This is a genomic window from Micrococcus endophyticus, assembly GCF_014205115.1.
Classification (GTDB): Bacteria; Actinomycetota; Actinomycetes; order Actinomycetales; family Micrococcaceae; genus Micrococcus; species Micrococcus endophyticus.
Window position 1 is genome coordinate 2324224 of record NZ_JACHMW010000001.1, and the last position, 111951, is coordinate 2436174.

The window sequence follows — 111951 nt, forward strand, 5'->3', positions numbered from 1 at the left end:
GCGAGGTCGAGCCGGCCGCGCTCGTCCCGGTGCATCTCCAGCAGGAAGGACGCGCACACCGCGTGGTAGCGCATCGTGCCCAGCGGGGTGGAGGTGCAGCCGGACACGGGCGTCGGGTCGTCCGTGACGGCGGCGACCACGGTGCCGTCCCGCAGCAGGGCCGCGGTGTGCTCCTGGTCCTCGGTGCGCAGCTGCAGGACGACGTCGTCCCACGTCGCCGCCTCGCGCAGCACCGGGTCCCACCACGTGTCCAGGGAGTCGGCGTTGATCGCCACGCGCACCGGGACGCGGCCGCCGTCGCCCCGGCCGAGCGAGGCGAGGGCCTCCTCCTCGAGGGCGAGGGTCTGCCGGGCCAGGCGGAGCATGCGCTCCCCGGCGGGGGTCGGGCGCACGGGCACGGTGCGGGCCAGGAGCACCTGGCCCACCTGCCGCTCGAGGGCCTTGACGCGCTGGGAGAAGGCCGAGCCGGAGATCCGCAGGGCGTCCGCCGCGGCGTCGAAGGTGCCGTGGTCCACGGCGGAGACGAGGGCGCGCAGGTGGTCCGAGTTCACGCCGTCCAGGGTAGTCCGGGATGATGAAGGATCCCTTCAGATCCTGAAGGACATCGCGATGGTGCGGACCTGCCAACGGTTCCTATCCTCTCCCGGTGACCATCTTCGCCACCGGCTTCCTGACCTACCTCGCCCTCATCGTCGCGATCGGCGCCCAGACGCTGTTCCTGCTGCGCCAGATCGTCCGCCGCGACCGCGTGTGGACGGTCCTGATCGTGTGCTTCGTGGGCGACGTGGCCCTGCTCGCCCTCGGCGCCGCGGGGATCGGCATGGTGGCCGAACGGTGGCCGTGGCTCGTCACCGCCCTCACCGTGGCCGGCGTGGTCTACCTCGCGTGGTTCGCCGCGGGCGCGCTGCGCTCGGCCGTGCGCGGGCAGCGCACGCTCGCCGCGGCCGCCGAGGCCGAGGGCCCCGCGGTCGGCCTCACCGACGGCGAGATCGCCGCGCTCACCGGCGAGCTGCCCCTGATCGACCCGGCCACCGGCCGCCTCTCCGCCGACTTCACCGGGCGCACCGCCGAGGGCCGCGCAGTGCCGGTGGGGGCCGGCGTCGGGACGGGGCATGGCCATGACCCCCTCGGAGACGAGTCCCGCACAGTCGGGGGTATACCCGTGGGTAACCCCCGACTGTGCGGGACTCGTCCGGGGGAGCGGGGTGCTGACGGCAGGTCCGGCGGCGTGGCCGTGAAGCAGCGGGTGCAGCCGCGCCGCGTGGTGCTGAGCGCCCCGCAGACGCCGCTGCCGCGGATCGTGCTGCTCGCCCTGTCCGTCTCCTTCTTCAACCCCCACGCGATCCTGGACACCGTGGTGATGATGGGCACCTTCGCCCAGACCTACGGCCCCGGGAAGTGGGTGTACGTGGGCGGCGCCGTGGCGGCCTCGCTCGTGTGGTTCACCGTGCTCGGCTGGGGCGGCACCCGGCTCGCGCCGTACATGAACACGCCGCGCACCTGGCGGATCGTGGACGCCGCCGTGGGCGTGCTCATGCTGGTGATCGCCGCCAAGGTTGGACTCACGCTCCTCTGAGCCGGACGGGAGAGGATGGAGCCATGAGTCCTTCCCCGTCCGGCTCCGTCCCCTCCTCGTCCTCCGTCTCCGCCGAGTCCCGTGGGATGGGTGCCGCCGCGCCCGGCCAGGCCGCCGTCCCCGGTGAGACCGGCGCCGCTGCGGCGGCCGAGACCATCCGCGTGTCCGCCGTCGTGCTGGCCCGCCCGGACCGTCGCGTGCTCACCGTCCGCAAGGCCGGCACCACCATGTTCATGTTCCCCGGCGGCAAGCACCTGCCAGGCGAGGACCCGCTGGACACCGCCGTCCGCGAGGTGGCCGAGGAGACCGGGCTGCGCCTGCGCCCCGACGAGCTCACCCGCCTGGGCGCGTGGGACACCGACGCCGCCAACGAGCCCGGCGCCGCCCTCCACTCCGAGGTGTTCGCGCTGTGGCGGCCCGTCGCCCGGCACGAGACGCCTGCGCCCACCGACGAGATCGTCGAGCTGCACTGGATGGACCCCGCCGCTCCGGCCGCGCCCGCCGGCCACCAGGTGGCCCCGCTGCTGGTGGCGGTGCTGGCCGCCGTCGCGAAGAACCCGCCGTTCTGAGGCCCCACCCCACCGAGCTGTCCTGCATTCGGCCGTCATGGCGCCCGGAACGGCCCGCTTTCCGGCCCTGTGCAGGACAGCTCGAGGTGTCCGCCGCGGCCACTAGCCTGGACCGGTGACATCCCTGGTGCGCATCCTGCGCTTCGCCCCCCAGCTCAACCGCCTCTATCTGGGCATCGCCGTCAGCTCCGTGCTGGCCGCCGTGCTCACCCTGGCCACCCCGTTCCTGATCGGCGCGGCCACGGACCGCATCGTCGCCGCGATCGCGGGGGAGACGACGGTGGAGGACGCCGTCGTCGCGGTGACGTGGCTGGCGGTGGCGTTCCTCGCCGTCGAGGTGACCACCACCCTCGTGGTGAGCGTGGGCGGCTACTGGGGCGACGTCATGGCCGCGCGCATGCGCACCATCCTCTCCACCCGGTACTTCGACCAGCTGCTGCACCTGCCGCAGCGGTACTTCGACACCGCCATCACCGGGCGCGTCACCAACCGCCTCAACCGCACGATCAACGAGCTCACGCAGTTCCTGCAGTTCTTCGCGAACAACGCGTTCACCATGCTCATCACCACGACGGCGGTGCTCGTCATCACCGCCTTCTACTGGTGGCCGCTCGCGATCCTGCTCGCGATCGTGTTCCCCGTGTACATGTGGCTCACGGCCAAGACCTCCGCCAAGTGGCAGGTCTGGGAGGGGGAGAAGAACATCGAGGTGGACATGGCCTCCGGGCGGTTCGCCGAGGTGGTCTCCCAGATGTCCGTGGTGCGCGCGTACAACCGGCAGGACCACGAGCTGGCCGGCTTCCGGGAGCGGTTCACGCGGACCGTCGGCATCACCCGGAAGCAGTCCCGGTTCTGGCACGGCATGGACGCGTGGCGCCGGCTCGCCCTGAACGTGGTGTTCGGGGCCATGTACCTGATCGTGTTCGTGCGCACGGCGCAGGGCCTGTTCTCCGTGGGGGACATGGTGATCCTCCTGCAGCTGATGAACATGGCGCGGCAGCCGATCTTCTCCATGAGCTTCCTCGTGGACTCCGCGCAGCGCGCCGTCGCCGGGTCCAAGGACTACTTCGAGGTGCTCGCCGAGGAGCGCGAGCGCGCCGGCGGCGCCGGGCCGCAGGGCCGGGGCGCGGCGGCCGTGGCGGCCGGGCAGCCCAGGGCAGACGACGACGGCGGCACGGACGTCCGCCGGGGCGGCGCGGCGCCGAGCCGGCCCGCTCAGCCGCGTGCCGACGTCGTGCCGGGGGACGGGACCGGGGGCGTGCCCGCCCAGCCGCGTGCCGACGTCGTGCCGGCCGTGCGCTTCGACGAGGTGAGCTTCGCGTACGACCCGGACGCGTCCCGGCCCGTGCTGGACCGAGTGAGCTTCGAGATCCCGCAGGGGCAGCGGGTGGCGCTGGTGGGCGAGTCGGGCGGTGGCAAGTCGACCATCGCGCACCTGCTCATGGGGCTGTACCCGGTCACGGGCGGGCGGATCGAGGTGTTCGGGCAGGACGTGGCCGAGCTGGACCTGGCCGAGCTGCGTGAGCGGATCGCCGCCGTGTTCCAGGAGCCGAGCCTGTTCTCCGGGACGGTGCGCGAGAACATCGCCTACGCGGACCCGGCGGCCTCGGACGAGCGGGTGCGGGCCGCCGCCGAGGCCGCGTACGCGCACCGGTTCGTGGAGGCGTTCGACGACGGCTACGAACAGGTGATCGGCGAGCGCGGGCTGCGGCTCTCCGGCGGCCAGAAGCAGCGGATCGCCGTGGCGCGGGCCGTGCTGAAGGACGCGCCGATCCTCGTGCTGGACGAGGCGACCTCCGCCCTGGACACGAAGTCCGAACGGCTCGTGCAGGCGGCCCTCGAGGACCTCATGGTGGGGCGGTCGAGCCTGATCGTGGCGCACCGGCTGAGTACCATCGCGTCCGTGGACCGGATCGTCACGCTGCGCGGCGGGCGGGTGCAGGAGGTCGGCACGCCGGCCGAGCTCGCCGAGTCCGGCGGCATCTACGCGCAGCTGCTGCGACTGCAGAAGGCCGGCACCAAGGAGGCCCGGAAGATGCTCAAGGAGTACGGCCTCAGCGGGTGACCCCTGCCCTCTCCGCTTCGAGGAGATTCGGGTGACTTGTCGGAGGTGAAAGGGCCGCACACCCCCGAGAAGTCACCCGAATCTGCGCGGGGCGGGTGCGGCTCAGCCCCGGGGCCGCCACACGTGCAGCAGGTACCCGTAGGTCAGCGACGTCGCCTCGGGGTGGGCCGCCAGCCACTCCTCGGCCAGGTCCGCGGGCAACTCGAGCCGCAGGACGGCCTCGAGGTCGGCTCGCGTGTCGAACGTCCACGAGCTCATGACCTCGCGGGTCTCCGCGCCCACGTCGGCCCACCACCGGCGGGCGTACGTGTCCTGCCCCTGGTCCGCAGCGGCGTCGCTGCGGACCAGCAGCTCGGCGAACTCGCCGCGCTCGGTGTCGTTGTCGATCACCACGAGCGCCCCGTCCGGGCGCAGCACCCGGGCGACCTCCTCGAGCCCCGGGCGGACGTCCCACCGCGGGTGCGGGAAGAAGTAGGCGAACCGGGCGTGCACGACGTCGACGCTCGCCTCCGCCAGCGGGATCCGCTCCGCCGACCCACGTCGGACGCGCGCGTCGCCGGGACGGGCCCGGGCGGCGTCGAGGAGACGGGTGTCCGGCTCGACGGCGATCACCTCCGCCGCGTCCGCGTAGCGGGGCAGCCAGAACCCCGTGCCCGCGCCGAGGTCGAGCAGGGTGCGACCCACCCACGGCGCGGCCTCCTGGAGGGCGGCCCAGAGGGTGCCCTCGCGGTCGAGGGCGGCGTTCTCGACCTCGTACACGGCCGGGTCCCCGCCCTGGTTGGAGGCGGGGACGAAGTCGGGGAGCTCGGGCGTGGCGGTCATCCCCGGGAGTCTGCCATCCGGGCGCCGTCCCCACGCGGAGATTCGGGCGACTTGTCGGGGGTGGAAGCGCCTTCCACCCCCGACAAGTCACCCGAAACGCCACGGGCCGTGGGGTCAGCTCAGCTCGGCTCAGCCGCGCTGCAGCGCCTGGCGCCAGGTCAGCGCCTTGCCGGTGCGCAGGATGGAGCGCTCATAGATGGCGGCGGCCAGCCAGATGGCCAGGGCGGTCGAGACCACGAGGATGCCCAAGGCCAGGACGTGCTCCCACATCTGCCCCTGCTGGAGGTAGATGCGCAGCGGCACGGCCACCGGCGCGGAGAACGGGATGAAGCTCATGAGCCGCAGGGCGTCGGGGTTGTCGTTGAAGAAGATCACCCCGAAGTACGGGAGCATGATCATCAGCATCACCGGCATGGACGTGGAGCCGATGTCCTCCTGCCGGGAGACCATGGACGCCGCCGCCGCGTACAGCGCCGCGATCATCACGAAACCGATGCTGAACAACAGCACGAACCACAGGATCGGCACGCCGAGCCCGTCCAGGGGCAGCACGTCGCCGTTGATCTGCAGCCCCAGCAGCAGCGCGCCGGCGATCAGCGCGACCTGCAGGATCGCCATCGCCGCGTTGCCGAGCACCTTGCCGGCCATCATGGCGCGGGCGGGCACCGCGGCGAGCAGGATCTCCACGATCCGCGACTGCTTTTCCTCGATCACGGACACGGCGATCTGCTGGCCGAACGTGAGCGCGGCCATGAAGAACACCAGCCCGAAGCCGAAGGCGATGAAGTACCGCAGCATCGGGTTCGGCGCGCTCGGGTCCAGCAGCTCGACGGCGGGGCTCACCGACAGCGCCTGCACGAGAGACGTGGGCACGTCCGTCATGGCGAGCACCTCGAGCCCGCCCGGGGCGTCGGCGCTGGGCAGCACGGCGGCCTCCACGTCCCCGCGCTCGACGGCGGCCCGCGCCTCCTCGGCCGAGCCGAGGGTCCGCGCGTCGTAGTCCTCGCCGAGGGCGGCGACGGCGGGCGCGGTCTGCTCGACGACGCCCACCGACGTGCCGTCCCCGGCGAACAGGTCACCCAGGCGGGGCACGAGCAGGGTCGCGGCCAGGGCGGCGGCGACCAGGAGCAGCGTGGTGATGATGAACGGCTTGGAGGTGCCCTTCACCTTCATCTCGCGGGCGGCCACCGTGCCGACGGCGGTCCAGAACGGGGTGCGGCGCGGCTCAGTGCGGCGCGGCTCCGGTCGGCCCGGCCCGGCGGTGCCCGGGGCGACGGCGGCGCCCCCGGGCCGGCTGTCGGCAGTGGTGGGGTGCGTGGATGCGGTGCTCATCGGGTGACCTCCGTGAAGATCTCGTGCAGGGAGCGGGTGACGGGACCGAAGCGGTGCACCGGCCCGCGGGCGGCGGCGTCGGCGAGGACGCGCTGGGCGGCCTGGGGGGTGTCGGCGCGGAAGCGGGCGCGTCCGCCGTCGAAGTGGAGGACCTCGATCCCGGGCAGGCCGCGCACCCAGCCGGTGTCGGCGTCGGCGTGCAGCTCCCACTCCGGTTCGGCGTGGGCGGCGAGCAGCTCGTCCCGGGTGCCGGAGGCGCGGACGCGGCCGCCGGCGAGGATGACGAGCTCGTCGCAGAGGCGCTCGACGAGGTCCAGCTGGTGCGAGGAGAACAGCACGGGGACGCCGGTGTCCGCGGTCTCGCGGAGCACCTGGAGGGTGGTCTCCACGGCGTTCGGGTCGAGGCCGGAGAATGGCTCGTCGAGGACGAGGGCCACGGGGTCGTGGACGAGGGCGGCGGCGATCTGCGCGCGCTGCTGGTTGCCGAGGGAGAGCTCCTCGAGGCGGCTGCCGGCGCGGTCCCCGAGGTTCAGCCGCTCGAGCAGCTCCAGGGCGCGGGCCTTCGCGTCGGCCCCGCGCATGTGGTGCAGCCGGCCGAGGTAGACGAGCTGGTCCAGCACGCTCATCTTCGGGTAGAGGCCGCGCTCCTCCGGCATGTAGCCGATGCCCGCGCGGTAGTCGCGGGTGATGGGGGCGCCGTCCACCTCGATGCGGCCGGAGTCGGCGTCCAGGACCCCGAGCAGGATGCGCATGGTGGTGGTCTTGCCGGCCCCGTTGCCGCCCACGAAGCCGGTCATCAGGCCCGGACGGATGCTGAAGGTCAGGTCCTGCAGCACGGGGGTGGACCCGAAGGACTTGCTCACCTCGTTCACTGTGATCATGGCCTCAGCCTAGGAATCGGCCCGGGCGGGGCGCCTCCACCGTGCGGGGGAGATCCACGGCTCCGCCCGGGGGAGGAGGGGGTGCCGAGACCTGGCGTTTGGGGCGACTTGTCGGGGGTCCGGGGCGCTTTCACCCCCGACAAGTCACCCCAATCTCCTGGGGGCTGGGGGCTGGGGGTGGGGGTGGGGTTGGAGGAGGCGCCCGGGCTCAGCCGGCCACGCCGTGCTCGAACGCCCAGATCACCGCGTGCACCCGGTCCCGGGCGCCGAGCTTCATCAGCACGTTGGACACGTGGGTCTTCACGGTCGACTCGCCCACGAACAGCTGCCCCGCGATCTCCCCGTTGGAGAGCCCGCGCGCCATCAGCGTGAGGATCTCCGCCTCGCGGCCGGTCAGCCCCGCCTTCCCGACGGCGTCGCTCGCCTCCGCCTCCCCGGGCGCGGCGCCGTCGTCCCGGGTCTGCCCGCCGTCGGCCGGGCCGTCCGCGCCCTCCGGCGCGGCCGGGGCCATCCGCCGCAGCACGCGCCGGGTGACCTGGGGGTCGAGGAGGGCGTCGCCGCGGCCGAGGACGCGGACGGCGTCGATGAGGTGCTCGGCCTCCGCGGACTTGAGCAGGAAGCCCGAGGCGCCGGCCTCGAGGGTCTCGAAGAGGAAGTCGTCCCGGTCGAAGGTGGTGAGGATGAGGACGGCGGCCCGTGTGCCGGCCTCGGCCAGGGCGCGCGTGGCCTCGATGCCGTCCATGTGCGGCATCTGCACGTCCATGCAGATCACGTCCGGGTCTAGGGCGGCGGCGCGCTCGAGGCATTCGGCGCCGTCGCCGGCCTCGCCGACCACCTCGATGTCGTCCTGGCTCTGCAGGATGGCGGCGAAGCCGAACCGGATCAGCGGCTGGTCGTCCACCAGGAGCACGCGGGTGGTCATCGGGTCGCCTCCGTGGTCGGGTCCGGCATGGTCTCGGGCTGCACGGTCTCGTCCGGCGCGGGTGCAGGCTCATCCGGCGCATCCCACGCGGCGTCCTCGCCCGGCTCCGGCAGCGTGGGCACGCTCGCGCGCACGAGCCAGCCGCCGCCGGGCTTCGGGCCGCACCGCACGGTGCCGCCCACCGAGGCCATCCGCTCCGCCATGCCGACCAGCCCCAGCCCGGTCCCGGCCGGGACGGCGCCGCCGGCGCCCCCGGGAGACCGCTCGGAGCCGGCCTCGGCGTCGGGACGGGCCCGGCCGTCGTCGCTGACCTCCAGCTCGACGCGCTCCGGCTCGGTCCGTAGCCGCACCTCGACGGCGGCGCGCGGACCCGCGTGCCGGCGCGCGTTGGTCAGGCTCTCCTGCGCCACGCGGTACAGGGCGAGCTCGGCGGGCGCGCCCAGCCGCGGCTCGGGCCCGACGCGGGTGAGGCGGGCGTCGGTGCCGAGGCGCACGGCCTGGGCCACGAGGTCCTCGAGGTCGGCCAGCCGCGGCAGGGAGTCGGGGGCGGCGTCGGCGTCGCGGAGGGTGTGCACCATGGTCTTCAGCTCGGCCACGGCCTCGCGCGCCGAGGACTCGATGCCGCGCAGGTGCCCGGCCGCGGCCTCCGGGTCGCGGTCCAGGGTGAGGCGGGCCGCGCCGGCCTGCACGCCCATGGCGGTCACGTGGTGGGCGACGACGTCGTGCAGCTCCCGGGCGATCCGCAGCCGCTCGAGGCTCACCTCCTGGGCCGCGATGCGGGCCTGCTGGGCGCGGATCTCCGCGTGCGCGGCCTCGAGCCGCTGCCGCCGGATCGCCTCGCGCCAGGCGCGGTCGCCGAAGATCCACGCGCCGGAGAAGTAGGCGAGGTTCACCAGGAACTGGATGGCCGCGACCGCCGCGTACGCGTTGACGCCGCGCTCGCCGACCTCGGGGTCCGTGAACCCGTCCACGGTGACCCAGCCGAGCCACACGGCCATGGCCGCGGCGACGGCGGTCCGGGACCACAGCGCCCGGCGCCGGTCCGGGCACCACGCGCCCACCGAATAGAACCCGAGGAAGAGCACCACCTGGGAGGCGTACAGCTCGATCCCCACCCACGAGGCGAGCGCGATGTACAGCACCGAGATGGTCAGCATGACGGTCACGGGGAAGCGGCGGCGCCAGGCCAGCGGGAGCGCGAGGACGGCCGCGCCGAGGGCCACCCAGCCGACGCCGTGCCTCCACGGCATCTCGCTGATGAAGTCCGAGAGGTAGGCCAGCTCGACGCCGGCCACGGCGAGGACGGCGGCCGTGATCGCGTCCGCGCGTCGCCAGCCGGGGCCCAGGGCGCGGGCGTGAGGGGCGGGCGCGGGGGTGCCGGCCGTCGCGACAGGCGCGGGGGACGCGGGTGCGGGGGCGGACATGCGCCTCACCCTAGCGAGGGGGTCGGACGGGGCGCCTCCCCCGCGAGGAGGAGACGGGATGGCGGGAACGAGAAGGCGGGGCGCGAGATTCGGGTGACGTGTCGGGGGTCAAAGGCCCCTGCACCCCCGAAAAGTCACCCGAATCTCCCGGAGGCGCGCCCGCTCACTCCTGCCCGGGCAGCGCCTCGTTGATCTGGAACGTCGCGCCTGCGGGGTCCTGCACGGTGGTGACCCGGCCGAACGGCGAGTCCTGCGGGCCGTCCAGCACCTTCCCGCCGTGCTCGCGGATCACCTCGAGCGCGCGGTCGGTGTCCTCCACGGCGATGTACATCCGCCAGTAGCCCACGGCGTTCGCGGGCAGCCACTGGGTGGCGTCGCACAGCCCCGCGGTCGCGCCCTCGCCCGGGTGGTCGGTCGCGTAGCGGGGGCCGTCCTGGGCCGCGTCCTCGGCGTCCGCGGCGGCGTGCCCGTCCTCCGGGGCGCCGTCGTCGCCCATGAGCGTGGGCTGCCAGCCGGCCACGGCCCGGTAGAACTCCACGGCCTCGTCGAAGCGCGTGGACAGCAGCTCGAACCACACGGACGTGCCGGGGGTCAGGGGGAGGTCGTGGCCCGCGAACGTGTCGCCCTGCCAGAAGCCGACCGCCTCGCCGCCGGGCCCGGCGACCATCGCCATGGTCCCGAGGTCGCCCACGGGCATGGCGTCGACGAGCACCGTGCCGCCGTGCTCGCGGACCGCGGCGAGGGTGGCGGCCATGTCCTCGGTGCGCAGGTACACGGTCCACGCGGCGGGGGCGGGGGCCTCGCCGGTCATGGCGGTCATCTGGTCGGCGTCCATGGCGCCGCCCACGGACGCGCCGTCCTTGGTGATCATGCGGTAGTGGCCAGACTCCTCGCCGGAGTCCGTGAAGGTCCACCCGAACAGGGCCTCGTAGAAGGCCTGCTGGGCGGCGAAGTCGGTGGCGGAGTAGTCGATCCAGGCGGGGGAACCGGCCCGGGCGGGGGTGGCGATGTGCTCGCTCATGCGGCTCAGCGTAGGCCCGGGAGTGGGCGCCGTCACCGGTCGGGGCGTGTCGCGCGTGGGATCCTGGGAGGCGTGCCCACCCCCTCCTCCGCCACGCCCGATCCCGCGTCCGCCCGCAGCGCGTCCGGCGCCCGCCCCGCGGACGCCCTGCCCGACGACGGCGCCCCGGTCCGCGTCCGGCTCGGCGTTCTCCTGGCCCGGCCGGTCGACCCCGCCGTCCTGGACACCGCGGCCCTCGCCGCGCAGCTCGACGCCGCCTACCCCGGCCTGACCTGGGACGTCACCGCCCGGCAGGAGGAGCTCGGCGACGAGGACGACGACGCCCTCGACCTGCTCGAGATCACCCGCGACCGCATGCTGGACGAGGACTGGGACATCGCCGTCGGGGTGACGGGCGAGCCCCTGCAGCAGGGCCGGCACACCCTCACCGAGCAGGTCTCGCCCGTGCACGCGGCCGGCGTGCTCTCCCTCGCGCACCTCGAGGAGGCGCCCGTGGACGCCGTCGCGCGGGTGGTGGGGGAGGTGCTCGGCATCGATCCCGACGACGACGCCCCCTCCGCCGCCGACCGACGCGCCGCGGCCGGCTGGGCCCGCCAGCTCGCGGACGACGTCGAGCACCGGGACCGCGAGGCCCCCGCCGCCTACGCGCTGCGCGTGGCGGGGCGCAACGCCCGCATGCTGCTGGGCACGGTGCGCGCGAACAAGCCGTGGACGCTGGCTGTCTCGCTCACGCGCTCCATGTCCACCGCGCTCGCCACGGGCGCGCTGACCCTGATCACCACGGACCTGTGGATGCTCTCCGCCGAGTACAACGGCGTGCAGATGGCCGTGCTCGGCGCGGTCTCGGTGCTCGCGGTGACGCTGTCCCTGATCGTGGGCGCGCACCTGTGGGAGCGGCCGCGCCGGCGGGCCGAGCGGGAGCAGGTGACGCTGTTCAACCTGGCGACGGTCCTGACGGTGCTGATCGGCGTGGTGGTGCTGCACGTGATGCTCATGCTCGCCGCGCTCGCCGGGGCGCTGCTGCTCGTGGACCCGGACGTCTTCCACGTGGTCACCGAGGAGCCCGGCGAGTTCGTGCAGTACATGAAGCTCGCGTGGTTCGTGGGCGGGCTGGCGACGATCGGCTCCGCGCTCGGCGCCGGCCTCGAGGACGACGACGCCGTCCGCGCCGCGATCTTCACCCGCGGCGCCTCGCGCTGAGCCCCGGACCCGGCCCCCGCGCGTCGTCATGCCCCCACCCACCAACAGTTTGGGGCGAGTTGTCGGAGGTCCAGGCGCCCCGGACCTCCGACAACTCACCCCAAACGCCCCCCGAACCCCCCCAAACGCCCCCCCGAGCGCGACCCTCAGCGGGTCACACGGTGGCCAGGCCCGCCACCGGGCTCAGCCTCGCGGCACGACGCGCGGGCAGCAGCGACGCCGCCAGGCCGGCCACGGCCGCCACGCCCACCACGAGCGCCAGCTCGAGCCACGGGATGGTGGGCAGCACGGTGCCGCCCCGGCCCACGGTCTCCACGAGCTCGCCGAGGATCAGCTGCGATCCGGCCCAGCCGTAGAACACGCCCAGCACGCAGCCCAGCAGGGCCGCCACCGCGGCGATCAGCACGGACTCGATCGCGATCATCCCGCGCAGCCCGCCCCGGGGCAGGCCCAGGGCCCGCAGCAGCGCGTTCTCGCGGGTCCGCTCGATCACGGACAGGCTCAGCGTGTTGGCCACGCCGATCAGCGCGATCAGCACGGACACGGCGAGCAGGCCCACCACGATCCACAGCATCACGTCGATGACCTGCGCGTACACCGCCCGGGTGGGGGCGCCGCCGTCGATGATCGAGGCCCCCTCCCCGGCCGCCGCCGTGATGTCCTCGGACAGGGCCTGCAGCCGGTCCACGGGAACGTCGCCGGCGAGGGCCACGAGCAGCTGGCCGGGGACCTCGACGCCCTCGGTGGCCACGGGGGACCCGTCCCAGCCGGCGGCGCGCAGGCTGTCCGCCTCCACGTACACGCCGGAGCTGAGGTCGCCGGCGCGCACGGCGGAGAACGTCTGCTCGGTGCCGGCCACAGTGGCCGTCACGGTGTCCTCGTCCACCCAGCCGGGCACGAATGCGGTGCCGGGGTCGCCGAGGCCGTCCTCGCCGTCGGGCAGCTCGGCCACCACCTTCCGCAGGTCCGCGCCGGGGGTGGCCAGCACGGGGCTGCCGTTCTCGGTGGCGCCGACGGGCAGCGCGAGGGCCACAGCGGCGACGTCGTCCCGGGCGGCCACGGCCTCCGCGGCCCGCGCCGCGTCCCCGTCCGCGGGCAGGGAGAGGACGAGGTCCACGGGGTAGGCGGTGTCCAGGGCGAGGGCCGTCTGCTCCTGGGCGGTGCGCCCGCCGGTGAGGAACAGCGCCACGAGGGTGGTGCCCACGAGCAGCGCCGCGGCGGTGGCCGCGGTGCGGGAGCGGTGCCGGGTGGCGTTGAGGCCGGCCAGGCGGCCGGGGACGCCGGCCGGGCGGGCCAGCACGGCGGCGCCGCGCACGGCGGCCGGCACGAACAGGGTGGCCAGCAGGAGGACGCCGATGAAGCTCAGCGCCCCGCCGCCGACGGCGGTCAGCGGCTCCGGCCGGAACGCGCCCCACAGCATGAGGGCGGTGCCGCCCACGGCCAGCACGGCGCCGACCACGGTGCGGACCACGCCGACGCGCGAGGCCACGGTGACCTCCTCGCGCGGGCGCAGCGCCTGCAGCGGGGACACGCGGGTGGCGGCCACGGCAGGCGAGAGCGCGGCGACCAGGGTCACCAGCACGCCGACCACCACGGTGATCGCCAGCCCGGCGGGGTCCATCCCGAAGGTGAGGGTGGGGAAGTCGAACGCGGAGCGCACGAACGCCACGCCGGCCAGCATTCCGACGACGGCCAGGGCCACGCCCAGCACCGAGCCGACGAGGCCCACCACGACCGCCTCGGTCAGCACGGACCCGCGCACCTGGCCCGCGGTGGAGCCGAGGGTGCGCTGCAGTGCGAGGTCGCGGGTGCGCTGGGCCACGAGCACCTGGAAGGTGTTGCCGATGACGAGCGCGGTGACGAGCAGCGCCAGGGCCGCGAAGCCGCCCAGCACCCAGCCGAACACGTCCGTGCCGCCGCCGGCGTCGGCCAGCGTGTCGCGCACGGCCTCGTCCGGGGTGGTCACGTTCGCGGCCACGCCCTCCTGGGCCAGCACCGCGGCGGCGGCGTCGGCGACGGCGTCGCGGTCGGCCCCGTCGGCCAGGCGCAGCAGCACGTGGGGCGAGTAGGCCCCGGATCCGCCGGCCTCGCCGTCCTGCGGGGGGTTCACCGCGGCGATCACCGGGGCGGCGGCCCAGATCTGGGCGCCGGAGGAGAGGGTGGGGTCCGGCGAGCGGGTGGTCAGGCCCACCACGGTCGCGGTCTCGCCCCCGGCCCCGGCGCCGGGGGCGCCGGTCAGGGCGATCTCGTCGCCCACCGCCACGCCCGTGCGCTCGGCCGTGCCGGTGTCCAGGGTGACGCCCCGCGCGTCGTCCGCGGCGGGGAACGCGCCCTCGGTGAGGGTCACGGGCAGCAGGGACGCGTCCCCGGGGACGGGCAGGAGGGTCGCGGTGAACTCGGTGCCGCCCGCGCTTCCGCCGGCCCACGTGAACTGGGTGGCGTAGGCCTCCTCGACGCCGTCCACGCGGCCCAGCGCGCCCGGCTCGGCCGGGGTGCCGGCCAGGCCGGGGAAGGCCGCGGTGGGGTCCTCGTCGGCGTGGACGCCTGGCTCCGGGAGCACCACGAGGTCCGCGGCGGAGTACGTGTTGCCGAGCGTGGTGCGCAGGGTGGCCTGCGCGGACGCGGACACCAGGAAGGAGGCCGCGAGGAACATGGTGCCGATCAGGATGGCCAGCACCAGCGACACGTATCGGCGCGGCTGCGCGCGCAGCTGGGACAGGGCGACGGTCCACATGTCAGCGCCCCCCGTCCGCCGGGGCGTCGAACGTGCCGGCCGCGTCCGCCGCGCCGGGCGCGGAGAGCGCCGCGAGGGCGTTCGTCACGGACTCCACCGTGGGGTCCAGCAGCTCGCCGGCGAGACGGCCGTCCGCGAGCAGGACCACGCGGTCCGCGGCGGAGGCGGCCACGGGGTCGTGGGTGACCATGATGACCGTCTGGCCCATCTCGCGGGCCGAGCGGCGCAGCAGGCCGAGCACCTCGGCGGAGGTGGCCGAGTCGAGGTTGCCGGTGGGCTCGTCCCCGAACACCACGTCCGGGCGGGTGAGCAGGGCGCGGGCCACGGCCACGCGCTGCTGCTGGCCGCCCGAGAGCTCGTGGGGGCGGTGCTTGAGGCGGTCCGTGAGGCCGAGGGTGGCCGTGATCTCGTCCAGCCACGCGCGGTCCGGCTTGCGGCCGGCCAGCTCGAGCGGCAGCACGATGTTCTGCTCCGCCGTGAGCGTGGGCACGAGGTTGAAGGCCTGGAACACGAAGCCCACGCGGTCGCGGCGCAGGCGGGTCAGGGCGGTGTCCCCGAGCCCGGTGATCTCGGTGCCGCCGAGGACCACGGAGCCCGAGGTGGGGGTGTCCAGACCGGCGAGGCAGTGCATCAGGGTGGACTTGCCCGAGCCCGAGGGGCCCATGATCGCGGTGAACGCGCCGGCGGCGAAGTCGACGTCCACCCCGCGCAGGGCGTGGACCTCGGCGTCGCCGCGCCCGTAGGTCTTGGTGAGGGCGCGGGCGGAGGCGGCGGGCGCCGTCGTCGTGGTGGTGGACGACGACGGCATGCCCGGCCCGGACGCGCCGGCGCCGGGGTGCGTGGAGTGGGCGGAGTGCGAGTCGGCTGTGGTGCTCATGGCCTTCACTCTGCCCGCTGACCTGGGCGGGGCGGGTCGGAGGAGGGGATGGACTCTGGGGCGGGCCGGGTCATCCTGAGGGATGACCCGGGCCGCTCCGCCCTCCTCCCGCGCGCCCTCCTCCCGCGCGCCCCCTCCCGCGTCCCCTTCCCCCGCTTCCTTCCCTTCTTCTCGCGCCCGACCCCCTTCCCCTCTCTTCTTTCGCGTTTGGGGTGACTTGTCGGGGGTCCCGGGGCTCTTCACCCCCGACAAGTCACCCCAAACGCGGGGCCAGGGCGGGGAATCGACGGGCGGGGACGCGAGAGCGGCGGCACCGCGACGGTGCGGGCCGGAATGGGATGATGGGGGGCATGAGAGCCGACGCCCGCGCCAACCGCCAGGACCTGCTGGCCGCCGCCGGGCGTCTGCTCGAGGAGCAGGGCGCGGCCATGTCCCTGCGCGGGGTGGCGCAGGAGGCGGGGGTCGGCGTCGGGACGCTCTACCGGCACTTCCCCACGCGGCGGGACCTGCTGGACGCGGTCCTCGAGGACGTCGTGGCCCGGGTCAGCGGCATCCTGCACGCCTTCCTCGACGGCGGCGAGTCGGCCGACCGGCGCTGGCGGCGGCTGGCCGAGGAGCTCGCGGCCGTGAACCTCACCTCGCTCGTGACCGCCCGGGACGACCTCGAGGCCGCCGACCGGCCGCAGGAGGCCCTCATCGTGGAGGCGGAGCAGGTGATCATCTCGCTCACGGACCGGGCCGTGACCGAGGCGCGGCGCGCCGGGCTGGTGGCCTCGGGCGTCACGAGCACCCGCTACCTCGCCGGGCTCCTGGCGGTCACGCGGCCGCCCGCCGGTGAGCTGCTGGCGCGCCACGCGGACCAGCGCGACTGGCTCCTGGGCGTCTACCTGCGCGGCCTGCGCCCCTGACGGGGACGGCGCCTCAGCCGTGCAGGACCTCGTCCTCGAGCACGGGCTGGGTCACGCTCCACGTCACGGCGCCGGCGAGCAGGCCGGAGGCCGCGGTGACGAGCAGCCGGGGCAGGCCCTCGACCTGGGTGAACAGGGACAGGCCCAGGATCACGACGGCGGCCGTCACCAGGGCGACGAAGAACGCGACGCACTCGCCGTCGCGCCGGGCCTGCTCGGCGGCCGCGGCCGCGTGGGGGCAGGGGCGGGACGGGGTGCGGGCGGCGGGGGCGGCGTCCGCGGCGGTGTCCGCGAGGGTGCGGGCCACGGCGTGGGCGCCGGTGCGCGGCTCGACGGGCGTGCTCACGGAGGTCGGGGTGGGACGGTCCAGGGTGGTGCCGGTCATGGTGCGTCTCCTCGGGTGCGCGTCGGGCCGGAGGCCGCCGTCGGCGCGGTGCCCCGGCGGCGGGCCCGTTGCGGGGCCTGCGTCCAGGATTCCGGAGGCGCCCCGCTCCCCGGCAGGGCCGTGAGGATGAACCTGGGCGGCCCCGTCTCATCCCCTGGTATGACCTGTGCGCTCCCTGGGCGGCACCTTCGGCCAGGTGGGGCTCGTCAGGACGGGCGCGTCAGGGCGACGCCGGCCCGGCGCCTCGGCGTCCGGCGCCTCACCCACCTGCGACTCAGGGCCGCACGCCTCGGCTCCCCGCGCCCGCTCAGAACTGCACGAGGCCTGCGCGGTGGGCGATCAGCACGGCCTGGACGCGGTCGCGGGCGCCGAGCTTGGCGAGCACGCGGCCCACGTGGGTCTTCACGGTGGCCTCCGAGAGCACGAGCTCGCCGGCGATCTCCAGGTTCGCCGAGCCCTGCGCCATGAGCACGAGCACCTCGCGCTCGCGGGGGGTGAGGGACTCCACGGCGGCCTGCTCGTGCTCGCATTCGGCGGTGCGGGCGTGGTCCGAGCGCAGCCGGGGGGCCATGTGGGCCATGAGCCGCCGCGTCGTGGACGGGGCGATCACGGCGTCGCCGCGGTGCACCGTGCGGATCGCGGCGAGCAGCTCCTCCGGTGGCGCGTCCTTGAGCAGGAACCCGCTGGCCCCGGCCTCGATCGCGTCGAACGCGTACTCGTCCAGGTCGAAGGTGGTCAGCACCACGACGCGCGGGGCGTCCGGGCGCTGCAGCAGCGTCCGGGTGGCCTCGATGCCGTCCATCTCCGGCATGCGCACGTCCATGAGCACGACGTCGGCGCCCGCCACGGACACCGACGCCACGGCCTCGCGGCCGCTGCCGGCCTCGGCCACCACGGTGAGGTCCGGCTGGGAGTCCACGAGCATGGCCAGACCGGAGCGGATCAGGGCCTGGTCGTCCACCAGGGCCACGCGGACGGGGGCGTTCTCGGCGTCGGTGCTCATGCCCCGGATCATCTCATCCGGGCGGGCCGGACGGGGCGCCGTCGTCGAGGGGCGGCCGGCCCAAAGTGGGGGCGCCGTCGTCGAGGGGCCGAGCGGGGTTGGCCGAGCGGGGCCGGGCGCACTACTGCCAGGTGGCGCCGGATCTACCTGGCAGTACTGCGCCCGGCCGCGCCGCACCGCCGGCTGCACCACCGGCCCTGCCCCTCACACCGCCGAGTACGGCAGGTGCGCGGACACGCGGTACCCGGCTCCGGCGCGCGGCCCGGTCTCCACGGTCCCGCCGAACAGGGCCACGCGCTCGGCCACCCCGCGCAGCCCCTGACCCGACCCGCGGGTGTCGGGGTCGGCGTCGGCGCCGCGCCCGTCGTCGTCGGCCTGGACGTCCAGACCGCGCCCCGTCCAGGCGAGGGTGAGGAACGCGCTGGCCTGCGGGCCGCCGTGGCGCAGCGTGTTGGTGAGCGCCTCCTGCACGATCCGGTACGCCGCCAGCTCCCCGCCCGGCGGCAGCGGGCGCCGCGGGGCGCCGGTCTCCAGCAGGGAGACCTCGAGCCCGGACAGGCGCATCGTCTCGATCAGCGCGGGCACGTCCGCGAGGGTCGGCTGGGGGCGGTGGCCGGGAGGCTGACGGGCGCCGCGCCCGTCGCGGGAGGCGACGTCGGCGGGCAGCCGGGTCCGGCCCGCGCCGGGGCTCGTCCCTGCACCGGCCGTCCCCGCGCCCGCCGCCCCCTCGTCGGCCGCGCCCTCGTCGGCCGCGCCCGCCGCCGGGCCGGGGGCGCCGTCGTCGGGGGCGACGCCGGGCACCCCGGCCACGGTCTCGCCGGTCTCGCGGAGCACCCCGAGGAGCTGGCGCATGTCGGCCAGGGCGGCCCGGCCGGTGAGGCCGATCGTGTCCAGCGTGGCCACGGCCAGCTCGGGCTTGGCGGCGGCGGCGTACCGGGCTCCGTCGGCCTGGGAGATGATCACCTGCAGCGAGTGGGCCACGATGTCGTGCATCTCGCGGGCGATGTGGTTGCGCTCGTCCGAGGCGGCGAGCCGGCGCTCCTGCAGCGCCATGGTCTCCAGGCGCCGGTTCCGGTCCTCGAGCGCGCGCACGGTGAGGCGGCGGTGGCGGACGACGTCGCCGAACGCCCAGGCCGTGAGCACCACGGCCGCGCAGCCGAACACCATCACCAGCAGCGCCTCGAGGCTGGGGTCCACCGGCTCGTAGACGCCGTCCGGCCGCATCACGGGGTCCGGGAACAGCCCGACCCGGATGCCGTTGGCCACCCCGCCCAGCAACGCCGCCACGAGCCCCGTGAAGGACGCCCAGCGCGGCGCGTTGGCGGCGAGGTTGTAGACGGTCATGGGCACGAGCACGAGCGCCAGGCTGAACTCCGGGCCCGCCACCAGGTGGGCCACGGCTGCGGCGGCGACGGCGGCGGCCGAGGCCACGGGCCGGACCCGGCGGAACGCCCACGGGGCGATGAGCGCGAGCGCGATCAGGATCGAGGCGACGATGCTGCCCGGCGTCGGGCCGGCGAGCGAGCCGAGCATGACCCACGGGGTCAGCCCGAGCACCGCGAACAGCAGCACCGAGACGAGGACGTCCGTGCGCACCGGGTGGGCGCGCATCCACTGGTCGATGCGGTGCAGGGGGTTCACGCGGGCCAGCCTAGGCGGCGGCCCGGGGCGGGGGCGTCAGCCCGCAGGATGACCCGCCCCGTGCTTTCGCTCGGGAAATCGTCGCTACGACGGGCCGGAATCGGGCCGGTAGCGACGATTTCCCGAGCGAAAGCGGGGATGGGGGTGGGGGAGGGGACGGGGAGGGGGCTCGGTCAAGGGGTGAGCCCGGCGACGACGTCGGCCGCCCCCGCCTCCCGGGCCGCGTGGGCCTGCGTGCCGGCCCACAGGTGCACCCGCTCGAGGTCGCCGGCGGTCGCGGCGTCGGCCCGCAGCCCCGTGGTGAGGGCGTTCAGCTCGGGGTAGGCGGCCGGGGCGTCCGGGTGGGCGGCCGGGAATTCCGTGGCCAGCGTCCGCGCCCAGCGGCCCGTGTACGCCCGGGTCAGCACGGTGCGGGCGGCGCCGTCGGGCCCGACGAACCCCTCGCCCGTCGCGCATCGGCGGATCCCGGCCCGGTGCGCGGCGGAGGTCCCCGCCTCGGCGGTGAGCAGGAACGCGGTGCCCGCGGCCACGGCGTCCGCGCCCGCCGCGAGCAGCGACCGCACGTGCGCGGCGGCGCCCACCCCGCCGGCGGCCACCACCGGCACCCGCGTCCCGACGACGGCGCGCACCTGGGCCAGCACCGAGGGCAGCTCTCGCTCCACGGGGTCGGCGGCCGGGTCCAGGGTGCCGCGGTGCCCGCCCGCCCGGTGGCCCTGCACCACGAGGAACGCGGCGCCGTGCGCCCGGGCCGACCGCGCCTCGTCCGCGTCCGTCACCGTGATGCCCGCGGGGATCCCGGCGGCCGCCAGGCGCGCGAACACGGCCGGCTCGGGCAGCCCGAACGTGAAGGAGACCAGCGGCCACGCCTGCTCCTCGGCCGCCGCCAGCATCGCCGCGAACTCCGCCCGCTCGCGCGCCGGGTCCGGGGTGACGTCGTCGGGGGAGGGCAGGGTCGGCGCACCGCCCGCACCTTCCGCCGCGGCCCCGCCGGCCGCCCGCTCGCCCTCCGCCGCGAGGCGCTCGCGATACGCCGCCACGGCCGCCCGACGCTCGGCGCGGGCCCGCTCCGTCCGGGCGGCGGCCGGGATCGCGGTGTTCACGGCGTCCGGCACGAACAGGTTCACGCCCCAGCGCCGGGCCGCGTCGGACCCGTCCACGCTTCCGTCTCCGCCGCCCAGCAGCCCGCGCAGCGCGTCCACCTGCTCGCGCACCTGCGCGGCGGTCCGCATGCCGCCGGCGAGGAACCCGCCGCCTCCCGCCCCCACGACGGCGGCCACCAGCTCCGGCGTGCTGGGGCCACCGGCCATGGGGGCGGCCAGCACGCGGGCCGGCGGGATGAGGCGGGCGCGGACGACGTCGTCGGGAAGGTGCGCAGCAGACATGGGGCCAGCGTAGAACGACCCGCCCCGTGCTTTCGCTCGGGAAATCGTCGCTACACCGGGGCGAAATCGGGCCGGTAGCGACGATTTCCCGAGCGAAAGCGGGGATGGGGGTGAGGGAAGACCCGACCCCCGGCCCGCGTCCTACACTTACATTTGGTCCCGTCCGTGGTCCGATCAGGGGGTGTGCCGGTGCAGGTCCTGCTTGCGCTCACCCCCATCCTGCTGACGCTCGCCCTGCTGCTCACCCGCCTGCCGGCGTGGGTGGCGCCGGCCGCGGGCGGCGTCCTCGCCGCCGCGCTGGCCCCCACGGTGTTCGGGGTGGACCCGGGCGTGCTGGCCGCCGAGGTGGGCCGGGGCGTGCCGACCGTCGTCGAGATCCTGGCGATCATCGCCGGCGGCATCACCCTGTCCCGCGTGATGGAGCACTCCGGCGCGCACGCCCGCCTGGCCCTGTGGCTCTCCGCCGGCAACGGCCCCACCCTCGCCACGGCCCTGCTGATGGTGCACGGGATCATCCCGTTCCTGGAGACGGTCACGGGGTTCGGCGTCTCGCTGATCGTGGGCGTGCCGCTGCTGCTCGGCCTCGGGTTCACGGCGTTCCGCTCGGCGCTGCTGGCGGTGCTCGCCCTGACCATCGGCCCGTGGGGGTCCATGGCGCCGGGCACCCTCATGGGCGCGCGGCTGTACGACCTGGACTTCCAGGCCGTCGGCGTCACCGCCGCGCTGTTCAACCTGCCCGCGTCCCTCGTGGCCGGCGCCGCCACCGTGCTCCTGCTGCGCGGCGCCCAGGGCATGCGCGGGGACGGCGAGCCGGCGCGCACCGTCCCGTGGCTCGCCGTGGGCCTGCTCTCCGGGGCGGCCCAGTGGGCGCTGATCCTCGGCGCCAACCTCACGGTGGGCACCGCGCCGGCGGGCGCCGTCGGCACGTTCGTGCTCACCGTGGCCTGGCTGCTGGTGATCCGCCGCGGCCGGCTGACCCCCGGACCGGGCCGGGACGTGGTGCCGTACGTGACGCTCATGGCGGGCACCGTGCTCGGCACCACCGTGGAGGACGCGCTGGGGCTGACGGGGGTGCTCTCCGTCGTCGGGACGCCGGCCCTGTGGTCCTTCGTGGCCGTGGGCGCCGGGGTGGCGCTGCTGGGATTCGGCCCGCACGCCCGACGCACGGTCCCCGGCGAGGCCGCGCGGCTGTGGGTGGGCACGGCCATCCCCAACGCCCTCTACGTGGCGTTCGGCCTGACGCTCTCCGCGGGCGGCGTCTCCCAGGCGCTCGCGGGCGCGCTCAGCGGGATGGGTCCGGCGTACCTGGCGGCGATCCCCGTGATCGGGGCGTTCTCCGGGTTCGTCACCGCCTCCAACACCGGCGCGATGGCGCTCATGGGGCCCCTGCAGATGGACACCGGCGCGGCGCTGGGGGTGCCGCCCACGTGGACCAACGGCCTGCACAACGCGGCGGCGGGCTGGGGCATCATCGCCGGGCCGGCCCGCATCCAGGTGGCGCACGCGATGGCGGTGGGCGCCCAGACCCCCGAGATGCCCGGCTGGGCCGTGAGCCGCCGCGCGCTGCTCGCGGTGCTGCTGCCTGCGATGGTGGTGGGCATCGCGCTCATGTCCCTGCTCGGGCTCGCTGTGCTGCCCCGGGTCTGACGGACGACGACGGCGTGGCAGGTCTCGGGGCGGGCTGCGGTCCGCGGGGGAGCACCGACGGCGCGGCGGGTCAGGCCTGCGCCGCCCGCTCCTGGGACGGGAGGGTCACGTCGAGCACCCACAAGCCGTCCACCGGGCCGTGGGTGATCCGCCCGCCCAGGATGCGCACGCGCTCGTCCATGCCGGCCAGCCCGTACCCGGAGTGCGGTGCCGGCTCCTGCCGGCGTCGCGCCGGCAGCGGGCTGCGCACGAGGACGGAGGTCTCGCAGCCGTCGTGGCGGATCTCGACGTCGACGCGCCCGCCCGGCTCGGCGTGGCGCAGGACGTTGGTGCTCGCCTCCTGGACGATGCGCCGCAGCGTGTGGCGCAGGGAGTCGGGCACCTCGGCCTCGGCCTCGAGGCGGACGTGGACGTCGAAGCCGGCGGCCGTGAGCCGGTCACGGTACTCGGCCACCAGCTCGCGGACGGGCAGCGGCGGCTCCGCGTCCTCCGCGGGGCCCAGGCCCGGCGCGGAGCCGCGCAGCACGCCGAGCATGGTGCGCAGGTCCGTGAGCGACTGCCGGGCGGTGTCGGCGATCGCCTGCTCGACCTCCGTGCGCTGCGCGGGGGAGGTCACGGTGGGCAGCATGCCGGCCTGGAGGGCGATCACGGTCAGGCCGTGGCCCACCACGTCGTGGAGCTCGAGGGCCAGGCGGTGGCGCTCGTCGCGCTGGGCCTGCTCGAGCTGGGTCTGGCGCTCCTCGGCCAGGCGCAGGGCGGAGTCGAAGCGGCCGGCCAGCCAGCGCAGGCCCAGGCCCGCGGCCACGCCGAGGGCGGCCGAGACCGCGATCGCGACCGCCGCGGCCGTGGAGAAGGAGCCGAGGACGGGACCGGCGGTGACGAACCACGCGGCGAAGAGCCCTCCGGCGAGCAGCAGCAGGCCGCGCTGCGCGCTCAGCCCGAGCATGAGCGCGGCCCCGGCGAACACGATCGAGAGGGCCTCGTAGTCCCACCACCGCGCCCCGGCGGTGAAGGCGATCGCGTAGGCGATGACCCCGAGCGGGGCGTGCTGGGCGATCAGCCCGATCAGCAGGTACTCGCCGGCGAGCTGGGGGAGTGCCTCGGCGGCGGTCACCCCGGTGCCGGAGAACGCGAGGACCACGTCGATCCCGAAGACGACGGCGAGGCTGATCCACACGATCAGCCGGATGCGCAGGCTGAGGCGGCGGGCGCCGAAGGGGCCCCACACGGGGGAGTCGGGACGACCGATCGACGCCGTCGCCATGGCCGTCCTCCCCCGTCTCCGCCCCGCCACGTCCGGCGGGCGCACCGCGACTCCCGTCCATCGGGACGGTGCCACTTTTGTCTTGAGGACGACTCTACCTGTGGATCATGTACAGGAACCGAGCCGTCACGAAGAGGGAACACGTCACGAGGAAGACGCCGGAGCAGCAGGCCCGGCGACTCGGACCCCGCACCTCAGGAGTCGCCATGAAGAAGCTCGTCACCGCCCTCGCCCTCACCGCTTCGCTCGCCGCCGCCGGGGCCGCTCCGGCCGCCGCGCAGGCGACTCCGGTCGAGGGGTTCCCGGTGACGGCGCCCGTGTCAGCCAAGGGCCAGGAGGGCGCGGACAACATCTGGTGCCTGATCCTCAATCGCTGCCGCTGAGCCCGCCGCGCCGCCCCGCTCCTCCGTCCGCCCGTCCGGCGTCGCGGGCCGCCGGGCCCGTCAGTCGTCGAAGGAGACGAGGCCGGCCCGGCTGGCGCGGATAAGCACCTGGACGCGGTCCCGGGCCTGCCACTTGTCCATGATCTTGCCGAGGTGGCTCTTGACGGTGGCCTCGGCGAGGAAGAGGGCCTGGGCGATCTCCGCGTTGGAGGAGCCCTTGGCCAGCTCGGTCACCACCTCGAGCTCGCGGGGGGTGAGCTCCTCGAGCTCGGTGAGGGCGTGCGCGGCGGCGGACTCCCGGCGCTCGCTCTGCTGGGTGACCGTCTCGATGAGCTCGCGGGCGACGCGCGGGGAGAAGACGGCGTCGCCGCGGTGCACCTGGCGCACCGCCTCGACCACCTCCTCGGGCGGAGCGTCCTTGACCAGGTAGCCCGAGGCCCCGGCGCGCAGGGCGGGCACCAGGTAGGCCTCGGAGCTGAACGTGGTGATCGCCAGCACCCGGACCTCGGGGGCCTCGGCCATGATGGCCGTGGTGGCCTCGATCCCGTCCATGCGGGGCATCTGCATGTCCATCAGCACCACGTCGGGGCGCAGGTCCTTGGCCATCTCGACGGCCTCGACGCCGTCGGCGGCGGTGCCGACCACCTCGAGGTCCTCCGCCGTGGACACGAAGTGCGCCAGGGCGGTGCGCATGAGCTGCTGGTCGTCTGCCACGAGCACTCGGATCATCCCTCCAGCGTAGGCGAGCACCCCCGGGGACCGCGTGCGACTCAAGTCGGAGCCGCGCTCATCCCCACGGCCCTTCTTCCGCGGGCGCCCCTGGACCACGATGGTCCGATGACTCCATCCCAGCACCACCCCCGGAGGACCGGAGACGGACCCGGGCGCGCCCCCGACGCCGGCCCCCGGCCCCGCAGTGCCGGCGCGGCCGGCCTGCGTGGGCTGGAGGAGTCCCTGCGGACCCGGGTGGACGCCTACGGCGGCGAGTGCGCCGTCCGGGCGGACGCCGACCGGCTCCGCCTCGAGGTGCTGCTGCCCCGCCGCTGAGCGCACCGCCTCCGCACGCCGCGAGGGGCTCCGGTCCGACCCCCAGGGGGGACGGACCGGAGCCCCTCGTCTCGTGTCCGGACGTCTCGTGTCGGGACGGCTCAGGCGCGCAGCGGCACCGAGGAGTGGCGCACCATCGCCTGGAGCGCCTCCACGGCCTCCGGCGCGGCGACGAGCGCCATGGCCCGGCGGGGGGCGCCGGCGAAGTAGAACACCGTGGGCAGCCACGCGGTGCGCCGGCCGCGCGGAGTGCGGGCGTGGTGCAGGTGGTGCGCCGAGATCCCGTGCAGGCGGGTGGCCCGGACGGCCGTGACCCGCTCGCCCACCGTGATCCGGCGGGTGAGGAACAGCCCCGCCGCGGGGTCGGCGTAGAGGTGCGCGGTGGCCACCGCGATGATCCCGGCCACGACGGCGGCGGCCGCGAGGCAGGCGCCGGCGGCGAGCGGCCACGGCCACCCCCACGTCTGCGCCGTGAGCACCCAGGTCCCCGCGAAGGCCGCCGCGAGGGCGAGCAGGGAGACCAGGTTGACGGCCGGCGTCGCCAGGCCGGTGGACAGGCGGCGGTCCGTGCCGGCGAACTCGGGCAGGTGCTCGGCCACGATGGCCCGGGCCCGCTCCACCGGCATCGAGGGCAGCACGAGGTTGCCGCCCAGCTGGGCCGCGCTATCCAGGGTGAGCACGGACAGCCGGGCCCGGCCCAGCAGCTGCTCGGCCGCGTTGCGGTGCCACACCACGCCCTGCACGGAGCCGGGGGTGATGACGCGCTCGTGCGTGGAGACCAGCCCGTAGCGGATGCGCAGCCGGCCCTCCGGCGTCGCGAGCACCGTGAACCCGTGGAACTTCACCACGGTGGCGGCGAGCCCGACGACGACGGCCAGGGCCACGATCAGCAGCGCCGTCGGCCAGGAGCCGAGCCCGGAGAAGAGCAGGGACTCGAGGCGCTCGGTGAGGCCGAGCAGGTCCGTCAGCTCCATGAGGCCGAACGCCACCGGCGGCACCAGCAGCAGCACCTGGCCGTAGACCAGGCTCAGCACGAGCAGGTCTGCGAGGGTGGTGCGGTGGACGACGGAGGCAGGGGCGGCGGCGGCCTGGCGCTTGGGGGCGTCGACCTTGCCCGTGGGGGCGCGGTCGGCGGGGGCGTCCGCGGACCGGCCTGCGGGGGAGGCCTCGTCGGCCCCGGCGCGGTCCGCCGGGGCGCCGTCGTCGTCGACCCGCGACGCCGCGACGTCCTCGACGCGCGAGGGCGCGGCCGGCGCGGACCGGCCGAGCGCCGCGGCGGCGTCGGCATGCCGCTGGAACGCGGCGAGATCGGCGGGGGCCAGGCCGTCCAGGCGGACGCGGGACCCGTCCTCGCCGGTCTGGGTGCACGTCACCTCGGTGATGCCCAGCAGCTGGAACGCCCAGGGCTGGCGGTGGTCCACCGACGTCACGAGGTCCCACGGCAGGGACTCGGAGCGGCGCGAGAGCAGGCCGCTGTCCACCTGGACGCCGTCGGCGGAGACATGGAAGCGGGCCGTGCGCCAGCGGATCACGGGGCCGAGCACGAGGGAGGCGACCCACAGGAGCATCAGCGCCTGGACGAGGGGCCCCCAGGGGGCGGGCCACTGGGCGATCCACGTCAGCGAGCCGACGAGGCCGATCGCCATGGCCGGCAGGTCCGTGATCCAGCGGGCGAGCACGTAGCGGGGGGAGTCGGAGAACGACGCCGGCGCGGGCCAGGCGTCGGGGTGGGCGACGGCGGCCTCGCCGGTCCGGGGCGCGGCGTTCACGGCGCGACCTCGCCGGCGGCGACGAGGGCGGTCGCCGACTCCTGGCGGCGGGCGGCGAGCCCGCGCAGGACGACCTCCTTGACGCGCTGCGCCTCGGCGAGCTCCACGGGGCCGAGGGACTCGGCGTCCACCACGCTCACGAAGCGCACCGTGGCCAGGCCGAGCGCCCGCTGCAGGGGGCCGCGGACCACGTGCACGCTGAGGACCTGGGGCACGGCGACGTCCACCGTGTGGCGCACGAGGGCGCCCTTGGCGATGTACACCTCGTCCTCGTCCACCGTGTAGCTGTAGCTGCGGTGCCGGACGCGGTTGACGACGGCCAGGTCGGCGAGGGCGACCGCCGCCGTGAGGGCCACGAGGATCCACAGCACGGTGCCGCCCACCGGGTGGTCCCACCACAGCGCGACGGCGGCCAGGACGGCGGCGATCGGCAGGGCCGTCGCGCACGTGGTCGCCTGCCACACGCGCAGCGCGAGCCGGGGCAGCCGGGTGACCCCGGCGTCGCCGGCCGGGCGGGCGGACGCGGCCGGGGCGTCCTCGGGCGACGGGGCGGCGTTCGGGTGATCGAGCATGCGGGGTCTTCCTCGGGATCGGTGGCGGGCGGTGTGCGCCGCCGCGTCCAGTCTCCCGGAGCGCCGGGGGCGGGACCACGGACCTGAGTCGGGCGCGGAGTGCGACGAAAGGCGCGCCGTCCACGGTCACCTCGCCGGCGTCCGGGCGGGTGAGGCCGAGGGCCATGCGCAGCACGGTGGACTTGCCCGCGCCGTTGGGGCCGACGAAGCCGGTGATGCGGCCGGCGGGGACGTCGAAGGAGACGTCCTGCACCGCGGGGACGCCGCCGTAGTGCTTGGACACGTGGCGGATCGAGAGCATCGGCGGGGCCGGCGGTGCGTCGGACGCGGGAGCCGCGGGGATCGCGGGGGCCTCGGTGCGGCCGGGGGAGGGGAGGGTGAGGGCGGTGTGCGTGGTCATGGTGACGATGCTCCCGTCCGCCGGGCGGCCGGGGGCAGGGGCGTGAGGATGGTTCCGGGGGCGACGACGGTCGGAACCTCGGTGCGACCTGGGGCGGACCGCACGGGCCTCCCCGCCTGGCGGACCCGCCAGTGCTCCTCATCCGAAAGTCGGGCCTAGGAGCCGACCCACGGGGCACCCGATCCCGCCTCAGGTCCCTTCAGCGCGGCGGCGGGCGCCGGAAGGATGGAGCCATCACCAGGACGGACCGCCGGCCCGTCGCCACCGACTCCCGAAGGAGCCCCCCATGACCACCCCCGCCGCCTCCACCGAGTCCCGCTCCGTGCGCCGCGCCGAGCGGACGATCACGTTCCTGCTGCTGGCCCTGGCGACCGCCGTCGTCGTGGTGCTCGGGCTGACCACCGAGCTGACCACCCTGCCCCGCCTGGGCATCACCCTGGGCGCGCTGGTCGTGGCCTACCCGGTGCTGCGGATGCTGCTGTACCCGCGCTCCGCCTGACAGCCCCACCCCCCCCCAGACGCGCTCATACCCCCCCCAGACGCGCTTTCGCTCGGGAAATCGTCGCTACCATCCCAGGATTTCGGGATGGTAGCGACGATTTCCCGAGCGAAAGTGTTTCCGGCTGGGACCGGCCCTCGGCTCAGGCCCCCCGGCTCAGCCCAGCGGGACCGTGATCTCGGCGCCCGGGGACAGGGTGTGCTCCTGGCCGGCGATGATCATCGGCACGTCATGCCACATGCCGCTGCCGGCGCGGACCGTGACCTCCGAGCGGCGCATGTGGATCTGCACCGGCTGCTGGCGGAACCGGATGGTGAAGCTGGCGCCGGGCAGCTGGGAGGGCATGCGCGGGTCCACGCGCACCACGTCCTCGCGCGTCTCCAGGCCCGCGTAGCAGCGGATCACGGTGTCCACGGTGCCGGCCATCAGGCCCAGGTGGATGCCCTCGCGGGTGGTGCCGCCCTGGGTGTCGGAGAGGTCCGACTCGAGCGCCTCCGTGAACAGGTCCCACGAGCGGTCCGGATCGGTGCGGGCCGCCACCCAGGCGTGCACCAGGCGGGAGAGCGTGGAGCCGTGCGTGGAGCGGGCCTCGTAGTACGTCACCATGCGCTCGAACGCCTCCTGCGGCAGCTCGTAGCCCATGCGGCGCAGGATCCCGTCCAGCTCCTCGGCGGAGAACAGGTAGCCGAGCATGAGGGTGTCCGCCTGCTTGGAGAGCTTGTACCGGTTGGTGGCGTCGCCCTCGGCCTGCAGGATCAGGTCCATGCGGCCGATGTTGCCGTACTTGGCCCGGTAGGCCTCCCAGTCGAACTCCTTGAGGTCCTGGTAGCCCTCGAACTGCGCGAGGATGCCGGCCTCCTCGCCGTCCTCGAAGAACGGCACGGTGAGGCGGGCGCTGACGTCCTCCCAGCGCTCGATCTCCTCCTCGGTGATCTCCATGATCTCGGGCAGGCCGTCGTCGAGGGTGTCCAGCCAGCGCACCAGCCGGGCGGTCTCGGAGAGCACCCAGGAGGTCAGCACGTTGGTGTACGCATTGTTGCGCAGGCCCGAGCCGGGGGTCTCCGGGTAGCCGTCGTGGAACTCGTCCGGGCCCATGACGCCGTGGATCTCGTAGCGGTCCGTGACGGCGTTGTGCAGGGTCATGGACATGAAGAACCGGGAGACCTCCACGAGCATCTCGGCGCCGTAGTCCGAGATGAAGGACGTGTCCTTGGTGATCTCGATGTAGCGCAGCACCGAGTAGGCGATGTCCAGGGAGACGTGCCGCTGGTTGTGGGAGTTGTCCGGCATCCACATGCGCGAGCGCGGGTTCCACAGCTCAGTGGGGGTCTCCTCGGAGCCGTCCGCGCCGGACTGCCACGGGTACATGGCGCCGGCCCAGCCCTCGGCCTGCGCGTTGGCGCGGGCCTCATTGAGGCGGCGGTAGCGGTACATCAGGATGCCGCGGGTGATCTCGGGGCGGCGCAGGGTGAGCATCGGGTAGACGTAGATCTCGTCCCAGAAGATGTGCCCGCGGTAGCCCTCGCCGTGCAGGCCGCGCGCGCCCACGGAGGCGTCCAGGTCGCGGCGGCGCCCGTAGGCGGTCTGCAGCACGTGGAAGGTGTGCAGGTTCAGGGCGAGCTGCTGCCGCAGGGAGGCGCCGTCCTTGCCCATGGGCACGGCGGAGCCCACGGAGGCGGAGCGGCCGGCGTCGACGACGGGCGGCGCGTACTCGGCGCCCTCCGCGGCGGCCGTGGAGCGGCGCTGGTGCCGGTAGGGCTCGGCGAGGTCGATGCGCACCGAGAAGCGGTCCCAGTTGGTGCCCCAGCGCTGCTCGTGGAGGGTGAGCAGGTTGCGGAAGCTGTTGGCCCGCTGCACGTCCTTGACGGCGGCCTCCCACACGGAGGCGTTGGCGTGGTCGTGGCTGGTGGTGACGGCGGCGATCTTCTCGATCACCAGGGGCACGCCCTCCTCCACGTGGAGGCGGATGTCCTGGCCGACGCGCAGGTCGGAGCCGTCCACGGGGCGGCGGATGGGCTCGTGGTGGCCGACGGGGGCCACCTGGCGGGTGCGGGTGGCGACCGCGATGTCGATGCGGGACTGGCTGGTGGTGGTCTCGAGGAGCACCGTCTCGCCGTCGATCTCGCGGGCCTGGGAGGGCTCGAGGTGCTGGTTGGCGAGGGTGCGGTCGTCGGAGACGTTGAGGTTGGCCACGCGGCCCTCGATGGTCGAGCGCACGGTGAGCTCGCCGGTCCAGTTCTCGGCGACGACGGTCAGCTCGATCGCGGCGAGGTGGCGGTTGGCCAGGGAGGTGAACTGGCGGGTGTGCACGCTGGTGCGGCGGCCCTGCTCGTCCTCGAAGGCCATGGTCCGGGAGAGGACGCCGCGGCGCAGGTCCATCTCCTGGCTGAAGTCCACGAGGGTCTCCTCGCCGGGCAGCAGGGGGCGCCCACCGCGGGGGGTGACCACGAGCGGGGTCCAGTCCTGGATGTTCACCATGTGCTCGGTGTCCACGGCCCGGCCCTGGACCATGGAGGTGAGGCGGTTGAACACGCCGGCCATGTAGGTGCCGGGGTAGTGGACGTCGGAGATGCGGGTGCCGGGGACGGCGCCGCGGGTGCCCCAGTAGCCGTTGGCGAGGGTGCACAGCACCTCGCGGGTGCCCTCGGAGGCCGGGTCGAACTCGTCCCAGCGCAGCACCCAGGCGGGGTCGAACGGGGTGGTGGTGCGCTGCTCGAGGCCGAGGGTCCCGTAGTCCTGGACCACGAGGTGGGCGCCGGCGTCCTTGAGGCGGCCCTTGCCGAGGTCGGGCTCGCGGTCCACGCCGATGACGAGGCCGAAGCGGCCGTCGGCGGCGGCCTTGACGCCGGAGACGGCGTCCTCGAGGACCATCGCGTCGGCGACGTCGACGCCCAGCTCGCGGGCGGCCTCCCAGAACATCGCGGGGTCGGGCTTGCCGGGCAGGCCGCGCTCGATCGCGGTGTGGCCGTCCACGATCACGGGGAAGAAGTCCAGCACGCCGCCGGCGCCGAGCACGGCGCGGGAGTTCTTGGAGCTGGTCACGAGGGCCACGGGCACGCCCTTGGCGCGCAGCTTCTCCAGCAGGTCCTGGGCCTCGGGGAACACGCGGACGCCGTCGCGGGCGAGGACCTGCTCGAAGTAGCCCTGCTTGCGCTCGGCGAGGGCGAGGACGGTGAGCTGCGGGGTGGTGGCGGCCTCGGGGGAGTCGGCCTCGGGCACGCGCAGGCCGCGGGAGTGGAAGAAGGTGCGCACGCCGTCCTCGCGGGGGCGCCCGTCCACGTGGTGCAGGTAGTCCGCGGCGGCGTCGAAGGGGCGCAGTGCCTCGGGGTCGGCGGCGACGGCGGCCGCGTTGGCGGGCAGCGCGCCCACGGCGGGCAGGGCCTCGTCGAAGAGCTCCTTCCACGCCTGGGCGTGGACGCCGGCGGTGTCCGTGACCACGCCGTCCATGTCGAAGATCACCGCGCGGTAGCGGCGCAGGCGGTGGCGGCGGGCGTTCTGGTCCTGCGAGGGGGCGGGGGTGAGCGTCTGGGACATGGGGCGGACGGCCTTTGCGCGTGGTCGGTGGGAGGGCGGGACTCGGCCCTCGTCGGGGACTGCGGACCAGCCTAGAGGGCGCACCGCCGTCGTGGCGCGCCCCGATCCGCCGGATTCCGGTGAGTCCGCTCACGGTCCGCGGGCCCCGGCGCCGCGTCCCCGGCCTGGCTCCCGCGACCGCCCAGGTCAGCGGCGGGTCAGGCGCGCGACAGCAGCACGAGGGTCTCGGCGTGGCCGGTCTGGGGGAACATGTCGAACACCTGCGCCCGGCGTGCGCGGTAGGCGGGCATCGCGGCGAGGTCCTTCGCGAGGGAGGCGGCGTTGCAGCTGGAGTAGAGGACGTGGGGCACGCCCGAGTCCTGCAGCCGGGCGGCCAGCTCCGGGCCGATCCCGCGCCGCGGCGGGTTCACGACGACGGCGTCCGGCATGGCGGCGGGCGCGGCGTCGTCGTCGGGGTGGGCGCCGGCGTCGGAAGCCTCCCGTTTCCCGGACGACAGCGCATCCGAAGCCTCCCGTTTCCCGGACGAAAGCGCCTCCGAGGGCTCGCGTCTCCCGGGCGACAGCGCCCGGGTGGCGTCGCCGGCCGTGAAGCGGACGGCCCCGGCCAGGCCCAGCTCCGCGGCGGTGTCCCGGGCGGCGGCCACGGCGTCCTCGCTCGTCTCCAGACCCCACACCTCGGCCACGCCGGCGCCGCCCTCGGCCACGGGCCGGGCGAGGTGGAACGCGAACCCGCCGACCCCGCAGTAGAGGTCCCACGCGCTGTGCACGGGGGTGCCGTCGGCCGCGGCGGCCTCGGCGAGCCAGGCGGCGGCGGTGGCGTAGAGCCGCCGCGTGACGTCCGTGTTGGTCTGGAAGAAGCCCTGGGGGCGCAGTCGCAGGCCGATCCCGTTGAGCTCCATGCGCAGGGTGGGGTCCCCGGCCAGGTGCACCTCGTCCGGGCCCTCGGGCAGGGCCACGTGCTCGGGGTGCCGGTTGGCGGTGACGACGGCGGCCGGCGTGCCCAGCCCGGCCAGCGCGGACCGCAGGCCGGGGACGGCGGCGCGCAGCGCGTCGAGGCGGGCGGCGGAGCGCAGGACGAAGCGCACCAAGAGCTCGCGGTCGGGGGAGAGGGTGACGATCACGGACTTCAGCTCGCCGGTGCGCGCCGCGACGTCGTAGGGCTCGAGGCCGGCGGCCGTGATCGTCTCCGCGATCGCGTGGAAGGCGGCCTCCATGCCGTCCTCGTAGAGGCCGCAGTCGCGCAGGTCGTGGCCGGTGCCGTCGTGGTGGCGCGGGTGCTGCTCCGGGTCGAGGATGCCCAGCCGGGGCGCGGCCGCGGTGCCGGTGGCCACGAGCTTGGCCTTGTTCCGGAACCCGGACTCGGCGGAGGCCTGCGGGGGCAGCCAGGCCTCGGCGGGCACGGCGGCGTCCAGGCGGGCGCGCACGGCGGCGTCCTTGTCCGTCAGCTGCACGCCGTAGGGCACCCCCATCAGGGCGCAGGACCGGCACCGGCCGGCGTCGTAGTGGTGGCACTGCACGGGCGGCGCCTCAGCCCTCGGCGCCGACGCGAAGGTCGGGGCGGTCGAGGCGCTCGGCCAGGTGGTCCAGGGCCAGCTCGGCGGCGGTGGCCAGGTCCGCGTCCACGTCCATCACCATCCCCGTGAGCACGGGCAGCGCGGCCTCGAGGTCCTGCGGCCCGGCCAGGGCGCCGAGCGCGGAGGCCGCCGACGCGCGGACCTGCGGGTCCGGGTCCGCGCAGCCGGCGCGCACGGCGTCCACGAGGGCGCGGTCCACGGCGACGTCGGCGTGCAGGGAGCCGGCGCGGGCGGCCAGCACGAGGTGCGCGGCCGAGCGGACGTCCGGCTCCGGGGCGGACAGGGCCGCGGTCAGCGCGGGCAGCGCGCTGCGGTGCCAGGCGTGGCCCAGCGCCAGGGCGCCGGTGGCGCCGGCGGTGAGGTCGCCGTCGTCGCCGGTGAGGGCGCGGGCCGCGCCCGAGGTCACGTCCGCGGGGGTGACGGACCCGGTGAGGAGGCGGACCGCGAGGCCCGCGACGGCGGCCTCCCCGCGCTCGGCGACGGCCGCGGCCACCCGGCGGCGCAGGCGGTCGTGCGGGGTCTGGGGCTCCGCGGGCAGGGGGAGTCGGTCGAAGGCGGTCATGGGTCCATTCTGACCCGGACGCCGGCACGGCGCCCGGCGGTCCTGGGAGGTTCCCGGAAGTGCGGTGAACAGGGCGTGATGGACGGCACATCGCGGCCCCCCGAGTGGTACGTTCACTGGCATGAACCCCGCCGGAGCCCTCGCCCTCCAATTCCGGGCGGACAGCTTCGACCATCCCGGCGGGCTCGTGGACGCCGGCACCGTCATCTCGTGGATCGAGAAGGCGGGCTACGCCGTCGCCGCGAGCTGGGCCGGGACGTTCGTCCGTGCCCGATACATGGGCCACACCCAGTTCCGCCACTCCGTGCCGGTGGACCACCGCGCCGTGGTCCAAGCGCGCGTGGTGCACACGGACGGCGCGGACGTGCACGTCCAGACCCGGCTGCTGCTGCCCGAGGTGAAGGACGAGTCCGGCGACCCCGTGGTCGCCACCTCCTCCCTGGTGGTCTACTCCGCCGAGGAGGACGGGGCTCGCGTCACCGTGCCGGCCTGGGTGCCCTCCACCCCCGGGCAGATCGAGCGCGACGAGCAGGCCAGCCGCTCCACCGTGGCCCGCCGCGCCGTGGAGCGGGGCATGGCCCGCCTGCCGTTCCCGTCCCCGGGGCAGGCCCCCGAGGAGATGAGCACGCTCGCGTTCCTGGCCCCGCCCTCCGAGGCCACGGTGGGCGGCACCATGAACGCCGGCGCCATCCTGCGCTGGCTGGACGAGGCGGCCGCCGTGTGCGCCGCCCGGTGGACCGGGCACGAGTCCGTGGTGGCCGTGTTCGGCGGCGGCGTGCGGTTCGTGCGGAACATCCTCGTGGGCGACCTCGTCCGGGTGGACGCCCTCCTGGTGAACACCACGGAGCGCTCCATGCAGGTGGCGCTGCGCGTCTACGCCGGCCGCCCCACCGGCGTGCAGCCGCGCCTGGTGGCGCACTCGATCGCCGTCATGGTGGACGTCTCCGCCGAGGACAAGGCCCAGCCCGTGCGGCAGTACGTCCCGGAGAGTGAGGGCGCCCGCAGCCTCCAGGAGGCGGCCGTGCAGCTCGTGCGCCTGCGCTCCGAGGTGGGCGCCGCCTGGACCGAGACGCGGCGCTCGCCCGAGTCCCGCTGACGCCGCGGCGGCCCCTCCGTAGACTGGGCCGATGAGCCCCCTCCCCGCGTCGCCGCTGCATCACAACCCGGTCCGCCGCATCGTCCGCGGCGCCGCCCTGGCCGCCGGCGCGGGCCTGGTGGGCGTGCCCATGGCCGTGGCCGCGGGCCTCACCGGGGTGGACATGGTCAAGCGCCGGGGCCGCCGTCGCCGTCCGGCGCACAACCCGGGCGTGTTCGACGCCCCGGTGAAGGACTCCCACCTGCGGATCTTCACGTCCGGCGAGGACCTCTACGAGGAGATGCTCTCCGCGATCGACTCCGCCGAGCGGATCGTGAAGTTCGAGACGTACATCTGGAAGGCCGACCCCACCGGCCAGCGCTTCATCGAGGCCTTCAACCGGGCGGCCGCCCGCGGCGTGGAGGTCTACGTCTCCTACGACGGCTTCGGCAACCTCGTGGTGCCGCGCGCGTTCTACCGGCAGCTGGACCCCCGCATCCGCGTCTTCCGGCTCCCCGCCTTCGCCCGGCCGTTCTGGCGGGGCCCGGTGCGGAACACCGGGTTCAACCACTCGAAGATCATGGTGGTCGACGACGAGATCGGCTTCGTGGGCGGCTTCAACATCGGCGACGACTACGCCACGTTCTGGCGCGACACCCACGTGTGCGAGCGCGGCCCGGCCGTGTGGGCGCTGGACCAGTCCATCTCCATCAAGTGGAACGCCCACCACCGAGAGGGCGAGCAGATGAGCTGGCGTCCGCCGGAGTCCTGGGACCCGCGGGTCACCGTCTCCGCCAACCAGCCGCCGCTGCTCGTCTACCCGATCCGCCTCACCTACCTCGAGGCCATCCAGCGGGCCCAGCACCGGATCTTCATCAACACGCCGTACTTCATCCCGGACCAGCAGGTCCTCCAGGCGCTGCTGCACGCGGCGCGGCGCGGCGTGGACGTGCAGGTGATGGTGCCGCAGGACTCCAACCACATCGTGGCGGACTGGGCCTCGCGCGGGTTCTACGCGGAGATGCTCGAGGCGGGCATCACGATCCTGCTCTACAAGGCGAGCATGATCCACGCGAAGACGGCCACGGTGGACGGCATCTGGTCCACCGTGGGCACGGCGAACATCGACCGCCTCTCCCTGGGCTTCAACTACGAGTCCAACGTGGTGGTGGTGGACCGCGACTTCGCGGCCCGCATGGAGGAGATCTTCGCGATCGACGCGGAGCGGTCCGAGCGCGTGGAGTCCCCGCGCTGGCAGGACCGCCACGGCGTGGCCCGCATGGTGGAGCGGCTGCTCGTGCCGCTGCGCCCGCTGCTCTGACGCGTTCCTGACGCGCCCCTGAATCCCGGCCCCAGGCCGGTCCCCGGGTCGACCCCGCCCTCGGAGTTGCATACCCCAGGGGGTATGTTCTACGCTCGTTCCGACATACCCCAGGGGGTATCCGGGAGAGCCCTTCGACCCCCGCCCCCGGCCCACCGCATCACCCAGGAGGATCCCCATGCTGCTCGAGCGCATCTACGACGAGGACCTGGCCCAGGCGAGCTACTTCATCGGCTGCCAGACGAAGAACGAGGCGATCGTGGTGGACCCCCGCCGCGACGTCCAGGAGTACCTGGACCTCGCCGCCCACCACGGCATGACGATCACCCACGTCACCGAGACCCACATCCACGCCGACTTCCTCTCCGGCACCCGCGAGCTCGCGGCCCGCACCGGCGCGCAGATCCACGTCTCCGGCGAGGGCGGCGAGGACTGGACCTACGGCTTCGAGGGCAACCTGCTGCACGACGGCGACGTGATCACCCTCGGCAACATCACCGTGACCGCCCAGCACACCCCGGGCCACACCCCGGAGCACCTGGGCTACCTGATCACCGACGGCGCGTTCGCGCAGGCCCCCGGCTACTACCTCACCGGCGACTTCGTGTTCTCCGGCGACCTCGGCCGCCCCGACCTGCTGGACGAGGCCGCCGGCTTCCAGGACACCCGCTTCGCCGGCGCCAAGCAGCTCTTCCGCTCGCTCAAGGAGAAGTTCGTGGGCCTGCCGGACCACGTCCAGGTCTTCCCGGGCCACGGCTCCGGCTCCGCCTGCGGCAAGGCCCTCGGCGCCCTGCCCTCCACCACCGTCGGCTACGAGCGCACCTACGCCTGGTGGGCCGAGTACGTGGCGAACGACGACGAGCAGGGCTTCGTGGACGAGCTGCTCGACGGCCAGCCGGACGCCCACGCCTACTTCGCGCGGATGAAGAAGCAGAACAAGCTGGGCCCCGCCGTCCTCGGCGAGCTCACCCCGCTGGCCGAGCTGACCGGCGAGCAGGCCGTGGCCCGCGTCGCCGCCGGCGACGTCCTCGCGGACACCCGCTCCGTGGACGAGATCCACGCCGGCACCGTGCCGGGCGCCCTGGCCCTGCCCGCCAAGGACAAGGCCGCCACCCACATCGGCTGGGCCTACGACCCGGAGCAGGACGACGCCGCGATCATCCTCCTGGCCGACGACCAGGACGACGCCGAGGCCATCCGCTCCCACATGATCCGCGTGGGCGTGGATGCCGCGGACGCGTTCGTCACCTCCCTGGACGGGTTCGAGCTGCAGCCCGCCGCCGTGATCTCCCCCGAGGAGCTGCAGCGGCGCATCGACGCCGGCGACGTGGTCCCGGCGACCGCCGACGCGGCCCCCGGCGAAGGCGGCCTGGCCCTGCTGGACGTGCGCAACCGCACCGAGCACGCCGAGGGCACCGTGCCCGCCTCCGGCGGCGCCGAGGCCGCGCAGCTCAACTCCGGCAAGGTGCTCTTCCACCAGGGCGAGCTGCCGAAGGACGCGACCCTCGTGACCTTCTGCCAGTCCGGCCTGCGCAACGTCGTGGCCGCGCAGTCCCTGCGCCGCGCCGGCTTCGACGTCGTCGAGCTCGAGGGCTCGTACCTCGGCTGGCTCGGCCGCACCCGCGCCTGACCTCCCCCCGACCCCCGGCGGCGGCGCGTGTGCACCCATCCCCGTCCGCGCCGCCGTCGGGCCCCTCTTCCCCTGAACCGCCTTTCCTGAAGGAGAACGCATGACCGCCATGACCCTGACCCCCGTCAGCCCCGAGGAGCTGCTCGAGCGCACCGAGGCCGGCACGGCCTTCGTGATCGACGTCCGCACTCCCGCCGAGTTCGCGGTGGAGCACATCGCCGGCTCGTACAACGTCCCGCTGGACACCCTCAAGGAGCACGTCCGGGACGTGGCCGAGCGCCTCCACGGCGACGTGGTGCTCGTGTGCGCCTCCGGTGTCCGCGCCTCGGACGCCCAGCAGCGGCTGACCGGCGCCGGGTTCACCGAGGCGGCCGTGCTCTCCGGCGGCATCGGCTCCTACGCACAGGCCGGCGGCGACGTGGTCCGCCGCGGCACCGGCTGGGGCATGGAGCGGCAGGTCCGCATGACCGCCGGCTCCCTGGTGCTCGCCGGCGTGATCGCATCCCAGATCGGCTCCAAGCGCCTCGCGCTGCTGGCCGGCGGCGTGGGCGGCGGCCTCGTGTACTCGGCCCTGTCCAACACGTGCGCCATGGTCTCGGTCCTGGACCGCATGCCCTGGAACCGCCAGGACCGGGAGCGCCCGGCCTCCGAGGTCCTGGGCGCGCTGCCCGCGGGCGCGGCGCGGAAGGCCTGACCCGTGGCCTGGCTCGCCGTGGGCCTGGCCGTCGCCGTGGGCCTGCTCCTGGGCCTCATGGGCGGCGGCGGGTCCATCCTCATGGTGCCGCTGCTGACCTACGTGGCCGGCCTGGACCCGAAGGAGGCGATCGCCGGCTCGCTGTTCGTCGTCGGCGTGACCTCGCTGGTGTCCGTGGGCCTGCACGCGCGGGCCGGCAACGTGCGCTGGCGGACGGGCCTGGTGTTCGGCCTGGCCGGCATGGTGGGCGCGGCCCTGGGCGGCGTGGTCGGCGGGTTCCTGCCGGGCACGGTGCTGCTCATCGCGTTCGCCGTGATGATGCTGGTCACCGCGTGGGCCATGATCCGGCCGAAGCGCCCGACGGCGGCGCCCGCCGAGGGCGGCCACGCTCCGGGCCGGGCCCTGGGCAGGATCGTGCTCGACGGCGTCGTGGTGGGCTTCGTGACCGGGATCGTCGGCGCGGGCGGCGGCTTCCTCGTGGTGCCGGCCCTCGTGCTGCTCGCGGGGCTGCCGATGTCCGCGGCCGTGGGCACGTCCCTGCTGGTGATCGCGCTGAAGTCCTTCGCCGGCCTCGGCGGCTACCTCACCTCGGTAACCCTGGACTGGCCGTTCCTGCTCGCGGTGACCGGCGTGGCCGTGCTCGGCGCGCTGATCGGGGCCGCCCTGGTCAACCGCGTGCCGGACAAGGCCCTGAAGAGGGGCTTCGGCTGGTTCGTGCTGGCGATGGGCGTGGTCATGCTCGTCACCGAGCTCGTGGGGCTGCTGGCCTGAGCGGCCGTGTCCCCGGATGACCCGTCCACCGATCCGGTGACACCCCCGGGGGTATCCTGGCCTCCCGGTTCCTCGACCGCCGTCCCCGCCCCTCCGCCGAAAGGACACGCCATGCGCAGCGCCGACCCCGAGACCCAGCGCAAGATCCTCAACCGCCTCAAGCGTGCCCGCGGCCAGCTCGACGCCGTGATCCGCGAGGTGGAGGGGGAGGGCAGCTGCCGCGACGTCGTCACGCAGCTCTCCGCCGTCTCCACCGCCCTGGACCGGGCGGGCTTCGCGATCGTCTCCTCCGCCATGAAGAACTGCGTGGCGGACCCGGAGCGGGCCCGCGAGGACGAGGGCCTCACCGTGGAGGAGCTGGAGAAGCTCTTCCTGTCCCTGGCCTGACCGGCTCGGGGCGAGGCACCCGGCGCGGTCGCGCCGGGCGCCTCGCCCCGACCACGACCCCGGCCCGCGCCGACCGGCGCGGCCACCCCTGAAGAGAGGAACCACCATCATGTGCCGTCCTGCCACCTGTGACGTCTGCGGCAAGACCACCTGGGCCGGCTGCGGCCAGCACGTCGCCTCCGTGAAGGCCACCGTCCCCGCCGGGCAGTGGTGCGACGGGCGCCATTCGGACGCCGAGGTCGACGCCGCCCGTGCCCAGAAGCCCCAGGGCTTCCTCGCGCGTCTGTTCAACCGGTGAGCCCGGCGGGTCGCCTCACGCCCTGCCCTGTCGAATCACGCGTCCAATTCGTTCGCGAGGGCGCTGACGAAGGCCAGGAGCGCCTCCTCGACGGGGCCGGTGCGGTCCGGGTGCGGCGCTGGATGCATGATCCACCGGAGCCCCTGGCCGACGAGGTGCACGGCGTGGGCGAGCATCCACTCGTCCGCCGTGGAGCCGTCGATGACGACGAACTCGGTGCGGCCGACTTCGCGCCGGTGCGTGATGTGCAGCTCCGTGTGCCAGGGCTGCTCGGCGCCGGGTCCGTGCCAGGACGCGGCAAGGAGGGTGACGACGTCCCCGGCATCGGCTTCCTGGTGGGCGAACCAGATGCGCGCTTCGAGCATCAGGTCCGGAGCATCGTCGGCCCGGATGTCCCAGGTCCCGCCCAGGGCACGTTGCACATCCGAAGGAGAGTGGTCCGCCGGGAGTCCGCCGGGTCTGCCTCGGACCTCAAGCGCGTCCCACGCGCCGGTCCTGTGGGCTCGTGCTCGAGGGGGTGCATGCCGCGGGCGCAGCAGGGCACCCTCGGGTGCGCCCTGGGCGATCGCCTCCACGATGCCTGAGAGCAGGAGCCCGGCGTCGGAGCGCTCCGGCCCATGGAGCCATCGGACGTCGCCTGCGTCGCGGGGGATGGCGGCCGACCCGCACGTCGTGAGGGCACCGAACAGGCCTGACTTCAGCGCCTCGACCGTGACCCCGCTGCCGTCGTCCGACGGATGCAGTCGCATCTGAAGCCCGAAGAGGGACGGGTGGTCCTCGAGGGCGATGTGGCGGGCTGCGACTCCCTCCTCATCGTCGATGAGGACCGCGGCAACGGACCCGTTGCCGAGTTGGACCTGCACCCGACGTGTGCTGGGCGAACAGGTGTCCCCAACCGCGGGCGCCCCATTCATGCCGCGCACTGGCTGTAGCGGTCGCAGGCGAATTTGCCGTCCGCGTAGATGGAGGCTCGGATGGAACCGGCCGTGTCCTTGAGTTTCCATGCCTTTCCCCCGTGCCCGGCCGTGTCCTTGTTCAACGCCCAGTCCGTGGCTTTGCCCGTGCCCACGCGGTACGTGTTGTTCCCTGTGATGAGATCCATGCGGAAGTAGGTGGAACCGCTGCGACTGAAAGTGAACCCGGCCATCCCGGCTCCACCACAGTCGGTGTGGAACTGACCGCCGTCATCCACGGTCGCGATGGACGCCGGCTTGATGGGGTTGACGATGGGATCGACCGAGTTGCACCGATACGGCATGGCTGCCGCTGACGTCGGGGTCAAAGGAGGGAAGAGGATAGCGAGGGCGGCGAGGGCAGCGCCTCCATGCTGTGACCTCGATGTCGAATGTGTGCGTGAGCTACGCATGATGGGCACGTTAGTGGTGTGCGTCACGCGCAGCAATGGAGAGCGGTGCCGCGGGCCCACGGCGGTGGGCCCGCCTCAGTCCTCGCCGCGCTCGGCGAGCAGGTGGTTCGGCAGCCGGTTGCCCGGCGCGCGCCCGCGGATCTCCAGCAGGTCGCGGGCGTGCTGCCACAGGGCCTTGTCCTCGTGGGAGACGGGCTCCCAGGCGGGCACAGGGACCGCGTCGCCGTCGTCGTCCCGGGCCACCATCACCGTGAGGCAGTACGTGGTCAGCTCGAGCTGCGCGGTCTTGGGGTCGCCCGAGCGCACGTGGACCGCCACGTGCATGCCCTTCTCGCCCGTGTAGATCAGCCGGGCCTCGACCTCCACGAGGTCGCCGATGTGCAGCGGCCGGTAGAAGCGCACCCCGCCGGAGAACACGGCCACCGTCTCCCGGCCCGCCCAGCGGGTGGAGCACAGGTAGGCGGCCGTGTCGATCCACTCCATCACGATGCCGCCGTGGACCTTCCCGCCCCAGTTCACGTCCGTGGGGGCGGCCAGGAAGCGCAGCACCGTGCGGTCCGCGGTGCCGGCGTCCGTGTAGCGCTGGCCCTCCATGGCGGCCTGGATCTCGTCCCGCACCGCGATCCGCGAGACCGCGTACTCCGCCGCCAGCTCCTGCTCCAGCGTGCGCGGCACGAACTCCGGCACCGGCACCGGCTTGCCCTCCTCCACCGCCACGAAGATCACGAGGCAGCGCGCGGCCTCGGTGAGCTCGCCGGTCTTGGGGTCGCCCGCGCTGACCACCGTGTTGATGTGCATGGAGCTGCGGCCGGTGTGCAGCACCGTGCCGGTGACCTCCACCATCTGCCCCACGAGCACGGGCTGGCGGAAGTGGATGTTGCCCACGTACGCGGTGACGCAGTAGCTGCCCGCCCACGCGGTGGCCGCGGCGAAGGCCGCCTTGTCCACCCACTCGAGGACGCGGCCGGCGTCCACGGTGCCGGTGTGGCCCTGGTCCGTGGGGGCGGCGAGGAAGCGGAGGGTCACCTCGTGGCGGCGCTGCTCGGTCATGGGCCCATGATGGCAGGCCCGCGCGGCGGAGGGGACGGGTGCGGCGCGGGTGCGGGCGGGCGCGAGGCGGGCGCGGCGGACTTGACCCTCACGCGGCGTGAGGGGGTCCACTGGTGTGCATGAAGGAGACGATGACGGTCGGCGAGGTCGCGGCGCTCACGGGCGTCACGGTGCGCACCCTGCATCACTACGACGCGATCGGCCTGGTCCGCCCGGCCGCCCGCAGCGCCGCGGGCTACCGGCTCTACGGCCCCGACGACGTCGCCCGGTTGCAGGAGGTCGTGGCCTACCGGCGCCTCGGCTTCGGCCTGGAGGACATCCCGGACGCGACGGCCGACCGCCGCGCCGCGCTCGTGCGGCAGCGCGAGCTGGTGGCCGCCCGCATCGACGAGCTGACCCGCCTCGGGCGCGCGCTGGACGAAGCGCTCGGGCGGTCCGCGGACGAGAGAGAAGAGGACATCATGGAGAACGAGAGCACCCCCCGCCGCCCCGGCACCCGCCCGGACCTGGACCTGACCGACGCCGAGCTGCGCGAGCTCTTCGGCGACGAGTACGCCGAGGAGTTCGACGGCTACCAGGCCGAGGCCGAGCAGCGATGGGGCGAGACGGACGCGTGGGCCGAGTCCGCGCGGCGGACGAAGCACTACTCGAAGCAGGACTGGGAGCGGATCAAGGCCGAGCAGGAGGCGGCCACCGGGCTCGCCGCGGCCGCGTTGCGGGCCGGGGAGCCGGCGTCGTCGGCGGCCGCGATGGACGCCGCCGAGGCGGCCCGCGCCCACATCACCCGCTGGTTCTACGAGGTCAGCCCGGCCATGCACCGGGGCCTGGGGGACATGTACGCGGCGGACCCGCGGTTCGCCAAGACCTACGACGACGTCGAGCCCGGCCTCGCCGCCTACCTGCGGGACGCGATTCACGCCAACGCCGACCGCCTCGAGCGCGACGACTGACCCCACGCTTTCGTGCGGGAAACGGGAGCCTCCCCGGGTGCTTTCGTGCGGGAAACGGGAGCCTTGCGGCCCCTCCCGACCCACCCACCCCACCCACCCCGTTTTCGTGCGGGAAACGGGAGCCTCCCGTTTCCCGCACGAAAGTGGTCTCGGGGCGCGGGTCAGCCCTTCGGCTGGATCTCGCTCTCGACGACCCACTTGTGGTTCGTCATGGTCATGCCGTCCGCGGTGTAGTCGACCATGTAGACGGTCTCGTCCGTGACGGAGGCGACGGTGGCCTCGGCGCCCTTCATGCCGGCCATGTGCTCGGCCTCCATGACGGCGGTGTCGCCCACCTGGAGCGGGGCGTCGCCGGTGTCCTGCAGCTCCTCGTGCACCACCCACTTGTGGTCCTTCACGGGCTCCCCGCCGGTGGTGGGGGTGTAGTCGACGGAGTAGGTGGTGGTGTCGAAGGCGCCGGTGATCGTGGCCGTGGCCCCGTCCATCCCGGGCATGTGGTCCGCGGTCAGGGTGACCTCGCTGCCCACGGGGTGGGCGGGGGACGCGGCCTCGGCGATGCCCTCGGGCGCCGGGCCGCCGTCCATCTTGTGGTCCATGTGGCCGTGGCCGCCGCCGGAGGCGGACTCCGAGGCGCTGCCGGACTCGGAGGCGGGCTGCGACGACGACGTCGCCGCGGACTGGCCGGACGAGGGCGAGGCGGACGGGCCGGCGTCGTCCGCGGTGGAGCAGCCGGTGATGAGGCCGGCGGAGGCGAGGATGCCGACGGCGGCCAGGGTGAGACGACGGGTCTTCATGGGACTCTCCTTGTGCTCGGTGTGCTCGGTGTGCCGGTCGCGGGTGACGCCACGAGCGGCTATATACCCCTCGGGGGTATCCTGCACTGTACTCCCATGGGCCGGGCGGCGTCACGCGCCGCCGCCCCGCCGCTCACCGGCCACCGCTTTCGTGCGGGAAACGGGAGCCTCCCGCTGTCGAGGGGGAGACGAGAGCCTCCCGTTTCCCGCACGAAGGCGATCTCGGCGGGAGCGCGAAGCCCTGACCTGGGGCGAGGAGGGGACGCGCCTGTCGTGTCCGGCCCCGGGTGCACAATGGACCCGTCCACCACGACGCCGGCCCGCCCCGGTCCGCCTCCACCGCGTGCTCGCGCCGACTCGCCTCCGCCGCCCCGCCCAGCCGCCACGCCACCCCACCCCCCACGCCATCCCGCCCCACGATCCCGAGGACACCATGCTCTGGACCCTGCTGCGCCGCCACGGCCGCCCCTACCTGGGCGCCGTGACGGCCGTCGTCGTGCTGCAGCTGATCAGCACGCTGGCCATGCTGTACCTGCCCAGCCTCAACGCCCGCATCATCGACGAGGGCGTGGCCCGCGGGGACACGGACCGCATCTGGGACCTGGGCCTGGTGATGCTGGGTGTCGCGCTCGTGCAGGTGATCGCGGCGATCGTGGCCGTGTGGTTCGGCGCGAAGGTGGCCATGGGCATCGGCCGGGACCTGCGCCGCGCCGTGTACACGCGCGTGGACGGGTTCTCCGCGGAGGAGCTGGGCCGCTTCGGCGCGCCCACGCTCATCACGCGCGGCACGAACGACGTGAACCAGGTCCAGATGGTCACCCTCATGGGCTTGAACTTCATGGTGGCGGTGCCGATCATGGCGATCGGCGGCATCATCATGGCCGTCCGGGAGGACCCGGGACTGTCCTGGCTCGTGTGGGTCTCGGTGCCGGTGCTGCTGGTGATCGTGGCGTGGATCGTGGCGAAGCTGATGCCGCTGTTCCAGCGCATGCAGGACGACATCGACCGCGTCAACGGCGTGATGCGTGAGCAGGTCATGGGCATCCGCGTGGTCCGCGCGTTCGTGCGCGAGCCGCACGAGTCCGCCCGCTTCTCGGACGCCAACGCGGCCCTGACGCGCACCTCGGTGCTGATCGGCCGGCTGTTCGTGCTGCTGGGCCCCGTGATCACCATGATCCTGCACCTGGCCACGGCGGCGGTGCTGTGGTTCGGCGGCCACCGCGTGGCGGACGGCCTCGTGGAGGTCGGCGCGCTCACCGCGTTCATGCAGTACCTGCTGCAGATCCTCATGGCGGTGATGATGGGCACCTTCATGATGATGATGCTTCCGCGCGCCGTGGTCTCGGCCGGGCGCATCGGCGAGGTCCTGGACACCGTCCCCACCCTGGCCGAGCCGGTGAACCCGGTGACGCCGGCGGACCCGCGCGGCGCCGTCGAGCTGCGAGACGTGACCTTCGCGTACCCCGGGGCCGAGGCCCCGGTGCTGGACGGGGTGAGCTTCACCGTGGCGCCGGGCAGCACGACGGCGATCATCGGCGCCACCGGCTCCGGCAAGTCCACGCTGGTCAACCTCATCCCGCGGCTCTACGACGCCACCTCCGGGCAGGTGCTGATCGACGGGGTGCCCGTGACCGAGCTGGCGCGGGCGGAGCTGACGCGCGCCGTCGCCCTGGTCCCGCAGAAGCCGTACCTGTTCTCGGGGACGGTGGCGGAGAACATGCGCTTCGGCGCGCCCGAGGCCACCGAGGAGGAGATCTGGGCCGCGCTGGAGACGGCGCAGGCCGCGGGCTTCGTGCGGGAGCGGACCACGGGCGAGGGGGAGACGGCGGCCACCGGGCTGGACTCCCGCCTCTCGCAGGGCGGCACGGACGTCTCGGGCGGCCAGCGCCAGCGGCTGTCCATCGCGCGCGCCCTCGTGGCACGGCCGCGGATCCTGCTGTTCGACGACTCGTTCTCCGCGCTCGACGTCGCCACGGACGCCCGCCTGCGCGGCGCCCTGGACGCGACGGCGGCGGGCACCACGCGCATCGTCGTCGCCCAGCGGGTGGCCACCATCACCGAGGCGGACCAGATCATCGTGCTGGACGAGGGCCGCGTGGTCGGCCGCGGCACGCACGCCGAGCTGCTGGCCGGCAACGAGACGTACAAGGCGATCGTGGACTCGCAGGTCCGCGCGGAGGAGCTGGCATGAGCGGGACCGAGAAGCACGGCTCCACGGCGGCGCAGGGCGAGGCCGGGGAGCTGACGGACGCCGAGATCGCGGCGTTCCAGGAGGCCGGCGTCACGGACGAGTGGGGCGAGGGGCCACCCCGCAAGGCGAAGGCGTTCTGGCCGTCCGCGATGCGCCTGCTGGGCCTGTTCGCGCCGGAGCGGACGGGCCTGATCCTGGTCTCGCTCATGGTGCTGGTGGCCGTGGTGCTCAACGTGTGGGCGCCGCACGTGCTGGGCCAGGCCATGGACGTGATCTTCGGGGGCCTGATCTCCCGGGACATGCCGGCCGGGCTGACGCGCGAGCAGGTGATCGAGGGGCTGCGCGGCCAGGGCCAGGGCCAGGCCGCGGACATGCTCTCCGGCATGGCGTTCGTGCCCGGGCAGGGGATCGACTTCGCGGAGCTGGCGCGGCTGATCCTGATCGTGCTGGGGATGTATGTGGTGGCGCAGCTGTTCATGTGGCTGCAGGGCCGCGTGCTGAACGACCTCGTGATGCGGATCGTGTTCCGGCTGCGCGAGGACATCGAGGCGAAGCTGAATCGCCTGCCGCTGAGCTACTTCGACACGCGCCAGCGCGGCGACCTGCTCTCCCGCACCACCAACGACGTGGACAACGTGCAGCAGGCCATGCAGCAGGCGTTCGCCACGCTCGTGTACTCGGTGCTGACGATCATCGGCATCGTGGGCATGATGTTCTGGCTGTCCTGGCAGCTGGCGCTGATCGCGCTGATCGCGCTGCCGGTCGCGGGCGTGGTGGTGGGCGTGATCGGCTCGAAGTCCCAGAAGCTGTTCACCGCCCAGTGGCGCGAGACGGGCCGGCTCAACGGGCACATCGAGGAGTCCTTCACGGGGCACGAGCTGGTGACGGTGTTCGGCCGGCAGGCGGACATGGCCGAGCGCTTCGACGAGCGCAACGAGGCCATGTACGAGGCCTCGTTCAAGGCGCAGTTCTACTCCGGGATGATCATGCCGATCATGCAGTGGGTGAACTGGCTGGGGTACGTGGGGATCGCCGTGGTGGGCGGACTGCGCGTGGCCAACGGCCAGATGACCCTCGGCGCGGTGACGGCGTTCATCCAGTACTCGCGCGAGTTCAACCAGCCGCTGGGCCAGGTGGCGGGCATGTCCAACATGCTGATCTCCGGCGTGGCCTCGGCCGAGCGCATCTTCGAGCTGCTGGACGAGGACGAGCAGGACTCGGACGACGAGGTGGCGCGCCGCGCGTCGGACGACGACGTCGCCGAGCCCGCGGACGCTTCCGTGCGGGAAACGGGGGCCTCCGCGGACGACGACGTCGCCCACCTCCCGCAGCCCGTGGCGGGGCGCGTGGAGTTCGAGCACGTGCGCTTCTCCTACACGGAGGCGAAGCCGCTCATCACGGACCTGAACCTGGTGGCGGAGCCGGGGCAGACGATCGCGATCGTGGGCCCCACCGGCGCGGGCAAGACCACGCTGGTGAACCTCATCATGCGGTTCTACGAGGTGGACGGCGGTCGCATCCTGCTGGACGGCGTGGACACCCGCACGGTCAGCCGCGGCGAGCTGCGCGCCGCCACCGGCATGGTGCTCCAGGACGCCGTGCTCTTCGGCGGGACCATCCGGGAGAACATCCGCTACGGCCGACTCGACGCCACGGACGAGGAGGTCGTCGCGGCGGCGAAGGCCACCTACGTGGACCGTTTCGTGCACACCCTGCCCGAGGGCTACGACACCGTGATCGAGCAGGACGCCGCCAACGTGTCCGCGGGCGAGCGGCAGCTCATCACCATCGCCCGTGCGTTCCTGGCCCAGCCCTCGCTCCTGATCCTGGACGAGGCCACCTCCTCCGTGGACACGCGCACCGAGGTGCTGGTGCAGGAGGCCATGGCGGCGTTGCGCTCTGACCGCACGTCCTTCGTGATCGCCCACCGCCTGAGCACCATCCGGGACGCGGACGTGATCCTGGTGATGGAGCACGGGGACATCGTGGAGCAGGGCAACCACGCCGAGCTCCTCGCGGCCAGGGGCGCCTACCACCGGCTCTACATGAGCCAGTTCAAGGGCGGGGAGGACGACGGCGGCGGTGCGGCCTCGGGAGAAGACGCCCGGTGATGACTGCAGCGAGCGTGAAGGGACTCGGGACGGCCTGACGAGGCCAGGAGAATCCCTTGCTGTGGGGGGTAGCGTCTACTATGTGACGTAGCTCATATCGGGTTGGAATCCTGAGGAGGATCGTCATGGGACCGAGGGCTTCTGGTCATGAGCGGGCCTGACATCACAGGGAGACGTGGCCGGGGTCTGGCAGTCGGGCTTGCGCTCACTGTCGATCTCGCCGCGTGCGGGGATGAAGGCGGATCCGCAGGACAGGACGTCGCTGACTGCGCAGGCGCGACAGCGCCGGAGGAATGGAGTCCATCTCGGTGGACGCCGCCAGTCGCGATTCAACCGGTCCTGACGGCGGAGGCCGAGAAGGAAGCGGCCTACCGCTCCGCTCTCGAACGGCGGGCCCAGACGCTCCGCATCACGGATCCTCCTCGCGTGCAGCGGAGAGTGAAGCGCCCTGGGTTTCGTTCCGATCCCAACGAAGGAGAATCGGAACATGCCCAAGAAGTTCAGCCCCGAGCTGCGTGAGCGCGCGGTCAGGATGGTCCTGGAACGCCAAGCCACGCAAGGAGGGCCCCGTTCGCATTCCATCCGGGCGGTAGCCCCGCAGCTCGATGTCAGCGAAGAGACCTTGCGGATGTGGTGCCAACGCCACGGCCACGAAATAGCTCAGGCACCCGTCTCAGAGACCCCTGCGGAGGAGATCCGCAGGCTCAAACGCGAGCTGGCCGAGGCGCGGCGCGCGAACGAGATCCTCAAGGCCGCCTCGGCTTTTTTCGCAGCGGAGCTCGACCGCCCCACGACGAGATGATCGCGTTCATCGACGAACACCTCGATCAGTTCGGGGTCGAGGCCATCTGCCGCACCCTTCGTGCGACGGAATGTGGGTTCATCACCTCGACGTGAGCTACCGCGCCGCGAAGACACGACCGGCCTCCGCGCGGGCCCTGCGAGACGTCCTGCTGCTCGAGGAACTCCGCCGGATTCACATGGAGAACTACAGCGTCTACGGCGTCCGCAAGATGCACCATGCGATGGCCCGCGCCGGGTGGGAGATCGGCCGGGACCAGGTCGCCCGTCTCATGCGTACCGCCGGCCTGCAGGGAATCCGCCGTGGCCGCAAGCCGATCACGACCCGCCCTGCAGGAGAGACAGACGCCCGCCCTAATCTCGTGGAACGTTGCTTCACCGCCGAGCGGCCGAACCAGCTGTGGGTCGCTGACATCACCTACGTCAGGATCCTGGGCGGGTTCTGCTACGTCGCGTTCATCACCGACGTCTACTCCCGGCGCATCGTGGGATGGGCTGTCTCGGGCAGCCTTCACACCGTGGGGCTGCCGCTGCTGGCCTTGGAGCGCGCGCTGCTGAGCACTGGCGCCAGCCGTGGCCGCCAGGGCCTGGTGCACCACTCGGATCGCGGTAGTCAGCTTGGCCTGCTCGGATGCGCTCATCACCGCCGGGGTGAGCGCCTCAGTGGGCACCGTGGGCGACTCTTACGACAACGCCCTGGCCGAGAGCGTGAACGGGCTCTACAAGGCCGAGCTCATCCACGCCAAGCGGATCTGGGAGTCCGTCGAGGCGGTCGAGCTGGCCACCATGGGGTGGGTGCACTGGTGGAACACCACCCGCCTCCACGAGGCCCTGGACTACCTCACCCCCGCGGAGGTCGAGGCGGCCTACACTCACGACCAGGACTCAGCGCCCGTTGCGTCTTGACCTCGGAACGAAACCCAGGGCACTTCAACGCCGAGATCATGGAGGCCTGCCCCGAGGTGCCCTCTGACTCCGTCCTCTACGGGTTCGACGGATGAACCGCCCCGTCCGCTGGGCCACCTCACCCCGCGCCCTTTGTTACGAGCGCGCGGCGGAACGGCCGTGCCGGGGCGCATTCCGGTGCAAGGTCAAACGTGGGTGTGTGAAGCATCTGAGAAAACTCTTGACGCTGAGCGGGCCACGCCATAGCGTGTGACGCACCTCACAAGGGGCTTTAGATCGGAGGAGGAACATCATGGGTGTGAAGCAGTGGGCCAGCAGGGTAGGCGCTGGCGTGGCTGTCGCTGGATTGCTGGCGGTCTCTGGAGCGGCGCCAGCGCAAGCGTTGTCAGAGACTGGCAGGAAGGACTGCAGTGCCGGAGGCGGGTATGTCGGCCTGCAGGTGGAGCAGCAGCGGTATACGGACACGATGTATTACAACGTCGGCGGAAAGACCACCAAGAAGCCTGGGCTATACAAATATGGATAGGATTCCGGACTCCGCATGACGCAGACCTGGACGGGGTCATCGACCTCGCTTCTGCTGTCGGGCACCTACGGCTACTGCTATTACCCCTACTGAGGTTGAGCCCAAGATGAAGACGAAGTTCGCAGCGGTCACCGCCGCGGCGGTGACCGCTGTTCTGACTCTGTCTGGATGTGCGACCACTGCTCCGTCCACGAGCGCCGCGGCGACCGGTTCCCCTACAGAGAAGGTGTGGGATCCCGAGACCTGGACGCCCACCGAGAAGATCGAGCGGCGGATGACCGAGGCTGACGAGCGGGAGCGCTGGTATGAGTCACAGCTCGCACGAAACGCCGCCTTCTTGGGCATCAGGAACCCCCCGGCCGTCACCCGTCGCGGGTGGGCCACCTCCAGGCAAGAGCAGGCGAGATGGTCCGCGCAGTGCATGACCGAGCGAGGGGTTCCCGCCACGTACAACGAGGTTATGGTGGGGGTGACGTATGACACTCCGCCGCCCTCGCAGGAGGCGGCCGTGAAACTGGTCTCATGGACCTGCGATGCCCTGTTCCCCATCGATCCGAGCCTGGACCAGGAGTTCTCTGACGCTCAGTTGCGCCTGCTCTACGACTATTGGGACCAGTACGCCATCCCGTGTCTTGAGGACCATGGCATCACCGTGGACACATCCCAGCGGCCCTCGAAGGAAACATGGCTGGCGGCCTTCAACACGCCGGAGCGGATCAGCTGGTGGCCCGTGCAAGACTCCATCATGGGCCTCACGGACGCGCGCTCCGCCGAGGTCTCGGAAGCCTGTCCGGTTCAGCCCCCGGACTCGATGCTCTTCGGATACTCCGAATGAGCAAGGTCACCCGCTGGGCCGCTCTCGTCCTCACGCTCGTGCTCGTCGCCGCCCTCGCCTTCTGGGCCGGCCGGGCCACGCTCACCCCTCCGGCCCAGGCCGATCAGCGTCCGTCCGAGGACGCCGTCGTCACCGTCGCCGAGCAGGAGCTCGGCCGCGTCATCACCCTCGGCGTGTCCGTGGCCCGCGAGCAGGCGCCGGCCGCCGTGAACGCGCTGTCCGGCGTCGTCACCCGGGCCGGGGAGTCCGGTGAGGTGGCCGCCGGGGACGTGCTGTACGCCGTCGCGCAGCAGCCCGTGATCGCCGTGCAGGGCGAGCTGCCCCAGTGGCGGGCGCTCGACGAGGGCGCCACCGGCAGCGATGTCGCCGCGTTCCAGCGCATGCTCGCCGCCACGGGGGCGAAGGTGGAGGTCACCGGCACCTGGGACGAGGCCACCGCTGTCGCCTGGAACGGCTGGCTCACCGAGCGCGACTACCCGGCCGCGGGCACCGTGGAGCTGGGCCAGCTCGTGGTGCTGGAATCACTCCCCGCCGCACTCAGCGTGGACGCGAAGGCAACGGCCGTCGGCGGCGCGCTCGCGGGAGGCGAGACCATCGTCGCCCGCCCCGGCGACGAGCCCACGTTCGCCATCGAGGTCAACCAGGACCAGGCCGCCATGATCCCGGCCGGCACCGCGGTGACCGTGCCCCACGGCGAGCACGAGTGGGAGGCCGTGGCCGGCGAGTCCACCGCGGACGACCAAGGGCTGATCCGCATCCCCCTGACCGCCCCCGACGGCGGCGCGGTGTGCGGCGCGGACTGCGACTCCCTGCCAGCCGAGGCCTCCACCTCCCTGCTCTCGAAGGTCAACGTGGTCCCGCCCGTCACCGGGCCCGTGGTCCCCGTGTCCGCGCTGCGCACCCAGCCCGGCGGCGCCGTCGTGGTCACCGTGGTGCAGGACGGCGTCGAGGAAGAGCGCACCGTCACCGTCCGCGGCTCCGCGGACGGCCTGGCCGTGGTGGACGGCGTGGACGCCGGGGAGACCGTGCGCGTGCTGAACGGCGCGCCGTGAACGCGGAGCTGTCCGTGGCGGACCTGCGCTTCGCGTACACGCGCGGCGCGGAGGAGCTGTTCGACGGCCTGACCCACCGCTTCACCCCTGGCGCCGTCACCGCGCTCACCGGCCCGTCCGGGCGCGGCAAGTCCACGCTGCTGTACGTGCTGGGGCTTATGCTCACGCCATCGGCGGGCGTGGTGCGCCTGGGCGACGTCGAGGCCTCCGCCCTGCCGGACCGGCGCCGGGCGCGGTTGCGGGCCACGTCCGTGGGGTTCGTGTTCCAGGACGCCGAGCTGGACCCGTCCCGGCCCATCCTGGACTCGGTGGTGGAGCCCGGTCTGTACGCAGGGCTGGAGCGTCGGGTGCTGGAGGAGCGGGCCCGGGCGCTGCTGGAGCGCTTCGGCCTGGGACACCGGGCCGAGCACCGGCCGGGCCAGGTCTCGGGCGGCCAGGCCCAGCGCGTGGCGGTGTGCCGGGCGCTCGTGAACACTCCCGCGGTGGTGCTGGCCGACGAGCCCACGGGCAACCTGGATCCGGACAACGCCTCCCTCGTGCTCGACGCACTGGCCGAGACGGCCGCCGAGGGGCGCACCGTGGTGGTGGCCACGCACGACCCGGCCGTCGTCGCGCGGGCGGACGAGGTGGTGCGGCTATGACCCTCGAGGCCCGCCCATGAATCTGCGAACCCTGCTGCGCGAGGCCCTCACCGCCGCGCGCACCTCGCCCGTGCCCTCCGCTCTCGTGCTGCTGGTGGTGGCCGCCATGTGCTTCGCCGCCGTCGCCACGGTGGGCCGTCAGGCCGCCACGGAGGCCGCCGTCGCCGCGGAGCTCTCCGGGCCCGCGGCGCGCGTGCTCACCGTCACGGACTCGGGCGGCACCGGCTTCCTCACCGGCGCCACCGTCACCACCCTCGCCGGTCTCGACGCCGCCGAGGCCGCCCTGGCCCGCGACATGCCCGTGGACACGGTGAACGCCGCGATCGGTGCGGGCGGGACGCGCGTGGCGGTGACCCACGTGGTGGGCACCCTGGACCGCGGCGTCGAGCTCACGCGCGGCCGCCTGCCGGGCCCCGGGGAGGTGGTGGTGCCCGAGGCGAAGCTGGCCGAGCTGGGCCTGGCCCAGCCCTCCGGGGCGCTCGAGTCCGGAGACGGACGTCAGTGGGCCGTGGTGGGCGCGTTCGAGGCGCGCACGCCGTTCGAGGACCTCGACGGGTACGCGCTCGCCGTGCCCGCCGCCCCGGCCTCCCTCGTGGTCCAGCAGGTCCGCGTCCTGGCCCCGGACACCGCCGGCACCCGCGCCATGCAGGACTCCGCCCTGGCCGTGATCGACCCCGACCCTCGCTCCTCGCAGGTGCAGACCGCGCGGGCGCTGGCCGCCGGGAACGAGACGATCACCGGGGAGCTGGCCGGACTGGGCCGATCCCTGCTGCTGCTCATCCTCGGGGCGGGCGCCTTCTTCGTGGCGATCGTGGTGCTCGCCGACGTCCTCATCCGCCGCCGCGACCTCGGCCGCCGCCGCACCCTCGGCATCGGCCGCGCGGACCTCGTGCTGCTCGTGGCGGTCCGCACCGCCGCGCCGGCGGTGCTCGGGGCGGTGGTGGGCGCGGGGACGGGCTACGCCGTCGTCGTGGGGCAGGGCGGGGCGCTGGGGCTGGACTTCGTGGCGGGGGTGGCCGTGCTCGCCGCGCTGACCGCCGTGGTGGCGAGCCTGCTCCCGGCGGCCTTCGCGGCGTTCCGCGACCCCGTGCGGGTGATGCGCACGGCGTGACGGGTGCGCGCGGGGGTGGCCCGTTGCCTGCGGGGGTGGGTGCCGGCGCGGGTGCTCCCTGGCGATGCCGCCCGAGTCGCCTCTCGGGGTTCCGTGGGCAGGGCAACCGGTTCCGTGGGCGGGTCAGCCGGTTCCGTGGGCAGAAGAGTGACTCCTTCCGCCCACGGAACCTGAATCGCCGCCGGTTCTGCCCTCGGAACCCTGCCCACGGAACCCTGCCCACGAAGCCCTGCCCACGAAGCCCTGCCCACGGGACGCGGGGATTCTGGAACACTGGGACGCACGCCTCATGCGGCCGGACCGCGGCGGGCGGAGAGGAGGGCCATGACGCGCACCAGCACGTACGGGTTCCGGGAGGGGACGCTGGACACCGTCCGGCGCAGCATGCGGACCGTCGCGGTGCATCGCGACGACGGCGAGCTCGTCGGCCGGGTGGTCCGTGGGGAGCTGGCGGGCTGCGAACGCACCGGCACGTTCCGCTGGGAGTCGATCGGCGGTGCCGCCACCACGGTGGGGATCCGCCGGGCCACGTGGCGCAGCGCGGTGGGCCGCCTGCTGCGCCCGACCTATGCCGTGACGCATCGACCGGACGTCATGGCACCGGCCGAGGGGGAGCCACCGGCGCCCGTGCATGACGAGCTCAAGGAGATCTGGGGCGAGAACGTGCTCTACTTCGCCGTCGACGGGACGGTCCAGGGGCGTCGCGTGGTGGCCCGCGCGGACTGGGACGGCTCCGTGGAGGTGCGGGCACAGGGGGAGGACGGCGGCCGGCCACGGCGGGTCGCCCGGTTCCACTCGGGTGGGATGTTCTCCCTGACCCGCGTCGAGGTGGATCACGAGGCCGCCGGCACCACACGGGACGGTGCGCTGTCCGGCGTGCTCATGCTGCTGCCGTTCGTGGCGCGCCTCCATCGGGAGGAGTCCTCGCTGATCGAGGAGCTGCTCGGCTGAGTGCACGCTCCGCGTCGTCCGCGCCTGCCGCGTCCGGGGCCGCCGCTACCCTCGAGGCATGCCCGCCCCCGCCGCCACCACCACGACGACGCCGCCCGCCACGCCCCGCGAGCGGCAGTCGGTGCTGCGCACCCTGCGCACCCCGCGATGGCTGGGCACGGAGGTGCTGGCCGCCGTCGTGGTGGCGCTCGCGCTGATCCCGGAGGCCATCGCGTTCTCGATCATCGCGGGCGTGGACCCGCGCGTCGGCCTGTTCGCCTCCTTCACCATGGCGGTGACCACGGCGATCGTCGGCGGCCGGCCCGCCATGATCTCCGCGGCCACGGGCGCCGTCGCCCTGGTGGTCGCCCCGCTGTCCCACGCGCACGGGCTGGACCACCTCATCGCGGCGATCATCCTCGGCGGGCTGATCCAGGTGGTGCTCGGGCTGCTCGGCGTGGCCCGACTCATGCGGTTCATCCCGCGCTCGGTGATGGTGGGCTTCGTGAACGCCCTGGCCATCCTGGTGTTCACCTCCCAGCTCCCGGAGCTGATCGGCGTCCCGTGGCTCGTGTACCCGCTCACCGCGCTCGCGCTGGGCATCGTGCTGCTGCTGCCGCGCCTGACCACGGCGGTGCCGTCCACGCTCGTGGCGATCGTCGTGGTGACGGCCCTTGTGATGGCCGCCGGCTGGAGCGTCCCGCGCGTGGGGGACCGGGGCGAGCTGCCGGACGCCCTGCCCGTCCTGTTCCTGCCGGACGTGCCGCTGACCTGGGAGACGCTGCGGCTGATCCTGCCGTTCAGCGTGGGCATGGCCGTGGTGGGGCTGCTCGAGTCCCTGCTCACGGCCAAGCTCGTGGACGACGTCACGGACACCCGCTCGGACAAGACCCGCGAGTCCTGGGGGCAGGGCGTGGCGAACATCGTCTCGGGCCTGTTCGGCGGCATGGGCGGCTGCGCCGTGGTGGGCCAGACGATGATGAACGTGAAGGCCAACGGCGCCCGCACCCGGCTCTCCACGTTCCTGGCCGGCGTGTTCCTGCTGGTGCTCGTGGTGGCGCTCGGGGACCTCGTGGGGCAGATCCCCATGGCCGCGCTCGTGGGCGTGATGGTGTTCGTGGCCGGCGCCGCCTTCGACTGGCACTCCGTCCGCCCCGCCACCCTGCGCGCCATGCCCCGCTCCGAGACGGCCGTGATGCTCCTGACCGTGCTCGCCACCGTGGTCACCCACAACCTGGCGATCGGCGTGGGCGTCGGCGTTCTCACCGCCATGGTCCTGTTCGCGCAGCGCGTCTCGCGGCTCGCGCGCGTGGAGCGCGTGGTGACGGACGACGACGGCGCGACGGCCGTCTACCGCGTGCACGGCGAGCTGTTCTTCGCCTCCTCCAACGACCTCTACTCGCAGTTCGAGTACGCGCTGGACCCGCCGCGCGTCGTGATCGACCTGAGCGCGGCCCACGTGTGGGACGCCTCCACGGTGGCAGCGCTGGACGCCGTGGTGGCGAAGTACGCGCAGCACGGGATCGTCGCCGAGGTGACGGGGCTGAACGAGGCCAGCGCCGCCATGCACGCGCGGCTCACCGGGCGGACGGGGGCCTAAGCGGCGGGCGCCTTAGGCGCCGCGCCGCGCGTCGACGGCGAGGAAGGCCAGCATGGCCGCGCCCGCCAGCACCGCCGCCACCGCGCCCGCCGGCGGACCGACGATCGCCGCCGCGATCACCCCCGCCAGTCCGATCCCCGTGAGCGCCCCGCCCAGCCACGCGAACACGCGCGCCCCGAACGCGGACGCGAAGGGGATGAAGTGCAGCCCCACCGCCACCACGACGACGGCCGGCTGGGCCGCCTCGATCCCCAGCGCCCGCACCAGGTGGGGCGAGGCGATGATCAGCGCGACCATGCCCAGGACGCTGAGCCCGTAGATGGGGCCGGCGTGGCGGGAGGGGGCGCCGACGTCGCGCAGGCGACGCGGGGCGAGGACGACCGCCCAGGCCGCCGCAGCGAGCAGCGCGATCCAGGCGACGAGCGTGACGGTCGGCCAGGGGGAGGGCAGCTCGGGGCGGCTGAGCAGCATGAACAGGCTGCCGCCGACCATGCCGACGACCGCCCCGAGGACGGCCGGGTGCATCGGATGCGCGATGCCGCGTGGGTGTGTGGAGTCCCGTTCCATGCGGCCAGTATGCCGGGAGTGCGGGTGCGCGAGCACGGGTGTGAGCGGGGGCGCCTGGAGGCTCCCGTTTCCCGCACGAAAGTGCCCGGGGAGGCTCCCGTTTCCCGCACGAAAGTGCCGGGGGCCGCGGTCAGGCGGTGACGAACTCCCACTGGTGGCCGTCCGGGTCCACGATCTCGCGGGAGTGCATGCCGGAGTCCACCATCTCCTCGCGCAGGTCCACGGGCAGCGGCACCTCGGCGGCGCCGGCCTCGATCGCGCGGTCGGCCAGGGCGTCCACGGCCGCGGCGTCGCCCACGGTCAGCGCCATGAGCGCGGAGTTGGTGGTCATGCAGTCGGCGATCTCGCGGTCGCCGATGAAGTCGGTGTAGTAGCCGGGGGAGAGGTACATCGCGAAGGTGGACTCGGTGAGCTCGATGCACACCGAGTTCTCGTCCGAGAAGTCTTCTATCGCCTGTGCGCCGAGGGACGTCCAGAACTCGCGGATTCGCTCCGTGTCCGTCGTCGGGAGGTTGATGAACACCGGCTGGGAGAACAAGGCCATGGGGAGCACCGTAGACGAGGCGTTCGGCTCACCGCCACCGCGCGCGTGTCGCGGGCGCGCGGGCGTGGGGTGGGCCACGGAGCCGCTCCCGACGACGGCGCCCGCGGCCTGGCGTGTCTGCCCCCCTTGGTAGCGTGGCCGCCATGAGCGTTCCTCCCTCCGGCCCGCACGACGGCGCCCCCTCGTCTCCGGCGCCGGCCGCCGGCCCGGTGCCCGGCGGCTGGCCGCCGTCGGGATGGCCCTCGGACCGCCGGGGCGCTCCCGTGACTGCCGCCGCCGCGCCCGCCGGCCCCTCAGGACAGGGCGTGCCCGCGGGCTGGCCCGGGCGGACCCCGGGCCCCCGCACCGCGCCGGACTGGGAGCCCGGGCGCTTCCACTGGGGGGACGCCGTGGTGGTGCTGGCCTACGCGGGGCTGATGCTCTTCGGCCTCGGCCTGCCGCTGGCCATGCTGCTGGGCCTGGTGCCGGGGGACCTCGCGGCGTTTGACCTGGTCCGCGACGGGTTCACGGTGAACATGGTCAGCTACGCGATCCTCACGGCGCTCGTGCTGATCGTGGCCTGGCGGCCGCTCGTGACGTCGCTGCGGGTGTTCCGCACGGGCACGTGGTGGAAGATCCTGCTGCTGCCCGCCGTCTGGTTCACCTGCATCCTCGTGAACGTGCTGGTGCTGAGCCTCATCGGGGAGGCGCAGACCAGCGCCAACCAGGCCGCGCTCGAGGAGATGAGCGCGCAGGCCCCGCCCGTGCTCATGATCCTCATGACCGTGGTGGGCGCCCCGCTCGTGGAGGAGTACCTCTTCCGGCACCTGCTGGTGGGCAAGCTCTCCCGCTGGGTCAACGTGTGGGTGTGCGCCGTGGTCTCGATGCTGGCGTTCACGCTGCTGCACTTCCTCGGCACGGGCGGGCAGTTCGACCTCGTGGAGACCGTTCCCTACCTCACCCTCGCGATCGCGATCACGGTGACGTACATCCTGATGGGCCGCTCGTTCGGGTACGCGGTGCTGCTGCACATGGTGAACAACGGCATCGCGATCGCCATGCTCTACCTCGTGGCACCGCTGCTGCCGGACGTGCTGCCCGAGCCGACCGCGCCCGCGGCCGCACTGTCCCCGCTGCTGGCCCTGCTCGGCTGACGTGGCGGAGCCCCAGGGATCGACGGCCGCGCCCGCCCCGCAGGACGGACGCGCCCTCACGCGGCGCATCCTCGCGCTCGCCGTCCCCGCGTTCGGCGCGCTCCTCGCCGAGCCGCTGTTCCTGCTCGCGGACACCGCGATCGTGGGACGCCTGGGCACGCCGGAGCTGGCCGGCGTGGGGATCGGCACCACCGTCCTGCACACGGCCACCGGCCTGATGATCTTCCTGGCCTACGCCACCACGCCGGCCGTCGCCCGGCTGATCGGCGCCGGGGACCACGCGGCGGCCATGGACCGCGGCCGCGACGGCGTCTGGTTGGGCCTGCTGCTCGGCGCGGCGCTCGCGGTGCTCGGCTGGATCGCCGCGCCCTGGCTGACCGGGGCGCTCGGTGCCACGGGCGAGGTGCAGGAGCACGCGGTGGCGTACCTGCGCTGGTCCATGCCGGGCATCCCTGCCCTGCTGGCGGTGCTCGCGGCCACCGGCGTGCTGCGCGGGCTGCAGGACACCGTGACCCCGCTCGTGGTGGCCGGCGCCGGGTTCGCCGTGAACATCGGGCTGAACTTCGCTCTCGTCTACGGGGCGGGCCTGGGCGTGGCCGGCTCCGCGATCGGCACCTCTGCGGTGCAGTGGGGGATGCTGCTCACCTACCTGGCGGTGCTGGCCCCGCGCTTCCGTCGCGCCGGGACCTCGCTCGCGCCCCGGGCGAGCGGCATGCGCGCCACCGCCCAGGTGGGTTCGTGGCTGCTGCTGCGCACGGCCAGCCTGCGGGCGGCCATCCTGATCACCGTGATGGCGGCGGCCGGGGCCGGGGACATGACCCTGGCCGCGCACCAGCTCGTGTTCACCCTGTTCTCCACGCTCGCCTTCGCCCTGGACGCCCTCGCGATCGCCGCGCAGGCCCTGATCGGCGCCGAGCTCGGCGCGTCCCGGCCCGCCACCGCCCGCCGGCTCACGGACGTGATGGTGCGCTGGGGGCTGGGCTTCGGCGTCGTCACCGGCGGGCTCCTGGCGCTCGCGGCCCCGTGGCTGCCCGCCCTGTTCACCACGGACCCGCAGGTGCAGGCCGCCGCCACCGTGGGGCTGTGGGTGCTCGCCGCGGGCCAGCCGATCGCCGGGTACGTGTTCGTGCTGGACGGCGTGCTGATCGGCGCCGGCGACGCCCGCTACCTCGCCCTCGCCGGCCTCGTGAACCTCGCGGTGTATGCGCCGGTGCTGTGGGTGCTCGCGCAGGTCGCGGCCGGCGGACTCGGCTGGACCGTGGACTGGTCGGACCCCGCGGCGCACGTCCCCGACGCCGGCGAGCAGCTGGGCCTGCTCTGGCTCGGCTTCGCGGGGGTCTACATGGGCATGCGGGCGCTCACGCTGGGCTGGCGGGCCCGCCGCGACGACTGGATGCGCGTCGGCGCCCACTGAGCCGGCCGCCGTCGTGCCCGGGCCCCGCGTGGCCCTGCGCCCGCCGGCCGGGGCCGAACGCTGCCGTCGTCCGCCGCCTCTCCTAGACTGTGCCGGTGGCTACCGTGCAGACCCCCCTCGAGATCTCGTCCGTGGTGTTCAAGCCGATCCTGATCCGCGCCGTGGTGGCGCTGGCGTTCGGCCTGACCACCGTGTTCGTCGCCGCGCCCGGGCTGACGTGGATGAAGGTGTCGCTCGCGCTCTACCTCGCGTTCTCCGGCTCCGCCATGTGGGAGTACCTGCGCCGCGAGCCGGTCCCCGTGGCCATGCGCTCCCCGCTGTCCATGGCGGCCGCCGCCTGGATGCTCGGTGTGATCGTGCTGCTGTTCCTCGGCACCCCGGCGGGCGTGGGCCTCGCCGCCGCCGCGGCCCTGGTGCTCGGCGGCGGCGCCGAGCTCGTGGCCTGGGCCCGGCACCGCCGCGAGTTCATCCCCGCCCGGGACCAGCTGTGGACCGGCCTCGTGGGCCTGCTCTCCGGCCTCGGCGTGGCCTTCGGCGCGCTGCAGGGCTTCGGCCCGCACGCCCTGCTGGGCATCGCCGGCGGCGGTGCCATCATCATCGGCGTGCTGCTGCTCGTCTCCGGCCTCGGCTTCCACCACGAGGTGCGCCGCGACCGCGGCACCGCCAAGGGGCTCTGAGTCGACCCGCCGACGCCAGCACGTAGACTGGATCCGGTCCACCGCGCCGTCTCGCCAGCAGCCGCGCCGCCGCGGACCACGCCACCCGAGCCGCCCCCAGCCGTCAGGAGTCACGCCGTGAGCGCACCGTCCCCCCGCCCGTCCGCCGATCGCGCCGGAACCGGCCGCCCGGCACGCGGCGGCCTGCGCACCACGGTCAAGGGCCCGCTCGTGTTCTCCGCCGTCCTGGGCGTGATCGGCGGCGTGGTCGCCGGCATCACCGCCTCCGGCGGCACCCAGAACCCGCTGCGCATCGACATCGCGCTCATCGCGTTCGGCGTCTTCTTCATGACCTCGCTCGTGGTGGTGGCCATGCTCCAGCTCGCCGCCCGCGAGAACCCGGACCACCTCTCCGCCGGCTCGGGCATCAACCGCTCCTCCGAGGAGACGTTCCAGAAGGCCGCCGCCGAGCGCCGCGCCCAGGCCGCCCGGGAGCGCCGCGAGCAGGGCGGCACCGGAGGCGACGCCCCGCGCGCCTGAGGCCGGTGCCTCAGAACCCGAGGCTGCGTGCCTCCCGCCGCAGCGCGTCCGCCGAGGAGTGCAGCGCCCGCATCTCCGCGGCGTCCAGCTCGGGCTGGATCACGCGGGTGACGCCGTCGCGCCCCACCACGGACGGCATGGACAGGGCGACGTCGGAGAGCCCGTGGACGCCGTCGAGCACGGTGGAGACCGGCAGAATGGCGTGCTGGTCCCGCAGGATCGCCTCGAGCAGGCGGGTCGTGGCCACGCCGACCGCGTACGTGGTGGCACCCTTGCCCCGGATCACCTCGTACGCGGCATGCACCACGGTGTCCGCCACCTCGTCCAGGTCGGCGCGGGTGAACAGCGGGGCGGCCGGCGTCGGCCACTCCAGGATGGGCGTCGGGCCGATGCGCGCCGAGCTCCACGCGGGGAACTCCGTGTCCCCGTGCTCGCCGAGGATGGCCGCGTGCACCGACGACGCGTGGACCTGCGCCCGCGACGCCAGCAGCCACCGCAGGCGGGACGTGTCCAGGAGAGTGCCCGAGCCGATCACTCGGCCGGCAGGCAGACCGGTGAGGCGCTGGGCCACCAGCGTGAGGACGTCCACGGGATTGGTGACGAGCACGATCAGCGCGTCCGGCGCGTGCGCCTGAACCTGGGGCAGCAGGCCGCGCAGGATCTCCACGTTGTGCGCGCCGAGGTCGAGGCGGGTCTGCCCCGGCCTCTGCTTGGCGCCGGCCGTGATCACCACGACCTCGCAGCCGGCCAGGACGTCCGGGTCCGCGCCGCCGGTCATCGCGGACGCAGAGGTGAACGGGGTGCCGTGGGCCAGATCGAGGACCTCGGCGCGGACCTTGGGCTCGTCGATGTCGTAGAGGGCGACCTCGCGGGCGACGCCGCGAATCAGCGCCGCGTAGCAGATCGCGGTGCCGACGCCGCCGGCCCCCACGACGCCGACCTTGCGGTGGGCGGGTCCGAGGGACGCGGGGGCGACGGGGGTGTGCTCGCTCATGCCTCGCAGACTAGGGGTGTCCGGGCGGCCGACGGAACCCCGAGGCCGCCCCGTCCCCCGATGTTCAGCGCCGGGTCACCTGCGGGCAGGGCCGGGTCAGTCCTTCTTCTTGTCCGACTTCTTCTTGTCCGACTTCTTCTTGCCGGCCTTCTTCGCCGCCTTCTTGCGGGCCTTCTTCTGCGCCTTCCTGCGCTCCTTCTTCTCCTTCTCGGTCTCCTGGAGGGGTTCGTCGGCGGGCGCCTCGGAGTCCACGACGGCCTCCGGCGCCTCCGCCTCCTCCGGCCCGGCCGGATCCGTCGCGGGCGCGGCCTCCGCCGCCTCGGCCAAGCGTGCCCGGTAGGAGCGCACGTGGGTGCGGTTGGCGCAGTTGGCCTCGTCGCAGAAGCGCTTGGACCGGTTCCGGCTCGCGTCCACGAGCGCGTTCGCGCAGTCCTCGCCCTCGCACACGCGCAGGCGGGCCAGCTCGCCGTCCATCGCGGTCTCCGCTAGCGCGAGGGCGGCCATCGCGGCCAGCCGCTCCACCGCGTCGGCGGGGACCTGCGCCGGGGCCAGCCCGACGACGTCGCCCCCGGCCGTCAGCCGCAGCGGGCCGGCCTCGGCCAGCAGCTCGTTGACGGCGTCCACGGCGGCGGGCTCGTCCGTGGCGGCCAGCGCCCACACCCGGGTGAGGCGCTCGCGCAGCTCGCGGGCCCGGACGGCCGCGGCGGCGGCCAGGCGCAGGCGGACCTCGCCCTCCTGCAGCTCCGGCACCAGCGCGGGCAGCTGCGTGGCGGCGGTGAACCGCTCCGGCTCCTCCTGGCCGCCGCGCGGACCCGGCGCGGTGTTCAGGAACGCGGCGACGGAGGACAGGCGGGCGAGCGTGCGGGGCGAGAGCATGGCGCCAGCGTACGGCGGGGCCCGGCCCGGCGTCACCGGCCTCAGGCCGCCCGCCTCAGACGCCCCCGTCACCGCGCACTGCGACGCCCGCCGCGTCACGCATCCCGTCGGCCGGCGAGCCCCCCAGGTCACCTGGCTTCACAGCGGGACCGAACTCCGCGACGAGCGCTGACAGGTCCAGTAGCCTGGCGCACAGCATGCCCACGGCGTCTCGCGCGGGCACACCCGGGGCCGGTGGGGCCCCCGACACCAGCACAGGAGCCACCATGTCGCAGACCACCGAGGCGGGCGGCCGCCTCTCCGCCGGACACGTGATCGTCAAGACGCTCGAGTCCCACGGCGTCCGACGCATCTACTCCGTCCCCGGCGAGTCCTACCTGGACGTCCTCGATGGCCTGCACGACTCCCAGATCGAGAACGTGGTCTGCCGCCACGAGGGCGGCGCCACCTACATGGCCGAGGCCGACGGCAAGATGAACGAGGTCCCCGGCATCGCCATGGTGACCCGCGGCCCCGGCGCCGCCAACGCCCACGTGGGTCTGCACACCGCGTGGCAGGACTCCACCGCCCTCGTGCTGTTCGTGGGACTGATCCCCTTCGAGCACCGCGAGAAGGAGGCGTTCCAGGAGTTCGACCCGCACGCCTGGTTCGGCACCGGCGCCAAGCGCGTCATGGTCCTCGACCACGCCGACCGCGCCTCCGAGATCGTGGCCGAGGCCATGTTCGCCGCCACCTCCGGCCGCCCCGGGCCCGTCGTCGTCGGCCTGCCGGAGGACGTGATCCGCGAGCAGATCGACGCGACCCTGCACCCGGTGATCCCCGTGGCCACCGGCGGCATGACCGTGGAGGACTGGAAGTCGCTGCACTCCGCGCTCAAGGAGTCCAAGAAGCCGCTGTTCATCACCGGCGGCAACGACTGGACGGACGAGGGCGCCCAGCAGCTCACCCAGTGGCTCGAGGACCACAAGATCCCCGCCGCCGCCGAGTGGCGCACCGAGGGCACCGTGCCGTTCTCCTCCCCGTCCTACGTGGGCCCCATCGGCTACGGCCGCCCCAAGCCCACCTACGACCTGCTCGAGGAGACCGACCTGATCGTCTTCATCGGCACCGTGCCGGGCGACGTCGTGACGAACGGCTTCAAGATCCGCCAGAACTGGGACAAGAAGAACTTCCTCGTCACCATCGACCCCTCGCTGCGCGGCCGCTCCGGCCCCGTCTCCCACCAGATCGTGGCCAAGCCGGACGTGTTCGTGCGCGACCTCGTCCGCATGGACCTGGACGTCAAGCCCGAGTGGGAGGAGTGGACCTCCCGCATGCGCGGCGAGCAGGAGAAGTTCGCGGCGCTGCCGCCGGCCGAGCCCTCCGAGGGCCAGGCCAAGATGGCCACCCTCATGGCGAACCTCATGCCGAAGCTGCCCAAGGACTCGATGATCTCCCTCGGCGCCGGCGAGCACACCAACTGGGCGCACCGCTACTTCCCCACCGAGGGCTACCGCGCCATGATCTCCGCGCGCAACGGCTCCATGGGCTACTCGGTGCCCGGCGCCGTGGCCGCCTCGCTGAACTTCCCGGACCGCACCGTGGTGACCATCGCAGGCGACGGCGAGTTCCTCATGAACGGCCAGGAGCTGGCCACCGCCGCCCAGTACGGCGCGACGCCCCTGGTGATCGTCATGGACAACCAGGAGTACGGCACCATCCGCACCCACCAGGAGCGCGAGTACCCCGAGCGCGTCTCCGGCACCCAGCTGAAGAACCCCGACTTCGCAGGCATGGCCGAGGCGTTCGGCGGCCTCGGCATCCGCGTGGAGAAGGACGCGGATGTGCCCGCCGCCGTCGACGCCGCGCTCAAGGCCGTCCAGGAGGAGGGCCGGTTCGCCCTCATCCACTTGATCGTGGAGCAGCGCGTCAAGGCCTACTGAGGCCGGCGGCGCGGCGCGGTCCGCGCCGCCCCTCCGCTCAGGCCGCCGTCGTGGGAACGTCGAAGCGCAGCTTCGGTTCGGGGAAGGGCGCACCGTCGAGGCCCGTCTCGACCCGGTCCCGCAGCACGCCCCCGCACGCGCGGATCGTGGCCACGGAGGCGGTGTTCGTCTCGTCGCACGTGAGCAGGGCGGCGGGCACCCCGCGCGCGGCCAGCAGCGTCAGCGCGCCGCGCAGCAGGCGCACGGCGTGCCCCCGCCGCCGGAACGCGGGGCGCACCGCGTAGCCCACGTGCCCGTTGACGTGCCGCAGCGCCTCGTTCAGCTCCCACCGCACGGACACCCGGCCCACCAGCTCGCCTGCCTCGTCCACGCCCACGTAGAAGGACGCGGGCACGCGGCCGGGTTCGACGTCGCCACGCGCGTCGGCGGCGAGCGCGCGGAGGGTCGCGGGGAAGGAGCGGGTGCCGGCCATCAGGAAGTCGAACCCCTCCCGGTGCAGCTCCGCGTCCGCCTCGCGCGCCGCGATCTCGTCCGCGGTGCGCAGTGGGCGCAGCAGGAGGCCGTCCACGGTGACGGTGGGGCTGGGGTCGGGGAGCATGTGCCGAGTGTACGAGGGTGGACGCCGGGCGCGGCCGTGTGAGCCGCCCGCCGGCGCCAGCTGGGGTGACGTGGGTCACGTTGGGGGCTAGGGTGAGGGGACCGACGATCGCCCATCCCCAGGAGGCCGCGATGACCGTGCCGTCCTCGTCGGCGGAGCACGCGCCCGCGCTCGAGGCTCGCCCCGAGCTGCCGGGCGAGACCGTGTCCCGCGTCGCCATGACGCCCGCGGCGCTCGAGCTGATCCGCCGACTCCTCCCGATCCATGGCCCGCTCATGTTCCACCAGTCCGGCGGCTGCTGCGACGGCTCCGCGCCCATGTGCTATCCCGCCGGCGACTTCACGACCGGCGCCGCCGACGTCCTGCTGGGCACCTTCGCGCTGCCGGCCGAGGGGGACCAGGACGCCGTGGAGATCCCGTTCTGGATGTCCGCCGCCCAGTTCGAGTACTGGAAGCACACTCACCTCACCCTGGACGTGGTGGACGGGCGCGGCTCGGGCTTCTCCGTCGAGGCGCCCGAGGGCAAGCGGTTCCTGATCCGTTCGCGGTTGATGGCCGGCTCGGGATGAGCTCGACCCTCGCCACCGGCGCCTACCGACGCGCCGTGGACCGGGCCCACGAGTCCCTCGACTCGGTCCGCCTGTCACTCGCGCCGTCGTCGCCCACCGCTCCGACCGGCGCGGACCAGGGCCTGCGCGCCGCCCTCCAGGGGCTGCGGCGGGAGGTCCGCGAGTCCTGGCTGCGCTCCCTCGGCGCCCTCACTCCCGCGGGGTCGGCCCTCGACGCCGGGGCGGCCGCGACCGCGCCCGCGGTGCCCGGCCAGACCGACCCGGCCACCCTCGCCGACGACGACCTCGCCGCCGCCCGCCGCGAGCAGCGTCTCGCCGTGGCCCTGCCGGTGGTCCGCCGCATGCTCATCCACCCCGCGGCCGAGGCGGGGATGCTCGCCGCGATCGGCAACGCGCGCGGCCACCTGCTGTGGGTCGAGGGCGACCGGACCGCGGTGCGCCACGCCGAGACCATGGGCTTCGTGGCCGGCGCCGACTGGTCCGAGGCGTCCATGGGCACGTCCGCCCCCGGCATCGTCCTCGCGACCGGCGCCCCCACGCAGGTCAGCGGCGGCGAGCACCTGAGCCCGCGCGTGCACCCGTGGAGCTGTTCGGCCGTCCCGCTCACGGACCCGGCCACCGGGCGGCTCGTCGGGGTCCTGGACCTCACGGGCGGCGAGGATGCCGTCAGCCACCTCGCCCTGCCGCTGCTCCAGGCCACCGTGGACGCCGTGCACGCCGCCTGGCGGGACCTGCCCGCCCCGTCCCGGGGCCGTCCCCGCGGCACCGCCCCGACGCCGGGCCCCGCGGCTCCGCCGTCCGTCTCGCCGGGGCCGAGCCCCGCCGCCGCGCCGCACCGCCATGACGCCGCCGCGGGCCTGCTGCGCGTCACCGGCCATCTGCCGCCCACGCTGGACGGGGTCGAGCTCACCGGCCGGCACGCCGAGATCCTCACCCTCCTCGCGTGGCACGGCCCGGGCCTGACCGGCGCCGAGCTCGAGGTCGCGCTGTATCCGGAGGAGACCGCCGGGCACCGGCCCGCGCCGGGCGACGCCCCCGCCCGTGCCATCTCGCTGCGCGCCGAGGTGCATCGACTCCGCCGGGCACTGCAGGACGCGGGGGCGCCGGTGGAGCTGCTGTCCCGACCGTACCGGCTCGTGGGGGAGGTGCACGCGGACTTGCTGTGCGCGCGGGAGGCGCTGCGCGCCGGGGACCTGGACCGTGCGCTGCACGCGGCGGCCGGGCCGGTGCTGCCGCGGTCGGTGTCCCCCGGTGTCGCCTCGATCCGGGCGGAGCTGGGGGAGGCGCTGCGCGAGGCCGTCGCCCAGGACGCGGATGTCGAGCAGCTCTGGGCCTACCTGGGCCGCCCTGAGGCCCGCGACGACGTCGAGCTCTGGGGTGCCGCCCTGCGTCTGCTGCCGGCGGACTCGCCGCGGCGCGCGCTCGCCGTGGCCACGCTCGAGCGGATCGAGCGGGACCTGGCCTGACCCGGCCCGCCCCTCTTCCGCGCCCGACTGCAACCTTCGTGCAACCTCCTTGTGACTAGGGTCACAGCCACGGCAGGGCGCCACCCGGCGTCGAGGCAACCGCAGGCAAAGGAGCCAGCACCATGACCGTCTACGCATTCCCGGGCACCGAGGGGGCCAAGGTCGAGTTCAAGTCCCGCTACGAGCACTTCATCGGCGGTGAGTGGACGCCCCCGGTCAAGGGTCAGTACTTCGAGAACGTCACGCCCGTGACGGGCAAGGTGTTCTGCGAGGTCGCCCGCGGCACGGCCGAGGACATCGACGTCGCCCTCGACGCCGCCTGGAAGGCCGCCCCGGCCTGGGGCGCCACCTCGGCGGCCGAGCGGGCGCTCGTGCTGCACCGCATCGCGGACCGCATGGAGGAGAACCTCGAGATGCTGGCGGTCGCGGAGACCTGGGACAACGGCAAGGCCGTCCGGGAGACCCTCAACGCGGACGTCCCGCTGGCCATCGACCACTTCCGGTACTTCGCCGGCGCGATCCGCGCGCAGGAGGGCGGCCTGTCCCAGGTGGACGAGGACACCGTCGCCTACCACTTCCACGAGCCGCTCGGCGTGGTCGGCCAGATCATCCCCTGGAACTTCCCGCTGCTGATGGGGGTGTGGAAGCTGGCGCCCGCGCTGGCCGCGGGCAACGCCGTCGTGATCAAGCCCGCCGAGCAGACCCCGGCCTCGATCATGGTGTTCATCGAGCTGATCGCGGACCTGCTGCCGGCCGGCGTCGTCAACGTGGTCAACGGCTTCGGCCTCGAGGCCGGCAAGCCGCTCGCGCAGTCGCCGCGCATCCGCAAGATCGCGTTCACGGGCGAGACGACGACGGGCCGGCTGATCATGCAGTACGCCTCGGAGAACATCATCCCGGTGACCCTGGAGCTGGGCGGCAAGTCGCCCAACGTCTTCTTCGAGGACGTCATGGCGAACGACGACGCCTACTGGGACAAGGCGCAGGAGGGCTTCACCCTGTTCGCGCTGAACCAGGGCGAGGTCTGCACGTGCCCGTCGCGTGCGCTCGTGCAGGAGTCGATCGCGGAGAAGTTCCTCGACGCCGTCGTGGAGCGGACCTCGCGCATCGTCACCGGCAACCCCCTCGACACGGACGTGATGATGGGCGCCCAGGCCTCCAACGACCAGCTCGAGAAGATCACGTCCTACCTGGACATCGGCCGTCAGGAGGGTGCCGAGGTGCTCATCGGCGGCGCCCGCGCCGAGATGGAGGGCGAGCTGGCCGGCGGCTACTACGTGCAGCCCACGATCTTCCGCGGGGACAACTCGATGCGCATCTTCCAGGAGGAGATCTTCGGGCCGGTGGTCTCGACGACCACGTTCACCGACTTCGACGACGCCATGCGGATCGCCAACGACACGCTCTACGGGCTCGGCGCCGGCGTGTGGTCCCGGAACGGCAACACCGCCTACCGCGCGGGCCGGGCGATCCAGGCCGGCCGCGTGTGGGTGAACAACTACCACGCCTACCCGGCCCACGCCGCGTTCGGCGGGTACAAGTCCTCCGGCATCGGCCGTGAGAACCACCTGATGATGCTCGACCACTACCAGCAGACCAAGAACCTGCTCGTCTCCTACTCCGAGGACAAGCTCGGGTTCTTCTGAGCCGACGCCGGTACTGCACGCCCCCTCCCCACTCCACGAAAGGTGATCCCCCATGACCACGATGAAGGCAGCCGTCGTCACCCAGTTCGGCAAAGAGACCGACGTCAAGGAGGTCGAGCGTCCGACGCCCGGCCAGCATCAAGCGCTCGTGAAGCTCATCTCCTCGGGCGTCTGTCACACGGACCTGCACGCGATGGAGGGCGACTGGCCGGTGAAGCCGACCCCGCCGTTCATCCCGGGCCACGAGGGCGTGGGCATCGTCGAGGAGGTCGGACCCGACGTCGAGAACCTCAAGGTCGGGGACATGGTCGGCAACGCGTGGCTGTGGGGCGCGTGCGGCCACTGCCAGTACTGCCGCACCGGGTGGGAGACCCTGTGCGAGGAGCAGGTCAACGGCGGCTACTCCATGAACGGATCCTTCGGCGAGTACATGCTCGTGGACGCCCGCTACGCGCCCCTGATCCCCGAGGGCGCGGACCCGATGGAGGTCGGCCCGATCCTGTGCGCCGGCGTCACGGTGTACAAGGGGCTGAAGCAGACCGAGGTGCGGCCCGGGCAGTGGGTCGTGATCTCCGGCATCGGCGGCCTGGGGCACATCGCGGTGCAGTACGCCGTGGCGATGGGCATGCGCGTGGTGGCCGTGGACGTCGCGGACGACAAGCTGGCGCTCGCCTCCCGGCACGGCGCGGAGCTGACCGTGAACGCGAACGTCGCGGACCCCTCCGTGGAGATCCAGGAGAAGATCGGCGGCGCCCACGGCGTGCTCGTCACGGCCGTGCACCCGCAGGCGTTCGGCCAGGCCATCGCGATGACCCGCCGCGGCGGCACCATCGTGTTCAACGGTCTGCCCCCGGGCGACTTCCCCGCGCCGATCTTCGACATCGTCCTCAAGGGCCTGACCATCCGCGGTTCGATCGTGGGCACCCGGCAGGACATGGTCGAGGCACTCGAGTTCTACGCGGCCGGGAAGATCCACCCGACGTTCCACACCCGTCCGCTCACCGAGATCAACGACGTGTTCGAGGAGATGCGCCACGGCAAGATCGAGGGCCGCGTCGTCATTGACTACGCGATGCAGGACTGACGTGTCGCCTGGGCGTCGGCTGGGCGCGGGGTAGTATCGACACATCACGCGCACCAGTGCGACGGCGGTCGTCCCGCCCGGAGATCCGGGTCGGGGCGGCCGCCGTCGTCGTCGCGGGGACGGGGCGGGCGGCAGCGCGCCCGACACCCGGTCCTCAGCGGGCCGCGGCCGGGACGACGCCGTCGCGCAGCCACTCCAGCGCGGCCGGCCAGAAGGTCGGCGCGAACCGCGCGTGGAACAGCCCGAAGTGCCCGATCTCCGCCACACCGAGCTCCTCCGGCCGCACCCGCCAGCGCACCGTCCGCCGACCCGGCGAGTAGGAGTCCGCGCGGTCGAGGGCGGCGTCGGTGCCGAAGTCGTCGTCCACGGGCGCCACGATCAGCGCGTCCGCCGTGAACGCGGCCAGACGACGGCGCAGCTCGTCCCGGCCGGCGGCGGTGCGGGCGCTCGCGGTGAAGTCGCGGCGACTGCGCGCCCAGTCCAGGGCGACCCCGCGCGGCAGGTCCTCGAGCCAGCCGAGCCGCCGCCCCGGGAAGTGCCCGCGGGCCAGCGTGATCGCCGGCATCGCCGCATGCCACCGCGCCCACATCCGCACGCGCCCCGGCCGCGCCCGGTAGTCCCGCCAGTGGGCGTGCTGACCGCCGACGGCCACGTGCCGGGCCACGTGACGCGCCTTGTCTGCGAGCCCGATGCCGAACCCGCCGTAGCTGTGGCCCACCGTCAGGAGGGGGCCGGGCAGGTGCGTCCGGGCCCAGCCGAGCACGGCGTCCGCGTCGAGGGCGCCCCAGTCCGCCCAGCGCGCCCGCCGGGCCACGGCGAACGGCTCTCGGGACTCCCCGACGCCCCGGTAGTCGAACGTGACCGCGTGGAATCCGTGGCCGGCGAGGAACTCGGCGTAGCGCCGGTAGTACGTGGCCTTCACCCCGGTCGCCGAGGCGATCACCACGGTGCCCGCAGGCGAAGCCGGGGGCGTCGTCGTCGTGGGGGTGAAGTGGCGGGCCGCGAGGACGAAGCCGTCGGGAGCGCGGAGGCGCACGGGGGTGGAGGTGGTCTGTGTCACGCCGCCACCCTAGGCGCGGGGGCGGCGCGACCTGCGACACAATGGGCCCATGACTGAGACCCCCCAGAGCTCGTCCGGCCAGAGCCGGGATGAGATCCTCGCCCGCCTCGAGGAGATCTACGCGAACGACCCCGCGGTGCGCGAGCACGGCGTCACCCTCGGCGAGGTGGCCGAGGGGCGCGTGGTGCTGCACCGCGACGTCACCGCGGACATGGTGAACTCCCACGAGATCTGCCACGGCGGCTTCCTGTTCCACCTCGCGGACTCGGCGCTGGCGTACTGCGTGGCGACCTTCGGCGCGGCCCCCGTCACCCGGCGGGCGGAGATCACCTACGTGGCGCCCGCCAGGCTCGGCGCGCACCTCGTGGCGACCGCCCGCCAGTCGGTGGAGTTCGGCCGCGACCGCATGATCGAGGTCGGCATCGAGGCGGACGGCCAGCTCGTCGCCTGGTTCACCGGCCACTCCACGAGCCCGCGGCCGCGCGCATGAGCGCCGGGACGCAGGGAACGACGACGGCTGGGCCGGTCGTCGAGTCGGTGGAGCTGCACGTGGCGGAGGGCGCCGAGGAGGCGTTCGAGGCCGCCGTCGCCGAGGCCGCGGAGCTGTTCCGCGGCAAGGGGGCGACGTCCTTCGCGCTGACCCGGCAGATCGAGGACCCGGCCCGGTACCGGCTGCTGATCGGCTGGCGGACCCTCGAGGACCACACGGTGGGCTTCCGCGAGTCGGAGGCCTTCGGCCAGTGGCGGGCGCTCGTGACCCCGCACCTGGCGCAGCCCCCGGCGGCGACGCACTGGGAGTCGGTGGCCGCGGCCTTCTGAGCCCCCGCGCCCCGCGTTTTCGTGTGGGAAACGGGAGCCTTCCCGCGCGCTTTCGTGGGGAAACGGGAGCTTTCTCGCTCTCGTTTCCCCACGCACGACGGCGCCCCTCGCCCCCGACTCTTGCCCCCGCCCCGCCTCGGGCCTAGGGTCAGGTCATGGGCGCATGGGGAAGAAAAGTCTTTCAGAACGACACCGCGCTGGACCTCGTCGATGAGGTCCTGGACGGCACCTTCGACCTGGACGAGTTCCGCAAGGACTTCCGTCGAGAAGAGGACGAGGGCTACCTGGACGCGAGCCAGGGAGCGGCCCTGCTGGCCCTCGGGGCGCTCGTCCGGATCGCCCGCAACGAGGACCACGCCGACCTGGACGTGCTGCTCGAGCATGCGGAGGCCGAAGAGGTCGATCTCACCGACTTCATCGACCAGTTCTCCGACGAGGACATCCAGACCCTGCGCGAGCTGATCGGCGTGGTCATCCGTGAGCCCTCCTCCTCCGAGCTCTACGAGCTCTGGGAGGAGTCCGGGGAGCTCGAGCAGTGGCTCGAGTACTCGCGCCAGTGCCTGCCGTGAGCTGAGCGCCCGGCGTCCCTCGCCCGGCGCTCCCCGCCGGACGCCCCGCGCGGACGCCTCACGCCCCGCGCGGACGCCTCACGCCCCGCGCGGACGCCTCACGCCCCGCGCGGACGCCTCACGCCCCGCGCGGCCGCCTCACGCCCCGCGCGGCCGCCTCACGCCCCGCGCGGCCGCCTCACGCCCCGCGCGGCCGCCTCACGCCCCGCGCGGCCGCCTCACGCCCCGCGCGGCCGCCAGCCGGGATTGATCCGCTGGAACAGCTCGTGCGCGCGCCACCGCCCGTCGATCCGCAGATAGTCCGGCGCCGTCCCGTAGTGCTCGAACCCGCACGCGGCCAGCACCCGTTGCGAGGCCACGTTGTCCACGAGCGTCTCGCCCTGGAGCCGGTGCAGGCCCAGCACGTCGAAGCCGACGCCCACGAGGAGCCGCAGCGCCGCCGTCGCGATCCCCCGCCCCGTGCAGGCGCGGTCCACCCCGTAGCCGACGCTGGCCGAGTCGAACGCGCCGCGGATCACCGAGTTCAGCTGCGCGCGCCCCACGAGCACCCCGTCCTCCTCCACGAGGAAGAGCAGGCCGGTGCCGGTCTCGCGGGCGCGGTCCGCGGCGGCCACGAGGTCCGCCTGGCCGGCGGGCGTGTAGTAGGCCTCGGAGCGCGCCGGCTCGCCCGTGCGGAAGTGGTCCCGGTTGCGGACCACGAAGTCCACCAGGGCGGGGACGTCGTCGGGGGTGGGGTGGCGGAGGGAGACGCTCATCCCTCGGATCATGCCCGCTCGGCCAAGCGAATCCCACCGCGCCCGTCCGCACCCGGCGCCCCGGCCCGCCCTCGACCGCCACCACGACGACGCCGCCCCGGGAGGCGATCCCGGGGCGGCGTCGTCGTGGGTGAGGCCCGGCGTCAGCGCGCGTAGCGCGTGAGGCGCAGCGAGTTCAGCACCACCAGCACCGACGACGCGGCCATGGCGCCGCCGGCGATCATCGGGTTGAGCAGGCCCAGGGCCGCCACGGGGATGCCGAGCACGTTGTAGGCGAACGCCCAGAACAGGTTCATCCGGATGATCCCGAGCGTCCGGCGGCTCAGGTCCAGGGCCTGGACCACCTGGTCGAGGTCGTCGCCCATCACGGTGATCTGCGCGGCCTCGCGGGCCACGTCCGTGCCGGAGCCCATGGCGATGCCCATGTCCGCCGCGGCGAGCGCCGGGGCGTCGTTGACGCCGTCGCCCACCATGGCCACCACGCGGCCCTCGGACTGCAGGCGCGTGACCACGTCCACCTTGTCCTCGGGGCGCACGCCGGCCACCACGTCCTCGGCCGGGATCCCGACGGCGGCGGCCACCTGGGCGGCCACAGCGGCGTTGTCGCCGGTCACCAGCAGCGGGCGCAGCCCGAGCTCCTTCAGGCGGGCGATCGCGGCGGCCGAGCTGGGCTTCACGGTGTCCTTGACCGAGAGGACGCCGGCCACGCGGCCGTCGACGGCCACCCACACGGCGGTGGCGCCGGCCTGCTCGGCGGCGTCGAACTCCGCCTGCTGGGCGGGGCTCGGCTCGCCCACGAGGTCGCCGCGGCCCACGGCCACCCGGACCGGGCCGGCCTCGGGCAGGGCGACCGTGCCGGTCACGCCGCCGCCGGCCGTGGACGCGAAGTCCGCCACGCGGGGCACGGTCAGGCCGCGCTCCCGCGCACCCGCGACGATGGCGCGGGCGATGGGGTGCTCGGACCCGGCCTCGACCGCGGCCGCCAGGGCGAGGATGCGGTCCTCGGTGAGGGCGGCGTCGTCGGCGAAGGCGTGCACGTCGGAGAGGGCCATGCGGCCCTCGGTGACGGTGCCGGTCTTGTCCAGCACGATGGTGTCCACGGTGCGGGTGTCCTCGAGGACCTCCGGGCCGCCGATGAGGATGCCCAGCTGCGAGGCGCGGCCCGTGCCGGCCAGCAGGCCGACCGGGGTGGCCAGGCCGAGCGCGCACGGGCACGCGATGACGAGCACGGCCACGCCGGCGCGCAGCGCGGGGGCCACGTCGCCGCCGGTGACGAGCATCCACACCACGAACGTGAGGACCGCCAGGACCAGCACGATCGGCACGAACACGGCCGAGATGCGGTCTGCCAGGCGGGCGACGCGCGCCTTGCCGGTCTGCGCGTCCGAGACGAGCTGGCCCATCTGCGCGAGCGTGGTGTCCGCGCCGGTGCGGGTGGCGCGGGCGATCAGCCGGCCCGAGGTGTTCACGGTGGCGCCGGTGATCTCGTCACCGGGGCCGACCTCCACGGGCACGGACTCGCCGGTGAGCAGGGAGGCGTCCACGGCGGACGTGCCCTCCAGCACGACGGCGTCCGTCGGGACCTTCTCGCCGGGCCGGATGACGACGACGTCGCCCGGCTCCAGCTCCTCCGCCGGGATGACGCGCTCGGTCAGGGCATCCGCGCCGCCGTCGTCATGCGTTTGGGGCGACTTGTCGGAGGTGGAAGCGGCTTCGACCCCCGAGAAGTCACCCGAAACGGCGGCGACGGAGGCCGAGGCGTCGGGGGTCTGGGCGTCCCAGTGCGGGAGCACGGTGGCCTGCGCGGCGCCCAGGTCCAGCAGGGAGCGCAGCGCGCGCCCGGCCTCGCGCTTGGCGCGGGCCTCGAGCCAGCGCCCGAGCAGCAGGAACGTGGTGATGACCGCCGCCGTCTCGAAGTAGAGGCTGTGGTGCATCATCTCGGCCATGGTCCCGCCCACGTGGGCGGTCATGCCGGGCTCCAGCACCAGCTCCACGGCTGAGTACGTCCACGCCACGAGCACGCCCACGGACACGAGGCTGTCCATGGTGGAGCTGCCGTGCCGGGCCGCGCGGAACGCGGCCGAGTGGAACGGCCACGCGCACCACAGCGCCACGGGCGCCGACATCGCGAGCGCCACCCAGCCCCAGTGCGGGAACTGGAGGGCCGGGACCATGGAGATCAGCACGAGCGGCACCGTGAGGATCGCCGCGACGATCAGCCGCGGCCGCAGCACGTCCGCGCTCGGGCCGTGGGCCATGTGGTCCTCGTGGCCCTCATGCTCACCGTGCTCCGCGCCGGTGGCCTCGTGGCCCCGGTGGTCGGAGTGCCCGGCGTGGTCGGCAGCGTGCCCCGTGCCGCCGTCGTCGTGCCGGTCCCGACGCGCGGGCCGCGCCCGCGGATCCGGGCGCACGGCGGCCGTGTAGCCGGCCTTGGCGACGGCGTCGAGCAGGTCCTGGTCGCTCACGCCCGCGGGCACGGTGACGGTGGCGCGCTCGAGCGGGAGGTTGACCGAGGCCTCGACGCCCTCGATCTTGCCGAGCTTGCGCTCGACCCGGCCCACGCACGAGGCGCACGTCATGCCCGTGACGTCGAGGTCCACGCGGCGCGTGCCCTCGGCGTCCTGCAGGGCCGTGCGGCCGAGGGCCTCGGCGGCGCGGTCGGAGGGGGAGGGTGAGGCGGCCACGGTTCAGCCCTCGACGAGCCGGTAGCCGGCCTCCTCGACGGCGGCGCGTGCGGCGGCGGGGTCGAGGGGGCTCTCGGAGGTGACGGTCGCGGTGGACACGCCGCCCGCGGTGAGGTCGACGTCCACGGCGGTGACGCCGGCGATCTCGCCGAGCTCCTCCTGGACGGACGCGACGCAGTGGCCGCAGGTCATGCCGGTGATCTTCAGGTCGGTGGTGGTCATGGGGTCCTCCTGGGACGGGGTGGGTTCGGGTCGGTCTGGTGGGTCTGGTCGGTCGTGGGGGCGAGAGGGCCGGCGGGCCGGTGCCGTCGCGTCAGCGCAGCAGGCGGCCGATGGCCGCGGTGGCCTCGGCGACCTTCTCGTCGATGAGCTCGGTCCGGCCCGAGGCCTCGGCCTCGACGGCGGCCTCGGCCACGCAGTGGCGCAGGTGCTCCGAGGTGAGGTTCAGGCTCATGGCCTGCAGCGCCTTCGTGACGGCGGCGACCTGCGTGAGGATGTCGATGCAGTAGACGTCTTCGTCCACCATGCGGTGGATGCCGCGCACCTGGCCCTCGATCCGGCGCAGCCGCTTGAGGTGCGCGTCCTTGTCCCGGTGCGCCGCGTGCGGCGGGTGGGCGCCGGCGCAGGGGTCCGCGCCATCGTGGGCGTCCGTCGTCGTGGGGGGCGTGCTCATGCCCCGTTTCTATACCCCTAGGGGGTATTCCGTCAACCCACCCCCGCCCTTTCGTGCGGGAGACGGGAGGCTGCGCCCTTCCTTTCGTATGGGAAACGGAAGGCTCCCGTTTCCCGCACGAAAGCACCCCCGAAGGCTCCCGTTCCCCACGCGAAACCACCCCGCGGGGACGACGACGGCCACCCACCTGCGCGAGGTGAGCGGCCGTCGTCGGGATGGCGGCGGGTCAGGCGACCGGCGCCCCCTCGCCGGGCGGCGGGGCGTCGGAGCCCTCCTCGCCGAGGTCGGCGATGAGGCCGCGGACCTGCAGGTCCAGGGCGTCGCGGACGCCGCGCACCTGCTCGAGGCTCATGCCGCGGATGGAGGGCACGGACCACTCCTGCACCTCGGTGCCCTCGGGGATGTCGAAGGGCTCGGCGCCGTCGAAGAGCACGACAACCTCGGCGGCCTTGAGCACGTCCTCGTCGACGCCCTTGGTGTACGAGTGGTGCAACGGGATGCCGATCTCGCTCATGGCGTCGAAGGCCGTGGAGATCACCTCGCCGGCGGGGGAGGTGCCGGCGGAGCGGGACTTCACGGCGCCGCCGGTGCGGTTCTCCAGCAGCGCCGCGGCCATCTGCGAGCGGCCCGCGTTGCCGTGGCAGACGAAGAGCACGCGCGGGTGACGGGACTCGATGCTGCCCTGGTTGATGGCCATGGCGCGCAGGCGGGCGGAGGCGTGCTGCACGGTGGTGCTCGGCAGCATGTCCGGGTGCCGGCTGGTGGCCGCCAGCTGGGCGTAGGAGTCCATCACGACGGCGCGCACGGTCTCCTCGTCGCACACGCCGGGGAAGCGCTCCATGAGGTGCTCGATCTCGCGCTCCAGCACGTTCGCGGCCATGCCCTCCGGCTCCAGGCCCACCGGCGCCGCGGCGCGGCCGTCCGGCGACGCCGCGTCCAGCGGCAGGTCGTCCACCGCGGGCGTGCGGTCGGCATGCGGGTCCGGGGGGATGGCGGCCATGGTGGGGGTCCTCCAGGGGGACGGCGCTCAGGTGAACGCAAGGTGAACGGATGCCTCCACCATCCGCCTTCACCCGCGTGTGCGCAAGTAGCGCGCGTGCGCGCGCCTGCGTGTCGCCCCGCCCCGCCTCCCGACGGCGCCCCTCGCCTCCGCCTTCCAGCCCCGCCTCCCAGCCCCGCCTCTCTGCGCCGCGGACCGGCGGCGTCCCCGCCCGCCGCGTGGCCGGCGTCGGGGTGGGAGAGAATGGGGCCCATGTCTGTCCCCACCCTGCTGCCGGAGCTCGGCACCGCCGCGGCCGAGGCCGCCGTCCCCCCGTTCGCCCGGGCGGTGCTGTGGGCGCACGGGGACGCCGCCTGGCGCGGGGACGACGGCTGGACCGTGCTGGTGGACGGCCCCGACCGCCTGCGCCGGCTCTCGGCGCTGTGGCAGGCCGCCGTCGCCGGGCGCGAGGACCCGGCCGCCCCCGTGCGCGGCTGGGTGTCCGCCCCCTTCTCCGACGACTCTGTGGAGCCCGCCGTGCTGCGCGTGCCCGCGCGCCTTCGCCGCTCCACGGCCTCGGGCATCCGGGAGACGCCCCAGCACGTGGACGCGGCCGCGCTCGCGGACGCCGTCTCCGCGGACGGCGGGGCCCGCCTCCTGCCCGACGGCGAGGTCCCCCTGCCCGCCGACACCTCCGAGAGCGCCTGGGACGACGCCGGCTACGCGGCCGGGGTGCGCGAGCTCCTGGCGCGCATGGCCGCCTCGGACGGCGCGCTGGCGAAGGTGGTCATCAGCCGCACGCTCACCGTGCCCGCGGACGACGCCGACCTGTGGCGGGCGATCCGCGCGCTGCGGCGCGAGTACCCGCAGACGTGGGTGTTCGCCGTCGGCGGCCTGCTGGGGGCCACGCCGGAGATCCTCGCCACCCGGCACGCCGGGCTCGTGGGCTCGCGCGTGCTGGCCGGGTCGCTGCCGCGCGGCGAGGACGAGGCGGAGGACGCCGCGCTGCGCGCCCGGCTCGCCACGGACCCGCGTCTGGGGGAGGAGCACCGCTGGGCGGCGCGTTCGGTGCTGGACGCGCTCGCGCCCGTCGTCGACCTCGCGGATCCGGACCCCGCGCCCACCGTGCTCACCCTGCCCAACGTGCACCACCTGGCCACCTCGGTGCGCGGGCGCCTGCGGGACGGGCGCGGGACGGTGCTGGACGTCGTCGCGGCCCTGCACCCCACGGCCGCCGTCGGCGGCACCCCGACCCCCGAGGCCGTGCGCGTGATCCGCGAGGTCGAGCCCGTGGACCGGGGCCGCTACGCGGGGCCGGTGGGCTGGCTGGACCAGGACGGCGACGGCGAGATCGCCCTGGCGCTGCGCTGCGGCCAGCAGGTGCCCGGCGGGGTGCGGCTGCAGGCCGGCGGCGGGATGGTGCCGGGCGCGGTGCCCGAGGAGGAGGTCACGGAGATCCGCGCCAAGCTCCTGCCGATGCGCCGGGCGCTGGGGATCGACCTGGACTGAGCGGGAGCCAGAGCCGCAGGCTCCCGTTTCCCACACGAAAGCGGTGATCACTTTCGTGTGGGAAACGGGGGACGACGTCGCGAAGGCTCCCGTTTCCCGCACGAAAACGCGGGGGAGGCTCCCGTTTCCCACACGAAAACGCGGGGGAGGGGATGCGGAAGGACCCGCCGGCGCCGCCCCTCCGGAGAGGGGGCGGGCCGACGGGTCCTTCCGTCAGGTGCGTGCTGCCGTGTGGCGGATCAGGCCGCTGCGGCCAGGGGTGCGTGCGCCGGGGCGTCGGCCTGGAGGCGGCGGGCGGCCTCGCGCTCGGTCAGCGCTGGCAGGAACATGGTCATGCGGGCGGAGCGCTTGAGCTCGGAGGCGACCTCGCGCACGGTGGCTCGGACGGCCTCGGCGGTGGCGACGCCCTCGAAGCGGCGGGCGAGGGTCTCCTCGACGCGCTTGAGCACGTGGCGCTGCATCAGGGGGCTCGGCGCGGCGGGCAGGTGATGAACGGTGTTGATGCTCACGGTGAGCACCTCCTTCGGTGTCGGATCAGCGGATCCGGCGAGTCGTCGCGGCGGGGCCGCGGGGGTAGGTCTCGTGCGTTCCAGCCCCCCATTCCGTGAACGAAAGGTGAACGCTTCGTGAACGAGTCTATCGAGTCGCCGTGAAAATGCAACTGTCTGTTCATCTGCGTGACCTGGACCACGCCCTGATGCGTCCCTCCCGGGGGTGGAATCGGCTGATTTGCGGGGATCTTTGCCGCTCAGGATGGTGAACCGGACGTGAACGTCAAGATGAACGGAAGGTGAACAGGGCGCCGACGGCGACCCGTCCCGCCCCGTCCACGGCGCGCGGTGCGAGGGTGGAGGCATGCCCCGTGAAGCCCCCGGCCCCGTGTCCGCGGCCGGCCTCGCCCGGGAGGCCGCCATCCTCGCCGGCGCGGGCGCCGCGATCCTGCTGCAGGTGGCGCACCGGCCCGTCGGCGCCGGCGTCGCCGCCCACTCCCGGTTCACCGAGGATCCGATGCGGCGGCTGCGCCACACCCTCGGCTACATCTACGCCGTCACCCTCCCGGAGGCCGCGGGCGCGCGGGACGCCGTGGTCGCCCGGGTGCGGGCCGCGCACGCGCCGGTCCGGGGCGCCGACCACGAGGGCCGCCCCTACGACGCCGCCGACCCCGACGCCCAGCTCTGGGTGGCCGCCACCCTCTACTGGGCGGGCGAGCAGGTCCGCGGCCGCCTGTGGGGCGCGCTCGACCCCGCCGACGCCGACCGCCTCTACCGCGACTTCGCCCCGCTCGCCACGAGCCTCGAGGTCCCTACGGCCGCCTGGCCCGCGGACCGCGCCGCCTTCGCCGCCTACTGGGACGCCCGGATCGCCGGGCTCGAGGTCACGGACGACGCGCGGGCCGTCGCCGCTGACCTCTTCTCCGGCCGCGGCGTGCCGGCGCCGCTGCGGGCCGCCCTGCCGCTCGCCCGGTTCGTGACCGCCGGGCTGCTCCCCGCCCGGGTGCGCGCCGGCCTGGGCTGGGACTGGTCCCGGCGCGACTCGATCCGCGAGGCGCGCCTGTGGGCGCTGACCCGGACGCTCTACCGGCCGCTGCCGGCGGCGGTGCGCGGCGTCGTCGTGCGCTGGATCCTGCGCGGGCTGCGCCGCATGCCAGGGGCGGGCGGGCCGGCGTCGTGAGGCCGACCCGCCGGGGCGCCCGCGTCGTCTGGGAGAATGGTGCCGATGTCTGACTACCAGCCCCGCCGCCCCGGATCGAACCCCGCCCCCGCCCGCCGGACCGACCGCGCCGGCAAGCCCGCCCTCGGCCGGCCCAAGCGCGGCCTGATCGACGAGTCCGAGGCGCGCCAGCTCGCCGAGGACCGCGAGCGCATGCGCCGCGCCGGCGTCGGCCACCAGCTCTCCGCGCCCAAGCGCCGGGAGGCCGCCACCGCCGAGCGCCCCCAGGTGATGCCCCAGACCGAGGGCTGGACCCAGCCCATGGGCCCGGACGGCCGCCCCCAGCTGCAGTTCAAGCAGCCGCGCGTGTCCCAGCCGCCCACGCACCTGGCCGACCTCACGCTCGCCGAGCGCCAGGCGAAGGCCAAGGAGATCGGGCTGCCCGCGTTCCGCGCCAAGCAGCTCTCCGTGCACTACTTCGAGCGGTACACCACCGACCCCGAGCAGATGACGGACCTGCCCAAGGACAAGCGCGAGGCGATCGCCGAGGCGTTCTTCCCGCCGCTGCTCACCGAGGTCCGCCGCATGGAGACGGACCGCGGGGACACCGTGAAGTTCCTCTGGAGGCTGTTCGACGGCGCCCTCGTGGAGTCCGTGCTCATGCGCTACCCCGGCCGCGTCACGCTGTGCGTGTCCAGCCAGGCCGGCTGCGGCATGAACTGCCCGTTCTGCGCCACCGGCCAGGCGGGCCTGACCCGCAACATGTCCACGGCGGAGATCGTGGAGCAGATCGTCCGCGCCAACCAGGTGATCGCCGAGGGCGGCCTGGGCGGCAAGCGCAAGGACGGCGGCCACGACGCCGACCGCGTCACCAACGTGGTGTTCATGGGCATGGGCGAGCCGCTGGCCAACTACAAGCGGGTCATGGCGGCCGTGCACCGCATGGTGGACCCGGCCCCCGAGGGCCTGGGCATGTCCGCGCGCAACATCACGCTCTCCACGGTGGGCCTGGTGCCCGCCATCCGGAAGCTCGCCGAGGAGGGCGTGCCGCTAACTTTCGCCCTGTCCCTGCACGCGCCCGACGACGAGCTGCGGGACGAGCTGATCCCCGTGAACTCGCGGTGGAAGGCGGACGAGGCCATCGACGCGGCCTACGACTACTTCGTGGCCACCGGCCGCCGCGTGTCCATCGAGTACGCGCTCATCAAGGACATGAACGACCACGCCTGGCGCGCCGACCTGCTCGCCAAGAAGCTCAACGCGCGAGGCAAGGGCTGGGTGCACGTGAACCCCATCCCGCTCAACCCGACGCCGGGCTCCATCTGGACGGCCTCGGAGAAGGACGTGACGCGGGAGTTCGTGGAGCGGCTCAACGCCGCCGGCATCCCGACCACCCTGCGCGACACCCGCGGCAAGGAGATCGACGGCGCGTGCGGCCAGCTGGCGGCCGGCGACGAGGACGCCTGAGCTCTTTGCCTCTGGCCCCCAGCCTCGGTGCGCCAGCGCTTTCGTGCGGGAAACGGGAGCCTTCCCCCCCCCCCCCCCCCCCCCCCACGCTTTCGTCCGGGAAACGGGAGCCTTCCCCCCACGCTTTCGTCCGGGAAACGGGAGCCTGCCCGCGGGGATGACCCGCCAGAGACGAGATTCGGGCGACTTGTCGGAGGTCAGAGGGCCTGACACGTCCGACAAGTCACCCGAATCTCCCGCGGCGGAGGCTGCCCCCGGGCGGGGGCGGCTGAGACCCAGGGGGTCAGAACTGCACGGTCGTGCTCTCGCCCGGGTGGGCCTCCCCGCCGGTCACCTTGGCCTTGATCAGCTCGACGGCGGTGCCCACCGCGCCCGGGGACTCCCAGTACTGCGCGGACTCCACGTCCACGCGCACGAGCACGATCTGCGGGTCCTCCGGGCTTGAGCCCTCACCGAAGAACGCCTCGGTGGCGGGGTTCCAGAACTCCTTCTTGCGGGCGTCGTCGCGCACCACCTGGCCGTGGCCGGCCACGGAGGCCCAGAAGTCCTTGTCCTGCACGGACACGTTGACGGGCCGCTGGGAGGCGTCCGAGGCCACGTCGGAGGCGGCGCGGGTCATGAACCAGAGGGTGCCGGTCTCCTCGGCCTTCTGCAGGCCCATGGGGCGGGTGGTGAGCGTGCCGTCCGCCTCGGAGGTGGTCAGCATGCAGACGTTCGACTTCTCGAGCTTCTCGAGCAGGTGGGTGCGGGGGTCCTTGTGGCCCATGGCGGTGCTCCTTCGCGTCAGTGGTGCGACGACGCCGCTTGTCAGCGCCGGTTCGCACCCTGACGCTAACCCCGCCCCACCGTGGTGTGGCGAGGGCCGGGCGACGCACGGCCACGCTCGGCCACGCCCGGCGAGGCCTCAGCGACGCACGGCGGCGGCCAGCCAGTCGACGCCCAGCTCGTAGCCCAGCACGCCCGCCCCGGCGATCACGGCGTCCGCCACGGCGGAGACGTGCGAGTGGTGCCGGAACGGCTCGCGCCGGTGGATGTTGGAGATGTGCACCTCCACGATCGGCCGCCCGACGGCGGACAGCGCGTCCCGGATGGCCACGGAGGTGTGCGAGTACGCGGCCGGGTTGATGAGGATGCCGGCGTGGGAGGTGCGGGCCTCCTGGATCCAGTCGACGAGCTCGCCCTCGTGGTTGGACTGGCGGAAGTCGACGGCGAGCCCGTGCCCGGCGGCGCGGGCCTCGGTGCGCGACCGGACGTCGTCGAGGGTGTCCGAGCCGTAGATCTCGGGCTCGCGGGTGCCCAGCAGGTTCAGGTTGGGGCCGTTGAGCACGAGCAGCGGCAGGGCGGAGGGCGCGGTCGTCATGGGGCCAGTGTAGGAACGCACGACGACGGAGGCTCCCGTCTCCCGCACGAAAGTGCGTGGGGAGGCTCCCGTTTCCCGCACGAAAGCGCGGGGGTGCGTCGTCGTGGGGGAGGCGGGAGCCGGCCCGCGGAATAGCCGCACCGTCCGCCCCGTTGTCCCGGGCAGGAAGAACGCCCGCGCGCCTCCCGTCCGGGAGGCCGACGCGCCGGCGACCGCCGACGAAAGGACACCCCATCATGGCGACCAAGGACCTGACCCTCGAGGAGTTCGGCACCACCGTCTCGGAGAACGACACCGTGCTGGTGGACTTCTGGGCCGACTGGTGCGGCCCCTGCAAGCAGTTCGCCCCCGTGTTCGACGCCGCTTCGGAGAAGCACGAGGACGTGGTGTTCGCGAAGGTGGACACCGAGGACCAGCAGCAGCTGGCCGCGATGGCCGGCATCACCTCCATCCCCACGCTCATGGCGTTCCGCGGCGGCGTGCTCGTGTTCTCGCAGGCCGGTGCGCTGCCCGGCTCCGCCCTGGACAGCCTGCTGGAGCAGGTCAAGGGCCTGGACATCGCCGAGGTCCGCCGCATGGCGGAGCAGCAGGCGGCCGAGCAGGGCGGCGCGGCCGAGCCCGGCCAGGACGAGGCCGTGCAGTCCACCGCCTCGCACCTGGACGAGGTCAACGGCCGCTGACGGCCCCCCTGACGGGCTCTCGGCGTCGGTCGCGGACGGTCCCGCTCAGCGGGCCTCGAACGCCCCCTGCTGCCACTGCTCCACGAGCCACGGGCTGAACGCCCGGGGGACGGCGGCCAGGGCGGCGGCCAGATCGGCCGGTTCCACCCAGCACCACTCCGCGACCTCGTCCCGTTCCGGGGCGGGGTCGCCGTGCATCTGCGCCCGGAACACGGGGCAGATCTCGTGCTCCTCCATGCCGGAGGCGTCCGCGGCCCGGTAGCGGAAGTCGGGGAGCACCTCGACGACGTCGGACACCTCCGCACCCAGCTCCTGCGGGGCGCGGCGCAGCACCGCCTGGGCGGGGGACTCGCCGGGGCCGGGGTGCCCGCAGAAGCCGTTGGTCCACACCCCGGGGAACGCCTTCTTCCCGAGGGCGCGGCGGGTCAGCAGGAACCGACCGGCGTCGTCGTAGACGTGGCAGGAGAACGCCAGGTGCAGGGGCGTGCCGCCGTCCTCGGTGCGGCGGTGGACCGCGGCCTTGGCCTCCGTGCCCACGGCCTCGCCCGCCGGGGACAGCAGGACCACGCGCTCGACGTCGTCGGGGCCTGCGACCGGGACGTCCGAGGCCGCCATCCACGGTCGGACGACGGGGGAGGGGCGGTCGTGCGGGGAGGGCGTGGCCGGTGTCTGCATGCCTCTCAGTGTGGCAGGCGAGCCGAGCCGCCCATCAGATGTGGGCCACGTCACCCTGGCCCGTGCTCGACGTCCGGGCGTGGCTAGAGTGCTGAGGTCGGCGCCACACCCCGGCGCGTCCCACGTCACTCGAGGAGAGCACCCCATGGCCTTCGCCGCCCTTTCCCGTTCCGCCCGTCTTGCCGGCCTGTCCGCTGCCGCGCTGCTGGCCCTCACCGCGTGCGGCGGTCAGGACTCGTCCGACGCCGACGCGTCGGCCTCGACGACGGCGCCCGCCTCCGAGTCCGCGCAGAGTTCGGAGTCGTCGTCCGCCTCGGCGTCGTCGCTGTCCGCGGCTCCGGCCGACTACGAGGCCGGCACGTGCTTCACCGCCCCGCTCGGCGCGCGTGACCTGTCCTCCTTCGAGACCACCGACTGCGAGGGCGCCCACATCGCGGAGTACCTGTGGGCCGTGCCGGCCGTGGCCGAGGGTGAGGAGGCCGACCCCGCCGCCGCCCAGACCTGCACCGCCCAGGCCCAGCGCCTGAGCGAGGAGAAGGAGGACCAGCTGAACGGGGCCGTCCTGACCTCCTCCGAGCTGGGCAACTACGGCACCGACGAGAAGCACTGCGTCGTGTACGGGGTCTCCGGTGAGTGGGAGGGCCAGATCGTGGACCCGGAGCTCACCCTCGACGAGGCGATCGCCGCCTCCACCGGCGCCTGATCCAGGACGCCTGCGCACGGGCGCCGATCCGGGTTCGTCCCCCACGCCTGGACGCGCCCGGTCGGCGCCAGTAGTGTCTCGGCCATCGAGAAGTTCGATCATTGAAACGATGGCGCGAGGCGGACCCGCGCGCTCCGGCGGCGGGAGGTCCCATGGGCGAGGCGAGGCGCGGCACCGAGCAGGCGCGGCTGCTGCGGCAGGTGGTGCTGCTGCACCAGGAGGTGCGCATCCACCTGTGCCGGCTCATGGGCATGCACGACACGGACTACGCCGCCCTGGCCCTGCTCATGCGCGGCCGGCTCGGCCCCTCCGCGCTCGCCTCCGCCCTCGGCCTGAGCAGCGCCGCGGCCACCGCGGTGGTGGACCGGCTCGAGGCCGCCGGGCACGCCGAGCGACTGCCCCACCTGCAGGACCGCCGCCGCACCATGGTGCGCCTGCTCCCCGCCTCCCAGCAGCAGGTCCAGGCGGAGGTGGACCGGATGGCGGACGCCACCGGCGCGCTGCTGGAGGACTTCGACGAGCGCGAGCGGGCCGCCGTCGCCCGCTACCTGGCGGGCACCCGGGACGCCCTCGAGCAGTGGCGCGACGACGTCGCCGCGCGCGTGGCCGCCCGGGACGACTTCGCCGCCGCGGACTCGGAGGCCGGGCGATGAGCGCCGGGCGTGAGGGCGTCGTCGCCGAGCTGGAGGCCGCTCTGTCCCGCGCCGCCGGGCTCGCGCCGGAGTCGGCCGCGTTCGCCGAGCTGCTCGCCGGCCTGAGGACGCACGCCGGCGCCGGCAAGCTCATCCGCCCCCGCCTCGTGGAGCTGGGCTGGCGCGCCGCCGCGGACGGCCCGGTCCCGGCCGCCGAGCGCCCCGCCGTGGACCGGCTCGGCGCGGCCTTCGAGCTGCTGCACACCGGCCTGCTGGTCCACGACGACGTCATCGACCGCGACGTGGTGCGCCGCGGCGAGCGCACCGTCCACGAGGCCACCCGCCGGCGCCTGGCCGCGCGCGGCGTCCCCGAGGCCGAGGCCGCCCACGCGGGCACCGCCGTCGCCCTCATCGGCGGGGACGTCCTGCTCGTGGAGGCGCTGCGCCTGGCCATGACATGCACCCCGGACCCGGGCCGGGCCGCGCCGGTGGCCGCCGTCGTGCTGGACGCCGCCACCGCCTCCGCCGCCGGCGAGCTCGAGGACGTGCTCCTGGGCCTGGCCCGGCACACCGGCGAGGAGCCGGAGCCCGAGCGCATCCTGGCGATGCAGCGGCTCAAGACCGCCCACTACACGGTGTCCGCGCCCCTGCGGGCGGGGGCGCTGCTGGCGGGGGCGGATCCCGACGTCGCCGCGGGGCTGGGGGAGGCCGGCGCCGACCTGGGCGTGGCCTACCAGGTGGTGGACGACGTGCTCGGGGTGTTCGGCGCCCCGGAGCAGACCGGCAAGTCCGCCGACGGCGACCTGCGCGAGGGCAAGGCCACCGTGCTCACCGCGCACGGCCGCCGCGACCCCGCCGTCCGTGCCCTGCTCGACGCCGGCCCCGCCACCCCCGAAGAGCTCGAGGCCGCCCGCCGCGCCCTCGAGGCCGCCGGGGCCCGCGAGCACGCCCTGCAGGTGGCCGAGGAGCTGACGCGCCGCGCCGCCGAGCACCTGGCCGTCCTGCCCCTGGGCGAGGCCGCCTGCGCCGAGTTCGCCGACGCCTGCCACGCCGTCCTGACGAGGAGCTCCTGAGATGACCGCGCCCCCCGCACCCCCCGTGCCCGCCGACGCGCCCCTGTACACCCGCACCGCCCGCGCCGCCGCCGGCCGGGTGATCCGCCGCTACTCCACCTCCTTCTCGTGGGCCTGCCGCACCCTGCCGCGCGAGGCCCGCCGGGACGTCGAGGCGATCTACGCGATGGTGCGCGTGGCGGACGAGGCGGTGGACGGCGTCGCGCAGGCCGCGGGCCTGGACTCGCAGCGGGTCCGCGCCGCCCTGGACGACTACGAGCGGGCCTGCGAGGCGGCCATGGCCAGCGGCTTCTCCACGGACCTCGTGCTGCACGCGTTCGGGGACGTCGCCCGCCGGCACGGGATCACCCCGGAGCTGACCCGCCCGTTCTTCGCCTCCATGCGCGCGGACCTGGGGGTCAGCGAGCACGGGGCGGAGTCGCTGGCGGCCTACATCCACGGCTCCGCCGAGGTGGTGGGGCTGATGTGCCTGCAGGTGTTCCTCTCCCTGCCCGGCACCCGGGCGCGGACCCCGGCCGAGCGCGAGGCGATCCGCGCGCAGGCCGCCCGCCTCGGCGCCGCCTTCCAGAAGGTGAACTTCCTGCGGGACCTCGCCGCGGACCACGACGGCCTCGGCCGCACCTACCTGACCGGCGCCGCCCCGGACGAGCTCACCGAGGCGCGCAAGGCCGAGCTCGTGGCCGAGGTCCGTGCCGACCTCGCCGCCGCCCTGCCCGGCATCCGCGCCCTCGACCCGCGGGCCGGCCGCGCGGTCGCCTTGGCCCACGGGCTGTTCGCGGCGCTCGCGGACCGGATCGAGGCCACCCCCGCCGCCGAGCTGGCCCGCCGCCGCGTGCGCGTGCCGGACGCGCAGAAGGCCCGCATCGCCGCCCGGGTGCTGGCGGAGCAGGCCGGCCTGGCCGTGGCCCGACGACGCCGGGGAGGCCGCCGGTGAGCGCGGCGCCGAACGTCGCATCCGGTGCCGCAGCGCACGACGACGGCCCGCGCGCCGTGGTGATCGGCGGCGGGTTCGCCGGGCTGGCGACGGCGGGGCTGCTCGCCCGCGACGGCCACCGCGTGACCCTGCTCGAGCGGAACGACGGGCTGGGCGGCCGGTCCGGGCGGTGGTCCGCGGAGGGCTTCGCCTTCGACACGGGCCCGTCCTGGTACCTCATGCCCGAGGTGATCGATCGCTGGTTCCGGCTCATGGGCGCCTCCGCCGCCGAGCGCCTGGACCTGCACCGACTGGACCCCGGCTACCGCGTGTACTTCGAGGAGCACTTGGACGCCCCGCCCGTGGACGTGCGCACCGGCCACGCCGAGGAGCTGGTCGAGTCGCTCGAGCCGGGTGCGGGGGAGCGGCTGCGGGCCTACCTGGACTCGGCCGGCCGCGTGTACGAGCTGGCCAAGGAGCATTTCCTCTACACGGACTTCCGCCGGCCGGCGGACCTCGCCCGTCCCGCGGTGCTCCGGGCCCTGCCGTCGTTGGGGCCCCAGCTGCTCGGCGGGCTGCGCGCGCACGTCGCCGCCCGCTTCCGGGACCCGCGGATCCGCCAGATCCTCGGCTACCCGGCCGTGTTCCTGGGGACCTCGCCGGACCGGGCGCCGGCCATGTACCACCTCATGTCCCACCTGGACCTGAGGGACGGCGTCCAGTACCCGATCGGCGGGTTCGCCGCGCTCGTGGACGCCATGGCGGACCTGGTGCGCGAGGCCGGGGTGGAGGTCGTCACCGGCGCCGAGGCGACCCGGATCGAGGTCGAGGACGCCGCGCGTCGGCGCCGCCGCCGGGGCCGGGTGACCGGCGTCGTCGTCCGGCAGGGCGGGACCGAGCGCCGCCTGCCCGCGGACACCGTGGTGGCCGCCGCGGACCTGCACCACGTGCAGACCGCCCTCCTGCCGCCGGCCCAGCGGGTTGCCGAGTCCGCGTGGGACCGCCGCGACCCCGGCCCCTCCGGGGTGCTCGTGTGTGTGGGCGTGCGCGGGGCGCTGCCGCAGCTGGCCCACCACACGCTGCTGTTCACGGCGGACTGGGAGGACAACTTCGGGCGCATCGAGCGCGGGGAGGACCTCGCCGCGGACACCTCGATCTACGTCTCCCGCACCTCCGCCACGGACCCGGGGGTCGCCCCGGACGGGGACGAGTCCCTGTTCGTGCTGGTGCCCGCCCCCGCCGAGCCCGGCTGGGGCCGCGGCGGGATCCGGGTCCGCGAGGGCGACGGCTGGCGGGTGGAGCGCGAGGGGGACGCGCAGGTGGAGGCCGTGGCGGACCGCGCCCTGGACCAGCTCGCCCGCTGGGCCGGGATCGAGGACCTGCACGAGCGGATCGTGGTGCGCCGGACGATCGGGCCCGGGGACTTCGCCGCGGACGTTCACGCCTGGCGCGGCTCCATGCTGGGCCCCGGGCACACCCTCGCCCAGTCCGCGATGTTCCGCCCCTCCGTGCGGGACGCGGACGTGGCCGGGCTGCTGTACGCCGGCTCCTCCGTGCGCCCGGGCATCGGCGTGCCCATGTGCCTGATCTCGGCGGAGGTCGTCCGGGAGGAGCTGCGGCACGCCGCGCGGCGGGATGCGCTCCGCGCCCAGCGCCGGGGCAGATCCCAGGACGACGACGGCGCCCGCCGGGGCCGAGTGGCGGCGTCGTGATCCGCACGCTGTTCTGGGCCTCGCGCCCCGTGAGCTGGGTGAACACGGCGTATCCGTTCGCGGCGGCCGCGATCCTCACCGGCGGGCTGCCGACGTGGCTGGTGGTGCTGGGCACGGTGTTCTTCCTGGTGCCGTACAACCTGGCCATGTACGGCATCAACGACGTCTTCGACTTCGCCTCGGACCTGCGCAATCCGCGCAAGGGCGGGGTGGAGGGCTCGGTGCTGGCGGACCCCGCCGTGCGCCGCCGCGTGCTGCGGTGGTCCTGCCTCGTGGCCGTGCCGTTCGTGGCGGTGTTGGCCGGATGGTCGATCGCCCGGGGGCAGTGGGACGCCCTCGCCGTGCTGGCGGTGAGCCTGTTCGCGGTGGTCGCGTACTCGTGGGCGGGGCTGCGGTTCAAGGAGCGGCCGTTCCTGGACGCGGCGACGTCGGCCACGCACTTCGTCTCCCCGGCGCTCTACGGGCTGGTGCTCGCCGGGGCCGCGTTCACGCCCGCGCTGTGGGCGCTGCTGGGCGGGTTCTTCCTGTGGGGGATGGCCTCGCAGATGTTCGGCGCGGTGCAGGACGTGCTCCCGGACCGCGAGGGCGGGCTGGCCTCCGTGGCCACGGTGCTGGGAGCGAGGCCCACGGTGTGGCTCGCGGCCGCGCTCTACGCGGGCGCGGGCCTGCTGATGCTGGGCACGGAGTGGCCCGGCCCTCTCGCAGCCCTGCTGGCGGTGCCCTACGTGCTCAACGTGCTGCGCTTCCGCGCCGTCACGGACGCGACGTCCGGGGCGGCGCACCGCGGCTGGCGGCTGTTCCTGCCACTGAACTACGTGACGGGGTTCCTGGTGACAATGCTGCTGATCGGCTGGGCGCTGGCCCGGGGAGGGGTGTGAATGGTCTACCTGCTGACGCTGCTGGCCGTGATCGGCTGCATGGCCCTGCTCGACTGGCGCCACCGCCTCTTCCTGTGGGCCCGGCCCGGGGCCGCGCTGGTGGTGCTCGCCGTCGGGATGGCCTACTTCCTGGCCTGGGACGTGTGGGGGATCGCCGAGGGTGTGTTCCTTCACCGCGACTCCCCGTACATGACCGGCATCATGCTGGCCCCGCAGCTGCCGCTGGAGGAGGGCTTCTTCCTGCTGTTCCTCAGCCAGATCACCATGGTCCTGTTCACGGGGGCCGTGCGGATCCTGGAACACCGCGCCGGGCAACGGGCGGGGGTGCGGCCGGGCCGGAGTGCGGCCCGGGCCGGGGGCACGACGGCGGCCGGGGGGACGCGATGACCTTCCTGGACCTGATCCTCGTCTTCGTCGGCCTCGCCGCGGCCGTCCTCGTGGCGGTCGCGCTGACCGGGCGGGTGCGCGCCCGGCACACGGCGGCCATCGCCGCGGCGCTGGCGTCCCTGTGGGTGCTCACGGCCGTCTTCGACAACGTCATGATCGCCGCCGGCCTGTTCGACTACGGCCACGACCTGCTCTCCGGGATCTACGTTGGGCTCGCGCCCATCGAGGACTTCGCCTACCCGCTGGGCTCGGCGCTGCTGCTGCCGGCGGTGTGGCTGCTGCTGACGGGGCGCCGCCGCCGGGGAGGGGAGCGGTCGCCTGACGGCGGCGCCGAGCCCACGGGCGACGGCTCCAGCACGGCGGACGCGGGGCGCTGACGTGCTCCCGCTCATCCCGGCTGACCTGCTGCGCGCCCTCGGTCTCGTGCTCATCCCGGCCGCGTGGGCGGTGGCCGGCTGGCCGTCCGCTGCCGTGATGCTCCTCGTGTTCGGTGCGCAGTGGCTGACCCGCTGGCTCGTGCCCGGCTCCGCCCTGGACTGGGGCGCGCAGGCGGTGCTGCTCGCGGCCGGCTGGTTCAGCGTGACCGGGCTCTACCACCGGGTCGAGGCGCTGGACCTGGTGATGCACGCGGCGGCGAGCGCCGCCGTCGTCGGGCTGGTGGCCGTGGCCGCGCGGGCCCGGCTGCGCCGCCGGGGCGAGGACCCGGGCGCGCTGGTGCGCCGGCTCGGGCCGGTGCTGTCCGCCGCGGCGCTGACGGGCGCCGGCGTGGGCCTGGGCGTGCTGTGGGAGCTGGCCGAGTGGTGGGGGCACACCGTGGTCACCGCGGAGATCGGGGTCGGCTACGACGACACCATCGGCGACCTCGCCGCCGACCTGTTCGGCGCTGGTGCGGGCGCCGCGCTCGCCGTGCGTGGGCAGCTGCGGGCCGCGGGGTCCGCGCGGTGAGCGGCGGCCGGCCTGCCGGGGCGCTCACGGTGTCCGTGGTGGTCCCCGTGCTCGACGACGCCGCTCACCTGCGCGAGTGCCTGCGGCACCTGGCCCGGCAGACGCGCCCCGCGGACGAGGTGATCGTGGTGGACAACGGCAGCGCGGACGACTCGGCCGCCGTCGCCGCCGAGGCCGGGGCGCGCGTCGTGCACGAGCCTCTCCGGGGCATTCCCGCCGCCGCGGCCGCCGGCTACGACGCCGCCGTCGGGGACGTGATCCTGCGCTGCGACGCGGACACCCGCCCGCCGCCGGACTGGGTGGCCCGCGCCGCCGGCCGGTTCGAGGCCGAGCCGGACCTGGCCGCCCTCACCGGTCCCGGCACCTTCTACGACCAGCCGCGTCTCCTCGCTCGGCTGCGCTCGCGCGCCTACAGCGCGGCGTACCGGTTCGGGGCGGGGGCGGCGGTGGCCGGGACCGCACTGTGGGGCTCGAATCTCGGCCTGCGCGCCGAGGCGTGGCGGGCCGTGCGCGGGCGCGTGCACCGGCGCCGCCCCGACGTCCACGACGACCTGGACCTCTCCTTCCACCTCGGCCTGGCCGACGTCGGAAGCGTGGTCCACGACCGCCGGCTGCACGTGGGGGCGGCCGGGCGGATCTTCACGTCCCTGCCGGCGCGCGTGCGGCAGCTGCGGATGGCCGTGACGACCCTGCGCCTCAACTGGGCGCTGCTCTCCCCGGGGATGCGCTGGGTCCGGCGGGCGCGACGCTCACGCTGAGGCGCCGCGGTCCAGCGGGTTCCTGCGCAGCGGCAGCCGGCCCACGAGGGCGCGAGCGAGACTCCGGGGCCGCCGCCGCTCCCCGCCCGTGGTGCGCCGCTGGGCCTCGGCGAGGATGTTGGCGGCCATCTCGGGGAAGACCACGGCGTGGAACGGCAGGATGGCCGTCCAGTAGGCGCGGCCCAGCAGGCCGTCCGGCATGAAGATCGCCCGCTGGCGGTAGACGGAGCCGCCGCCCTCCCGCGGCTCGGTGGACATCTGCAGCCACGCCCGGCCGCCGGCCTTCATCTCGGCGCGCAGCGTGAGCCGGCGGCCGTGCTCCACGTCCTCCACCCGCCACCAGTCGACGGCGTCGCCGCGGCGCAGCCGGTCCTGGTCCCGCCGGCCCCGGATCAGGCCGGGCCCGCCGACGAGCTTGTCTGCGAGGCCGCGGACCTTCCAGAGCATCGGCGTGGAGTACCAGCCGTTGGCGCCGCCCACGGACTCGATCACGGGCCACACGTCCTGCGGCGGCAGGTCCGACTGGCGCTCCCGCTCGTCCGTGTACACGGTGGTGCCGGACCAGTCCGGGTCCGAGGGCAGCGGGTCGGCCGGGTCGGCGGCGGCGTGGAAGTCCGCGTCGAAGGTGACGTCCAGGGGGCCCTCCTTCTCCCGCTTCAGCGCCAGCCGCACGGCGTCCATGTAGGAGGTCAGCCCGCCCGGCGGGTCCGGGATGAGGTCGCGGACCGAGCGGTCCTCCACGACCGCCTCCTCGGCGAGGGATGCGGCCAGGGGCAGGGCCACCGCGACCGGGATGGGGGTCACCGTGCCGATCCAGAAGCCCGCCAGGGTCTGCAGCGGGAACGGAGTGGGGATCACGATGCGCCGGGACAGTCCGGCGGCCTTGGCGTAGTCCACCAGCACGCTTGCGAATGACTGGGGGTGTCCGTTGCCGATCTGTGCCCTCAGCTGCACGGGCTCCGGGAGGGCGCAGGCCTGCAGGAGGTAGTACAGGACGTCGCGGATGGCCAGCGGCTCCACCCGGTTCTTCAGCCAGGACGGGCCGGGCATCACGGGCAGCCGTTCGGCGAGGTGGCGGATCATCTCGAACGAGGTGGAGCCCGAGCCGATGATCACCCCGGCCTCGAACGTCAGCGCCGGCGTCGCCGCCTGCTCGAGACGCTCGGCCACGAGCGCGCGGGAGCGCATGTGGTCGGACAGCTCCGCGACGGGGATCTTGTCCGGGTGCAGGCCGGAGAGATAGACGAGCTGGGCCACGCCGGCCGTGTCCGCGGCGGTGCCCACGATGTCCGCGATCCGCTGCTCCTGGGTCACGAAGTCACCGCCCCCGCCCATGGAGTGCACGAGGTAGAGCACGGTGTGCACGTCCTGCATGGCGGCTTCGACGAGGTCCGCCTCGGTGAGGTCGAGTTCCACCGCCTCGACGCCCTCCGACCACGGCCGGTCCGCGAGGTCGGAGGGGTTCCGGGCGCCGGCCCGGACGTCGAAGCCGGCGGCGAGCAGTTCGGGGATGAGGCGCCCGCCCACGTACCCGGTGGCACCGGTGACGAGGACGCGACGGCCCCGGCCTTCCGGCAGGGACAGGCCGAGGGGGGAGGTGTGGGACGCCGGCGTGGCACCGGCGGGGACGGGGGAGGGCTGTGTGGACGCCATGGGCGCACTCTAGGGTCCGGGGCGGGTCGGCCTGAAGGTCTCAGGTGTGCGGACCCGGGGCCCGTGAGTGGGCACGCCGCCGGACCGGTGTCGGCCGGAGCAGGCCCTGCACGGTCCGTGAAAGACTGCTCGCTATGGCCACTGCAGATTCCGGAGACGTCCTGCCGCACCTGCGCACTGAGGCCATCCGCGCCGTCGTCGGGCCCACGAGCGCGGACCGCGGGTTCGCGATCGCCGCCTCCGGCGCCGTCGGCCGCCTGCGCTACGACGCGGCCACGGGCCGGCTCGCCGCCTCCGTGCAGGGCACCGCGCCGAGCCCCTACCGCGTGCAGGTGACGCTCCAGCAGGCCTTCGACGACGCCGACCCCGAGGGCGCCGCCGTGCGCATGGAGCCGGTGGGCGGGCGCTGCACCTGCCCCGTCGGCACGGACTGCAAGCACGTGGCCGCCGCCCTCTACCAGGTGGTCCGCCTCGACGCGGACCAGGCCCTGGACGACGCCCGTCGCAAGCTCGCCGAGATGGTCACCACCGCCGACGCGCTCCCCGCGCCCGCCGGCCCGGGCCACGACGACGGCGGCCCGCGCGGCTCCGGCTCGGGTGGCGCCGCCACGGGCCCGAAGCGCGCGTCGGGCGTCCCCGAGGCGCCCCACTCCGGCCTGGACTGGCGCCGTGTGATGGAGCCGCTGGCCGGACTCGATGGTCCGCGCCGGCTGGGCACGCCGCCCGCCCTGGCGATCGGCGTGGAGCTCGTGGCCGAGTCCTCCCGCAACGCGTTCCAGCAGTGGGGCCCGGCGCCCGCCGGCGAGGACCAGGTCCGCGAGGGCCGCCCCCTGTACGTGACCCTGAGACCCCTCAAGCGCGGCGCCAAGGGGACCTGGATCAAGGGCGGGCTGACCTGGAAGAACTTCCAGTTCGGCCGCGCCGAGTTCGCCCCCGCCCAGGAGCGGGCCATGCGCCTGATCTGGCGGCAGCTGCAGGCCGAGGACTCCTACCCCACGGACGCCTGGTTCGGCCTGCACGCCTTCGACTCCCCACGGATCTGGCAGCTGCTCGCGGAGGCCCGCGAGGTCGGGGTGGAGCTCGTGCCGCTGGGGCTGCTCACGGACGTGGTGCTGGAGGCGCCCGCCGCCGTCGGGCTGGACGTCACCCGCGCCCCCGACGGCGGCCTCGACGTCGCCCCGTCCCTGGACCCCGCCCCGCCCGGCCGGGGCCTGGCCGGCGTGCACGCGGTGGGCGGCATCGGCTTCTACCGCGTTGACCTCACGGACGAGCAGGCCGTGCTCCACCTGATCCCCGCCGAACGGCCCGTCCCCGAGGCCGTCCAGCAGATCGTGCTCGCCGGCGGGCCCGTGCGCGTGCCCGCCGCGGACCGCGAGGAGTTCCTCGGCCGGATCTACCCGCGGCTGCGTGGCACCCTGCCCGTCACCAGCGGCGACGCCTCCGTGGAGCTGCCCGAGTTCGAGCCGCCCGTGCTGCGGCTGCGCGCCGACTTCCGGCCCGACCACGAGCTCGTGCTGCGCTGGTCCTGGCTCTACTTCGACCCGCCCCGCGAACTCGGCCTCGACGCCGGCGGCGACCCCCTGCGGGACACCCGGCACGAGGCGGAGGTGCTGCGCGCCGTCGCTGAGCTCTGGCCGCGCGCCGGCCGCGCCGAGGAACAGGTCCTCGAGGGCGTGGGCGCCGCCCGGTTCTCCGAGCAGGTGCTGCCGCTGCTGCAGCGCGCCGACCACGTGCGCGTGGACGTCACCGGCGACCGCCCCGACTACCGCGAGCTGAAGGCCGCCCCACGCATCGAGGTCGGCACGAAGGCCACACAGAACGACTGGTTCGACCTGGGCGTGCAGGTCTCCGTGGACGGGCACGTGCTGCCGTTCGTGGAGCTGTTCACCGCGCTCGTGCAGGGCAAGACCACGCTCATCCTCGCCGACGGCTCCTACCTCGGCCTCGACCACCCCGCCTTCGACCGGCTGCGCGCCCTGCTCTCCGAGGCCGCCACCCTGCAGGAGTGGACCCCGGAGCACACCCCCGTCTCACGGCACCAGGTGGGCTTCTGGGAGGACCTCAAGGAGCTCGCGGACGAGGTGGACGAGGACCCGGAGTGGACCGCCGCCGTCGGGCGTCTGGCCGCCGTCGAGCGCCTCCCCGAGGCCCCGCGCCCCGCCGGCCTGAAGGCCGACCTGCGCCCCTACCAGGAGGACGGGCTGCGCTGGCTGGCCTTCCTGTGGGAGCAGGACCTCGGCGGGATCCTGGCCGACGACATGGGCCTGGGCAAGACCGTCCAGACCCTCGCGCTCTTCGCCCACGCACGCCAGGCCCGGCCCGAGCGGCCGCCGTTCCTCGTGGTCGCGCCGAGCTCCGTGGTGTCCGTGTGGGCGGCCGAGGCCGAGAAGTTCACCCCGGACCTCGACGTGCGCGTCCTGGACACCACCGTCCGCAAGCGCGGCACCGCCGTGGCGGACGAGGTGGCGGGGGCGGACGTGGTGGTCACCAGCTACACGCTCCTGAGGATCGACGCCGGCCAGTACGGCGGACTCGACTGGGGCGGGGTGGTCTTCGACGAGGCCCAGTTCCTGAAGAACCGCGCCGCGAAGGTGCACACGGTGGCCCGCGACCTGCGCGCCCCCTTCCGGCTGGCCATCACCGGCACGCCGATGGAGAACTCCCTCAGCGACCTGTGGGCGCTGCTGGGCGTCGTCGTGCCGGGCCTGTTCCCGAGCCACCGCCGGTTCCGCGAGACCTACGTGACCCCCATCGAGACCGGGGAGGACCCCGAGCGGATGGCGGCCCTGCGCCGCCGCGTGCGCCCCTTCATGCTGCGCCGCTCCAAGGAGCTCGTGGCGAAGGACCTGCCGCCCAAGCAGGAGCAGATCCTCCAGGTGGAGCTCGAGCCGGCCCACCGCAAGCTCTACGACCGTGTGCTCCAGCGCGAGCGCCGCAAGGTGTTGGGGCTGCTCGGGGACATGGACGGCAACCGGTTCACCATCTTCAAGTCGCTCACGTTGCTGCGGATGCTGGCGCTGGCGCCGCAGATCGTCGACGACCAGTACGCCTCCGTGCCCAGCTCCAAGCTCGAGCGCTTCCTCGACGACCTCACCGAGGTGATCGCCGAGGGGCACCGGGTGATCGTGTTCAGCCAGTTCACCAGCTTCCTGCGGGTCATCGCCGAGGAGCTGGACCACCTGGAGGTGGACCACGCGTACCTCGACGGGTCCACGCGCGGGCGCGCCGAGGTGATCCGCGGCTTCCGCGAGGGCGAGGCGCCGGTGTTCCTGATCTCCCTGAAGGCGGGCGGCTTCGGCCTGACCCTGACCGAGGCGGACTACGTGTTCCTCATGGATCCGTGGTGGAACCCCGCCGCGGAGGCGCAGGCCGTGGACCGGGCGCACCGGATCGGGCAGGAGCGGACCGTGATGGTCTACCGGCTCGTGTCCGAGGGGACGATCGAGGAGAAGGTGCTCGAGCTGCAGCGGCGCAAGGCCGAGCTGTTCGGCGCGCTCATGGACGAGTCCGACGACTCCGGCGCCGGCGCCTTCACCGACTCCCTCACCGCCGAGGACATCCGGGAGCTGCTCGGCGCCGAGGAGTGAGGGCCCCTCCGGGCGGCGCTTTCGTGCGGGAAACGGGAGGCTTCGGCGGCGCTTTCGTGCGGGAAACGGGAGGCTTGCTCCCCGTCTCCCGCACGAAAGGCGCGTGGTGGCGTGGGTAGCCTCGGCCCATGGACCCGCAGCCCCGCCTCGACCCCGGCACCCACCACGACGTCGCCGCCCCCGCCTCGCCCGTCGCCGACGCCGCGCCTGAGGACCAGGCCGCGCCGGGAGATCCGGCCTCGCCGGTCGCCCCCGCCTTCGCCCCGTCCGCCCGCTCCCAGGTCCCGCCGTTCACGGTGATGACCATCCTCGGCCGGGTCGCCGAGCTGCGCGCCGCCGGCCGCGACGTCATCAGCCTCTGCGCCGGGGAGCCGGGCGGGGGCGCCCCGCCCACCGTGAGCGCGGCCGCGGCCGAGGTCCACGCCTCCGGCACGCCGCTCACCTACACCCCCGCACTGGGCCTGCCGGAGCTGCGGGCCGCCGTCGCCGGTCACTACCGACGCTGGTACGGGATCGACGTGCGCCCCGAGCAGGTGGCGATCACCACCGGCTCCTCGGGCGCGTTCATGCTCGGCTTCCTCGCGGCGTTCTCCCCGGGCGACCGCGTGGTGCTGCCGCGCCCCGGCTACCCGGCGTACCGCAACATCCTGGCCGCGCTCGGGGTGGAGGTGGTGGACGTGGACGTCGACGCCGGCACCCGCTACCAGCCCACGGTCGCCCACCTGGAGGCGGCGCTCGCGGAGGGCCCGGTCGCGGGGCTCGTGCTCGCCTCCCCGGCCAATCCCACGGGCACGATGGTCAGCGCCGACGAGCTCGCCGCCCTCGCGTCCTGGTGCGAGGCGCACGGGGTACGGCTGGTCTCGGACGAGATCTACCACGGGATCGTGCACCCGCGGTCGGGCGACGACGACGGCGGCCCGGCGGGTGGCGGGGCGGCGGGCGGTGCGCCGGGTGCGGAAGGCTCCCGCTTCCCGCACGAAAGCGTGGGGGCGTGCGCGTGGGCGACCTCCCGCACCGCGATGGTGATCAGCTCGTTCTCCAAGTACTGGGGCATGCCCGGCTGGCGGCTGGGCTGGATGCTCCTGCCGGACGACCTCGCCACCACGGTCGACGGCCTCGCCGGCTCGGTCGCCCTGTGCCCGCCCGCCGCGGCCCAGGAGGCGGCCGTCCACGCGTTCAGCGAGGAGTCCTACGCGTTCTGCGAGGAGCAGGCAGCCGGCTTCACGGCGACGCGCGGCGTCGTGCTGGCCGCCCTGCCCCGGCTCGGCTGGGCCGACGCCGCCCCCGCCGACGGCGCCTTCTACCTGTGGGCCCGCCTCGCCCCGGGCATGCTGGCGGAGTTCGGCAGCGCCGTCGGCTACTGCGCGGCCCTGCTGGAGGAGGCCGGCGTCGCGCTGACCCCGGGCGACGACTTCGACGCCGTCCACGGGCCCGAGTTCGTCCGCCTCTCCTTCGCCGCCGGCCCGGACGCCGTCCACGAGGCGCTCGAGCGGATCGTCGCCTGGCACGCGGCGCGCGGCCTGGCCTGACGGGCCCCGCCGCGCGCCGTACCGCCCGGCGCCTCAGCCGCCCAGCCGGTAGTGGCGCTCGAGCGGCGTGCCGTTGACGGCCCGGTCGCCGCGTCGAGGGCGTCACGTGCCGGTTCCCGCGACGGGGCGGCGTCCACCGCCGTATTGCGAAGCATCCGCAACAGTCTTTATTGTGAACCGGTCGCATCTTCTCGCCCTCGTGAAAGGCTCCCCGTGACCCACTCCGCCCCGCAGCGCCGTTCCGCGCCCACCGCCGCCTTCTCCGCCACCCTCGCCGCCGCGGCCATCGCCCTCACGGCGTGCGGTGGGGACGCCGCCCCGTCTGGCCCGACGTCGGCCCCCGCCGCCGCCTCGGGCGGCGCCGAGTCGACGTCGGGTGAGGCGACGGCGGCCTCCTCCGTCTCCGAGGAGGAGCGCGTCGACCCGACCCGGACCACCGAGGTCTCCGCGGTGACCCCGCGCATCCTGCTCTCGCACGAGGACGGGCTCACGCTGCTCGACGCCGAGTCCGGCGAGGTGGTGAAGGAGCAGGACGTCCCGGGCTTCACGCGGCTGAGCAACGCCGGCAACGGCAAGGACGTCCTGGTGACCACCGGGAACGGCTGGGAGGTGTTCTCCAGCGGCATCCAGGCCAAGGCCCACGGCGATCACGTCCACAACTACGAGTCCGCGCCCGGCATGACCGGCGTGACGTTCCCGGGTGAGCACCCCGGCCACGTCGTCACCCACAACGGCAGGACCACCCTCTTCGCGGACGGCACGGGCGCGATCCGCACCTTCGACTCGACCCACCTGGACAAGGCGACCCCGGACCTCATGCCCGTCATGACGGAGGCCGAGACCGAGGACCCGCACCACGGCGTGGCGCTCGAGCTCTCCGACGGCACCCTCTTCACCACGCAGGGCACCGAGGACTCCCGGGACACGCTCCAGGTGATCGACCCGACGACCGGCGAGGTCACGGCCGAGACCGACGACTGCCCCGGCAGTCACGGCGAGGCTGCGGCCCAGCCGACGGAGGCGGGCGACGTCGTCGTGATGGGCTGTGAGAACGGGCCCGTCGTGTACCGGGACGGCGAGTTCCACAAGGTGGAGGTCGAGACCGAGTACCAGCGCTCCGGGAACCTGTTCGGGCTGCACGACTCGCCCATCGTCCTGGGTGATCACAAGGTCGAGGAGGAGCCGACGGAGGCTGTCGAGCGGCCCACGGCGATCGCCCTCATCGACACCCGCACCGATGAGCTCACCACCGTGGACCTCGGCTCCTCCTACTGGTTCCGCTCGCTCGGCCGCGCCGAGGACGGCTCCGCGGTCGTGCTGACCTACGACGACGAGGTCAACGTGATCGACGAGGAGACCGGTGAGGTCACCGCCGAGTACCCGGTGATCGAGCCGTGGAAGGAGAAGGACGAGTGGCAGGAGCCCGGCCCGATCCTCAAGGTGGCCGGGAACACCGCCTACGTCACCGACGCGGAGGCCCGGAAGCTCGTGGCCGTCGACCTGGAGACCGGCGAGACCGTCCTGGAGAAGGACCTGGAGTTCGCCCCGGTCGAGATGGCCGTGGTCACCGGCCGGCCGGAGTCCGTGAAGCCCGAGGAGGCCGCGGACGCCGAGTCCGGCCACGACGAGCACACCGACCACGATCACTGATCGGGCCGGACATGACGGCGGGGGTCAGCGCCGCGCGGCCGTGGCGGAGGCCGTGGCCCCCGCCGGAACCGGGTCCGACGCGTCGGCGGGGTGTCCGAGGCGCGGGGCGGACGGCTGGAGCGCGAACACGAGCAGCGTGAGCGGGCCGACGAACGGCACCAGCCCGAGGAACAGCCACGCGCGGCTGAAGCCGGCATCGTGGAGGCGCCGGGCGAGCAGGGCGAGCGAGGGGAGTGCGTGCGTGACCCCCACCAGGAGGACGGCCGCGTCGCGGAAGAACAGGTCCGGGGAGCCGAGGATGAACACGTCCAGAACGGTGGACACGAAGTGAACGGCGGTCTGCAGGGGCCATACGTAGAGCACCGCGAGCCAGAAGTCGGCGCGGGAGGCGCGCCCGCTGAACTGCGCGTAGCCGGCGTAGTAGCGGCGGATGGCCTGAAGCATGTTCATGGTCCGGCCCTCAGTCTGGCCGAGGGGACGCCAGCAGCCCCTGTGCCGCCATTGCCCCGTCGATCAGCCCGCCCGAGTCCACCGGGTGCCGGAGGTGGCCGATCCCGCGGACGGGCGGGTCGTCGTCGTGGTGGGTCGGCCGCATGCGGCGGGCCGTGGTCGTGTCCGTCATGGTTCCCCCTCGCATCACGTGTGACCTGCGTCATCCTGCCATGGCGGGTGGACGGGTCGGGCCCCCTGTGGACAGGCCTCGATGATCATCAGCGGGTGCTCCGCCCCGTCGAATGGGCGGCCGCGCCAGTCGCTCCAGACGCGGTCCACCGCCAGCCCCGCCGCCGCGAGGTCCTCGGTCACCTGCTCCACGGAGCGGAACTGCAGGTGCTCCTCACCCTCGCGGACCACGCCCTCATCCGAGCACTCGGTGCGTCATCGGTGCACGACGACGCCGTCCGCGTCCGGCGCGTTCGTCGCCTCGGACTCGACGAGGCGACCGGCCGCCGTCGTCCGTTCCGTGGGCTCCTGCTGCCAGTCCTCCCAGGCGCGGCGGACGGGGTTGCGGGTCTCGAACAGCAGCCGACCGCCGGGGACCAGGCCGGCGGCGATGCGCCGCAGGGCGCCGTGCCAGTCCTGGCCGATCAGGTGCATCGCCACGTTCCCGCTCATGATCACCAGGTCCGCCGACGCCGGCTCGATCAGCTCCGCGGTGCCCCGCCGCCACTCGACGCGGTCCCCGCCGGGGCGCGCCCGGGCGACGCGCAGCATGGCCTCGGCCGGGTCGATCCCGACGACGGCGCGGTCGTCGCCGGTCAGCGTCACCGTGAGCGATCCGGTGCCGCAGCCGAGATCGACGATCCGCCGGGCGCCGGACTCCTCGGCCGCCCGGCGGAAGTACGCGTGGTCCTCTCCGGGCGGGTTGTCGAGGTCATAGAGGGCGACGACGCGAGCGTCATCGTAGGCGCGGCGGTTCGTCTCGGCCGGGTCCAGATGCATGGACGGCACCGTATCCTGAAGATGACCGCATGCACCGGCAGCTGGACCACGAGGAGTTCGACCAGCGGCTCGAGGGCTGAGCCGCCCTGATCTGCCGCGCTCACCCCACAAAGACGCAGAAGGGGTGGCCGGCCGGGTCCGCGAACACGTACAGGGGCTCGTCGTCGGAGCGGTCCAGGACGAGGCGCCCGCCCAGGCCTAGGACGTGTCTGACAATGAACCCGGGGGCCAGCTGACACCATGGAGCGCATGTCTCGTTTCGGGACACAGGCGCGGCATCTCGGGGCTTCTGCGTGATCGCCGGACCGGGAGGCGGCCGCCGTGGTGCTGGCGACCCTGGATCGCCAGGATCCTGAGTACCTCTACGTGGCCCTGGTGGCCGCGACCGCGCCCTGCCGGATGGAGGCCGTGGGTTTCCACACGGGCACGTTCCCGCACGGGCTGAGCTGGAAGGCCACGGAGGAGGCGGAGACGGTGCTCAACGCCGCTGTGACCATGGGCCCGCGTGAGGCCGCCGCCGGTGCGCTGGCCATGCTGGCCTACGTGTCCTGGCTCCGGGGCGAGGGCTCCCTGACCGATGACCGGCTAGCGTTCGCCAAGGCATGCGCGCCGTGACCGCCATGATCGGGCGCCACCGCGGTGGCCGCGGTGGCCCCCGATCCCGCCCTGGCCTGAAAGCCCATCAAGGGCAGACCGAAACGGCCCGGGAGCCGCTCACCGGCGGCCCCCGCCGTGTCGAGGACTCGGCGGCACGGCCCGGTGCGCTGCACGCTGCGTACAGCGCATCGGACCGGGCGAGCACATAAGCCAGCTTGAGCGAAACATAATGGTGCGCTCAGGACGGTTCTTCCTGTCGACCCCGCTGACCCAAGAAAGCCACTACTGGCGGAACGCTCCTCGTGCTTGCATCGAATAAACGACTACAAGCAGGAAGACAAGTAGGTGGGCAGCCATGCCGGCAATGTATAGCCACGCTCCCCAGTACCCACTTTCACCCGGCAATCGAAATGCGGTCAACCCGGATAACATAAGGGCAGGGGCTAGAGCAAACACCCAGGGAGTGCCCCTTAAGTGCCCCTCGGCACTCTTTAATCGCCTAGATAAACCCCAGGACGCCACCGAGATAATAATCGAAGTGACCGCGAATCCTAGGGAGAAGGACGAGTGCCGCTCGCCCGTCCAGCCCGATGTAGTCATAATTACCCAGGTCGCAGGAATTATTAGTTGTAGAAAGGCAATGCCAACGATCATTGTTCGCAATCCCCCAATTCTCTAATACCCCGTAACATCGGCTACTCAGTTCCCATCCCAGTTCTTCGTTTTCGCCTTCACAACTTCATATTAGACGTTCGCAACGCCTCGGCAGCTTGCCCTACTCGACCCCCCGCCAGCGCCGTTCGCTACAGCAGCAGGCTGCCCACGGCGGGGGCCGCGGGGGCTCAGGACCACTCCCTCCACCGCCGGCGACTCCTTTCTTCGACCCCTGGACTGGCTCAGCAGTTGCCCGCGGCCAAGAGCACCGTCACCGTGTTCTCGGCCCATACCGTCGGACCGCACTACAGACCATGTGCCAAGCTCAGCCGGAGCTCCGGTGGGGGCGACGTGAGATCCGCGACGCCCACTCCGGCGCCAGCAGCTCGCATCGTGACTACAGCCAGATCTCGGCGACACGCCCCGCCCTGACCGCGCTCGGGGGATACACGCCACCCCACCCGCGGTATGTGGTTTGACACATCGGGAGGTATTCGGCCTCCTGCACCCCTACCGGAGGAGGCAGCTCATCGAGCAGCGGACCATCACCTACGCCGACGGCTACAACGCGGCCAAGACCTTCTACATGCGCCGTGAGAACCACGCATGGGCCGTGGCCCACCACTGGCGCGCCGTCACCGAACACCCCAAGGGCGCTCACTCCATCCAGGTGCTCACCATGCTCCTCCCCGAGCTCGTGCGCGCCCTCGCCGCTCACGAGCTCGACCACCCCCAGCCCTGAGCCAGCACTTCCCCCGACGGGCACGGACCGCACGGTCCCCGCCCGTCGGCGTTCCCGGCCCGCGCTAGCGGATCGAGGGCCTGGGCTCCTGGCCCACGCTGGCGGGGCCACGCCGGCGCCACGTGGCCAGCAGAGGTCTCAGCCGAAGACACCGCCGAAGGCCATGGCGGTGGCGGTCTCCACGACCCCGGTGACCGCGGAGCCTAAGGCGTGGTCGTGGGACGCGCGGTAGATCTCCGCGACGGAACGGACGTCGACGGCGTCGATCACCGGCTGCTAGAGCACGGGGCGGGTGACCATGGCCACGCATTAAGCGACCTCGGTGTCCGCGTCAGCGTCTCGGCCTCAGTCGACGTCGTCGCTCCCCGGATCCACCCACCGAGCGGCCGGCACGACGGCGGCCTGGGTGATGTTCCCGAGCAGGACCATGAACCCCCAGAGGGCGGCGTCGGCCAGCAGCCACGGCCCGGCATGAGCGCGGTCGGCGTAGGCCAGCAGGTGCAGCCCCACGGCCACGGCGCAGCCGACCGAGCCGAGGAGGATGCACCGCCAGGACATCCAGGGCGCCGTCCGTGGCGGACCGGCCACCCGCGTCGAGGGCGTTGGAGGCGACCAGCCACCGCGCCCGTCTTCCCGCCGGCGGGGGCGGTCCGCCCGGGGTGCTCCGCGTCAGGCCCGGGAGTCTGACACACCCCCTCCACGCCAGTCCGTCACACCGGGTCCGCCCCGGCCCGCCGCGCCCCGGAGAGGCTCCGGCCGGTCCCGGATGACGCGGCGGCGGCTCATATTTCGCGCGAGCCGGCCGTCCGCTGGACTCGCAGCGGCCCGCCGCGTGGGATGGGCTCACCACCCATCCAGAGCGGCCGAGAGATCTGGCTCGACGACGCCGCAGCAACCCGCCCGACGGACCCGGCCCCCCGGGAACGGCAGGCCCGGTGCTACCGCCAGGACCGATGGAGGAGAGCAGATGCCCCGTCATGCCACACAACAAGTCCACGCCGGCTACGAGCCCGCCGCACCCCACCGGCCGGTCGTCCCGCCCATCCACCAGACCACGGCGTTCCGTTTCCCGGATCACGCCACGGCGGCATCGATGTTCCGGCTCGAGACCCCCGGCTTCACCTACAGCCGCACGGGCAACCCGACCGTCGCGGTGTTCGAGAACCGCCTCGCCGCGCTGGAGGGCGGCATCGGCGCGATCGCCACGGCCACCGGCCAGGCCGCCGTCGCGCTGTCCCTGCTGGCGCTGCTGCAGGGCGGCAATCACCTGGTCGCCTCCAGCCAGCTCTACGGCGGCACCGTGGACCTGCTGACGGACACGTTCGCGGACTTCGGCATCGAGGTCACCTTCGCGGACCCGGCGGACCCGCCCGCGTGGGCCGCCGCGGTCCGGCCCGACACCCGCGCGTTCTTCCTCGAGGCCATCACCAACCCGCTCGCCACCCTCCCGGACCTGCCCGCGCTCGCGGACCCCGCCCACGCGGCCGGTGTGCCCGTGGTGGTGGACAGTACCCTCGCGACACCGGCCCTCTACCGGCCGCTGGAGCACGGCGCCGACGTCGTCGTGCACTCGGCCACCAAGTTCCTCGGCGGGCACGGCGCGGTGCTCGGCGGCGCGATCGTGGACGGCGGCACGTTCGACTACGGCGCGGCGCCGGACCGGTGGCCGCAGCTGGCCCGACCCAAGGCCCGCTACGGCGGGCAGACGCTGGTCGAGCGGCACGGCCGCGGCGCCTACCTGACGCTGGCCCGCAGCAAGTTCCTGCACGACCTCGGCCCCACCCTCGCCCCCGCGAGCGCGGCGCAGTTCATCCAGGGGCTCGAGACGCTCGACCTGCGCGTGGCCCGCCACACCGCCACCGCCCTGGCCGTGGCCGAACACCTGGCCGGGCACCCCGCCGTCGCGCGGGTGCACCACCCCGGCGTGGCCGGGCATCCCAGTGCGGCGCTGGCCGCCCGCGACTTCCCGGACGGCGTCGGCTCGGTGTTCTCCTTCGACCTGGCCTGCGGCCCCGAGGCCGTGGCCCCGTTCCTCGACGCGCTCGAGCTGTTCCAGCTGGTGGTCAACGTCGGCGACGCCCGGTCTCTCGTCTCCCACCCCGCGACCATGACGCACTGTCGCCTGACGCGGCAGCAGCGCGAGGCCGCCGGGATCGCCGAGACCACTGTCCGGCTCTCCATCGGGCTGGAGTGTCCCGACGACCTGATCGCGGACCTGGACCGTGCCCTGGCCGTGGTGTCCGCCGCCGGGCCGTCCGTCCCCGCCGCCACGCCCGCCGTCCCCGAGACCGCCGCCGTCACCCTGGAGGTGCGCTGAGATGACCGCCGTCCACCACACCACCCGCCCCGTGTCCCGTCCCGCCGTCCGCGGCTTCACCACCACCGCCGTGCACGCCGGCCAGGAGCCCGACCCGCTGACCGGCGCCGTGGTGCCGCCGATCTACCAGGCCAGCACCTTCGTGCAGGACGGCATCAACGTGCTGCGCGCCGGGCACGAGTACAGTCGCGGCTCCAACCCGACCCGGAACGGCTTCGAGACCCAGCTCGCCGCCCTCGAGCACGGCGACCGGGCGTTCGCGTTCGCCTCCGGACTCGCCGCCGAGGACGCCCTCCTGCGGGCCGTGCTGCGCCCCGGCGACCACATCGTGCTGGGCGGCGACGGCTACGGCGGCACCCATCGCCTCATCACCACCGTCCTCGAGCCGTGGGGCGTGTCCAACACCCCCGTGGACATCACCGACCCGACGGCGGTCGCCGCGGCCGTCCGCCCCGGCCGCACCGCGCTGCTGTGGGTGGAGACGCCGTCCAACCCGCTGCTCGGCATCGCAGACCTGGCCGCATGGGCGCAGATCGCCCACGACGCCGGCGCGCTGCTGGTCGTGGACAACACGTTCGCCTCGCCCTACCTCCAGCGGCCCCTGGACCTCGGCGCGGACGTGGTGGTGCACTCCACCACCAAGTACATCGGCGGGCACTCGGACGTGCTCGGCGGCGCCGTGGTGGTGGCCGACCGCGAGTTCCGCGGCCGGGCACTGGCCGAGGCGGTGGCCTACCAGCAGTTCGCCGCCGGTGCGGTCGCCGGCCCGCAGGACTCCTACCTCGCCGCCCGCGGCCTCAAGACGCTCGGCCTGCGCATGGACCGGCACGGCGCCAACGCCGCCGCGCTCGCGGGCTGGCTGCAGGGCCGCCCCGAGGTCGCCCAGGTCTTCTACCCCGGGCTGCCCGACCACCCGGGCCACGACCTCGCCGCGCGGCAGATGGACGGCTTCGGCGGCATCGTCTCCGTGCGGCTGGCCGGGGGAGAGGCCGCGGCCCGCGCGTTCGCCGAGGCCACCGAGCTGTTCGCGCTCTCGGTCAGCCTCGGCGGGGTCGAATCGCTGCTCTGCTACTCCTCCGAGATGACCCACGCCTCCGTGCGGGGCACGCCCCTGGCCGTCCCCACGGACCTGGTCCGGCTCTCCGTCGGCATCGAGGACGTGGCCGACCTGCAGGCGGACCTCGAGGCCGGCCTCGAGTGCGCCGCACGCGTCGCCGCCGGCCGCGGGACGCCGTCGTCGTCCGCGGTGCCCCGTCCCGCCCCCGTCCACCACCGCACCACCCGCGTCCGCACCCCGGAGAGGACCCGATGAGCCACGCCACCCTTGTCCCGAGCACCGTGCCCACCCGCGTGGACGACCTGACGTTCAGCATCCACACCACGCCGTTCGACGAGGACTACACGCCCGCCGCCAGCACGCGCGCCACCACGAACTTCGCCAACCTCGCCCGCGGCGCGGACCGGCGGGAGAACCTGCGCGCCGCCCTGGCCATGATCGACGGGCGCCTCAACGACCTCGCCCCCTGGGACAACCCGGAGCGGGACCGCTACACGGCGCGGATCGAGATCGTCTCGATCGACGTGCACTTCACCGCCGACGACGGCGCAGACGTCGACTTCCCGCTCATGGAGATGCTCGACGTGCGGGTGGTCGAGCGCGCGACGGGCGCCGTGCTCGGCCGCAGTGTGGGGAACAACTTCTCCTCCTACGTCCGCGACCACGACTTCTCCGTGGTGCTGCCCGCGCACGCGGCGACGTCGCCGGGGACCGAGGAGCCCGACGGCTTCGGCGACAAGCACGGGCGGCTGTTCCGGCACCTGCTCGACTCGCAGGCGTACCGGGAGCGGTTCCCGCAGCCGCCCGTGATCTGCATCAGCGTGTCCACGAGCCGCACCTACCGGCGGCTGACGAACGAGCACCCGGTGCTCGGAGTCGAGTACCGCCAGGACGAAGCCTCCCGCACGGACCGCTACTTCGGCCGGATGGGCCTGGGGATCCGGTGCTTCCTGCCGCGCGGGGCCGTGGCGCCGCTGGCGTTCTACTCGCGGGGCGACCTGCTCAACGACCACGCGAACCTCTCCCTGGCCGGGCTGATCGCCACCATGGAGACCTTCCAGCGGATCTACCGGCCGGAGATCTACAACGCGAACGCCGGGGCCGGCGAGGTCTACCGGCCGCGCCTGGACCACGGCGACTTCTCGCAGACCCGGATCGCCTACGACCGCGAGGAGCGGGCCCGCCTCGGCCGGGAGCAGGGGGAGTACACGCAGGAGCACTTCGTGGGCCCGCACCGCGACCTGCTGGAGCGCTGGGCCGCCGCCCACGCCGCACGAGACACCGAGGAGACCCGATGACCACCCTGATCCCCACCGCCCTCGTCGGCAGCCTGCCCAAGCCCGGCTGGCTCGCCGAGGAGGAGACGCTCTGGTCGCCCTGGAAGCTCGAGGGGGAGCAGCTGCGCGAGGGCCAGCTCGACGCGCTCGCCCTCGCCGTGGCCGACCAGGAGCGCGCGGGCATCGACATCGTCTGCGACGGCGAGCAGACCCGCCAGCACTTCGTCACCACGTTCATCGAGCACCTCGGCGGCGTGGACTTCGACCGGCGCGAGACGGTGCGGATCCGTGACCGGTACGACGCGAGCGTGCCGACCGTCGTCGGGGAGGTGGGCCGGCCGGCGTCGGTCTTCGTGGACGACGCGAAGGCCCTGCGCGCGCGGACGGACCGGCCCATTAAGTGGACCCTGCCCGGGCCGATGACCATGATCGACACCCTCGCCGACCGCCACTACGGCAGCCGCGAGAAGCTCGCGTGGGAGTTCGCGCGCATCCTCAACGAGGAGGCGCGGGAGCTGGCGGCGGTGGGCGTCGACGTCGTGCAGTTCGACGAGCCCGCGTTCAACGTGTTCTTCGACGACGTCCGCGACTGGGGCGTGGCGACGCTCGAGCGTGCGGCCGAGGGCCTGACGTGTGAGACGGCCGTGCACATCTGTTACGGCTACGGGATCAAGGCGAACAACGACTGGAAGGCCACGCTGGGGCAGGAGTGGCGCCAGTACGAGACGTCGTTCCCGCTGCTGCGCGAGTCCACGATCGACACGATCGCCCTGGAGCGGCACCATTCCCGGGTGCCGGCGGAGCTCATCGGCCTGCTGCGCGGCAAGAAGGTGATGGTCGGCGCGATCGACGTGGCGAGCGACGAGATCGAGACGCCCGAGGAGGTGGCCGCGACCCTCCGGGAGACCCTTGAGTTCGTGGACGCGGACAAGCTGATCGCGAGCACCAACTGCGGCATGGCGCCGCTGGCTCGCTCGGTGGCGCGGGACAAGACGGCGGCGCTCGTGGCCGGCGCGCGGATCCTCCGGGAGGAGCTGGGCGGAGAGTGAGGGGGGGTGCCGGCTCACCCCCACACGCCGGAATCGGCGATGAGCCGGACCGCGAGCACCGCCATGACCACCGCGATCACCACGTCCACCACGCGCCACGCCTTCGGGTCGGCGAGCACCCGGGCCAGCAGGCGCGCGCCGTAGCCGAGCGCGGTGAACCACAGGATCGAGGCGGCGACGGCGCCGGCGGCGAAGACCCACCGCGCGTCGGGACCGTGCTGGTTGGCGAGGCTGCCCAGCAGCACCACGGTGTCCAGGTAGACGTGCGGGTTGAGCCAGGTCAGCGCGAGTGTGGTGGCGATGACCGACCCCGCGGTGCGCGGCGCCTGCTCGGCCACGAGCCCCTGCGGGCGCAGCGCGGCACGCAGGGAGGAGACCGCGAACCAGAGCAGGTACAGGGCGCCGCCCCAGCGCAGCACCTCGAGCAGCCACGGCACGGCCTGCACGAGCGCGCCCACCCCGGCGGTGCCGGCCAG

The 111951-nt window shown here is 74.1% G+C and carries 107 protein-coding genes, 3 pseudogenes and 1 other annotated feature (2 of these 111 cut by a window edge); of the genes and pseudogenes, 61 read left to right on the plus strand and 49 right to left on the minus strand.

Translation table 11 applies throughout. The features are described from left to right. Window positions 1-551: the 5' portion of an ArgP/LysG family DNA-binding transcriptional regulator gene (locus tag HDA33_RS10720; protein WP_184173150.1), read on the minus strand. 349 nt of this gene lie to the left of the window's left edge; only the first 551 of its 900 coding nucleotides appear in the window; it begins with the start codon at window positions 549-551; the stop codon falls past the left edge of the window. Window positions 552-646: 95 nt separating this feature from the next. On the opposite strand from HDA33_RS10720, the gene HDA33_RS10725 reads away from it, so the two are divergent. The 3 genes from HDA33_RS10725 (at window position 647) to HDA33_RS10735 (ending at window position 4210) form a co-directional block, all read left to right on the plus strand. Further along, entirely contained in the window at window positions 647-1576 is a 930-nt protein-coding gene (locus HDA33_RS10725; protein WP_184173152.1) for a LysE family transporter, read from the plus strand. A 23-nt stretch (window positions 1577-1599) separates the two neighbouring features. Then, a complete protein-coding gene (locus HDA33_RS10730) occupies window positions 1600-2145 on the plus strand; it encodes an NUDIX hydrolase (RefSeq protein WP_246416944.1) in 546 nt (181 codons plus the stop codon). Between the two features lie 115 nt (window positions 2146-2260). Continuing rightward, window positions 2261-4210 carry an ABC transporter transmembrane domain-containing protein gene (locus tag HDA33_RS10735; protein WP_184173154.1) on the plus strand — a complete coding sequence of 650 codons (1950 nt, stop codon included), beginning with the start codon at window positions 2261-2263 and terminating at the stop codon, window positions 4208-4210. A 102-nt stretch (window positions 4211-4312) separates the two neighbouring features. On the opposite strand, the gene HDA33_RS10740 is transcribed toward HDA33_RS10735, so the two are convergent. The 6 genes from HDA33_RS10740 to HDA33_RS10765 all read right to left on the minus strand — a co-directional run bounded on the left by HDA33_RS10740 (window position 4313) and on the right by HDA33_RS10765 (window position 10612). After that, window positions 4313-5032 carry a class I SAM-dependent methyltransferase gene (locus tag HDA33_RS10740; RefSeq protein WP_184173157.1) on the minus strand — a complete coding sequence of 240 codons (720 nt, stop codon included), beginning with the start codon at window positions 5030-5032 and terminating at the stop codon, window positions 4313-4315. Window positions 5033-5161: 129 nt separating this feature from the next. Further along, a complete protein-coding gene (locus HDA33_RS10745) occupies window positions 5162-6364 on the minus strand; it encodes an ABC transporter permease (protein WP_184173159.1) in 1203 nt (400 codons plus the stop codon). Beyond that, window positions 6361-7245 (minus strand): ABC transporter ATP-binding protein, encoded by an 885-nt coding sequence (locus HDA33_RS10750; RefSeq protein WP_184173161.1) that lies wholly within the window; start codon window positions 7243-7245, stop codon window positions 6361-6363. The genes HDA33_RS10745 and HDA33_RS10750 overlap by 4 nt, the downstream gene beginning before the upstream one ends. Window positions 7246-7453: 208 nt before the next feature. Beyond that, a complete protein-coding gene (locus HDA33_RS10755; RefSeq protein WP_184173163.1) occupies window positions 7454-8167 on the minus strand; it encodes a response regulator in 714 nt (237 codons plus the stop codon). Next, window positions 8164-9591: a sensor histidine kinase gene (locus HDA33_RS10760; protein ID WP_184173165.1), complete on the minus strand. Its 1428-nt coding sequence runs from the start codon at window positions 9589-9591 to the stop codon at window positions 8164-8166. The genes HDA33_RS10755 and HDA33_RS10760 overlap by 4 nt, the downstream gene beginning before the upstream one ends. 163 nt (window positions 9592-9754) lie before the next feature. Beyond that, window positions 9755-10612, minus strand: coding sequence for a VOC family protein (locus tag HDA33_RS10765; RefSeq protein ID WP_184173167.1), 858 nt, complete (start codon window positions 10610-10612; stop codon window positions 9755-9757). Between the two features lie 72 nt (window positions 10613-10684). Between HDA33_RS10765 and HDA33_RS10770 the strand changes: the two genes are divergently transcribed. Beyond that, on the plus strand, window positions 10685-11812 hold the full coding sequence (locus HDA33_RS10770; RefSeq protein WP_184173169.1) for a hypothetical protein: 1128 nt from the start codon (window positions 10685-10687) through the stop codon (window positions 11810-11812). Between the two features lie 154 nt (window positions 11813-11966). Here the strand turns inward: HDA33_RS10770 and HDA33_RS10775 are convergent, their stop codons facing one another. Next, on the minus strand, window positions 11967-14546 hold the full coding sequence (locus HDA33_RS10775) for an FtsX-like permease family protein (RefSeq protein WP_184173171.1): 2580 nt from the start codon (window positions 14544-14546) through the stop codon (window positions 11967-11969). Between the two features lies 1 nt (window position 14547). Beyond that, window positions 14548-15423 carry an ABC transporter ATP-binding protein gene (locus tag HDA33_RS10780; protein WP_184173173.1) on the minus strand — a complete coding sequence of 292 codons (876 nt, stop codon included), beginning with the start codon at window positions 15421-15423 and terminating at the stop codon, window positions 14548-14550. A gap of 350 nt (window positions 15424-15773) precedes the next feature. Between HDA33_RS10780 and HDA33_RS10785 the strand changes: the two genes are divergently transcribed. Continuing rightward, window positions 15774-16331, plus strand: a complete 558-nt coding sequence (locus HDA33_RS10785) for a TetR/AcrR family transcriptional regulator (protein WP_184173175.1) — start codon at window positions 15774-15776, stop codon at window positions 16329-16331. Between the two features lie 13 nt (window positions 16332-16344). On the opposite strand, the gene HDA33_RS12805 is transcribed toward HDA33_RS10785, so the two are convergent. The 4 genes from HDA33_RS12805 to HDA33_RS10805 all read right to left on the minus strand — a co-directional run bounded on the left by HDA33_RS12805 (window position 16345) and on the right by HDA33_RS10805 (window position 20742). Next, a complete protein-coding gene (locus HDA33_RS12805) occupies window positions 16345-16716 on the minus strand; it encodes a hypothetical protein (protein WP_246416946.1) in 372 nt (123 codons plus the stop codon). Window positions 16717-17023: 307 nt separating this feature from the next. Further along, window positions 17024-17719, minus strand: a complete 696-nt coding sequence (locus tag HDA33_RS10795; protein WP_017489625.1) for a response regulator — start codon at window positions 17717-17719, stop codon at window positions 17024-17026. Between the two features lie 204 nt (window positions 17720-17923). Further along, window positions 17924-19360: a DUF7134 domain-containing protein gene (locus HDA33_RS10800; RefSeq protein ID WP_184173177.1), complete on the minus strand. Its 1437-nt coding sequence runs from the start codon at window positions 19358-19360 to the stop codon at window positions 17924-17926. Window positions 19361-19533: 173 nt separating this feature from the next. Next, window positions 19534-20742: a nitronate monooxygenase gene (locus HDA33_RS10805; RefSeq protein ID WP_184173179.1), complete on the minus strand. Its 1209-nt coding sequence runs from the start codon at window positions 20740-20742 to the stop codon at window positions 19534-19536. A 189-nt stretch (window positions 20743-20931) separates the two neighbouring features. On the opposite strand from HDA33_RS10805, the gene HDA33_RS10810 reads away from it, so the two are divergent. After that, window positions 20932-22389, plus strand: a complete 1458-nt coding sequence (locus HDA33_RS10810; RefSeq protein WP_184173181.1) for an L-lactate permease — start codon at window positions 20932-20934, stop codon at window positions 22387-22389. 70 nt (window positions 22390-22459) lie between these two features. Here HDA33_RS10810 and HDA33_RS10815 read toward each other — a convergent pair whose 3' ends face one another. Then, window positions 22460-23653 (minus strand): sensor histidine kinase, encoded by a 1194-nt coding sequence (locus HDA33_RS10815; RefSeq protein WP_184173183.1) that lies wholly within the window; start codon window positions 23651-23653, stop codon window positions 22460-22462. Between the two features lie 206 nt (window positions 23654-23859). On the opposite strand from HDA33_RS10815, the gene HDA33_RS10820 reads away from it, so the two are divergent. Next, entirely contained in the window at window positions 23860-24036 is a 177-nt protein-coding gene (locus HDA33_RS10820; RefSeq protein WP_010079934.1) for a hypothetical protein, read from the plus strand. A 60-nt stretch (window positions 24037-24096) separates the two neighbouring features. Here the strand turns inward: HDA33_RS10820 and HDA33_RS10825 are convergent, their stop codons facing one another. After that, entirely contained in the window at window positions 24097-24765 is a 669-nt protein-coding gene (locus HDA33_RS10825; protein WP_010079935.1) for a response regulator transcription factor, read from the minus strand. A gap of 108 nt (window positions 24766-24873) precedes the next feature. Here HDA33_RS10825 and HDA33_RS10830 point away from each other — a divergent pair, with 108 nt between their 5' ends. Next, window positions 24874-25083: a hypothetical protein gene (locus HDA33_RS10830; protein WP_246416947.1), complete on the plus strand. Its 210-nt coding sequence runs from the start codon at window positions 24874-24876 to the stop codon at window positions 25081-25083. 101 nt (window positions 25084-25184) lie between these two features. Here the strand turns inward: HDA33_RS10830 and HDA33_RS12810 are convergent, their stop codons facing one another. The 3 genes and pseudogenes from HDA33_RS12810 to HDA33_RS13050 form a co-directional block, all read right to left on the minus strand. Then, entirely contained in the window at window positions 25185-26852 is a 1668-nt protein-coding gene (locus HDA33_RS12810) for a PH domain-containing protein (RefSeq protein WP_338104365.1), read from the minus strand. Beyond that, window positions 26849-27424, minus strand: a complete 576-nt coding sequence (locus tag HDA33_RS12815) for a PH domain-containing protein (protein WP_246417236.1) — start codon at window positions 27422-27424, stop codon at window positions 26849-26851. The genes HDA33_RS12810 and HDA33_RS12815 overlap by 4 nt, the downstream gene beginning before the upstream one ends. Window positions 27425-27536: 112 nt before the next feature. Beyond that, window positions 27537-27824 (minus strand): annotated as a pseudogene (locus tag HDA33_RS13050) (ATP-binding cassette domain-containing protein); the annotation flags it as partial. A 286-nt stretch (window positions 27825-28110) separates the two neighbouring features. On the opposite strand from HDA33_RS13050, the gene HDA33_RS10840 reads away from it, so the two are divergent. Further along, a complete protein-coding gene (locus HDA33_RS10840) occupies window positions 28111-28323 on the plus strand; it encodes a hypothetical protein (protein ID WP_184173187.1) in 213 nt (70 codons plus the stop codon). 156 nt (window positions 28324-28479) lie between these two features. On the opposite strand, the gene HDA33_RS10845 is transcribed toward HDA33_RS10840, so the two are convergent. The 3 genes from HDA33_RS10845 to HDA33_RS10855 all read right to left on the minus strand — a co-directional run bounded on the left by HDA33_RS10845 (window position 28480) and on the right by HDA33_RS10855 (window position 33993). Then, window positions 28480-31857, minus strand: a complete 3378-nt coding sequence (locus HDA33_RS10845) for a beta-phosphoglucomutase family hydrolase (protein ID WP_184173189.1) — start codon at window positions 31855-31857, stop codon at window positions 28480-28482. A gap of 197 nt (window positions 31858-32054) precedes the next feature. Further along, a complete protein-coding gene (locus HDA33_RS10850) occupies window positions 32055-33374 on the minus strand; it encodes a methyltransferase domain-containing protein (RefSeq protein WP_184173191.1) in 1320 nt (439 codons plus the stop codon). A gap of 10 nt (window positions 33375-33384) precedes the next feature. Then, window positions 33385-33993 carry a HEAT repeat domain-containing protein gene (locus HDA33_RS10855; protein ID WP_184173193.1) on the minus strand — a complete coding sequence of 203 codons (609 nt, stop codon included), beginning with the start codon at window positions 33991-33993 and terminating at the stop codon, window positions 33385-33387. 121 nt (window positions 33994-34114) lie between these two features. Here HDA33_RS10855 and HDA33_RS10860 point away from each other — a divergent pair, with 121 nt between their 5' ends. From HDA33_RS10860 to HDA33_RS10890, 7 genes are all read left to right on the plus strand, one after another. Beyond that, the gene (locus HDA33_RS10860; protein WP_184173195.1) at window positions 34115-35089 is read left to right on the plus strand and encodes an acyl-CoA thioesterase; all 975 of its coding nucleotides are present in this window, start codon (window positions 34115-34117) and stop codon (window positions 35087-35089) included. A 31-nt stretch (window positions 35090-35120) separates the two neighbouring features. Next, window positions 35121-36389, plus strand: coding sequence for a phospholipase D-like domain-containing protein (locus tag HDA33_RS10865; protein WP_184173197.1), 1269 nt, complete (start codon window positions 35121-35123; stop codon window positions 36387-36389). Window positions 36390-36567: 178 nt separating this feature from the next. Beyond that, a complete protein-coding gene (locus HDA33_RS10870; RefSeq protein ID WP_184173199.1) occupies window positions 36568-38019 on the plus strand; it encodes an MBL fold metallo-hydrolase in 1452 nt (483 codons plus the stop codon). A gap of 100 nt (window positions 38020-38119) precedes the next feature. Beyond that, a complete protein-coding gene (locus tag HDA33_RS10875; protein ID WP_017489356.1) occupies window positions 38120-38713 on the plus strand; it encodes a rhodanese-like domain-containing protein in 594 nt (197 codons plus the stop codon). Between the two features lie 3 nt (window positions 38714-38716). Continuing rightward, window positions 38717-39484: a TSUP family transporter gene (locus tag HDA33_RS10880; protein ID WP_184173201.1), complete on the plus strand. Its 768-nt coding sequence runs from the start codon at window positions 38717-38719 to the stop codon at window positions 39482-39484. Window positions 39485-39595: 111 nt separating this feature from the next. Then, complete coding sequence (locus HDA33_RS10885; protein ID WP_017489354.1) at window positions 39596-39871, plus strand: metal-sensitive transcriptional regulator; 276 nt, start codon at window positions 39596-39598, stop codon at window positions 39869-39871. Between the two features lie 109 nt (window positions 39872-39980). Continuing rightward, window positions 39981-40169 carry a hypothetical protein gene (locus HDA33_RS10890; protein WP_158491725.1) on the plus strand — a complete coding sequence of 63 codons (189 nt, stop codon included), beginning with the start codon at window positions 39981-39983 and terminating at the stop codon, window positions 40167-40169. Window positions 40170-40204: 35 nt separating this feature from the next. On the opposite strand, the gene HDA33_RS10895 is transcribed toward HDA33_RS10890, so the two are convergent. From HDA33_RS10895 to HDA33_RS10905, 3 genes are all read right to left on the minus strand, one after another. Next, window positions 40205-40591, minus strand: coding sequence for a hypothetical protein (locus HDA33_RS10895; protein WP_184173203.1), 387 nt, complete (start codon window positions 40589-40591; stop codon window positions 40205-40207). Between the two features lie 488 nt (window positions 40592-41079). Then, the gene (locus tag HDA33_RS10900) at window positions 41080-41451 is read right to left on the minus strand and encodes a hypothetical protein (RefSeq protein WP_184173205.1); all 372 of its coding nucleotides are present in this window, start codon (window positions 41449-41451) and stop codon (window positions 41080-41082) included. Window positions 41452-41610: 159 nt separating this feature from the next. Next, window positions 41611-42585 (minus strand): acyl-CoA thioesterase, encoded by a 975-nt coding sequence (locus tag HDA33_RS10905; protein ID WP_184173207.1) that lies wholly within the window; start codon window positions 42583-42585, stop codon window positions 41611-41613. A 119-nt stretch (window positions 42586-42704) separates the two neighbouring features. On the opposite strand from HDA33_RS10905, the gene HDA33_RS10910 reads away from it, so the two are divergent. Beyond that, entirely contained in the window at window positions 42705-43535 is an 831-nt protein-coding gene (locus HDA33_RS10910) for a MerR family transcriptional regulator (protein ID WP_246416948.1), read from the plus strand. 161 nt (window positions 43536-43696) lie between these two features. Here HDA33_RS10910 and HDA33_RS10915 read toward each other — a convergent pair whose 3' ends face one another. Then, window positions 43697-44329, minus strand: coding sequence for a YdhK family protein (locus tag HDA33_RS10915; RefSeq protein WP_184173209.1), 633 nt, complete (start codon window positions 44327-44329; stop codon window positions 43697-43699). 433 nt (window positions 44330-44762) lie between these two features. Between HDA33_RS10915 and HDA33_RS10920 the strand changes: the two genes are divergently transcribed. The 9 genes and pseudogenes from HDA33_RS10920 to HDA33_RS10965 all read left to right on the plus strand — a co-directional run bounded on the left by HDA33_RS10920 (window position 44763) and on the right by HDA33_RS10965 (window position 57033). Continuing rightward, the gene (locus tag HDA33_RS10920; protein ID WP_184173211.1) at window positions 44763-46520 is read left to right on the plus strand and encodes an ABC transporter ATP-binding protein; all 1758 of its coding nucleotides are present in this window, start codon (window positions 44763-44765) and stop codon (window positions 46518-46520) included. Next, the gene (locus tag HDA33_RS10925; protein ID WP_184173212.1) at window positions 46517-48631 is read left to right on the plus strand and encodes an ABC transporter ATP-binding protein; all 2115 of its coding nucleotides are present in this window, start codon (window positions 46517-46519) and stop codon (window positions 48629-48631) included. Before HDA33_RS10920 ends, HDA33_RS10925 begins: the two co-directional genes overlap by 4 nt. Before the next feature lie 487 nt (window positions 48632-49118). After that, window positions 49119-50338 (plus strand): annotated as a pseudogene (locus tag HDA33_RS10930) (IS3 family transposase). Next, window positions 49391-49522, plus strand: a sequence feature (AL1L pseudoknot). It overlaps the preceding pseudogene by 132 nt. Window positions 50339-50970: 632 nt before the next feature. Beyond that, the gene (locus HDA33_RS10940) at window positions 50971-51699 is read left to right on the plus strand and encodes a hypothetical protein (protein ID WP_158493871.1); all 729 of its coding nucleotides are present in this window, start codon (window positions 50971-50973) and stop codon (window positions 51697-51699) included. Continuing rightward, complete coding sequence (locus HDA33_RS10945) at window positions 51696-52751, plus strand: hypothetical protein (RefSeq protein ID WP_135030878.1); 1056 nt, start codon at window positions 51696-51698, stop codon at window positions 52749-52751. The genes HDA33_RS10940 and HDA33_RS10945 overlap by 4 nt, the downstream gene beginning before the upstream one ends. Further along, window positions 52748-53392: an ABC transporter ATP-binding protein gene (locus HDA33_RS10950; RefSeq protein WP_158493872.1), complete on the plus strand. Its 645-nt coding sequence runs from the start codon at window positions 52748-52750 to the stop codon at window positions 53390-53392. Before HDA33_RS10945 ends, HDA33_RS10950 begins: the two co-directional genes overlap by 4 nt. A gap of 16 nt (window positions 53393-53408) precedes the next feature. Next, window positions 53409-54503 carry an ADOP family protein gene (locus tag HDA33_RS10955; protein ID WP_184173214.1) on the plus strand — a complete coding sequence of 365 codons (1095 nt, stop codon included), beginning with the start codon at window positions 53409-53411 and terminating at the stop codon, window positions 54501-54503. Between the two features lie 324 nt (window positions 54504-54827). Continuing rightward, entirely contained in the window at window positions 54828-55454 is a 627-nt protein-coding gene (locus HDA33_RS10960; protein WP_184173216.1) for a hypothetical protein, read from the plus strand. Window positions 55455-55512: 58 nt separating this feature from the next. Next, window positions 55513-57033, plus strand: coding sequence for a SulP family inorganic anion transporter (locus HDA33_RS10965; RefSeq protein ID WP_184173218.1), 1521 nt, complete (start codon window positions 55513-55515; stop codon window positions 57031-57033). 12 nt (window positions 57034-57045) lie between these two features. Here the strand turns inward: HDA33_RS10965 and HDA33_RS10970 are convergent, their stop codons facing one another. Then, on the minus strand, window positions 57046-57600 hold the full coding sequence (locus HDA33_RS10970) for a hypothetical protein (protein ID WP_184173220.1): 555 nt from the start codon (window positions 57598-57600) through the stop codon (window positions 57046-57048). Between the two features lie 130 nt (window positions 57601-57730). Next, entirely contained in the window at window positions 57731-58144 is a 414-nt protein-coding gene (locus HDA33_RS10975; protein ID WP_158493875.1) for a VOC family protein, read from the minus strand. Window positions 58145-58287: 143 nt separating this feature from the next. On the opposite strand from HDA33_RS10975, the gene HDA33_RS10980 reads away from it, so the two are divergent. From HDA33_RS10980 to HDA33_RS10995, 4 genes are all read left to right on the plus strand, one after another. Further along, the gene (locus tag HDA33_RS10980; protein WP_205805637.1) at window positions 58288-59277 is read left to right on the plus strand and encodes a CPBP family intramembrane glutamic endopeptidase; all 990 of its coding nucleotides are present in this window, start codon (window positions 58288-58290) and stop codon (window positions 59275-59277) included. Window position 59278: 1 nt separating this feature from the next. Then, window positions 59279-60691, plus strand: a complete 1413-nt coding sequence (locus HDA33_RS10985) for an MATE family efflux transporter (protein WP_115260437.1) — start codon at window positions 59279-59281, stop codon at window positions 60689-60691. Between the two features lie 95 nt (window positions 60692-60786). Next, the gene (locus tag HDA33_RS10990; protein ID WP_184173221.1) at window positions 60787-61368 is read left to right on the plus strand and encodes a hypothetical protein; all 582 of its coding nucleotides are present in this window, start codon (window positions 60787-60789) and stop codon (window positions 61366-61368) included. Between the two features lie 117 nt (window positions 61369-61485). Next, a complete protein-coding gene (locus HDA33_RS10995) occupies window positions 61486-61887 on the plus strand; it encodes a hypothetical protein (RefSeq protein ID WP_184173223.1) in 402 nt (133 codons plus the stop codon). A 10-nt stretch (window positions 61888-61897) separates the two neighbouring features. On the opposite strand, the gene HDA33_RS11000 is transcribed toward HDA33_RS10995, so the two are convergent. Continuing rightward, window positions 61898-62881 (minus strand): L-lactate dehydrogenase, encoded by a 984-nt coding sequence (locus HDA33_RS11000; RefSeq protein WP_184173225.1) that lies wholly within the window; start codon window positions 62879-62881, stop codon window positions 61898-61900. A 96-nt stretch (window positions 62882-62977) separates the two neighbouring features. Continuing rightward, a complete protein-coding gene (locus HDA33_RS11005; protein ID WP_184173227.1) occupies window positions 62978-63757 on the minus strand; it encodes a CGNR zinc finger domain-containing protein in 780 nt (259 codons plus the stop codon). 266 nt (window positions 63758-64023) lie between these two features. Here HDA33_RS11005 and HDA33_RS11010 point away from each other — a divergent pair, with 266 nt between their 5' ends. Next, window positions 64024-65679 carry a thiamine pyrophosphate-dependent enzyme gene (locus HDA33_RS11010; protein ID WP_184173229.1) on the plus strand — a complete coding sequence of 552 codons (1656 nt, stop codon included), beginning with the start codon at window positions 64024-64026 and terminating at the stop codon, window positions 65677-65679. A gap of 37 nt (window positions 65680-65716) precedes the next feature. Here the strand turns inward: HDA33_RS11010 and HDA33_RS11015 are convergent, their stop codons facing one another. After that, window positions 65717-66277 carry a GNAT family N-acetyltransferase gene (locus HDA33_RS11015; protein ID WP_184173231.1) on the minus strand — a complete coding sequence of 187 codons (561 nt, stop codon included), beginning with the start codon at window positions 66275-66277 and terminating at the stop codon, window positions 65717-65719. 131 nt (window positions 66278-66408) lie between these two features. Here HDA33_RS11015 and HDA33_RS11020 point away from each other — a divergent pair, with 131 nt between their 5' ends. The 4 genes from HDA33_RS11020 (at window position 66409) to adhP (ending at window position 71042) form a co-directional block, all read left to right on the plus strand. Beyond that, on the plus strand, window positions 66409-66846 hold the full coding sequence (locus tag HDA33_RS11020; protein WP_115260443.1) for a DUF779 domain-containing protein: 438 nt from the start codon (window positions 66409-66411) through the stop codon (window positions 66844-66846). Then, on the plus strand, window positions 66843-68312 hold the full coding sequence (locus tag HDA33_RS11025) for a helix-turn-helix domain-containing protein (RefSeq protein ID WP_184173233.1): 1470 nt from the start codon (window positions 66843-66845) through the stop codon (window positions 68310-68312). Before HDA33_RS11020 ends, HDA33_RS11025 begins: the two co-directional genes overlap by 4 nt. Window positions 68313-68434: 122 nt before the next feature. Then, window positions 68435-69958 (plus strand): acetaldehyde dehydrogenase ExaC, encoded by a 1524-nt coding sequence (exaC, locus tag HDA33_RS11030; RefSeq protein WP_184173235.1) that lies wholly within the window; start codon window positions 68435-68437, stop codon window positions 69956-69958. A gap of 52 nt (window positions 69959-70010) precedes the next feature. Beyond that, window positions 70011-71042: an alcohol dehydrogenase AdhP gene (adhP, locus tag HDA33_RS11035; protein WP_184173237.1), complete on the plus strand. Its 1032-nt coding sequence runs from the start codon at window positions 70011-70013 to the stop codon at window positions 71040-71042. A gap of 154 nt (window positions 71043-71196) precedes the next feature. On the opposite strand, the gene HDA33_RS11040 is transcribed toward adhP, so the two are convergent. Next, on the minus strand, window positions 71197-72102 hold the full coding sequence (locus HDA33_RS11040; protein ID WP_184173239.1) for an alpha/beta fold hydrolase: 906 nt from the start codon (window positions 72100-72102) through the stop codon (window positions 71197-71199). 49 nt (window positions 72103-72151) lie between these two features. Between HDA33_RS11040 and HDA33_RS11045 the strand changes: the two genes are divergently transcribed. The 3 genes from HDA33_RS11045 to HDA33_RS11055 all read left to right on the plus strand — a co-directional run bounded on the left by HDA33_RS11045 (window position 72152) and on the right by HDA33_RS11055 (window position 73490). Next, window positions 72152-72592 (plus strand): hotdog fold thioesterase, encoded by a 441-nt coding sequence (locus HDA33_RS11045; RefSeq protein WP_184173241.1) that lies wholly within the window; start codon window positions 72152-72154, stop codon window positions 72590-72592. Next, on the plus strand, window positions 72589-72921 hold the full coding sequence (locus tag HDA33_RS11050; RefSeq protein WP_184173243.1) for a putative quinol monooxygenase: 333 nt from the start codon (window positions 72589-72591) through the stop codon (window positions 72919-72921). Before HDA33_RS11045 ends, HDA33_RS11050 begins: the two co-directional genes overlap by 4 nt. Before the next feature lie 155 nt (window positions 72922-73076). Then, window positions 73077-73490: a DUF4259 domain-containing protein gene (locus HDA33_RS11055; RefSeq protein ID WP_184173245.1), complete on the plus strand. Its 414-nt coding sequence runs from the start codon at window positions 73077-73079 to the stop codon at window positions 73488-73490. A gap of 218 nt (window positions 73491-73708) precedes the next feature. Here the strand turns inward: HDA33_RS11055 and HDA33_RS11060 are convergent, their stop codons facing one another. From HDA33_RS11060 to HDA33_RS11080, 5 genes are all read right to left on the minus strand, one after another. Next, complete coding sequence (locus HDA33_RS11060; RefSeq protein WP_158491746.1) at window positions 73709-74245, minus strand: GNAT family N-acetyltransferase; 537 nt, start codon at window positions 74243-74245, stop codon at window positions 73709-73711. Between the two features lie 143 nt (window positions 74246-74388). Then, on the minus strand, window positions 74389-76824 hold the full coding sequence (locus HDA33_RS11065) for a heavy metal translocating P-type ATPase (RefSeq protein ID WP_246417244.1): 2436 nt from the start codon (window positions 76822-76824) through the stop codon (window positions 74389-74391). Between the two features lie 108 nt (window positions 76825-76932). Next, window positions 76933-77151, minus strand: coding sequence for a heavy-metal-associated domain-containing protein (locus HDA33_RS11070; RefSeq protein ID WP_017488839.1), 219 nt, complete (start codon window positions 77149-77151; stop codon window positions 76933-76935). 91 nt (window positions 77152-77242) lie between these two features. Further along, window positions 77243-77602, minus strand: coding sequence for a metal-sensitive transcriptional regulator (locus tag HDA33_RS11075; RefSeq protein WP_158491748.1), 360 nt, complete (start codon window positions 77600-77602; stop codon window positions 77243-77245). A 226-nt stretch (window positions 77603-77828) separates the two neighbouring features. Beyond that, window positions 77829-78602, minus strand: a complete 774-nt coding sequence (locus tag HDA33_RS11080) for an arsenate-mycothiol transferase ArsC (protein WP_184173247.1) — start codon at window positions 78600-78602, stop codon at window positions 77829-77831. Window positions 78603-78854: 252 nt separating this feature from the next. On the opposite strand from HDA33_RS11080, the gene HDA33_RS11085 reads away from it, so the two are divergent. Beyond that, a complete protein-coding gene (locus HDA33_RS11085; protein ID WP_184173249.1) occupies window positions 78855-80090 on the plus strand; it encodes an isochorismate synthase in 1236 nt (411 codons plus the stop codon). A 239-nt stretch (window positions 80091-80329) separates the two neighbouring features. Here HDA33_RS11085 and HDA33_RS11090 read toward each other — a convergent pair whose 3' ends face one another. Further along, the gene (locus HDA33_RS11090) at window positions 80330-80599 is read right to left on the minus strand and encodes a three-helix bundle dimerization domain-containing protein (protein WP_338104345.1); all 270 of its coding nucleotides are present in this window, start codon (window positions 80597-80599) and stop codon (window positions 80330-80332) included. A 346-nt stretch (window positions 80600-80945) separates the two neighbouring features. Between HDA33_RS11090 and HDA33_RS11095 the strand changes: the two genes are divergently transcribed. Both HDA33_RS11095 and rlmN read left to right on the plus strand, forming a co-directional pair. After that, window positions 80946-81761 carry an oxygenase MpaB family protein gene (locus tag HDA33_RS11095; protein WP_246416949.1) on the plus strand — a complete coding sequence of 272 codons (816 nt, stop codon included), beginning with the start codon at window positions 80946-80948 and terminating at the stop codon, window positions 81759-81761. Window positions 81762-82031: 270 nt separating this feature from the next. After that, window positions 82032-83207 (plus strand): dual-specificity RNA methyltransferase RlmN, encoded by a 1176-nt coding sequence (gene rlmN / locus HDA33_RS11100; RefSeq protein ID WP_476703398.1) that lies wholly within the window; start codon window positions 82032-82034, stop codon window positions 83205-83207. 283 nt (window positions 83208-83490) lie between these two features. On the opposite strand, the gene HDA33_RS11105 is transcribed toward rlmN, so the two are convergent. Both HDA33_RS11105 and aroQ read right to left on the minus strand, forming a co-directional pair. After that, window positions 83491-83973: a pyridoxamine 5'-phosphate oxidase family protein gene (locus tag HDA33_RS11105; protein ID WP_184173255.1), complete on the minus strand. Its 483-nt coding sequence runs from the start codon at window positions 83971-83973 to the stop codon at window positions 83491-83493. 138 nt (window positions 83974-84111) lie between these two features. After that, window positions 84112-84567, minus strand: a complete 456-nt coding sequence (gene aroQ / locus HDA33_RS11110; protein WP_184173257.1) for a type II 3-dehydroquinate dehydratase — start codon at window positions 84565-84567, stop codon at window positions 84112-84114. 236 nt (window positions 84568-84803) lie between these two features. Here aroQ and trxA point away from each other — a divergent pair, with 236 nt between their 5' ends. Beyond that, window positions 84804-85247, plus strand: a complete 444-nt coding sequence (trxA, locus tag HDA33_RS11115; protein ID WP_017488830.1) for a thioredoxin — start codon at window positions 84804-84806, stop codon at window positions 85245-85247. Window positions 85248-85292: 45 nt separating this feature from the next. Here the strand turns inward: trxA and idi are convergent, their stop codons facing one another. Next, window positions 85293-85922 carry an isopentenyl-diphosphate Delta-isomerase gene (idi, locus tag HDA33_RS11120; protein WP_184173259.1) on the minus strand — a complete coding sequence of 210 codons (630 nt, stop codon included), beginning with the start codon at window positions 85920-85922 and terminating at the stop codon, window positions 85293-85295. A 145-nt stretch (window positions 85923-86067) separates the two neighbouring features. On the opposite strand from idi, the gene HDA33_RS11125 reads away from it, so the two are divergent. From HDA33_RS11125 to HDA33_RS11170, 10 genes are all read left to right on the plus strand, one after another. Further along, window positions 86068-86625 (plus strand): hypothetical protein, encoded by a 558-nt coding sequence (locus HDA33_RS11125; RefSeq protein WP_184173261.1) that lies wholly within the window; start codon window positions 86068-86070, stop codon window positions 86623-86625. 152 nt (window positions 86626-86777) lie between these two features. Further along, entirely contained in the window at window positions 86778-87278 is a 501-nt protein-coding gene (locus HDA33_RS11130) for a MarR family winged helix-turn-helix transcriptional regulator (protein WP_184173263.1), read from the plus strand. Beyond that, window positions 87275-88330, plus strand: coding sequence for a polyprenyl synthetase family protein (locus HDA33_RS11135; RefSeq protein ID WP_184173264.1), 1056 nt, complete (start codon window positions 87275-87277; stop codon window positions 88328-88330). The genes HDA33_RS11130 and HDA33_RS11135 overlap by 4 nt, the downstream gene beginning before the upstream one ends. Before the next feature lies 1 nt (window position 88331). Continuing rightward, window positions 88332-89264, plus strand: coding sequence for a phytoene/squalene synthase family protein (locus HDA33_RS11140; RefSeq protein ID WP_184173266.1), 933 nt, complete (start codon window positions 88332-88334; stop codon window positions 89262-89264). Continuing rightward, entirely contained in the window at window positions 89261-90955 is a 1695-nt protein-coding gene (gene crtI / locus HDA33_RS11145) for a phytoene desaturase family protein (RefSeq protein ID WP_338104347.1), read from the plus strand. Before HDA33_RS11140 ends, crtI begins: the two co-directional genes overlap by 4 nt. Continuing rightward, on the plus strand, window positions 90952-91833 hold the full coding sequence (locus HDA33_RS11150) for a prenyltransferase (RefSeq protein WP_184173268.1): 882 nt from the start codon (window positions 90952-90954) through the stop codon (window positions 91831-91833). The genes crtI and HDA33_RS11150 overlap by 4 nt, the downstream gene beginning before the upstream one ends. Further along, complete coding sequence (locus HDA33_RS11155) at window positions 91834-92220, plus strand: lycopene cyclase domain-containing protein (protein WP_184173270.1); 387 nt, start codon at window positions 91834-91836, stop codon at window positions 92218-92220. It abuts the gene before it with no gap. Beyond that, on the plus strand, window positions 92217-92597 hold the full coding sequence (locus HDA33_RS11160; protein ID WP_184173273.1) for a lycopene cyclase domain-containing protein: 381 nt from the start codon (window positions 92217-92219) through the stop codon (window positions 92595-92597). Before HDA33_RS11155 ends, HDA33_RS11160 begins: the two co-directional genes overlap by 4 nt. 1 nt (window position 92598) lies before the next feature. Continuing rightward, on the plus strand, window positions 92599-93165 hold the full coding sequence (locus HDA33_RS11165) for a DUF2238 domain-containing protein (protein WP_184173275.1): 567 nt from the start codon (window positions 92599-92601) through the stop codon (window positions 93163-93165). Between the two features lie 38 nt (window positions 93166-93203). Next, window positions 93204-93923 carry a glycosyltransferase family 2 protein gene (locus HDA33_RS11170; protein ID WP_338104348.1) on the plus strand — a complete coding sequence of 240 codons (720 nt, stop codon included), beginning with the start codon at window positions 93204-93206 and terminating at the stop codon, window positions 93921-93923. On the opposite strand, the gene HDA33_RS11175 is transcribed toward HDA33_RS11170, so the two are convergent. Then, a complete protein-coding gene (locus HDA33_RS11175; protein ID WP_184173278.1) occupies window positions 93915-95576 on the minus strand; it encodes an SDR family oxidoreductase in 1662 nt (553 codons plus the stop codon). The two genes, HDA33_RS11170 and HDA33_RS11175, sit on opposite strands and share 9 nt — an antisense overlap. Before the next feature lie 134 nt (window positions 95577-95710). Between HDA33_RS11175 and HDA33_RS11180 the strand changes: the two genes are divergently transcribed. From HDA33_RS11180 to HDA33_RS11190, 3 genes are all read left to right on the plus strand, one after another. Beyond that, on the plus strand, window positions 95711-99163 hold the full coding sequence (locus HDA33_RS11180; protein WP_184173280.1) for a DEAD/DEAH box helicase: 3453 nt from the start codon (window positions 95711-95713) through the stop codon (window positions 99161-99163). Window positions 99164-99291: 128 nt separating this feature from the next. After that, window positions 99292-100692, plus strand: a complete 1401-nt coding sequence (locus HDA33_RS11185) for an aminotransferase class I/II-fold pyridoxal phosphate-dependent enzyme (protein ID WP_246416950.1) — start codon at window positions 99292-99294, stop codon at window positions 100690-100692. Between the two features lie 213 nt (window positions 100693-100905). Then, window positions 100906-102342: a PQQ-binding-like beta-propeller repeat protein gene (locus HDA33_RS11190; RefSeq protein ID WP_184173282.1), complete on the plus strand. Its 1437-nt coding sequence runs from the start codon at window positions 100906-100908 to the stop codon at window positions 102340-102342. A gap of 24 nt (window positions 102343-102366) precedes the next feature. On the opposite strand, the gene HDA33_RS11195 is transcribed toward HDA33_RS11190, so the two are convergent. The 5 genes and pseudogenes from HDA33_RS11195 to HDA33_RS11210 form a co-directional block, all read right to left on the minus strand. Further along, entirely contained in the window at window positions 102367-102792 is a 426-nt protein-coding gene (locus HDA33_RS11195; RefSeq protein WP_184173284.1) for a DUF805 domain-containing protein, read from the minus strand. Window positions 102793-102802: 10 nt separating this feature from the next. Beyond that, window positions 102803-102964, minus strand: a complete 162-nt coding sequence (locus tag HDA33_RS11200; RefSeq protein WP_184173982.1) for a hypothetical protein — start codon at window positions 102962-102964, stop codon at window positions 102803-102805. Window positions 102965-102978: 14 nt separating this feature from the next. Beyond that, window positions 102979-103194 (minus strand): hypothetical protein, encoded by a 216-nt coding sequence (locus tag HDA33_RS12825; RefSeq protein WP_338104349.1) that lies wholly within the window; start codon window positions 103192-103194, stop codon window positions 102979-102981. Window positions 103195-103218: 24 nt separating this feature from the next. After that, window positions 103219-103782 (minus strand): class I SAM-dependent methyltransferase, encoded by a 564-nt coding sequence (locus tag HDA33_RS11205; RefSeq protein WP_246416951.1) that lies wholly within the window; start codon window positions 103780-103782, stop codon window positions 103219-103221. Window positions 103783-103882: 100 nt separating this feature from the next. Next, window positions 103883-103990: pseudogene (locus HDA33_RS11210) on the minus strand (VOC family protein); the annotation flags it as partial. 113 nt (window positions 103991-104103) lie between these two features. Here HDA33_RS11210 and HDA33_RS11215 point away from each other — a divergent pair. Both HDA33_RS11215 and HDA33_RS11220 read left to right on the plus strand, forming a co-directional pair. Further along, a complete protein-coding gene (locus tag HDA33_RS11215) occupies window positions 104104-104397 on the plus strand; it encodes a hypothetical protein (protein WP_184173286.1) in 294 nt (97 codons plus the stop codon). 1111 nt (window positions 104398-105508) lie between these two features. Then, window positions 105509-105775, plus strand: coding sequence for a hypothetical protein (locus HDA33_RS11220; RefSeq protein WP_184173288.1), 267 nt, complete (start codon window positions 105509-105511; stop codon window positions 105773-105775). A 138-nt stretch (window positions 105776-105913) separates the two neighbouring features. On the opposite strand, the gene HDA33_RS12965 is transcribed toward HDA33_RS11220, so the two are convergent. Beyond that, window positions 105914-106045, minus strand: a complete 132-nt coding sequence (locus tag HDA33_RS12965; protein ID WP_258299611.1) for a hypothetical protein — start codon at window positions 106043-106045, stop codon at window positions 105914-105916. A gap of 75 nt (window positions 106046-106120) precedes the next feature. Next, entirely contained in the window at window positions 106121-106333 is a 213-nt protein-coding gene (locus HDA33_RS11225; RefSeq protein ID WP_246416952.1) for a hypothetical protein, read from the minus strand. A 409-nt stretch (window positions 106334-106742) separates the two neighbouring features. Here HDA33_RS11225 and HDA33_RS11230 point away from each other — a divergent pair, with 409 nt between their 5' ends. From HDA33_RS11230 to HDA33_RS11245, 4 genes are read left to right on the plus strand one after another with little or no spacing between them, the layout of a single operon-like run. Next, a complete protein-coding gene (locus HDA33_RS11230; protein ID WP_184173290.1) occupies window positions 106743-108092 on the plus strand; it encodes an O-acetylhomoserine aminocarboxypropyltransferase/cysteine synthase family protein in 1350 nt (449 codons plus the stop codon). A 1-nt stretch (window position 108093) separates the two neighbouring features. Beyond that, window positions 108094-109404, plus strand: a complete 1311-nt coding sequence (locus HDA33_RS11235; RefSeq protein ID WP_184173292.1) for a cystathionine gamma-synthase — start codon at window positions 108094-108096, stop codon at window positions 109402-109404. Then, window positions 109401-110447 (plus strand): putative oxygenase MesX, encoded by a 1047-nt coding sequence (locus HDA33_RS11240; protein WP_184173294.1) that lies wholly within the window; start codon window positions 109401-109403, stop codon window positions 110445-110447. Before HDA33_RS11235 ends, HDA33_RS11240 begins: the two co-directional genes overlap by 4 nt. Next, complete coding sequence (locus HDA33_RS11245) at window positions 110444-111475, plus strand: methionine synthase (RefSeq protein WP_184173296.1); 1032 nt, start codon at window positions 110444-110446, stop codon at window positions 111473-111475. The genes HDA33_RS11240 and HDA33_RS11245 overlap by 4 nt, the downstream gene beginning before the upstream one ends. A gap of 14 nt (window positions 111476-111489) precedes the next feature. Here the strand turns inward: HDA33_RS11245 and lysE are convergent, their stop codons facing one another. Further along, a protein-coding gene (gene lysE, locus HDA33_RS11250) for an L-lysine exporter (RefSeq protein WP_184173297.1) crosses the window boundary here: on the minus strand, window positions 111490-111951 show its 3' portion. It continues 153 nt past the right edge of the window; only the last 462 of its 615 coding nucleotides appear in the window; its start codon lies off the right edge, out of view; the stop codon is at window positions 111490-111492.

Coding starts and splice junctions, on each gene's coding strand:
- HDA33_RS10730 (WP_246416944.1), top strand. CDS start 1,600: ATGAGTCCTTCCCCGTCCGGCTCCGTCCCCTCCTCGTCCTCCGTCTCC.
- HDA33_RS10740 (WP_184173157.1), bottom strand. CDS start 5,032: ATGACCGCCACGCCCGAGCTCCCCGACTTCGTCCCCGCCTCCAACCAG.
- HDA33_RS10745 (WP_184173159.1), bottom strand. CDS start 6,364: ATGAGCACCGCATCCACGCACCCCACCACTGCCGACAGCCGGCCCGGG.
- HDA33_RS10750 (WP_184173161.1), bottom strand. CDS start 7,245: ATGATCACAGTGAACGAGGTGAGCAAGTCCTTCGGGTCCACCCCCGTG.
- HDA33_RS10755 (WP_184173163.1), bottom strand. CDS start 8,167: ATGACCACCCGCGTGCTCCTGGTGGACGACCAGCCGCTGATCCGGTTC.
- HDA33_RS10760 (WP_184173165.1), bottom strand. CDS start 9,591: ATGTCCGCCCCCGCACCCGCGTCCCCCGCGCCTGTCGCGACGGCCGGC.
- HDA33_RS10765 (WP_184173167.1), bottom strand. CDS start 10,612: ATGAGCGAGCACATCGCCACCCCCGCCCGGGCCGGTTCCCCCGCCTGG.
- HDA33_RS10775 (WP_184173171.1), bottom strand. CDS start 14,546: ATGTGGACCGTCGCCCTGTCCCAGCTGCGCGCGCAGCCGCGCCGATAC.
- HDA33_RS10780 (WP_184173173.1), bottom strand. CDS start 15,423: ATGAGCACCACAGCCGACTCGCACTCCGCCCACTCCACGCACCCCGGC.
- HDA33_RS10785 (WP_184173175.1), top strand. CDS start 15,774: ATGAGAGCCGACGCCCGCGCCAACCGCCAGGACCTGCTGGCCGCCGCC.
- HDA33_RS12805 (WP_246416946.1), bottom strand. CDS start 16,716: ATGACCGGCACCACCCTGGACCGTCCCACCCCGACCTCCGTGAGCACG.
- HDA33_RS10795 (WP_017489625.1), bottom strand. CDS start 17,719: ATGAGCACCGACGCCGAGAACGCCCCCGTCCGCGTGGCCCTGGTGGAC.
- HDA33_RS10805 (WP_184173179.1), bottom strand. CDS start 20,742: ATGTCTGCTGCGCACCTTCCCGACGACGTCGTCCGCGCCCGCCTCATC.
- HDA33_RS10815 (WP_184173183.1), bottom strand. CDS start 23,653: ATGGCGACGGCGTCGATCGGTCGTCCCGACTCCCCCGTGTGGGGCCCC.
- HDA33_RS10820 (WP_010079934.1), top strand. CDS start 23,860: ATGAAGAAGCTCGTCACCGCCCTCGCCCTCACCGCTTCGCTCGCCGCC.
- HDA33_RS10825 (WP_010079935.1), bottom strand. CDS start 24,765: ATGATCCGAGTGCTCGTGGCAGACGACCAGCAGCTCATGCGCACCGCC.
- HDA33_RS10830 (WP_246416947.1), top strand. CDS start 24,874: ATGACTCCATCCCAGCACCACCCCCGGAGGACCGGAGACGGACCCGGG.
- HDA33_RS12815 (WP_246417236.1), bottom strand. CDS start 27,424: ATGCTCGATCACCCGAACGCCGCCCCGTCGCCCGAGGACGCCCCGGCC.
- HDA33_RS10840 (WP_184173187.1), top strand. CDS start 28,111: ATGACCACCCCCGCCGCCTCCACCGAGTCCCGCTCCGTGCGCCGCGCC.
- HDA33_RS10845 (WP_184173189.1), bottom strand. CDS start 31,857: ATGTCCCAGACGCTCACCCCCGCCCCCTCGCAGGACCAGAACGCCCGC.
- HDA33_RS10855 (WP_184173193.1), bottom strand. CDS start 33,993: ATGACCGCCTTCGACCGACTCCCCCTGCCCGCGGAGCCCCAGACCCCG.
- HDA33_RS10860 (WP_184173195.1), top strand. CDS start 34,115: ATGAACCCCGCCGGAGCCCTCGCCCTCCAATTCCGGGCGGACAGCTTC.
- HDA33_RS10865 (WP_184173197.1), top strand. CDS start 35,121: ATGAGCCCCCTCCCCGCGTCGCCGCTGCATCACAACCCGGTCCGCCGC.
- HDA33_RS10870 (WP_184173199.1), top strand. CDS start 36,568: ATGCTGCTCGAGCGCATCTACGACGAGGACCTGGCCCAGGCGAGCTAC.
- HDA33_RS10875 (WP_017489356.1), top strand. CDS start 38,120: ATGACCGCCATGACCCTGACCCCCGTCAGCCCCGAGGAGCTGCTCGAG.
- HDA33_RS10885 (WP_017489354.1), top strand. CDS start 39,596: ATGCGCAGCGCCGACCCCGAGACCCAGCGCAAGATCCTCAACCGCCTC.
- HDA33_RS10890 (WP_158491725.1), top strand. CDS start 39,981: ATGTGCCGTCCTGCCACCTGTGACGTCTGCGGCAAGACCACCTGGGCC.
- HDA33_RS10905 (WP_184173207.1), bottom strand. CDS start 42,585: ATGACCGAGCAGCGCCGCCACGAGGTGACCCTCCGCTTCCTCGCCGCC.
- HDA33_RS10910 (WP_246416948.1), top strand. CDS start 42,705: ATGAAGGAGACGATGACGGTCGGCGAGGTCGCGGCGCTCACGGGCGTC.
- HDA33_RS10915 (WP_184173209.1), bottom strand. CDS start 44,329: ATGAAGACCCGTCGTCTCACCCTGGCCGCCGTCGGCATCCTCGCCTCC.
- HDA33_RS10920 (WP_184173211.1), top strand. CDS start 44,763: ATGCTCTGGACCCTGCTGCGCCGCCACGGCCGCCCCTACCTGGGCGCC.
- HDA33_RS10925 (WP_184173212.1), top strand. CDS start 46,517: ATGAGCGGGACCGAGAAGCACGGCTCCACGGCGGCGCAGGGCGAGGCC.
- HDA33_RS10940 (WP_158493871.1), top strand. CDS start 50,971: ATGAAGACGAAGTTCGCAGCGGTCACCGCCGCGGCGGTGACCGCTGTT.
- HDA33_RS10945 (WP_135030878.1), top strand. CDS start 51,696: ATGAGCAAGGTCACCCGCTGGGCCGCTCTCGTCCTCACGCTCGTGCTC.
- HDA33_RS10955 (WP_184173214.1), top strand. CDS start 53,409: ATGAATCTGCGAACCCTGCTGCGCGAGGCCCTCACCGCCGCGCGCACC.
- HDA33_RS10960 (WP_184173216.1), top strand. CDS start 54,828: ATGACGCGCACCAGCACGTACGGGTTCCGGGAGGGGACGCTGGACACC.
- HDA33_RS10965 (WP_184173218.1), top strand. CDS start 55,513: ATGCCCGCCCCCGCCGCCACCACCACGACGACGCCGCCCGCCACGCCC.
- HDA33_RS10970 (WP_184173220.1), bottom strand. CDS start 57,600: ATGGAACGGGACTCCACACACCCACGCGGCATCGCGCATCCGATGCAC.
- HDA33_RS10975 (WP_158493875.1), bottom strand. CDS start 58,144: ATGGCCTTGTTCTCCCAGCCGGTGTTCATCAACCTCCCGACGACGGAC.
- HDA33_RS10980 (WP_205805637.1), top strand. CDS start 58,288: ATGAGCGTTCCTCCCTCCGGCCCGCACGACGGCGCCCCCTCGTCTCCG.
- HDA33_RS11000 (WP_184173225.1), bottom strand. CDS start 62,881: ATGAGCGAGCACACCCCCGTCGCCCCCGCGTCCCTCGGACCCGCCCAC.
- HDA33_RS11005 (WP_184173227.1), bottom strand. CDS start 63,757: ATGCTCTCGCCCCGCACGCTCGCCCGCCTGTCCTCCGTCGCCGCGTTC.
- HDA33_RS11010 (WP_184173229.1), top strand. CDS start 64,024: ATGTCGCAGACCACCGAGGCGGGCGGCCGCCTCTCCGCCGGACACGTG.
- HDA33_RS11015 (WP_184173231.1), bottom strand. CDS start 66,277: ATGCTCCCCGACCCCAGCCCCACCGTCACCGTGGACGGCCTCCTGCTG.
- HDA33_RS11020 (WP_115260443.1), top strand. CDS start 66,409: ATGACCGTGCCGTCCTCGTCGGCGGAGCACGCGCCCGCGCTCGAGGCT.
- HDA33_RS11025 (WP_184173233.1), top strand. CDS start 66,843: ATGAGCTCGACCCTCGCCACCGGCGCCTACCGACGCGCCGTGGACCGG.
- exaC (WP_184173235.1), top strand. CDS start 68,435: ATGACCGTCTACGCATTCCCGGGCACCGAGGGGGCCAAGGTCGAGTTC.
- adhP (WP_184173237.1), top strand. CDS start 70,011: ATGACCACGATGAAGGCAGCCGTCGTCACCCAGTTCGGCAAAGAGACC.
- HDA33_RS11045 (WP_184173241.1), top strand. CDS start 72,152: ATGACTGAGACCCCCCAGAGCTCGTCCGGCCAGAGCCGGGATGAGATC.
- HDA33_RS11050 (WP_184173243.1), top strand. CDS start 72,589: ATGAGCGCCGGGACGCAGGGAACGACGACGGCTGGGCCGGTCGTCGAG.
- HDA33_RS11055 (WP_184173245.1), top strand. CDS start 73,077: ATGGGCGCATGGGGAAGAAAAGTCTTTCAGAACGACACCGCGCTGGAC.
- HDA33_RS11060 (WP_158491746.1), bottom strand. CDS start 74,245: ATGAGCGTCTCCCTCCGCCACCCCACCCCCGACGACGTCCCCGCCCTG.
- HDA33_RS11065 (WP_246417244.1), bottom strand. CDS start 76,824: ATGACGTGCGCCTCGTGCGTGGGCCGGGTCGAGCGCAAGCTCGGCAAG.
- HDA33_RS11070 (WP_017488839.1), bottom strand. CDS start 77,151: ATGACCACCACCGACCTGAAGATCACCGGCATGACCTGCGGCCACTGC.
- HDA33_RS11075 (WP_158491748.1), bottom strand. CDS start 77,602: ATGAGCACGCCCCCCACGACGACGGACGCCCACGATGGCGCGGACCCC.
- HDA33_RS11080 (WP_184173247.1), bottom strand. CDS start 78,602: ATGGCCGCCATCCCCCCGGACCCGCATGCCGACCGCACGCCCGCGGTG.
- HDA33_RS11085 (WP_184173249.1), top strand. CDS start 78,855: ATGTCTGTCCCCACCCTGCTGCCGGAGCTCGGCACCGCCGCGGCCGAG.
- HDA33_RS11095 (WP_246416949.1), top strand. CDS start 80,946: ATGCCCCGTGAAGCCCCCGGCCCCGTGTCCGCGGCCGGCCTCGCCCGG.
- rlmN (WP_476703398.1), top strand. CDS start 82,032: ATGCCCCAGACCGAGGGCTGGACCCAGCCCATGGGCCCGGACGGCCGC.
- HDA33_RS11105 (WP_184173255.1), bottom strand. CDS start 83,973: ATGGGCCACAAGGACCCCCGCACCCACCTGCTCGAGAAGCTCGAGAAG.
- aroQ (WP_184173257.1), bottom strand. CDS start 84,567: ATGACGACCGCGCCCTCCGCCCTGCCGCTGCTCGTGCTCAACGGCCCC.
- trxA (WP_017488830.1), top strand. CDS start 84,804: ATGGCGACCAAGGACCTGACCCTCGAGGAGTTCGGCACCACCGTCTCG.
- idi (WP_184173259.1), bottom strand. CDS start 85,922: ATGCAGACACCGGCCACGCCCTCCCCGCACGACCGCCCCTCCCCCGTC.
- HDA33_RS11125 (WP_184173261.1), top strand. CDS start 86,068: ATGGCCTTCGCCGCCCTTTCCCGTTCCGCCCGTCTTGCCGGCCTGTCC.
- HDA33_RS11130 (WP_184173263.1), top strand. CDS start 86,778: ATGGGCGAGGCGAGGCGCGGCACCGAGCAGGCGCGGCTGCTGCGGCAG.
- HDA33_RS11135 (WP_184173264.1), top strand. CDS start 87,275: ATGAGCGCCGGGCGTGAGGGCGTCGTCGCCGAGCTGGAGGCCGCTCTG.
- HDA33_RS11140 (WP_184173266.1), top strand. CDS start 88,332: ATGACCGCGCCCCCCGCACCCCCCGTGCCCGCCGACGCGCCCCTGTAC.
- HDA33_RS11155 (WP_184173270.1), top strand. CDS start 91,834: ATGGTCTACCTGCTGACGCTGCTGGCCGTGATCGGCTGCATGGCCCTG.
- HDA33_RS11160 (WP_184173273.1), top strand. CDS start 92,217: ATGACCTTCCTGGACCTGATCCTCGTCTTCGTCGGCCTCGCCGCGGCC.
- HDA33_RS11175 (WP_184173278.1), bottom strand. CDS start 95,576: ATGGCGTCCACACAGCCCTCCCCCGTCCCCGCCGGTGCCACGCCGGCG.
- HDA33_RS11180 (WP_184173280.1), top strand. CDS start 95,711: ATGGCCACTGCAGATTCCGGAGACGTCCTGCCGCACCTGCGCACTGAG.
- HDA33_RS11185 (WP_246416950.1), top strand. CDS start 99,292: ATGGACCCGCAGCCCCGCCTCGACCCCGGCACCCACCACGACGTCGCC.
- HDA33_RS11195 (WP_184173284.1), bottom strand. CDS start 102,792: ATGAACATGCTTCAGGCCATCCGCCGCTACTACGCCGGCTACGCGCAG.
- HDA33_RS11200 (WP_184173982.1), bottom strand. CDS start 102,964: ATGACGGACACGACCACGGCCCGCCGCATGCGGCCGACCCACCACGAC.
- HDA33_RS11205 (WP_246416951.1), bottom strand. CDS start 103,782: ATGCATCTGGACCCGGCCGAGACGAACCGCCGCGCCTACGATGACGCT.
- HDA33_RS11225 (WP_246416952.1), bottom strand. CDS start 106,333: ATGTCCTGGCGGTGCATCCTCCTCGGCTCGGTCGGCTGCGCCGTGGCC.
- HDA33_RS11230 (WP_184173290.1), top strand. CDS start 106,743: ATGCCCCGTCATGCCACACAACAAGTCCACGCCGGCTACGAGCCCGCC.
- HDA33_RS11235 (WP_184173292.1), top strand. CDS start 108,094: ATGACCGCCGTCCACCACACCACCCGCCCCGTGTCCCGTCCCGCCGTC.
- HDA33_RS11240 (WP_184173294.1), top strand. CDS start 109,401: ATGAGCCACGCCACCCTTGTCCCGAGCACCGTGCCCACCCGCGTGGAC.
- HDA33_RS11245 (WP_184173296.1), top strand. CDS start 110,444: ATGACCACCCTGATCCCCACCGCCCTCGTCGGCAGCCTGCCCAAGCCC.